This is a genomic window from Streptomyces alanosinicus (assembly GCF_014650595.1).
Lineage (GTDB): Bacteria > Actinomycetota > Actinomycetes > Streptomycetales > Streptomycetaceae > Streptomyces > Streptomyces alanosinicus.
Window position 1 is genome coordinate 114,153 of the sequence record NZ_BMVG01000006.1, and the last position, 115,037, is coordinate 229,189.

Here is a 115,037-nt window from a genome sequence, read left to right on the forward strand (position 1 = left end):
ATCCTTCCGTCCGCCACGTACTTCTTGAACCGGGCCAGGGTCGGCGACGGGTCGGTGCCGTTGAAGCCGCCGATCGCCATCACCGGGTCACCGGTGGCGAGCTGGTAACTGGCCGCGTTCTGGGAGCCGATGGACGCGGCGACCCAGGTGTACGCGGACGCGTCCTTCGCCAGCAGCTTCTTCGCGGCGGCCGAGACGTTCGCGCCGTTCAGCAGGCCGCCGGCACCCATGCCCCCGCCCGGGAAGCCTCCGGTACCGCCGCCGCCCGGGAAGCCGTTGCCGTTCTGCCCCTGCCCCTGCCCCTGGCCCTGCCGGCCGGGCAACCCGCCGCCGAAGCCGCGGCGCATGCCGCCGCCCTTGCCGCCGCCCGTCCCGCCGCCGCCGAAGCCCATCGTGCTCGCGCCCGCCGGACCGGCCGTCGGGATGGAACCGGTGTGCGCGGAGTCCACCGTGCTGAGGGTGTACGCCGTCGGGCCGGCGAGCGCGGCGACCAGGCCCACCGTCGCCGCCCCGAGGGCCAGTTGCCGGGAGATCCGGCCGGCGAGGACGAGGCCCAGCGCGGCCGCCAGACCGCCGATCAGCACCAGCCACTTCAGCCAGGGCAGATAGGTGGAGGTGCGGTTGAGCAGGATGTAGCCCCAGGCCGCCGCCGCGACCACGGACGCGGCGAGGGTGATCGACGCCCACAGCTCCCGCCGCTTCTCCCACAGCAGCCCGGCGCCCATGCCGATGACGGCCGCAAGACAGGGCGCGAGAGCCACCGTGTAGTACTGGTGGAAGATGCCCGCCATATAGCTGAAGACCACCATGGTGATCAGCAGCGAGCCGCCCCAGACCAGGAACGAGGCCCGGGCGACGGAGGTGCGCTTCAGCTTGCAGGTGGCGACCAGGCCGCCGGCCAGGAGGATCAGCGCGGCCGGGAGCAGCCAGGAGATCTGGCCGCCGATCTCGGCGTTGAACATCCGGTCCCAGCCGGTCGCGCCCCAGCGGCCACTGCCGCCCGCGCCACCGCCGCCGCCTCCGACGCTGCCGGTCTCGTCACCGCTGAGGCGGCCCAGGCCGTTGTAGCCGAAGGTCAGCTCCAGGAAGCTGTTGTTCTGCGAACCACCGATGTAGGGGCGGGAGGAGGCGGGCCACAGCTCGACGATCGCGACCCACCAGCCGCCGGCCGCCACCAACGCGGCGGTGGCGAGCGCCAGTTGGCCGAGCCGCTTCCGCAGCCTCACCGGACCGCAGACGGCGTACACGATCGCCAGCGGAGGCAGGATCAGGAATGCCTGGAGCGTCTTGGCGAGGAAGGCGAGGCCGATCGCGGCCCCGGCAGCGACCAGCCACCTCGTCCGGCCGTCCTCCACCGCCCGTACGACGAAGTAGCAGGCCAGCGCCATCAGCAGGGCCAGCATCGCGTCCGGGTTGTCGAACCGGAACATCAGCGCGGCGACCGGGGTGAGCGCGAGGACCGCGCCCGCCACCAGTCCGGCCACCGGGCTGAACCGGCGCCGTACACCCGCGTACACGACCGCCACCGTGCCCACGCCCATCAGCACCTCGGGCGTGAGGATCGCCCAGGCGTTCAGTCCGAAGATCCGCACCGACAGCTCCATCGGCCACAGGAAGGCCGACGGCTTGTCGACGGTGATGGCGTTGCCGGCGTCCAGCGAACCGAAGAAGAACGCCTTCCAGGACTTGCTGCCCGCCTGTACGGCCGCCGAGTAGAAGGAGTTGGAGTAGCCGGAGGCGCTGAGGTCGTACAGGTAGAGCAGGAGGGTGGCGGCCAGCAGGCCGAGGAAGGCCGGGCGCGCCCAGCGCGGGTCCTCGGGCCGGCCGCGCCACAGTCTGCGCACCAGCGGCTGCCGGGGCTCACCGGCCTGGCGCCGGTGAGCCGGCCGCGCGTCCGGGGAAGCGGTCGGGGGAGCGGTCGGGGGCGGGCCCCAGGCCGCGGGGCCGTCCGTCTGCGCCGACTGGTCGTAGTGGGTGGTCATCGGGGATCCCCCGGGTCGGTGTCGTGAGGGCGCACCGGCTGCAGTCGCACGGTGGTGTCCCTCCAGCTGCCGTCCGCGGCTTCACCGGCGCGGACCTCGGTGGTCTGGTCGGTGGTCCGGTACGACTGCGGATGCGCGGCCGGCCGCTGCGGGAGCGGCGCGTACGGGGCCGTCGTGCGGTGGGCCGGCGAGGACGGGGTGTGCCCGGCGGTCACCGTCGACGAGCCGGCCGGCCCGGCCTCGTCCCGGTCCGGGAAGACCCAGGCGCGGAACAGCAGGAAACGCAGCACGGTCGCGGCGAGGTTGGCGGCGATGAGCACCGCCAGTTCCGTGGAGTGCGCCGGGTGGTCGCCGGCCGCGTTCAGGGCGGCCAGGGAGCCACTGGTCAGGGCGAGGCCGATGCCGAAGACGACCAGGCCCTGCGCCTGGTGCCGTACGGCGCCGCCCCGGCCGCGCACCCCGAAGGTCAGCCGGCGGTTGGCGGCCGTGTTGGCGACCGCCGAGACCAGCAGCGCGAGCGCGTTGGCGATCTGGGAGCCGGAGAACTGCCGGAAGAGGCTGTAGAGCACCAGGTAGAAGAGGGTGGACAGGCCGCCGACCACGCAGAAGCCGACGAGCTGGCGGGCAAGTCCCGTGGGCACGTCGGTCAGTTCGCGGTCGCGCGGGTCGTCGCCGAACGGCCGGCCGAGCCGGTCCAGCGGCAGCGAACCGGTGGCCAGCGCCTTGCCGACCCGCCAGACGCCCTTGAGGTCATCGGTCGCGGTCCGCACGATGTGCACGGTGGAGTCCGGGTCGTCGACCCAGTCGACCGGCACCTCGTGGATCCTGAGCCCCGCGCGCTCGGCGAGCACCAGCATCTCGGTGTCGAAGAACCAGCCGGTGTCCTCCACCAGCGGCAGCAGCACCTGGGCCACATCCCGCCGGATCGCCTTGAAGCCGCACTGCGCGTCGGAGAAGCGGGCCTGGAGCGAACCGCGCAGGATCAGGTTGTAGGCCCGGCTGATGAACTCCCGCTTGGGGCCGCGCACCACGCGGGAGGAGCGGGCGAGCCGGGAGCCGATCGCGAGGTCGGAGTGGCCGGAGATCAGCGGCGCCACCAGCGGCAGCAGGGCGTTGAGGTCGGTGGACAGGTCGACGTCCATATAGGCGAGGATCGGCGCGTTCGACGCCGACCACACGGTCCGCAGGGCCCGCCCGCGGCCCTTCTGCTCCAGGCGGAAGTCGGTCACCTCCGGGATCTCCGCCGCCAGCCGCGCCGCCACCTGCTCGGTGGTGTCCGTGGACGCGTTGTCCGCGACGGTGATGCGGAAGGCGTACGGGAAGGTGCGCCTGAGGTGCTCGTGCAGTCTGAGCACACACGGCCGGAGGTCCTTCTCCTCGTTGTGGACGGGGATCACTACGTCCAGGACAGGCGTACCGGCGTCGCCGGCCGGGAGGTGCTCCCGCGCCGGCAGAGTGCCGGGAGAAGAGTCGGTTCGCATGGGACCGACTTTCGTCAGGCGCCCTGTCGCACCCATGTGGTGGCACTGTGCTGTGCCTGTGAGTGCGCTCGCCGGTCCGTTTCGGCGGCGGGCCGGGGCACGGCGGGGGCAAGCGCGGGCAGATGCACGGTGAGCACCGTGCGCCCCGGAACGCTGTCCACGGTGACGGCGCCGCCGTGCGCGGCCGCGACCGCCTGCACGATGGCGAGCCCGAGCCCGGTCGACCCGGTCGCGCGGGACCGCGCGGAGTCCCCGCGCGCGAACCGCTCGAAGACATGCGGCAGCAGCTCCGGCGGGATGCCCTGTCCGTTGTCCTCGACGTCCACGCACATCCACGGCCCGCGCCGCTGCACCCGCGCGGTGACGGTCGTACCGGGCGGGGTGTGCTTGCGGGCGTTGCCGAGCAGATTGACCAGCACCTGCTGGACCCGGGCCGCGTCGGCGGACACGAGCGCCGGCTCGTCGGGCAGATCCAACCGCCAGTTGTGGCCCATGCCGGCCGCGCGGGAGTCGCTGACGGTGTCCACGACCAGCGGGATGAGATCGGTCTGCTCGAACTGCAGCGGCCGGCCGGCGTCCAGCCGGGCCAGCAGCAGGAGATCCTCGACCAGGAGGGTCATCCGGCCCGCCTCGGACTCGATACGGCCGAGGGCGTGCCGGGTGTCGGGGCCGACCTGCTCGCGCCCGCGCCGGGTCAGCTCGGCGTACCCCCGGATGGAGGCGAGCGGCGTCCTCAGCTCATGACTGGCGTCGGCGACGAACTGCCGTACCCGCGTCTCGCTCTGCTGGCGGGCGTGCAGGGCGCCGTGCACATGGTTGAGCATGCGGTTCAGCGCGGCGCCGACCTGCCCGACCTCGGTGTGCGGATCGCACTCGGACTCGGGTACCCGCTCGCTGAGGTTCACCTCGCCGGTGTGCAGCGGGAGTTCGGAGACCCGGGTGGCGGTGTTGGCGACCTTGCGCAGGGGGCGGGTGGCGACGCCGACGAGCACGGAACCGGCGATACCGGCGGCGACCAGTCCGGCCACGGTGACGCTGACCTCGATGAGGATCAGGGCGTTGATGTTGTCGTCGACTTCCGCGGTCGGGAGGGCGACGTAGTAGGTGCCGTTGTTGCCGTCGACGTACCGCACCTGGTAGTCGCCGAGCCCGGGAATCCCGGCGCTGTGGATGGTGCCGTCCTTGGGGACGGAACCGAGCGCCTTGATCTGGTCCGTCGTCAGCGACTTGGCGTTCATCTGCGGGACGTTGTTGTCGTCCTTGGACTTGTGGCCGACCTCGGCGTCGGTGATGACGCCGTTCTCGATCTTCGCCGCGACGGTGCCGCCGGGCTGCGGACCCCGCGCGACGAAGTCGCGGAGATTCGTCTCCCTTTCGGGAAAGCTCCGCTTCCCCTGCCGGCCGCTCTGCAGGCCCGGCGCGGTGTCACCGGGCTTCGACTCGCCCGGCGCCGGCCCGATCCCGCCGGCCGCGCGCGCCGAGGCCTCGATGAGCTGCCCGTTCAGCTGGTCGTACAGATGCGACCGCAGGGCCACGGTGGTGACCGTGCCGATCACCGCGCAGACCACGGCGATCAGCAGCACCGATGCGACGACGAGCCGGGTCCGCAGGGTGCGCGGCTGTGCTCGTCGCCTCTGCCGCCTGACCGGACCCGGCCGTCGTCGTCGGCTCATGACACGGCGGACTTGATCAGATAGCCGGCCCCCCGCCGGGTGTGGATCATGGGCTCACGGCCCGCGTCGATCTTCCGCCGCAGATACGAGATGTACAGCTCGACGACATTGGCCTGCCCGCCGAAGTCGTACGACCAGACCCGGTCCAGGATCTGCGCCTTGCTGAGCACCCGCCGCGGGTTGCGCATCAGGAAGCGCAGCAGCTCGAACTCGGTGGCGGTGAGGTGGATGGAGTCCCCGGCCCGCGAGACCTCGTGGCTGTCCTCGTCGAGGGTCAGATCCCCGACGACGAGCACGGAGTCGGAGCGCCGGTCGGCCGCCCCGGACCTCCGGATGAGACCCCGCAGCCGGGCCACGACCTCCTCCAGGCTGAACGGCTTGGTGACGTAGTCGTCCCCGCCGGCGGTGAGCCCGGCGATACGGTCCTCGACGGCGTCCTTGGCCGTCAGGAACAGCACCGGCACATCGGGCAGTTCACGGCGCAGCCGCCCGAGGACGGCCAGCCCGTCCATGTCGGGCAGCATCATGTCGAGCACGACGGCGTCGGGCCGGAACTCACGGGCCGCCTGGACGGCGCCGTGCCCGTCCCCCGCACTCCTGATCTGCCAGCCCTCGTAACGAAGGGCCATACTCAGCAGTTCGGTGATCGACAACTCGTCGTCCACCACAAGCACTCGGACGGGGCTCCCGTCCGGCCTCAGCAGTTCGGTGCGCCCCTGGGGCGAGGTCGTGGTCATGGTGGACACCTTGTCGCCGCCCTCTGAGAGGAGACTTTCCCCTGTCTGTGATTTCCCTGAGAAACACACAGGCATCTCTCAGGCGGCTCCTGGGAAGCGAAGCGGGAGCGGACCGGGGTCAGACCGGGCGGCTGAACTCGTGGTGCTGCTCGACCCGGGCGATGTGGATCGCGTACCGCTCGTACCACCGGGCCCGCCCGCGCCGCTTGGCCGCGAGGTGGTCGGGGTGCTCGCGCCACCGCTCGATCCCGGCCAGGTCGCTGAAGTAGGCGATGCTGACGGCGAGTCCGCCGGGGGTGTGCGCGAAGTCCTCGCCGAGGAAGCCGGGGATGTCACGGACGAGCCGGGAGAGGCGTTCGGCGGTGCGCGCGTATCCGTCGGGGTCGTCGGGGCCGGTGTCGGAGGCGGCGTCCGTGCGGAGGGAGGTGAAGATCGCGGCGTAGTAAGGGGGTTCGGGGAGGGCGGTGGGTGTGGCCCGTTCAGCAGCGTTCGGTCGGTTGCTCATGTCCCCCACGGTCGGCTGCGGGGCCGGGCGGCGTCCATGGCCCTTGCCGAAAGGGATCCGTAAGGGATCCGATTCTTTGCCTCCGTTCTCTGCCTCCGTTCTTTTCTCTACCTCCGTCTCAGAACAGGCCCTCCTGCTCTCGGGTGAACTCCCTTACCGGGAAGGTGAGTCCGGGCGTGCCCGAGGCGGCCTGCGGCACCAGCTCCCAGCCGGTCATCAGCCGGGTGTCGAGTACGACGACCCCGCGCCCGGCGACCGCCAGATGGAGATCGGGCCCGGCGGCCGAGACCAGCTCACCGCTCACCCCACCGCCCTGGACGAGCCGCACGACCTCCCCCAGCGCGGCGGGAGCGCCGGCCAGCCCGAACGCCCCGAGATGATCGGTCACTTCACAGGGCTCCGGACGCAGGGACTCCGGCCACCCGGGGAGCGCCACGGCCCGCGCATACAGCTCCCGCACCTCGGCCGCACGCTCCGTCGCGCTCTCCGGCAGCGCCGCGCGCACCGCCCGCTTCTCGGCGTACGGGATCCGGTCCGGCACCTGGAGCGCGGCCCGCAGCAGCTCTTCGGTGCGCCGGGCGGCCATCAGCGGGCCGGTGCCGAGCCGGCTGAAACAGACGGCGCCCTGCTCCAGCAGCCGGGCATCGCCCCGCTCGACCGCGGTGATACCGACCTTGACCAGGCCGGGCCCGAACCACGCCAGATACACCCGGTACGGCCGCGGGTCGTCGGCGATCGTGTCGGCGGCCACCGAGTGCGCCCGGTCCAGCCGCGCGCACTCCTCGCACCGGGCGCCCGTGCTCCGCCCCGGCACGGCGGCCCGGACGGGGCAGGCATGCCCGCGCGCCCCCACGCACGTCCGCACGCCCCCGTCCGGCACCGCGAAGCCGACCCGCTTGCCCCAGGGCAGCGCACTGCGCCGCCCGCCGTCCCACATCAGCACGGGCCCGTCGGCCGACCAGCGCAGTCCCGAGCATTTCCATCCCTGTGCCATCACGAGTGAGGGTAGGCCGCGGGTCTGACAACGGCACGGCGGCCGACGAGCCGCCGACGTCGACCGCGTCGCCCACGTCACCCACGTCACCCATGTCACCCACGTCGCCCGCGTCACCCACGTCGCCCGCCGTCACCAACCGCCGTTCGCCACCGGCGCGTTCACTCGACGGGCGACAGAGGTGCGGATCCGCCGGACGCCGACGCGGGCGCCGACGCCGCGACGACCAGGGCGCCCCGGGATCCCCGCCCCGCCAGCCGGCATCCGACGCACCCGGCATGCCCGTCCCGGGCCTGTGGATCCCGGACCCGCATGCCCCACTGCTCCCGCGGCCGCACGCCCGGCGGCTTGCCCCAGCCGGCCAGATGCAGCGCCCAGGTCGCCACGACACTCACGGCCACGACCGCCAGTCCGCCCGCGACCACCGGCAGCGAGGCCGTACACACGCCCCACCCCGCCACGCCGCCGCCCACCGCCGCGATACCGAAGCCGGTCCAGCCGGCGATCGTGTGACCCTCGTCGTACAGACTCATAGCGCCGCCTCCGGGGACGAGATTCCCTTACGAGCTAAGAAATTAACCACTCGAATATCTCACTAACTAAGGGATACCGAAAGATGCACGGCACGCCGCGACCGCCCGCCACTGCGGCCCAGGCACTGTCGGCGATGGATCACCTCATCGCCGCCCACGTCATCGGACAGCAGGAGCTGGCCCGGCTGCTGGGTCTGAACGTCACCGACCTGACCTGTTTCGCCTTCGTCCTGGAGGCCGGCGACGACCTGCTGACGGCCGGCGACCTGGCCGCCCGCGCGCATGTCACCACCGGCGCGGTGACCGGCATCCTCAACCGCCTCGAACGTGCCGGCTATGTCACCCGCCGCCCCGACCCCACGGACCGCCGCCGGGTCCGCGTGGCCGCCGTACCGGCCGCCGTCACCCGTGTCGAGGCGGTGTACGTGGGCCACTACCAACGGCTGGCCGACCTGTTCGCGGACTACTCCCCCGAGGAACTGGCGGTCATCACCGACTGGTTCACCCGGGCCACCTCCCTGGCACACGAGTACCTGGAGAAACTGAACCGGAACGACCCCGCCGAGGAGTGCTGACGCCCGCGCGCGCATCCCGCGGGGACCGTCCCTCTCGCGCATCTCGCTCTCGCGAGGGACTCCCGCAAACCGCTCCTGCGGGGGATCCCGGCCCGGTCGCCGGATGGGACGCTGTGACCAGCGAGAACCATCAAGGGGGAATGGATGATCCACCGTTTGACCCACCGCTCGACCTCGCGTCCGGCCTTCCGGCCGGCCGGCCGTCTGCTCAGCACCGCCACCGCCGTGACCACCGCGGGGGTGCTGCTGTCCGGCTGCTCCGGGTTCGCCTCCGACCGGCACCGCGAGGTCAGCTACGGCGTGCGCGCACCGGTGCACAAGCTGGTCATCAAGGGCGACACGGGGGACGTACGGGTGACCGGCGGCAGTACGACGGTCAGCGTCACCGAGCGGCAGAACTACCGGAGCAGCCCACCGCACACCACCCACACCACCGCCGCCGACGGCACGCTGACCCTGACCTACGACTGCGACGACTGCGGCGTCGACTACGACGTGAACGTCCCGACCGGTACGACGGTCTCCGTCGCCGAGGACACCGGTGATGTGTCGCTCACCGCCCTGGGCGGCCCGGTGACGGCCGAGACCGACACCGGGGACATCACCGGCACGCGTCTCACGGCCGAACGAGCCGAACTGACCACGGACACCGGTGAAGTGCGGGCGGCGTTCAGCCGCACCCCGTCCGCCGTGCAGGCCGGCACCCAGACCGGCGACATCGACATCGCCGTCCCGCGCGGCACGCGGTACGCGGTCCGGGCCGGCGCCCAGACCGGCAAGGTCGATGTCCGCGTCGACCAGGCCGACGACAGCCCGCGCGCCATCACGGCGAAGGCCCAGACCGGTGATGTCACGGTCGAACCGGCGTGAACTCGCCTTTCCGGAACGGCAGTTGGGGGCAACGGCTGCCCGCCCCGCCCCCGGTGGCCGTGGACAGCGCCCTCGCGCTGCTCGCGGCCGTGGTCGCCGTACTGTCCGTGCTGCAGAGCGAGTACATCCGCACCTGGTGGGTCTACGCACTGGCACTCGGTACGGCGCTCCCGCTGCCCTGGCGTCGCCGGGCACCCTTCGTCTGCCTGCTGTTGATGACCCCCTGCTCCGAGGGCATCAGCCTGTGGGCGCACTCGGCGTACCCGCAGGTGCCGGTGGCCGCGATCGTGCTGATCTACACCGTCGCCGAGCAGGGGGCGGACTGGCAGCGCTGGTTCACCCTGGTCGCCGCCACGGTCATCACCGTCCTGAGCACCCACAGCCCCAACGGGGCGATCTTCAGCTGGCTGCCGATGGCGGGCGGCTACATCCTCGGGTCCACCGTGCGGGAGCTGCGCCGGTCCATCCGGGCACAGGCCGAGCGCGCCGCCCAGTTGGAGCGCGAGGCCGCCGTCAGGGCCGCGCGCGCCACCGTCGAGGAACGGGCCAGGATCGCCCGCGAGATGCACGACATCCTGGCGCACGCGGTCAGCCTCATGGTCGTACAGGCGGAGGCCGGCCCGGTCGCGGTGCGCACCCGTCCCGACCGGGCGATCGCCGCGTTCGACGCCATCGCCGACTCCGGCCGGGACGCCATGGCCCAACTGCGCCGGATGCTGGGCGTGCTCAAGGAGGACGGCGGCGCCCCGGAGCGCTCCCCGGCCCCCACCCTGGCCTCGCTGCCCGCGGTGCTGGACCGGGTCCGCGCCTCCGGCATCCGCTGCGAGCTGCACACCTCGGGCCTCGATGCACCCGAGCCGCCGCAGGACGTGGCCGCCGCCGCGTACCGGATCGTGCAGGAGGCGCTGACCAACACCGTCCGGCACGCCTCGGCGAGCCGGGTCGACGTGCGCGTCGAGCGCACCGAGTCCGCCCTGGAGATCACGGTCAGCGACGACGGCCGCGGGGTACCGGTACCGTCGTCCCGCCAGGGCGGTCTCTGGTCGGGCGGACGCGGCCTGATCGGCATCCGGGAACGGGCCGCCGCCTGCGGCGGCTCGGCCACCGCGGGCCCTGGCCGAGACGGGCGGGGGTTCGTGGTCACCGCCCGTCTGCCGACGGACTCCGGAAGGACATGAGGACACGGGATGCAGCCGATCCGGGTGATCGTCGCCGACGACCAGGAACTGGTACGGGCCGGATTCGCCATGATCCTCGACGCCCAGCCGGACATCGAGGTGGTCGCCGAGGCCGCCGACGGCGCCCAGGCGGTCGAGGCGGTGGCACGGCACGCCCCGGACGTGCTGCTGCTCGACATCCGGATGCCGGTGCTGGACGGGATCGAAGCGGCCCGCGAGGTGTGCGCCACCAGCCCCTGCAAGGTGATCATGCTGACGACCTTCGACGTCGACGACTACGTCTACGAGGCGTTGTACGCGGGCGCCAGCGGGTTCCTGCTCAAGGACGTACGGCGGGACGACCTGGTCCACGGGGTGCGGATGGTCGCGGCCGGAGAGGCCCTGCTCGCGCCGTCGGTGACCCGCCGGCTGATCGCCGAGTTCACCGGCCGCGGAGCATCGCTCGGCGGGACACGGATGCCCTCCACCCGGCTCGGCCAACTCACCGCGCGGGAACACGAAACCCTGCGCCTGCTGGCCCGGGGACTGTCCAACGCCGAGATCGCCGCGGACCTGGTGGTCAGCGAGCACACGGTAAAGACCCACGTCAGCAACGTCCTGTCCAAACTGGGCCTACGCGACCGGGTCCACGCGGTGGTCTTCGCCTACGAGAGCGGCGCGGTCGTCCCGGGCAACGGGGACTGACGCCCTGGTCACCCCGGAAGGGGATGAGGGCCTACAGACGGGGCTTCCGGCAGACGAGCATGCCGCCCAGACACGTAACGCGAACCAAATGCGCGACAACCGGTTCAGCATCGGTCACCTCGATCACCCCGGGGAGAGGGATCGTGCGGATCTCGCCGAAGACCGTACCGAGGATCGTCGGCGCGTCCTCCAGGGTGAAACGGGCGGACAGCTGCACTCGGGCCGGGCCCTCCTGGATGCCCAGCACATCGCCCGCGGCTCGGCGCCAGAGGTGTTCCAGTTCCCGCTTGTCGGCCTGGCTGTTGGTGGAGACGATCGCGATGCCGCCGGGCGCCAGTACGCGGCCCAGCTCCCGCACAGCCTAGCCTCGTCACTCCTGAACTCGCCGAGTTCATCCGCCCGGGCGCATCGCCGGCCACAGCCTGTCTCCTCGCTGCGGCCTCCTGCCCGAACCTGGACGTGGTACTGCTGTCTGCCGGCACCGCCCCCCATCGGGCCGCCGCAAAGGCCACCATTGCCGCCCCGCTCGATCCGGGCCACCTCAGGAAGGTCACCGATGTACTCGCCCAAGGATGAGATCACCCGGGTACGCATGGAGGACGCCCTGGCCCTCGCCGCTGCCCGCCTGTCCACCACGACGACAGGGGCGCCGGCGTGGGGATGGCTGGGCCGCACCATCGGCAGCCGCACCGAGGGCGGTCACTGGCTCCGCGTGCACTGCGGCGAGGCATCCAAGACCCCCACCGCTCGCAACGAGGGGATCGCGCTCGCCGAGGAACGCGTGTCCGACAAGGTGTCCCGCCCGCGCCTCCACGAGGTGTACCGCTGGGACGGTGGCGAGTACGTCTTCGAGGCGGAGCTGATCGACTACATCGCCCAGCCCGTCATCTCGCCGGAAACGCCCGACCTCACCCGGGATCCGGGCCTGCCGGACTCCTGGTGGACGACCCTGCGGCACAGCCTGGACGCCCTCAGCGGCGCCGAACCGCCCCGCGAGACCATCCGCCAGTCCTGGGCCGACCGCGTCTTCCCCGAGTTCCTGGGCATCCCCGCGCCGGCCATCACCGAGCGCGTCACCGGTCACGCCGACCTCCAGTGGGCCAACCTCACCCACGATCCCCTCGTGATCCTGGACTGGGAGCGGTGGGGCGCCGTCCCCATCGGCTACGACCCCGCCATGCTCTACGTCAACAGCCTCCGCGTCCCCGCCGTCGCGGACCGCATCCGTGCCGAGTTCGCCCACATCCTCGACACCCCCGCCGGCCGGATCGGCGAACAGATCGCCCTCGCCGAAATGCTCCAGGCCGTCGGCCGTGGCTGGTACGTCGAGCTGGCCCCGCTCCTGCGGCAGCGCGCGGAGGAAGTGACCGGGGTCCGCCTTCCGGCCCCCACCCACCCGACCACCTGACCGACGCCTTCAAACTGGCCCGGCGCACCCCTCCACGCCGGGCCCAGTCACCTCAACTTCAGCCCAGCCTTTGGCAGTTGATGACCGTGGCCACGACCTCGACTCGGAGTCGGCCGCGTCGCCCGGAAGGAGAACAGACGTTGTCCGGGACACCCCCTGAACTGCCGATCGTCGTGCTCGACGCACTCATGCCCACGGCCCAGCGCCTGGTCCTCAATCGCCGGGGCTCCATGGTCTGGGAGGTGGAGAGCCACAGAGGCCGCTACGCCGTGAAGGTCGGGTACCCCATCGAGGCAACGGCCGACTGGCCCGCCCAGCCCTGGACGGCGCTCGCCCCCGCCCGCGAGGGTGCCGTGCTGCACCGCCTCGGCTTCCAGAACTTCGCGTACGGCGAATGGGACGGCGGCACCTGGAACTTCCAGCCGTGGCGCGAAGGACCGGATCTCCACCGACTGTGGGAGCCCTGCCGTACGCCGGACTCACTCATCGCACCGCACACCGGCGTCGCCCTCGGCTGTGTGCAGGCGCTGGCCGAACTGCACGACCAGGGCTGGGCCCACGGCGACGTGCAGCCCGCACACTTCATCATCGGGCCGGAACGCACCCACCTCATCGACCTGGCCCTGGCGCGCGGCGGCCACGTCCCCGAGTGGTACGACTTCCCGTTCCGCGGCTGCCTCGTCCACTACGAGGCGCCGGAGATCGCCCGTAGTGTCCTCGCGACCGGAGAAGCGGAAGCCACACCGGAAGCCGACATCTACGCACTCGGCGCGTCACTGCTCATCTCCGCCACGGGCTGGCGGGCCGTCGAGTACCCGGACGACGCACCACGCCCCGTGCAGCGACAAGCCGTGGCGGACGGCAAGCGACGGCCGGTGAAGGCACGAGGCGAACTGGGCGAGCTGATCCAGTCCATGCTCAGCCATGCCCCCGAAGACAGGCCGACCATCCACGAGGTGGCCAAGGCCCTGGTGTGAGGGCCGGCCTGCCTACGCGTCGTCTTCGGCGTCGGCCTTTCGGGCTGCTCGACCACCCGCCGCCGTCGCGGACATCGGGAACGAACTCGATCACCACGCCATCATGCTCATGTTGACATCCATGCGATATGGGAATACCTAGAATCCCTAGCCTGCCTGGATTGCATGACCGACCGATCCTTGTCCGCCGACTCCCCGCCTGGGCGTGAGTCCTGCTCAACGGAGTCGATCCAGCTCGGTAAAGAGGCGAACGCCAGAGGCCCCGGATCTCTCCGGGGCCTCTGACCTATGTGCACTCGGCAGGATTCGAACCTGCAACCTTCTGATCCGTAGTCAGATGCTCTATCCGTTAAGCTACGAGTGCTTGTTCTTTTGTTTTGTCTTCGCTCCCGGTCCTTTCGGCCCCGCTCGCGGCGACAGGAAGAACATTACATGACTGCCGCCGTCATGTGAAATCCGATTCGCACACCCCTTGTGACCTGCGAAAACGCCGACAGGGGCCCCTGGGCGGGGCGAGCGGGCGCGGGGGTGGAAACGCCGAAGCCCCGGTCCTTGGGGGACCGGGGCTTCGGGATCAGTGCGGAGGCGGAGGGATTTGAACCCTCGATGGGCTTTAAGACCCAAACCGCATTAGCAGTGCGGCGCCATAGACCGGACTAGGCGACGCCTCCAGCACAACCGTTCACGCGAGCGCGCGAATGGTGCGTGCAGATGATGACACAGCCGAGCGGCTCGTCACCAATCGCCCCCCACGGTACTAGGCACCCGGGCCGCAGGGCAAAGGGCTTCCGTCCGGCGAGGCGCGGACGCAACATCCGGCGGCCGGGGGCGTTGGGCAGGGCATGGTCTTTCGTCTTCAGCACAGTCCCCGGCGCGGGCGAGTGTCGGTTCTCGCCGTCACCTCGGGGCTCCTCGCCCTCTCCGCCGTGCCCGCCGTCGCCGCGCCCGTCGCGGCCGCCACTTCCGTCGGGCCCGTCATGCCGCCGCCCGTGCGGCCCGAGGACCGGGCGGATGATCACCTCACCGTGGTCGTGCGGAACGCCGGACCGGAGCGGGACGGGACACGCGAGCTGTCCTGCCATCCGGCCGGCGGGAGTCACCAGGACCCGGCGGATGCCTGCCGGATGCTGGACGAGCACACCCGGTGGGGGCGGGACCTCTTCGCGCCGGTGGCGCCCGGTACCGCCTGCACCATGCTCTACGGCGGTCCGGCCACCGCTCATGTGACCGGCAGCTGGGCCGGACGCCCGGTCGACGCCGACTACGACCGCAGCAACGGGTGCGAGATCGGGCGCTGGGACCGGATGGTGCCGCTGCTGCCGAAGTCGGACTCGGCTGCCTAGGGCAGGCCGGCCCGGGCCGGCCCGGGCCGGTTCGAGCCCGTTCGAGTCCGTTCGCGGGTGGCTCTCGGGTGGCTCCCGGTCGGCTCCCGGGGAAATCAACAGTCCCGTAAAGGTCCGGCGAAGGTCTCGCGAAGCCGAACGCGGCGCCGGGACTGCCCCGGGACAGCGTCAGGGGCCGTCGGCGGCGTGTGGTCACAGGTTCGATGTCACTTCGTCGTGGGACCTCCCTCTCATCCGGCGTCGCGAGCGCAGGCCGTGCGCTTAGACTCGCTCGCGTGACACGTCGCGGGCCGGTTGGCAAGATGGCCCGAGCGGTCGGCAAGGTGCGGTAACAGGGAGGAAGGCGTCTCGTGAGCAGCAGGCCATCCCGAGGCGCTGCTCGCCTCGCAGCCATACTCGACGCGCTGCCGGACGCGTTGGTCCTGGTCAACGCCAACGGAACCGTCGTCAACGCGAACACCATCGCGCTGGAGGCCTTCGAGGCGCCGGGCACCGCGCTCGTCGGGCGCGGGCTGCTCGATCTGCTGCCCGAGTTCGACTCGCGGCTCATCCCCGGATCGATGCGCAGGCCCGATCACATGGATCCCCGGGGGCGGACCAAGCCGACGCGGATGATCGCCCGGCGGACCGACGGGACGGAGTTCCCGGTCGAGGTCACGAGCGCGAACCTGGAGAACGGACAGCAGGCGTACGACGGTTACGGCTACACCGGCGACGAGCTGCTGATGATCGTCGTACGGGACCTGTCCGGGACCGTGGACACCGAGGCGGAGCTGGCGCGCTCGCAGCGGCAGACCGAGATGATCCTGCGGGCCGCGTCGGAGGGCGTCGTCGGCACCGACACCGACGGGCGGATCGTGCTCCTCAACCCCGCCGCCGCGCAGATACTGGGGTACCGGGCCGGTGAGCTGGGCGGCAAGGAGCTGCACGCCCTCGTGCTGCACTCACGCCCCGACGGCACCCCCTTCCCGTACGAGGAGTCCCCGCTCGCCGACACCCTGCGCTCCGGGCGCAAGCACCGGGTGCGCGGGCAGGTGCTGTGGTCCAAGGGCGACGCGAAGGTGTCCGTCGACCTGACCACCGCGCCGGTGCGCGACGGGGACCAGCTCGTCGGTGCCGTGATGACCTTCACCGACCGGCGGCCCTACGAGGCCCTCGCCGAGGAGAAGGCCGCACAGGAGAAGGCACACTCCGACGAGGTCGAGCGGCTCTCCGAGGAGCACGCCTCCGATCTGACCGCGCTGCGCCAGCAGCACATCAGCGAGGTCGATGAGCTGCGCGAGACGCAGGCGGAGGAGCTGGCGGCCGGCGAGGAGCGGTACGCGGCGCTCGCCGAGCGGGAGAAGGACCGGTACGAGGCACTGGCGGGCCGGCACGAGCAGTTGCTGACCCTGCTCGCGACGTCGCTGCGCGGCCCGCTCGACGAGCTGCGGCGCGAGCTGGCCGCCCTGGCCGCCGACGACGCCGGGCAGCTGTGGCCCGAGGCCAACCAGGTCCTTCATCACCTGTCGGCCGGGTACGCCCGCATCACCACCCTCATCGACAACGTCCTCGGGTACCAGCGGCTGGACGCGGGTGCCGAGGACATCGCCCGTACGAAGGTGATGCTGGACGCCGTCGTCGCCGCCGGCGTCGACGGTGCCGTGGAGCTGATCGGTCCTGGCCGGGTGCAGTTCGCCGTACACGCGCCGCCCATCGAGGCCGAGGTCGACCCGCAGCGGCTCGCCACCGCGCTCGCGCATCTCGTGGCGGACGTGGCCGGTGTCGACGCGACCGGCAACTCGCCCGTCTCCTCGGGCGGATACCTGGACAACACCGTCGTGGTCGCGGCCGCGCAGCGCGGCGAGGTCGCACGGATCGAGGTCCGTGGGCCGTACGCCGGGGGTGACTCGGTGCACGAGCCGATCGTGCGCGGGATCGTCCGGGCCCACGGCGGCGTCCTGCAGACGCACGAGGTGCCGGGCATGAGCGGCAGCGCGTATGTGCTGGAAGTACCGCTCGGCGGGGGTGCCGGGGCGGTCGGCGGAACGGTCGGCGGGCAGACGTCCGCCGCGGCACTTCCCGCCGCACAGGCACAGGGCTCGACCGGACAGGCCGCAACCGGGCAAGTACCGACTGGGCAAGTACCGACCGGGCAAGTGGCCACCGGGCAAATGACGGTCGCGACCGGACCGGGCGGGCAGGGGGCCGACGTCGGTGAAGGTGGCGCGGAGGAGGCCTCGGCCGCCGAGCAGACCGCCGGCGGCGGACGGCGGCGGGCCCGGCGGGCCTCCACGGACGCCTTCCTGGAGAGCGAGGTACCGGGCGCGGGCCAGGCCACCGAGACGGAGGCGCCCGCACCCACCGGACGGCGCCGCCGGCGTGCGGGCGCGCCCGCCGAGGCGGCCGCCGTGGCCCCGGCCGAGAGCGCGGAGACCGCGTCCGGCGGGACCGGGCGACGCCGTGGCCGGCCCGCCGAGAGCGACGCCGGTGACGGCGAAGGTGTGCATGACGGTGCGCGCGAAGGGGTGAGCGAGGGCGCGGTGGTGACCGCGGCCGAGCATGCCGCGGGGGCCGCCGCCTCCGGTACGGGGCTCGGCCCCACCGTGCCGCCGCAGGGCGTGCCCGTGCCCGCGGACCGGGTCGCCCGGCCCGAGTCCGCCGCCCCGCAGGCCGCCCTGCCGCCGGCCCTGCCCGCGGCGGGCGGCGAGCCCGGTGCCGCGGCCGTTCCGGGTGCCGAGGTCGTTCCGGCCGAGGGCGGGCAGCCGACCGGGCGGCGCCGCCGTGCGCTGGCCGCCGCGGCGGAACGAGCCGCCGCGCAGGAGGCGAGCGGCGCGCGTACGGTCTTCGCCCTGCCGCCGGCCGAGGCCGACCGCGCACCGCGGTCCGCGGACTCGACGAACGGGGTCGGGGTCGGGGGCGCCGTCGGGGTGGTCACGGCTGCGGGGGCCGGCGAGGCTCCCGGTGCTGTCGAGGGGCAGCCGCAGGTGCCGGCGCCGGGCGCCCGACCGGTGCGGGTGCCCGCTCAGCCGCCGGTGTCCGTCGAGGCCGTACCCGGTGACGACGGCCGGCACGACGCCGTACCGCTCGACCAGGCCGCGGACCACACGCCGCCGCAGCCGCATCCGACCAGCGCGCCCACCGGCCGGCGCCGCCGGGCCGCGGCCCAGCCGGCGCAGACCGCTCGGCCGACGCCCGCGCCGGGTGCCGCACCCGCGGTCGCGCCGGGCGCCGCACAGCCGGTCCCGGCACCGACCCCGGCACCGACGGCTCCGGCGCAGGCCGGGCCGCACCCGGCGGGGACGCCGACTCCCGGTCAGGGCACCCCGGTTCACGCCGTCCAGGCGCAGGGTCCGGCCGGGCAGCCGCCCGCTCCGGCACCGGCGGCCGCGCCGCAGCCCGGCGTTCCCGCCGTACCCGCCGTTCCCGGGCAGGCGGTCCCGGCCCAGCAGCCGTCCGCGGCACCGGCCGCGACCCCGCCCGGCGGGACCCCGAACAACACCCGGCCGCTGCCCGCCGAGGCCTCGGCTCCCGGCGTGCCGCAGCAGTGGCCCGGCGCCGACGACACCTCCGGCGCGGGCACTCCCGTACCGCCGCGGGCCGCGCAGCCGTTGCCCGCCGAGGGCGCCGCCGTCGATCCGAACTCGACGCAGGGCCGGGCGATCAGCGTCCGCACGCTCGGGCAGGGCGTGCCGTTCTCGCGGCAGGCCGCGCAGGTGCAGCAGCCGACGGCGACCCCGCCGCCGCACGCGCCCGGCGGGTCCGGCCGTCGGCGCAAGCTGGGCACGCCTCCGGACCCGGCCAAGCGTCCGGAGCCGGAGCAGCCGGCGGGCCAGCAGACAGCGGGCCGGCCGCATCCCCCGGTCGAACCGGCCACTCCCGCACAGCCGCTTCCCGCACAGTCGGTTCCCGGACAGCCGGGTTCCGCGCAGTCGGGTTCCGCGCAGTCGGGTTCCGCACCCGCGCAGGCCTCGCTCGCCGGGCAGTCCCGGCTCGCCCCGGGCACCGAGGGCGCGGGGCGGTCGTACGCCATAGGCGCGCCGGACGCCGACGCCGCCGAGGGGCCGGAGCCGCTGGACGGTCCCGGTGGGGCCATCGAGGTCGCGGACGCGCCGCTGCCGCAGCCGCTCGACGACGAACTGCCGCCGGAGCCGCTGGACAACCCGCGCAGGCTGCTGGTGTGGCCCGCGCCGGACGCGACGACCCAGCAGGCGCTGAGCGACCGCGGCTACCGGCCGGTGATCGTGCACTCCCGCGAGGAGGTCGACGCGCAGATCGCGGCGTTCCCGGCCGCGCTGTTCGTGGACCCGCTGACCGGGCCGATCACGCGTACGGCCCTGCAGTCGCTGCGCCAGGCCGCCGTCGCCGCCGAGGTGCCGGTGCTGGTCACGGCCGGGCTCGGGCAGGCGACACGCGAGGCGGCGTACGGCGCCGATCCCGCCGTGCTGCTGAAGGCGCTGGCACCGCGCGACAGCGAGCAGCATCCGCCGCGGGTGCTGCTCATCGAGGAGCACGCGGAGATCGCGCTGGCGCTGACCTCGACGCTGGAGCGGCGCGGGATGCAGGTGGCGCGGGCCGCGAGCGACAGCGACGCGGTGACGCTGGCGGGCCAGTTCCGGCCGAACCTCGTGGTGATGGACCTGATGCAGATGCAGCGGCGGCAGGCCGGCCGCACCGGGATCATCGACTGGCTGCGCGCGAACGGGCAGCTCAACCGCACCCCGCTGGTCGTCTACACCGCCGCCGTGGACGAGGCCGACCTGCCCCGGCTGGCCTCGGGCGAGACGGTTCTGTTCCTCGCGGAGCGCTCGACGAGCACCGAGGTACAGGGTCGGATCGTGGACCTGCTGGCCCGGATCGGCACCAACTGAGGCCGTCCGGGCCCACCGGGGCGGCGGAGGACGCCGCCTGGCCGGAGGTCAGAGGCGGGTGATGTCCAACTGCCCGTCCGCGTACTGGCGGCGCAGCACCTTCTTGTCGAACTTGCCCACGCTCGTCTTCGGCACCGCCGGGACGATCGTCCAGCGCTCGGGCAGCTGCCACTTGGCGATCCGGCCCTCCTCGGCGAGGAAGGAGCGCAGGGTCTCGAAGTCGGCGGTGGCGCCGTCCCGGAGGACGACCGTGGCCAGCGGGCGCTCGCCCCACTTGTCGTCGGGTACGGCGACCACCGCGGCCTCGGTGACGTCCGGGTGGGACATCAGCGCGTTCTCCAGCTCGACCGAGGAGATCCACTCGCCGCCGGACTTGATGACGTCCTTGGCCCGGTCGGTGAGCGTGAGGAAGCCGTCGGGGGAGATGGTGCCGACGTCACCGGTCTTGAGCCAGCCGTCCTCACTGAACTTGTCGGCGGGGCGCAGCGGTTCGCCGTCGGGGCCGTTGTAGTAGGCGCCGGCGATCCAGGGGCCGCGCACCTCCAGCTCACCCGCCGACTCGCCGTCCCAGGGGAGGCGTTCGCCGCCGGGGCCGGTGAGGCGGGCCTCGACACCGGCCGGAAAACGGCCCTGGGTGAGGCGGTAGGCGAACTCCTCCTCGGTGCCGGCCGCGTGGGCCGGGGGGCGGGCCACCGTGCCCAGCGGGGAGGTCTCCGTCATGCCCCAGGCGTGACAGACCCGCATGCCGAGCCGGTCGAAGGCCGTCATGAGGGAGGGCGGGCAGGCCGCGCCGCCGATGGTGACCTGGGTGAGGGAGGAGACGTCCCGGGGCCGGGCGGTCAGCTCGGCGAGCAGCCCCTGCCAGATCGTCGGCACGGCCGCCGCGTGGGTCGGCTTCTCGCGCTCGATCATCTCGGCGAGCGGCGCCGGCTGCAGGAAACGGTCCGGCATCAGCATGTTCACGCCGCTCATGAAGGTGGCGTGCGGCAGCCCCCAGGCGTTGACATGGAACTGGGGCACCACGACGAGCGAGGTGTCCTGATCGGTCAGACCCATCGACTGGGTCATGTTCACCTGCATGGAGTGCAGATAGATCGAACGGTGGCTGTACACCACGCCCTTGGGGTCGCCCGTCGTGCCGGACGTGTAGCACATCGCGGCGGCCTGGCGTTCGTCCAGCTCCGGCCAGTCGTAGGTGGTCGGCCGGTCCGCGATCAGCTCCTCGTACTCATGGATCCGGGCGTGTGCGCCCTGGAGCGGGGAGCGGTCGCCGGGGCCGGAGACAACGATGTGCTCGACCGTCGGCAGCTTGGCCAGCAGCGGCGCGAGCAGCGGGATCAGCGAGCCGTTGACGATGATCACTCGATCGGCCGCATGGTTGACGATCCACACCAGCTGCTCGGCGGGCAGCCGGAGATTGAGGGTGTGCAGCACCGCGCCCATGGCCGGGATCGCGAAGTACGCCTCGACGTGCTCGGCGTTGTTCCACATCAGGGTCGCCACCCGGTCGTCGCCCCGGACGCCGAGTTCGTCCCGCAGGGCGTTCGCCAGCCGCACCGCACGCGCTCCCGCCTCGGCGAAGCTGCGCCGCTGCGGTTCGGACTCCCCGGTCCAGGTGATGATCTGGGACCGCCCGTGCACCAGCGTCCCGTGCGTCAGGATGCGGGTGACGGTCAGCGGTACGTCCTGCATGGTGCTCAGCACGGAGTCCTCCCGGGGCGGCGTTGCCTACGCGGTGGTAGAGGTTCCGCTGATTCTGCTCACATACCGCGCGGTATGTCACTAGGGGACGCGTCACTCGGGGAGGAATGGGAGGGTCGGCGCACCACTTCCGGCTACTGGCGGGCCAGCCCCAGCTCAGGATCCTCACGCAGCTTGCCCAGCGCACGCGACACGGCCGACTTCACCGTGCCCACCGACACCCCGAGCACCTCCGCGGTCTGGGCCTCGCTGAGGTCCTCGTAGTACCGCAGGACGACCATCGCCCGCTGCCGCGCCGGCAGCTTCAGCACCGCACGCCACATGGCGTCGTGCAGCGCCTGCCGCTCGGCCGGGTCGTCGTCGCCGGGCAGCGGCTCCGGCTCGGGCAGCTCCTCGCAGGAGAACTCGTCGACCCTGCGCTTGCGCCACTGCGAGGTACGGGTGTTCAGCAGCGCCCGGCGCACATAGCCGTCGAGCGCCCGCTGGTCCTCGATCCGCTCCCAGGCGACATAGGTCTTGGCGAGCGCGGTCTGCAGCAGGTCCTCGGCGTCGCTCAGGTTCGCGGTCAGCGAGCGCGCGGTGCGCAGCAGGACCGGCTGGCGGGCCCGCACATACGACGCGAACGACGGGTATGCGGGAGCCTCACCGGTCGTCCGGAGCCGGGTGTGGGGGAGGGTCTGCCGCCTGGGTGCGGCGGCGGCCGAGGCGCTGGTGCAGACGGGTGTGGTCATGGCTCCACGCTAGGAGCGCACCCCCCTACGGCGGATCGCCCGCAGGTCCCGAAGCGGAGTCCCCCTCAGGTTGTAGGGGTGGGGCCAGCTGCACCTCCTGAAGGTGGACAGCGGGTGCACCCCGTCTGCGGGTACGCCCCTGACACCGAGCCGGTCGGGCCTGGCCCCGTCCGCCGATCCGCCCCTGACACGGAGTGGCCGCCGCCCCTGCCGGCACCCCTGCCCGGCCCACCCTCAGGCGTCAGCCCTCAGGCGTCAGCCCTCAGGCATCCGCCGTCAGGATCAGCCCCGAGGTCGGCACCCCTGTGCCGGCCGTCACCAGGGTGCTCGCCGCGCCCGGTATCTGGTTCACCGCCGTGCCCCGCAGCTGGCGCACCGCCTCCGCCATGCCGTTCATTCCGTGCAGATAGGCCTCCCCGAGCTGTCCCCCGTGCGTGTTGAGCGGCAGCCGCTCCTCGGCCACGAGGCCCGCGGCCTCCCCCTTCCCGCAGAACCCGAACTCCTCCAGCTGCATCAGCACGAACGGCGTGAAGTGGTCGTACAGGATCCCGACGTCGATGTCGGCCGGGCCGAGCCCCGAGGTGCGCCACAGCTGCCGGGCCACCACTCCCATCTCCGGCAGGCCGGTCAGATCGTCCCGGTAGAAGCTGGTCATCTGCTCCTGTGCCCGGCCCGCGCCCTGGGCTGCCGCCGCGATCACGGCGGGCGGATGCGGCAGGTCCCGGGCCCGCTCCAGAGAGGTGACGACGATCGCCTGTGCGCCGTCGGTCTCCTGGCAGCAGTCCAGCAGCCGCAGCGGCTCCACGATCCAGCGGGACGCCGCGTGCTCGGCGAGCGTGATCGGACGGCCGTGGAAGTACGCCGCCGGGTTCGTCGCCGCGTACCTGCGGTCCACCACGGCCACATGCCCGAACGCCTCCGGCGTCAGCCCGTACGCGTGCAGATACCGCTGGGCCGCCATCGCCACCCAGGAGGCCGGGGTGAGCAGCCCGAACGGCAGCATCCAGCCGAGCGCCGCGCCCTCCGCCGACGGCTCCCGGTGCCGCACGCCCGCGCCGAACCTACGGCCCGACCGCTCGTTGAAGGCGCGGTAGCAGACCACCACCTCCGCCACGCCCGTCGCCACCGCGAGCGCCGCCTGGAGCACGGTCGCGCAGGCGGCGCCGCCGCCGTAGTGGACCCGGGAGAAGAAGGACAGCTCGCCCATCCCGCAGGCCTGGGCCACCGTGATCTCCGGGTTGGTGTCCATCGTGAACGTCACCATCCCGTCCACGTCCGCCGGCGCCAGCCCCGCGTCGTCCAGCGCGGCCCGCACCGCCTCCACGGCCAGCCGCAGCTCGCTGCGCCCGGAGTCCTTGGAGAACTCGGTCGCCCCGATCCCGGCGATCGCGGCGCGCCCGCCCAGCGCGTCGCGGGTACGCACGCTCATGAGCGGCCCTCCGGGTCCCGGGCCGGGTCCGGGGCCTGGGCCTGGGCCGCAGCCGGGGTGGCCGGGGGAACCTGCGCCGGGACCGCGACCGTCACCGTGCCCGTCACATGTCTGCCGAGGGCGTTGGCTCCGACGACCCGCACGGTGGCGGTGTCGCCGTCGACCGCCTCGATCCTGCCCGTCAACACCATCGTGTCCCCCGGATAGTTGGGCGCGCCCAGCCTGATGGCGACCTTGCGGAGCATCGCCGCCGGGCCGAAGTGGTCCGTGATGTATCTGCCGACCAGGCCGTTCGTCGTCAGGATGTTCATGAAGACGTCCGGTGAGCCCTTCTGCCCGGCCAGCTCGGCGTCGTGGTGCACGTCCTGGTAGTCCCGCGACGCGATCGCGCCCGCCACGATCAGCGTGCGCGTGACCGGGATCTCCAGCGGGGGCAGCTCGGCGCCTACGCGCATCACCGCCTCGACCTCACTCCCCATGCACGCTCAACTCCCCCAGTTCCTGGGGCACTTCGGCCCCACAGCCCAGATAGGCGTCCATCTGTCGGCCCCACCGGAAATGCCTGTTCCTCCACGAGCAGCAGCTCCGGGTCGCTGCACGGTGCCGGTGCCCTCAGCCGGTCATGGGTCGAGGGGTCGCCGAAGATCCGCGGGGCCAGGTCACGGGCCTCGCTCCGGGCGTCGGTGGGTGTGAAGTCCATGTCAGCCCTCGCCCTCGACGGCCCGGAAGACCGGCAGGACCAGCGCACCCTCCGGGTCCTCGTAGGTCCGGAACTCCACCCGGACCGGCAGACCGACGCGCACCTTGTCGTACGGCACCCCGACCACATTGCTCACCATCCGCACGCCCTCGGCGAGTTCGACGAGAGCGACCGCGTAGGGGGGCTCGAAGGCCGGGAACGGCGGGTGGTGCATCACCACGTACGAGTAGACCGTGCCCTCGCCGCTCGCCTCGGCCGTGTCCCAGTCCAGGCCGCCGCAAGCGTTGCAGCCCGGCAGCCAGGGGTGGCGCAGGGTGCCGCAGTCCGTGCAGCGCTGGATGAGGAGCCGGTGGTCGGCCACGCCCTGCCAGAAGCCGGCGTTGTCCCGGTTGACCACCGGTCGGGGGCGCGGGGCCGGGGGTTTCCGGCGGGCCGGGGCGTATTTGAGGATGCGGAAGCGGTGTGTGCCGACAAGGTCGCCGTCGACCCGGACGTCCGTGCGCGTCGTGACGAAGTATCCGGTGCCCAGCTTCGTCGTCTTGCGGCCGGAGACCGATTCGATCACCGAGTCGAACGTGACCTGGTCACCGGGGCGCAGGGGCCGTAGATACTCCTGCTCGCAGTCGGTGGCCACCACCGACGTACAGCCCGAGGCGTCGAGGAGGGAGAGCAGGTCGTCGTAGGCACCCGTGCGGCTTTCGTGTCCGGACAGGCCGCCCATCGTCCAGGCCTGGAGCATGGTGGGCGGGGCGATGGCGTCCGGGCCTCGGTAGGCCGGGTTGGCATCGCCCATGGCCTCGCACCAGTGCCGGATCATCGGGGCGTTCACCGGGTCCTTGCCCGACCCGTCGAGGGCGGCCGGCCGGCCCTCGTACCCCTTGAGCCGCGCGCCGAGCGCGTCGGGATCCCCGCCCGCCGTCCGCCCGGCCGCCGGCTGCACCCCGTGCGTGCCCACCGCCGCTTCGCCCTTCGCGGTCACCGCCGCCCCGCCGTCCGTGCTCACCGCCGCCCCCTCGTCATCCCGAGCCGCTTCGTCGCGGCGATCTCCTGCTGCACCTCGCTCACCCCGCCCCCGAACGTGTTGATCTGCGCCGCTCTGTTCAGCCGCTCCAGCTCGCCGTCCCCGAGGGCTCCCGGGGAACCGGAGCGGATGAGTCCCGCCTCGCCGGCGATCTCCTGACACATGCGATACGTCGCGACAGTCGATTCCGTTCCCGCGAATTTCACGCCGCTCGCCTCGCCCGAGGCCGGCCGGTCCGCCCCCACGTCGGCCACCGGACGCCGGCTGAGCAGGCGATTCGCACTAGTCGAGCATGCGCCTCGGCGGCTCGCAGACGGACCCGCGGCTCATCGATCCGGCGTCGCTGATTCACTCGATCGGGGGTACGGGCCGCGGCGAGCGCGACAGCGGGGAACTCCTCGGCCTGCATGCCGAGGGCGGCGAGCGCGACCCGCTCGCGGGTGAGCCGGCCGGTGATCAGCGACCAGCCGTCGTGCTCGGCGCCGACCAGGTTCCCGGCGGGGACGTGGACGCCGTCGTAGGAGGTGGCGGTCGCCGTCTGCCCGCCCACCGTCTCGATCGGCGTCCAGGAGAACCCCGGCGCGTCGGCCGGGACGAGGAGGACGGAGATCCCCCGGTGCTCGGGCGCCTCGGGGTCGGTGCGGCGCAACAGGGCCCGGGCGTCGACGGGTTCGCCGGGGGCGGGCAGCACCTCACAGAAGTAGAGGTAGGCGCGGAGTTCGGCGCGCAGACGCTGCTGCCACCGGGTGGGGGCGAGGTGCACGGCTGGGGCCCTCCCGGCCTCGCGTACCTGACAGGAACGGTTTCTGACTGTCCGTCAGATACCGGTGGGTGTCAAGGTCGGCCACCGCACACGTCTGCGCGGCGGCACCGAAGTACCGCCGCGCAGACGTGTTACGACCCCGAAGCACTCCCCACGAGACCCCTCAGCGGGAGGGACCCCGCCCGAGGCTCACCACAGCTGGGCGAAGTGGACCGCCACGTTCTCGTTGCCCTGCTGGATGGGCGCGAACGCGGAGTCGTTGACCTGGGCGGTGTTGCTCTGGTTCGAGGCACCGTTGCCCACCGCGTTCTGCTGCGTGGTGGCCGAGTTGCCGAAGTTGTCGTGGCCGACTCCACTGCCGATGATGCCCGCCACACCGGTGTTGGCGCTCGATCCGTTGTCCGCGAGAGAACCGTTGTCGGCGGTCGCGACGCCGCTGAAGAGGGCGGCTGCGAGCGGAAGGGCGGCGACGGCGGCGAGAACGCGGGCGGTACGGATGCTTGCCATGTTGTTCCTCCAGAACCAAGAACTTGGCGGCACGAGGGCCGGAAGTACATGAACTACTGCTTGTGCCAGGGCAGTTGGCCGACCGCTCTGACGTTGTGGGCGACGTCGCGAGATCAGAGTTGCCCACCGAATCCCCGGCGAACCACACCGGAAGGCCTGATTCGCACGCAAGCGTGATGACAAGTCGATAAACCCTTATCGCCACCTTTTGCCGTTCGATGCCCCAGGCGGGATCAGAGGTCTCTTTCATTCCTCAAGCGACACAAGGGATGAATCGTTTTCCCGTAGATCCGGCCATTTTCCTCGCGCACGGCGCGCCGCCACCGACCCCTCTTCCCTTTTTCGAACACGCGTACGAACATGGAGCCATGGCCACCACCGACCGGCAGGCCACGACGCTGGCCCTCGCACACGCGCTGTCAGCCGCCGAACGCGGCCTGGCCGTCATCCCCCTGTCCCGGACGAAGCTCCCGGCCCTGCGCTCCCCCCACAGCGACCACCCCGACCCGGCCGGACCACGCTGCCACGGCGAGTGCGGCCGCTTCGGCCATGGCGTGTACGACGCCTCGACCGACCCGTTCCGTATCCGCGAGCTGTTCGCCGCCGCGCCCTGGGCTACGGGTTACGGCATCGCGTGTGGGCTGCCGCCGTACCACCTGATCGGCGTCGACCTGGACACCAAGTCCGGTACCGACTCCTCGACCGCGCTGCGTGAACTGGCCCTGCGCCATCTGTTCACGATTCCGGAGACGGTCGTCGTCCGCACCCCGAGCGGCGGGCGTCACCTGTGGCTGACCGGCCCGCCGGACGTCGTCGTACCGAACTCCGCCGGCCGGCTCGCCCCCGGGATCGACATCCGCGGCGCCGGCGGCTACCTCGTGGGACCGGGCTCCCGCACCGAGCACGGCGTGTACACGACCACGCCGGGCACCGCGCACCTGGCCCCCGCGTCCTGCCCGCCCTCCCTGCTGCGCCTGCTCGTGCCGCCACCCCGGCCCGCACACCCGGTCCCGGCCCCAGCGGCGCCCGGTGACCATGGCCGCGGCCTGGTCCAGTTCGTCCTCTGCGCGCACGAGGGCCAGCGCAACACCCGCCTGTTCTGGGCGGCCTGCCGCGCCTACGAGAACGGCATCGGCCCCGCCCTGGTGGACGCCCTGACCGAGGCGGCCGTCGACGCCGGCCTGTCGGAACGCGAGGCACGGGCGACGATCGCCTCGGCGGCACGGATGACGGGGCACCGGCCGTGAGGAGGGCACACCGGCCGTGACGGCGCACCGGCCCTGACGGCTCCCTTCGGGTCTCTTCGGGTCTCTTCGGGTCTCTTCGGGTCTCTTCGGGTCTCTTCGGGTCTCTTCGGGCGAGTGGAGCCGGGCCGGCCTGTGTCATGAGGTCGGTGGCACGGGTTCCCCGCCGAGCAGCTCGATGATGTCCCGCACCGACCAGTGGCCGGCCGCGCCGGGACACGCGGACACGTACGCGGCCACCGACTCCGTGTCCCAGGCACCGGCCGACAGCAGACCGGAGCAGAGGAAGCGGACGTACGCGGGCGACGGGGCGACCCACGGGACATCGCCCATCTGCCACGGGGCCGTGAAGGTCACGACGGGCAGGCCGTCGACCTGCCCGGCACACACCAGGGTTTCGTAGCGGCCCTCGCCCAGGACGGCGCGACCGCTCGACAGCGCTTGCCCCAGGTCCAGAAGCACACCGGGGTCCCGGTACATCTCCTGAACCGCGATGTCGGAGAACTGTTCCGCCGTCACCAGGTGTGCCCGCGCCAGGACCCGCCCCCCGCCCCGCGGATCGTAGAAGGCCCGGCCACCGCCCCAGACACGTGACTCGGTGGCGAAGTACATCGCGCCGGCCAGTTCCACCGGGACCGACCTCGTGGGCATGGCCCGGTTGCGGCACCCCGGATACTCCCTCGCCGCCCCGGGAGGCCGCCCGCCCTTGATGTAGGCGGCGAGTCGGTCCAGATGCGTGTTGGAGCCGTACGACGTGTACCAGACCCGCGCGGGACACGGATCGCTCGGCAACGCCGGGTCGATGCTGGGCAGGGCCATCACGCTTCGCTGCTCCCGTGAGGCGCGGTCACTCCGCGCGGATGCCTGGGCAGATGGAACGCAGAAGGGGTGCCTCCCCGAGAGACACCCCTTCTGACCAGCACTGGAATTGAGCTGCTGCGGTGGGTGTGGGATTTGAACCCACGGTGACTCGCGCCACGACGGTTTTCAAGACCGTTCCCTTAGGCCGCTCGGGCAACCCACCTAGCCCCCGTCCACCTGGGACGGAGCGGGTACAGCGTACCGGGATCGAACGTGCGGCGGGCCGTGTGGTCCGCCCGGGCCCGAAAGCCGGCCCGGGGCAGCGCCGAAGTCGGCGTACCAGGCTACGAGTTCCTGGCGGCGTTCCTGGCGGCGTCCCCACGCGTGCGTGCCGTTCGTCGCGCTGTCAGCTGTCGCCCGCCCGGGAGCCGAGGGTCAGCTCGACCGTGTGCTCCGAGCCGCCCCGCTTGTAGGTGATCGTGACCTTGTCGCCGGGCTTGTGGGTCCAGATCTCGCCGATCAGGGTCGGGCCGCTGTCGATCACCATGTCGTCCAGCTTGATGATCACGTCGCCTGGCTTGAGGCCCGCCTTGTCGGCCGGGCCGCCCGACTCGACCGCGGCGGCGCCGGCCGTGCCCTGGTCGGTGATCTTCGCGCCGTCGGTGGAGTCCTGCAGCGAGACGGAGGCGCCGATCTTGGCGTACACCGGCTTGCCGGTCTTGATCAGCTGCTGGGCGACGTACTTGGCCTGGTCGATCGGGATGGCGAAGCCCAGGCCGATCGAGCCGGACTGGCCGGAACCGCCGAAGCCGCCGCCGCTGGTGGACGACTGGATCGCCGAGTTGATGCCGATGACCGCGCCGGAGGCGTCCAGCAGCGGGCCGCCGGAGTTGCCCGGGTTGATCGACGCGTCCGTCTGCAGGGCGCTCATGTACGACGCCTTGCTGCCGGAGCTGCCGTCGCTGGAGGCCACCGGGCGGTTCTTGGCGCTGATGATGCCGGTCGTCACCGTGTTGGACAGGCCGAAGGGGGCGCCGATGGCGATCGTCTCGTCGCCGACCGCCACCTTGTCGGAGTCGCCGAGGGCGAGCGGCTTGAGGTCCGACGGGGCGTTCTTCAGCTTGATGACGGCGACGTCGTAGCCCTGCGCGTGGCCGACGATCTCGGCGTCGTACTTCTTGCCGTTGGGGAACGTGGCCGAGAGCTTGCCCCCGTTGACCGCGTCGGCCACCACGTGGTTGTTGGTGACGATGTGGCCCTGGGTGTCGAAGACGAAGCCGGTGCCCGTGCCGCCCTCGCCGTTGCTGCTCTCCGCCTCGATCGTGACCGTGCTGGGCAGTGCCTTGGCGGCCACGTTGGCGATCGTGCCCGGTGCGCGCTTGACCTGCGTGGCGCTGCTCTCGGAGGCGGAGACGGTGGTGGAGCCGTTGCTGTCGTTGTCCTTGGCCAGGGTGTAACCGAGGCCGCCGCCCAGGCCGCCCGCGACCAGCGCGGCCACCAGGACCGCGGCGACGAGCCCGCCGCGTCCGCCGCGCGGCCTGGGGGCGGGCTGCTGGTACGACCCTCCCCAGCCGCCCGGGCCGCCATAGCCACCGCCGCCCGGGCCGCCATAGCCACCGCCGCCCGGGCCGCCATAGCCACCGCCGCCCGGGCCGCCGTAGCCACCGCCGCCGCCCGCACCGCCGTCACCGTAGGCCGGGCCCTCGCCGTACGGCGTGGTGGCAGGCGCCGGAGGCGGCCAGGAGCCCTCGGGGGCCGGGCCGGCGGGGTGCGGGGCGGAGGCCGGGCCGGGCTGTGCCTCGGCGGCGGCCGGAGCGTCCTGGGGTACCGGCGGAAGGGGAGCCGTCGGCGCGTTCTCCTCGGGTGCGGAGCCCTGCGGGGAGGCGGGAGAGGCCACCGGCACGGGAGGCGCGGACGGGGCCGGAGGTACCTCGTTGCCCTCGTTCTCGGTGCTCACAGCTCTTCTCCTCGATCCACAGCTGGTTCCCGTTTTTGTATGCGGTCAGCTTTTCCCACGGGCCGTCAGAGCACCATAAGCGGTGGCTGTGGGTCCGTGGCCTTTCTTTATAAGGGAGCTTTCAGGCAAAAGTTATATAAACCAACAAGGGCGGGTGCCGCCGTTCGCCGCGCGGACGCGTCCACGCCGCCGTACGTCCCCCATGACGATGGCACCATGACGCGGTGACCCACGCACCACAGCGCTCCATCCAGGTCGTCGCCCACCGAGGCGCCTCAGAAGACGCGCCCGAACACACTCTGGCCGCCTACAAGAAGGCCATCGAGGACGGCGCCGACGCTCTTGAGTGTGACGTACGACTGACCGCCGACGGCCATCTGGTCTGCGTCCACGACCGCCGGGTGAACCGCACCTCCAACGGCCGCGGCGCCGTCTCCGCACTGGAGCTGGCCGATCTCGCCGCCCTTGACTTCGGCTCCTGGAAGACACGTGACGCCTGGCGTCTGCGGGACGAGGAGCCCGACTGGGTGCACCGGCCCGAGGACCCGGCGGACACCTCGGTGCTCACCCTGGAGCGGCTGCTGGAGCTGGTCGCGGACGCCGGACGGCGGGTGGAGCTGGCCATCGAGACCAAGCACCCCACGCGCTGGGCCGGCCAGGTCGAGGAGCGGCTGCTGACCCTGCTGAAGCGGTTCGGGCTGGACGCGCCGGCCTCCGCCGCCGAGTCCCCGGTCCGGGTCATGAGCTTCTCGGCGCGCTCGCTGCAGCGCGTGCGTGCCGCCTCTCCGATGCTGCCGACGGTCTACCTGGTGCAGTTCCTCACACCACGGCTGCGCGACGGGCGGCTGCCCGCGGGCGTGCGGATCGCGGGGCCCTCGATGCGCATCGTGCGCAATCACCCCGGCTATGTGGCACGGCTGAAACGCGCCGGTCATCAGGTCCATGTCTGGACCGTGAACGAACCCGAGGACGTCGACCTCTGTGTGGAGCTGGGTATCGACGCCATCATCACCAACCGCCCGCGCGAAGTCCTGCGACAGTTGGGGCGTATGTGACCTCAAGAGGGCGGTAAGGAGCCGTGCGCATCCCTTGACCCTGCTGTGCGGCTGCTGAATCCTCCAGTCTCGGCCACACCAATGAAATCCAGCCATATGGCGACCTGAGGAAAGGCCTTCGTCACAGGGAGTGCTCCGGCGCGTTCGCTCCGTACAAGGTCGTTGCGAATGCGTCACCGGAAGAGGATTGGCCGGTTTCCGGTACAGGCCAATGGGGCATCCACACCGTGGCGTGGGGCAAAGGAGGTCTCGGGGGTGGCGTTGGTGGTGGCACAGGAGGTGCCCACGTCGTCGAGCATGGCCGTACCCCATGGCCCTGCGGGCGTGGGGAAGGCAAGGCACCGGATGCGTTCGCAGTTGCGCAGCGGTGGCGTATCCGATTCGGTCATCGACGATGCCGTACTGATCCTTTCCGAACTGCTGAGCAATGCCTGCAAGCACGGGCGGCCCCTGGGCGACGCGCTCGCCGGCGACGGTGATGTGCGCGCCGCGTGGCGGGTCGACACCCGGGGCCGGCTCATCGTCGAGGTGACGGACGGCGGCGGCCCGACCCGCCCGGCGCCGGCCACCCCGTCGGTGACCGCGCACGGCGGGCGGGGGCTGAACATCATCACGGCTCTCGCCGACGACTGGGGGGTCCGGGACGACGCCCGCGGCGAGGTGACGGTCTGGGTGGTGGTCCACGTGGACGTCCACGATCCCGATGCCGGGTGCCGCCGGGACGGTTTCGCTACGCGCGTCACTGCCCCCGCGCTCGCGGACATGGCAGGCCTGGACTTCGCCGACGCCTTCGACGACCTGGACTGAACGCCACGCCGGGGACGTGGCCAAGGGCCGGGGCAACAGACACGCCCGAGGGGAAGAAGGCCCGAAGAGCGCGCGGAGCAGGACCGGAGCCGGGATGGAGCCGATCCGGAGCGGGCGCCGAGCGGGCCTGGGAACGGATCTCCGGACGCCCCCGGGGTTGTCCACAGGTTCACACCTCTGGCGTCCCGCTGACGTGCGTTGTCCACAGGTTCCCGCCGGTCACGGCCTGAACGGCTAGGCTCCCGCCCGTACCAGAAAAGCCGTAACCGGGAGACCCCACGATGGCCAAGAAGCGACCCCAGACGAAGGCCGAGCGATCCCAGCCGATCGACGGCGAGATCCCGGTGGTCGGCGCCCGCGAGCCCTGCCCCTGCGGCAGCGGCCGGCGCTACAAGGCGTGCCACGGCCGGGCCGCGGCACACGCGGTGACCGAGCTGGTGCACCGCCCGTTCGAGGGGCTGCCCGGTGAGGGCGACTGGGTGGCACTGCGCGAGCTGGTGCCGGCCGCCACGGTCGCGCTGACCCTCAAGGACGGCCTGCCCGAGGGCGTCCCCTCGGTCACGCTCGCCACGGTGCTGCCGATGGCCTGGCCCGCGCTGCGCCGCGACGACGGCTCGGTCCTGATCGGCCTGCAGAACGACACGGCGTCCGGCGACCTCAGCCGCGACCTCGCCGACACCCTCCTGCGCGCGCTCCAGGCCGAGCCCGGCACCCCGGTGCAGGGCCGCCGCGCCCCGGCCGACGGTCCGCGGCTGCAGGAGGTGCTGGACCTCGACGCGCCGTTCGAGCCGGTCGTGCAGAGCGGCTTCGAGTTCTGGGTGCCGGACGCGGAGAACGCCACGCCGGACGTGACCGCGTCCCTGGAGCGGGCCAACGCCGCCGCCATCCCGACGGCGAAGCTGACCGGTGTGGACGCCGCGTACTGGTGCGAGACCCCGGAGAAGAACCACCTGCGCTGGGTGATGCCGCATCCGGAGGAGCAGCTTCTGGACGCTCTCGCGCGCCTGCACGCGGTGGGCCGCTCCAACCTGGGCGAGGGCACCCGGCTCGTGGGCTCCTTCCGTGCTCACGGCCTCACCGTGCCGGTCTGGGACCTGCCGAGCGGGGTCACGGCGGACGACGTGGAGAAGCCCGCCACCGAGTTCGCCGAGCGCCTGGCCGCCGCCCTCGCCACCACCGAGCCGCTCACCCCGGACGAGCGCCGGGCGCGCGGCGGACTGACCAACCGACAGGTCACGCTCAGCTGACGCCGTCGTGGGGCGCGCGTCACAACTGAACGGTCGGTGAGCCGGGAGCGCGCCCCCGAAACGGGTGACTCCTGTCACAACTCCCCCTGGTAACAGGGAAATCGGTGGCTGAATGCCCCGGACGGAATTTGCGAACCGCCGATCTCTTGTTACCGTTCCAGTAGCCCGGTTGCTGGTGCATCCCCCGTCGCCAGCAACCGGGTCTTTCCATGTCCGCGTCCGCTGTACAGCCGTCGCGGAGTGTCAACTCCTGCCCTTGGCCCCGGTGTTGCCGTCGCCGTGCGCCGCGTCACTGCCCGAGCGCAGCAGCAGCATCCCGTCGGTCCCGCGCGAGGCGAACTCGTTCACGGCCGAGTAGGCGTCCGGTCCGCCCTTGATGTGCTGACGGGGCGTCTCGCAGGTGGCGGGCTCGTCGTCGGTGCCCGTGACGCAGTGCATCTGCACACTGCGGCCGTCCGGACCCAGCAGGCTCAGCACGGAGTCCAGCGACCGGCCGGTGGTGTTGCGGTAGTAGGTACGGGCCCAGGTGTCCGCGCCCTGTGTCAGCACACAGGTCTGCGCCTCCAGGCCGTCCGGGGAGGTCAGCTGGGGGCCGCACCGCGTGGCGGTGTCCAGGCCGAGCCCGAGCAGCCGGGTCGCCTCGCTGGGCGAGGGGATCTTCGCGTCGGCGGAACCGGCGGCGTCCTCGGCTCCCGCCGCGCCCTCACGCGTCCCGGCGCCGGCCTTGGCGCCGCCCTTCCGCGACCCCGCGGCATGGTCGTGCCCGGAGTCCCCACCATGCCCGGAGCCGCCCCCGTGCCCCGGGGTCCGCACGGCGTCGCGTGGTTCTCCCGCCATCGCGTGCCGGGCCGCCTCGCTCACCTGTCCCGCTGAGGCCATGGCCAGCGGCAACGCGACCGCGGCCGCCACGACGCCGAGGAGCCCGAGCAGCCACAGTGTTCGGGGATCCCGTCCACGCACCGTCTCCGGCCGCTCCGCGCGGCGCGGTGACCGGCGGCCGTGCCGCCCGGAGGACCGGCTCTCCTGTCCCCCCGAAGACCGACCGCCCTGACCCCCAGAAATTCGCACCATGTGCGGAAGATAACGAGCCCGCGAGGCCCGCCCGACGCACCCGCGCCGCAGACCCCTAGAACTCGGGTGCGCTCACACCCGTACGAGTGAGGGCGTCGACCACGGCGTCGACGACCGCCTCGACGTCGGGCACCCAGGGCGCGGCCGAGCCGGGCAGCGGGGCGCGCTCCCAGCGGACACCGCCCTGGCCGGTCTCGGACGGGGGCAGGGCGAGATAGCCGCCCTCCCCGTGAAAGCGCAGGGAACCGGGGACGAAGTCCTTGGCGTAGAGCAGTTCGCCGAGCTGCTGCATGGAGTACGGCTTGACGAGCAGCGCCCAGCGGTTCGGCGAGGCGATCACCGGGCCGAGGCGCATGCCCCGCCGGTCGAGCAGGGCGAGGGCATGCGAGGCGGCGAGCGCCGGCAGGCTGACCGCGCAGGGCGCCGTGCCTCCGGTGGCCAGGACGATCGGCGCGCTCGGCCGGTTGGTCCACCACCAGCGCACCATGCGTGCGTCGGTCGTGGCCGTGAGCAGGCCCGGGTCGAAGGGGTGCGCACCGGGCACCGTGCACTCGGGGTCGGGGCAGGCGCAGCGGGCCCGGCCCTGCGGGTCCGGGGCCACGCCCGGGAGTACCGGCCACTGCCATTCGGTCGCGAAGGTCAGGGCCGCGCTGATCAGCTCAGGCCTCCCGTCATTCCGCCTGGACAGGAGCCTGCGTCGCCTTCCGAGGATCTCGCGCATGAGCGCTCGTTCCTTTCCGTTGCACCGCTGGCAACACCGTGGTCCACATCACACCATGTGTCGATCACTTCACTGTGCGTACCTGCTGGCGCATCACGCTTCTGCGCACGCCAGGGGAACCCCAAAGGGTCGAGCATTGGGCCGCGCACACGTCCGTAGTGCGTCTATCAAAAACACGGTTGCGGCGCGGGGGTGGCGAAGTATGGCGTTTTTGCCGTCGCGCGTGGTTCTCTCCGCCTCCGCCAGGGAGGATGGGGCTCGGCCGTCGGTGGCTATGACGCCCGGGTCCGTCGCCAGGTTCCGGGTAGCCCCCAACCACCCCTGGCCTTCTCCGAGTACGTACCCATCACGACCGCGGTGACGCTCTGTGCAGCAGTGCCAGTCGACCGCAATGAACCGTTACCCGAGGCAGTTTTAAGCCAACTTGGTAGTAAGGCAAGGGGTTCGAAAGAAACCCTCGTCCACCTCATGGACACCAGGAATCCCCGCAGGACAATGCTGGACATCCCCTCACGAGTGCGTGTACATGTGGAGACACTGCAGCGGCGCAGAATGACATGGGGGTTTGCGATGCTTTTCAGCAATACGCACCGGTCTGGAAGCCGGACGCCATGAACGCCCCTCACCCTCCGAAAGTGGCCGGAATCGATCCAACGGTTCCGACGCCCGCACACACTGTCGCGCCCACCCCCCACGCTCCCGGCGCCACCGCCTCCCCGGACGCCCCGACCGTCCCGGCCCCGAACGCGCCCGCACCCGGCGCCCTCCTCCAGGACCGGCTGGCCGGCTGGGTCTCCGACCTCACGACCCTCCACGAACTCACCGAGCGCCTGTCCCGCACACACGCCCTGGAGCCGGCCCTGCACGAGCTGCTGCGCGCCGGAGCCGCCCTCGTCGGCGCCCGCCGCGGCCTCGTCACCCTGGAACCCGGCGACGGACTCGGCCCCCGCACCACCCTCGGCCTCGGCCTCGGCCGCGCCGACCTCGGCCACATCGAGACCGTCCCGCGCGGCGCGCTGCCCTACGACACCGGCACGACCGCCGAGATCGTCCACCCGGACCTGCTCGCCGAGGACGGCCTCGACCCCCGGCACCGCGAGGTGGCCGCCCGCCTCCGCTACGCCGCCAGCTACGCCCTGCCCCTCGCCTCCGAGACCGCCGGCCGGCTCGGCGCCGCCGTATGGCTCTACGACGAACCGGCCGAGCCCCACGAACGCCAGCGGCATCTCGCCGGCCTCTACGTCCGGCACGCCACCGAGCACCTCGCCCGGCTGCTGGAGGTGGAACGCACCCGCGCGCGCGTGGCGACCATCACCGAGGAACTGCTGCCCACACGGCTGCCCCGGGTGCCCGGGATCCAGCTCGCCGCCCGGCACCGCACCGGCCCGCGCGGCGGCGGCGACTGGTACGACGCGCTGCCGCTGCCGGACGCCGCGCTCGGCCTGTCCGTCGGCTCGGTCACCGGCTCGGGGCCGAGCGCGGTGGCCGCGATGGGCCGGCTGCGCGCCTCCCTGCGGGCGTACGCCGTGATGGAGGGCGAGGACCCGGTCGCCGTCCTGTCCGACCTGGAGCTGCTGCTGCGGCTGACCGAGCCCGCCCGCTCGGCCACCGCGCTGTTCGCCTACTGCGAGCCCGTCCTGCGCAAGGTCACCCTGGCCGGCGCCGGGCACAGCCCGCCGCTGCTGATCGGCGCGCGACGCACCGAGTTCGCCGAGACCTCCGTCTCCGCCCCGCTCGGCATGCTCGCCTGCTGGGAGGCGCCCAGCGTGGAGATCCAGGCCGAGCCCGGCGAGACGGTTCTGCTCTACACCGACGGGCTGCTGCACCGCACCGGCGACCCCATGGACCGGGCCTTCGCCCGGCTGCACGCGGCCGCGGCGGGCATCCCGCGCGGACTGCGCCACGACCCCGGCGCCGTCGCCGACCACATCCTGAGCACCGTTCTTCCGGAGAGCCTGGATGCCGCCGACAGCGAGGAGGACGTGGTGGTGCTGGCGGCCCGCTTCGACTGAGCCCACCTGTAATGACCGGGCATAACAGGGCATCCGGCCCCGCCCACTCCTGGTACGACCGTACGATGATGGTGGTCCCCGCTCGGCCACAAGCAGGAGCGTCGCGGGCCCCGGGGGAGATCACAAGGCGTATGGAGGAGGATCACGTGTCCGACGAGCTCAACCCGGTCGTGCCCGACACCGCTACCGCGGAGGGCCCCGAGACCGAGTCCGAGGAGCCCATAAAGCAGCGGAAGAACGGCCTGTACCCAGGCGTCTCCGACGAGCTGGCCGAGAACATGCAGTCCGGCTGGGCCGACACGGAGCTGCGTGACCTGGAGCCGATCGCGCAGGCCACCGAGACCGCGCGCCGCCGCGCCGCGCTCTCCGCCCGCTTCCCTGGCGAGCGCCTGGTGATCCCGGCGGGCAACCTGAAGACCCGCTCGAACGACACCGAGTACGCCTTCCGCGCCTCCGTCGAGTACGCCTACCTCACCGGCAACCAGTCGGAGGACGGCGTCCTGGTCCTGGAGCCCACCGCCGAGGGCCACGAGGCGACGATCTACCTCCTGCCCCGCTCCGACCGCGAGAACGGCGAGTTCTGGCTCTCCGGCCAGGGCGAGCTGTGGGTCGGCCGCCGGCACTCCCTCACCGAGTCCGAGGCGCTGTACGGCATCCCGGCCTCCGACGTGCGCGAGCTGGCGGAGAAGCTGACGGCGGCCACCGGCCCGGTCCGCGTGGTGCGCGGCCACGACGCCGGCATCGAGGCGGCCCTCACCGACAAGGTCACCGCCGAGCGCGACGAGGAGCTGCGCGTCTTCCTCTCCGAGGCCCGGCTGGTCAAGGACGCGTTCGAGATCGGCGAGCTGCAGAAGGCCGTCGACTCCACGGTGCGCGGCTTCGAGGACGTCGTGAAGGTCCTCGACAAGGCCGAGGCCACGAGCGAGCGCTACATCGAGGGCACGTTCTTCCTCCGCGCCCGGGTAGAGGGCAACGACGTCGGCTACGGTTCCATCTGCGCCGCCGGCCCGCACGCCTGCACCCTGCACTGGGTGCGCAACGACGGGCCGGTCCGCTCCGGCGACCTGCTCCTGCTCGACGCCGGCGTGGAGACGCACACCCTCTACACCGCCGACGTCACGCGCACGCTGCCGATCAACGGCACGTACACCGAGATCCAGAAGAAGATCTACGACGCGGTGTACGAGGCCCAGGAGGCCGGTATCGCGGCCGTACAGCCGGGCGCCAAGTACCGCGACTTCCACGACGCCGCCCAGCATGTGCTCGCCGAGAGGCTCGTCGAGTGGGGCCTGGTCGAGGGCCCGGTCGAGCGGGTCCTGGAGCTGGGTCTGCAGCGCCGCTGGACCCTGCACGGCACCGGCCACATGCTCGGCCTGGACGTCCACGACTGCGCCGCCGCGCGGACCGAGACGTATGTGGAGGGCGTCCTGGAGCCGGGCATGGTGCTGACGGTCGAGCCGGGACTGTACTTCCAGGCCGACGACCTGACCGTGCCCGAGGAGTACCGGGGCATCGGCGTCCGCATCGAGGACGACATCCTGGTGACCGAGGACGGCAACCGAAACCTTTCGGCCGGGCTGCCGCGGCGCTCCGACGAGGTCGAGGCGTGGATGGGTTCGCTGAAGGGCTGACCTCTAGTTCAATGGCCGGGTACCGGGCAGGTGCCCGGCCATTCGCGTGCCTGGGGGGAAGGTTCTCGTGAGCGACTTCTGGTCCGGTGTCGGTGTCGATCTGCACCTGGAGCCGGACTCGGCGGACGGCCGCCGGATCGGGCTGGAGCGGGCCCTGCGGGACGCCGTGCGGGACGGGCGGCTCGCCCCGGGGACCTGGCTGCCGGCCACCCGGCGCCTCGCCACCGAACTCGGCATCTCACGCGGCACCGCCAAGGCCGCCTACGACCAGCTCGTCGCCGAGGGATATCTGACGGCACGCCAGGGCTCGGGCACCCGCGTCGCCGAACTGCCGGCCGTGGAGTCGACGGCACCCGGCACGGCGGCACGCACGCGTGCCCCGCGTTTCGATCTGCGCCCCGGCAGCCCGGACGTCGGCGCGTTCCCCGCGGCCGCCTGGCTGCGGGCGCTGCGCCGGGCCATCGCGACGGCGCCCTCACTGGCGTACGACTACGGCGACCCGCGCGGCCGGATCGAGCTGCGTACGGCGCTCTCCGGCTATCTGGGCCGGGCGCGGGGGGTGCTCGCGCCGCCGGAACGGATCGTCATCACCTCCGGGTACGTCCAGGGCCTCGCGCTCCTGACCCGCGTGCTCGACGGCGCCGTCGTCGCCATGGAGGACCCCGGGCTGCCGTTCCACCGGGAGGTGGTGCGGCGCAACGGCGGAACGGTTCTGCCGGTGCCGGTCGACGCGCGCGGGGTGCGCCCCGAGCGGCTGGGCGAGGCGGCCGCCGTGGTGGTCACCCCGGCGCACCAGTACCCGACCGGGGTGACCCTGCACCCGGAGCGACGGCGGGCGCTCGGCGACTGGGCACGCACGCGTGGCGGGCTGATCGTCGAGGACGACTACGACGGGGAGTTCCGCTACGACCGCCAGCCGGTGGGCGCGTTGCAGGGCATGGCGCCCGGCCATGTGGTGTACCTGGGTACCGCCTCCAAGACGCTCGGCCCGGCGCTGCGGCTCGGCTGGATGGTGCTGCCGCAGCGGCTGGTCGACCCGGTCGCCGACGCCAAGCTGCACAGCGACCACCACACCGAGACCATCGGCCAGCTCGCGCTCGCCGAGCTGATCGACAGCCATGCCTACGACCGGCATGTGCGCGCGTGCCGGCTGCGCTACCGGCGCCGCCGGGACCAGTTGCTGGACCGGCTGGGGGCGGGCCGCGGCGTGCACGGGATCGCGGCCGGGCTGCACGCGCTGATCGACGTACCCGACGAGGCCGGGGTACTGGCCCGCGCGGAAGCGGAAGGCCTTGCCCTCGGCGTCCTCGGCGACCACTGGCACACCCCCGGCCCCGGCCGCCCGCAGGGCCTGGTCGTCGGCTACGGCACACCCCGCGAGCGGGCGTATCCGGAGGCCCTGGAGTTGCTGGCGAAGGTGCTGGACGGCTGAACCGCTCAAGCGCTGAGCAGGGACGGATCCTTCCGCCATTTGAGGATCTTGTCGAAGCTGACCACCGTGCCGCCCCGGCCCGGCTTGGCGCCGATCTGGACATGATCGGTGAGTTCGCGGATCAGACACAGCCCCCGGCCGTGCTCGGCGTCCACGTGGGCGGGGCGGATCTCCTGCGGACGCGGGAGCCCCGGTCCGGAATCGGCAACCTCGATACGGCACTTCTCGCCGTCGAGATACGCGGTCACCCGGTACGCCCCCGAGGAGCCGCCCTGCGGGGTGCGGCCGCCGTGCTCGACGGCGTTCGCGCAGGCCTCGCTCAGGGCGACGGAGAGGTCGTAGGAGATCTCGGGGTCGACGCCCGCCGTCTCCATGGTGCCGATGAGCAGCCGCCGGGCGAGCGGCACGCTCGCGGCCTCGCGCCGCAGATGGAGTGACCACCAGATGCTCATGCTCCAGCCTCCTGGCCGCGGCTCGACATACCGATACGTATTGCCGCCCATAGGGGGCCGTAAGCACACCGTTGACGTGACTCCGCCCATACAGCCGATGCGCGGCGGGAGGAATCGGTGTATGAGGGGCGATGTATGCGGGGCGGCGGGTTCGCGATCCCGCGGCCCTGCCGTAGGGGGCCGATAAGCCCAGTGGGATGATGGGCCCCGCCATGACTGCCCCCCACCCGCGCACGGCGCGTCCCGGAGCCGGGCTCCGGATCCTGCGGGCCGCGGTGTTCGCCGCGGTCTGCGTCGCGCTGGCCGCGTGCGGGCACGCCCTCGCCTCCTGCGCGAGCGTGCCGCTGTGGACGCTGGGCGCGGGATTCCTCGGCTGTCTGCTGCTCGTGGTGCCGCTCGCCGGGCGGGCCCGCTCGCTGCCCGGCATCGCCGCGCTCCTCGCGTTCGGCCAGACCGCCCTGCACATGCTGTTCGGGCTGGGCCAGCACGGGGCCGCCATGGTCTCGGGCGGCAGGGTCTCGGGCGGCATGGCGATGGGAGCACCGGGTGCGCGCGGCTCCTCGGTGAGCGATGCCACGCTGGTCGAGCAGGCCGCGCGGTTCCTGTGCGGGTCGAGCCCCGCCGCGCTCACCCCCGGGCGCGCCTACCACGTCCTGCTCGCCGCCCACCTCATCGACCGCTCGGGCCGGCCCCTGACCCTGCCGGGCGGCATGCCCCACGCGGACGGCACCACCGGCTCCTTCGCCGCGCTGCTGCCCTCGCTGCCGATGCTGCTCGGTCACACGCTCGCGGCCGTCGCCGCGGGCTGGCTGCTGCGCCGCGGCGACCTGGCGCTGCTGCGGCTGATCGAGCTGTCGGCGCATGGAGTCGCGGAGGGGGCCCTCGTGCGATCCCTGCGCGCGGCGCTCGCGCTGACGCGCGCTCTGTGCGCCGGACTGCTCCCCGCCTCCGGGCCCGGCCCGCTCGGCCGTCGTGCGGCCCGGGACGAGCCGCCCGCCCCGCGCACCAGCGCACTCCAGCACACGGTGATCCGGCGCGGCCCGCCCGTCGCCGGCTTCCGTCTCGCCGCCTGACGCGACGCGCGCGCCACTCCACCGAGGGCTGCCGCCGTCGCGCGGCACGCACGCGTGCCCCCTGTCCGGCCGCTTCGAGCGGCACGGACCCCGCGCACGCGTACCTCGCTTCGTCACCGGAACTCACACCGGAACTCTCAGAGTGGAGTGCTCCTGCCATGCAGGCTTCTCGTATCGCCTCGCGTCTCGCCGCCGCCACCGCCGTCGCGGGCACGGCCGTCCTCGCACTGTCCGCGCCCGCCTTCGCGCATGTCACCGTGCAGCCCGAGGGCACCGCGGCCAAGGGCGGCTACGCGGTCGTCGACTTCAAGGTCCCCAACGAGCGCGACAAGGCCTCGACCACCAAGGTCGAGGTCAACTTCCCGACCGGCCAGCCGCTCGCCTCGGTCATGCCCGAGCCCGTCCCGGGCTGGAGCGTGAAGGTCACCAAGTCCAAGCTGGACAAGCCGTTGACCCTGCACGGCGAGAAGATCGACGAGGCCGTCACCAAGGTCACCTGGACCGCCGCCGACGGCAAGGGCATCCAGCCCGGCTACTTCCAGAAGTTCCCCCTCTCCGTCGGCGCCCTGCCCGAGAACACCGACCAGCTCGTGTTCAAGGCCCTGCAGACGTACTCGGACAACGAGGTCGTGCGCTGGATCGAGGCACCGCGGGCCGGCCAGGACGAGCCGGAGAACCCGGCACCGGTGCTGCAGCTGTCCGCCGCGGGCGACGACCACCACGGCACGGCGAACGCCAAGGACACCTCCGACAAGAGCGAGAACAGCGAGAACACGGCCGCCGCCGCGGACTCCGGCTCGCATGACACCGACACCACCGCGCGCGTGCTCGGCGTGGTCGGCATCGTCGTCGGCGCCGCGGGCGTCGCCTACGGCGTCCTCGCGGGCCGCCGCCGGACCGCCTGAGCCCCACCGTCCGTACCGCGCACAGGGGCCGTGCAACGCTGTCGTGGCTGTCGTACGCCCCCGGTGCGCGCCGGAGTACTCACATCTGGGACATTTTTCTATGCGCAAGAAGACGTTCGCCGCGGCCGCGCTGCTCGCCGCCGCCACCTTGACCCTGTCCGCCTGCGGCAACGGGAAGGACGACAAGTCGCCGGTCTCGGTGGTCTCGGAGGAGTCCGGCTCGGGCAAGGCCGCCACCGTCCTCGACCAGCCCTTCGACAAGCCGGACCTCGTCCTCACGGACACGCACGGCAAGAAGTACGACCTCCGCAAGGAGACCCAGGGCCATCCGACCCTGGTCTACTTCGGCTACACCCACTGCCCCGACATCTGCCCGACGACGATGAGCAACATCGCCGTCGCCAAGAAGGCGCTGCCCAAGGCCGAGCAGGACAATCTGAAGGTCGTGTTCGTCACCACCGACCCCGGCCGCGACACCCCGGCCGAGCTGGGCAAGTGGCTCAAGGGCATCGACCCCCAGTTCATCGGCCTGACCGGGAACTTCGCCACCATCCAGGCCGGCGCCCGCTCCCTCGGCATCTCCGTGGAGCCGACGTCGAAGGACAAGAACGGCAAGCTCGTCTCCGTCCACGGCACCCAGGTCATCGCCTTCTCCCCGAAGACGAACGGCGGTTACGTCCTCTACGGCGAGCAGGCCACGGTCGACGACTACACCAAGGACCTGCCCAAGCTCGTGCAGGGGGCGAACCCGTGAGGCGCCGTTCCGCCATCATGACCACGGCCACCGCGCTCGCCGGCGCGCTGGCCCTCGCCGGCTGCTCGGACTCGGGGGCGAAGTCCGGCTCAGGCTCCGGCTCTGGTTCCGGCTCCCGCTCCGCGGCGAAGGCCGAGCTGTCGGTCAGCGGGTCGTACATACCGCAGCCGGTCTCCGCCGACATGGCCGCCGGCTTTCTGACGATCACCAACAAGGGCGGCGCCAAGGACGAGCTGACCTCGGTGAGCAGCGCCGCCGCCGGCCAGGTCACCATGCACAGCACCACCGGCGGCGCCATGCGGGAGCAGATCTCCTTCGCCATACCCGCCCACGGTCAACTCGTGTTCAAAAGCGGTGGCAACCATCTGATGTTCGAGAAGCTGAAGCGCAAGCCGAAGCAGGGCCAGACGGTCACCGTGAAGCTCACCTTCGCCACGTCCGGGCCCCTCACCGTCGAGATGCCGGTGGAGTCCGCCACGTACAACCCGTCGACCGGCCACTGAGGGAGGGACCACTACCGTGACGCGGACCATCACCCCCAAGGGACAGCGGGGCGCCCTGCGCATCCTGGTGCTGCTGCTCCTCGCTGTCACCGGCGCACTGTTCGCGGGGGCCGCACCGGCCTCCGCGCACGCGGCGCTGACCGGCAGCGACCCCGCACAGGGGGTGGTGGTCAAGCAGGCACCCAGCCAGGTGTCGCTCACCTTCTCCGAGAAGGTGGCGATGAACGACGACTCCCTGCGTGTCCTCGACCCGCGGGGCAAGCCGGTGCAGAGCGGCAAACCCGCCGCCGTGAGCGGGACGACGTACGCGGTGCGACTCAAGAGCGGCCTGGGCAAGGGCACGTACACCGTCACCTACCAGGTCGTCTCCGCCGACAGCCACCCCGTCTCCGGCGCCTACACCTTCTCCATCGGGGCGCCCTCGCAGACCGTGGTCTCCGGCACCGGGCCGGTCGCGGGCGGCGGAGTCGTCGGCGGACTCTACGCGTTCGGGCGGTACGCGTCGTACGCCGGCTTCATCGTGCTCGCGGGCGGCGCCGCCTTCGTGCTCGCCTGCTGGCAACGCGGCGCCGGCGTACGGGCCCTGCAGCGGCTGGTCGTCGGCGGCTGGCTCACGCTCACCGCGGCCACCCTGTGGCTGCTCCTCCTGCGGGGCTCGTACACCACCTCCGGGAAGGTCGGCGACATCTTCGACCTCGGGCTGCTCGGCCAGGTGCTGCAGACCAAGACCGGCGCGGCCCTGGTCTCCCGGCTGTTGCTGCTCGCCGCCGCCGCGCTGTTCATCACCGTCCTCTTCGGCGCCTATACCAAGCGCGAAGAGGACGAGGAGAAGCGCGATCTGACCTTCGGGCTCGCGATCGGCGGTGTGGTCGTCGCGGCCGGGCTCGCCACCAGCTGGGCGATGGCCGAGCATGCCTCGGTCGGGCTCCAGCCGGGTATCGCCATGCCCGTCGACGTCGTCCATCTGCTCGCCGTCGCCGCCTGGCTGGGCGGGCTCACCGCCCTGCTGGTCGCCCTGTACCGGGCGCCCGCCGAGACACCGGTCGACACCGTCGCGGTCCACCGCTTCTCCCGTGTGGCCTTCGGCAGTGTCCTCGCGCTCGTCGCGACCGGCACCTATCAGTCCTGGCGGCAGCTGGGCTCCTGGTCGGCGTTCACCGACACCCGGTACGGACAGCTGCTGCTGGTCAAGATCGGACTGGTGGCGGTGCTCGTCGCGATCGCCTCGACGTCCCGGCGATGGACCGGCCGGCTCGCCGACACGGCCGCCGCCACGGCCGGGACACCCGAGAAGGAACGGGTGCCCTCCGGCGCCGCCAAGCAGTCCGCCAACGGAAAGACCAGTGGAGACCCCCGGCGCGCCGAACAGCTCGCCCGGCAGCGGGCCGCCATGGACGCCGCCCGGCAGAAACGGCTGCGCGACGGTGACACCAACCGTTTCGGACTGCGTCGCTCGGTGCTCGCCGAGGCGGGCGTCGCCGTCGTACTGCTCGCCGTCACCACCTGGCTCACCCAGACCGAGCCGGGGCGCACCGAACTGGAGGCCAAGGCCGCCACCTCGTCGGCCGGCTCGGCGACCGCCCCCTCGAACGGCGCGCTGACCCTGGACATGCCCTTCGACACGGGCGGCACCGACGGCAAGGGCGTCGTCAGCATCGATCTCGACCCCGCACGCGTGGGCGGCAACGAGATGCATGTGTACGTCCAGCGGCCGAACGGCCGGGCCTTCGACATCCCCGAGGTGAAGGTCGCCTTCACCCTGGAGGCAAAGAAGATCGGCCCGCTTCCCGTGACCCCCGACCACATCACCACCGGCCACTGGTCGGCAAGCGGTGTGCAGATCCCCATGGCCGGCGACTGGAAGATCGCCGTCACCGTGCGGACCTCCGACATCGACCAGGTGACCGTCTCCAAGAACGCGCAGATCGGCTGAACGACACCATGCCCGACCAGTCCGTCCCCCAGGCCCGTACCTCCGCCGAGGCAGCCGAGGCGCCCGATTCCACGGGTGGCCACGGCGTCTCCCGCCGGGAGCTGCTCGGCACCGCGGGCGCCACCGGGCTTGTGCTCGGCGCGGCCGGCGGGGCCGTCGGCTACGCCGCCGCGCCGGCCCCGGCCACCCCCGCCACTCCGCTGACCTCGGTGGGCTCCGGACGGGCGATGTTTCACGGGAAACATCAGCCCGGCATCACCGAGGGCCTCCAGGCGCGCGGCCATCTCGTCGCCTTCGACCTGGCGGCGGGCGCGGGCCGCAAGGAGGCCGCGGCCCTGCTGCGCCGCTGGTCGACGACGGCCGAGCGGCTGATGGCGGGTGAGGCCGCGCCGCACGACGACACCGATGTGGCCCGGGACGCCGGACCCTCCTCGCTGACGATCACCTTCGGCTTCGGGCACGGCTTCTTCGACAGGACGGGGCTGGAGAAGCAGCGGCCGAGCGCGCTGGACCCGCTGCCGGACTTCTCCTCCGACCATCTCGACAAGGCGCGCAGCGACGGCGACCTGTGGGTGCAGATCGGCGCGAACGACGCTCTGGTCGCCTTCCACGCCCTGCGCGCGATCCAGAAGGACGCGGGTGGTGCGGCCCGGCTGCGCTGGCAGATGAACGGCTTCAACCGCACCCCGGGCGCCACCGCGCACCCCATGACCGCCCGCAACCTCATGGGTCAGCTGGACGGCACCCGCAATCCGAAGCCCACCGACTCCGACTTCGACCGGCGGATCTTCGTGCCCGCCTCGGGTGAGCCCGCCTGGATGGCGAACGGCTCCTACGCCGTCGTACGCCGTATCCGGATGCTCCTGGACGACTGGGAGAAGCTGTCGGTGGCGACCCAGGAGCAGGTCATCGGGCGCCGGAAGGCCAATGGGGCGCCGCTGTCCGGGGGCGACGAGACGACCCCGATGGACCTGGAGAAGAGCGACTCCAAGGGCAATTACGTCGTCCCCCTCAACGCGCACGCCCGGATCACCCGGCCCGACACGAACGGCGGCGCGGCCCTGCTGCGGCGCCCCTTCTCCTACCACGACGGCTTCGAAGCGGACGGCACGCCCGACGCCGGGCTGCTCTTCGTCTGCTGGCAGGCGGACCCGCTGCGCGGCTTCGTACCGGTGCAGCGCAAGCTCGACCGGGGGGATGCGCTGTCGCAGTTCATCCGGCACGAGGCGAGCGCACTGTTCGCCGTGCCGGGCGGGGCGGCGAAGGGCGAGTACGTGGGGCAGCGGCTGCTGGAGGGGTAGTCCGGCGTCCTACGGCAGTACGACGGCATGGCCGCGGGAGTACCACCGCCTTGCCGGGGTTACGGGGTTTACCGGTTGTCCTGGGCTTTCGGGGCTCAAACCACTCGGTCGAGTGGTTGTGGTGAGACAGCTGAGCCGGGACGGCGCGCGGCCATTAGGGTGAGGGACATGCCAGCGAGCTATGCGTATCTCGGCCCCGAGGGCACCTTCACCGAAGTCGCCCTGCGGACGCTCCCGGAGACCGCCACCCGGGAACTCGTCCCGTATGTGTCGGTGCAGTCCGCGCTGGACGCGGTGCGGGCGGGCGAGGCCGAGGCCGCGTTCGTGCCGATCGAGAACTCCGTCGAGGGCGGCATCACCACCACCCTGGACGAGCTGGTCGCGGGCGAGCCGCTGACCATCTACCGCGAGGTGCTGCTGTCGATCACCTTCGCGCTGCTGGTCCGGCCCGGCACGAAGCTCACGGACATCAAGACCGTCTCCGCCCATCCGGCGGCCCAGCCGCAGGTGCGCAACTGGCTGCGCACACACCTCCCGGACGCGACCTGGGAGTCGGCGGCCTCCAACGCGGACGCCGCCCGCCTCGTCCAGGAGGGCCGATACGACGCCGCCTTCGCCGGCGAGTTCGCCGCCGCCCGGTACGGCCTTGAGGCGCTGGAGACCGGTATCCATGACGCGGAGAACGCACAGACCCGGTTTGTGCTGGTCGGCCGCCCGGCCCGGCCCGCCGCGCCGACCGGCGCCGACAAGACCTCGGTGGTGCTGTGGCAGCGGGACGACCATCCGGGCACGCTGCGCGACCTGCTCGGCGAGTTCGCCTCGCGCGGCATCAACCTCATGCTGCTGCAGTCCCGGCCGACCGGCGCCGGCATCGGCAACTACTGCTTCTGTATCGACGCCGAGGGCCATATCTCCGACCGACGGATGGCCCAGGCGCTGATGGGGCTGAAGCGAATCTGTCTCCAGGTGCGTTTCCTCGGCTCCTATCCGCGTGCGGACATCACACCGGCCGAGGCCCGGCCGACGTTGCCGGGGACGTCGGACGAGGAGTTCATGGCAGCGGCGGACTGGGTGGCCCGCTGTCAGGACGGCCGCTTCTAGCCAGTCATACCTGCATATCATCGTTATCCACAGGAGTTATCCACAGGTCCTCTTCTCGACCTGGGGACAAGTCGACAGGGTCCCGTGAGTCGGTCGACAAATCCCCTCTCGTACCCCCCGGGCGGCCACCGCTCCACACCTCACCCTTCGTCCACTCGTTTCCGTTGATTCATCTTTTAGGGCGACCACTTTCCACCCAAAAGTGGGTGTGACCCGGGTTTGCCCTGGGAATTCCTCAGTCCGGCAAGGACTTCCGGAGTGATCAATTCCGAAATCCACAGACCTTCCACACAGCCTGTGGATAACTTTTCGGAGGGTGTGGATTTCTGTGGACAGCGGGGTCCCTAAGTCCCGTTCTCCACAAGGGAATCCGGTCAACCCGGCGCCCGGGGCGTGCCCCGTCCCAGGGAGTGAGACACTTTCCCTTGACGCGTTCTGACACGTTCCGCATATTGCGCATAACGGACCGTAAGCGGGCGAACGGCAGTAAATCAGAACTCCGTGGAATAGGGATTCGTGAGCGACAAGCCCGCACCGGTAGCCTTGGCCTCGTGATTGACCTTCGCCTGCTCCGTGAGGACCCCGACCGTGTGCGCGCATCGCAGCGCGCCCGTGGAGAGGACGTCGCGCTCGTCGACTCCCTCCTCTCTGCCGACGAGCGGCGCAGGTCCTCCGGCGTCCGCTTCGACGAGCTCCGCGCCGAGCAGAAGCAGCTCGGCAAACTGATCCCCAAGGCCACCGGCGACGAGAAGGCCGAGCTGCTGAAGAAGGCCGGCCAGCTCGCCGCCGACGTCAAGGCCGCCGACGCCGACCGCGACGCCGCCGACGCCGAGACCCAGGAGCTGCTGCTCCAGCTCGGCAACCTCGTCCACCCCGACGTCCCCGTCGGGGGCGAGGAGGACTTCGTCACGCTGGAGACGCACGGCACGATCCGCGACTTCGGCGGCGAGGGCTTCGAGCCCAAGGACCACCTGGAGCTGGGTCAGCTGCTCGGCGCCATCGACGTCGAGCGCGGCGCCAAGGTCTCCGGCTCCCGCTTCTACTTCCTCACCGGTGTCGGCGCCCTGCTGGAGCTGGCCCTGGTGAACGCGGCGATCGCCCAGGCCACCGCCGCCGGCTTCACCCCCATGCTCACCCCGGCGCTGGTCCGCCCCCAGTCCATGGCGGGCACCGGCTTCCTCGGCCAGGCCTCACAGGACGTCTACCACCTCGACAAGGACGACCTGTACCTGGTCGGCACGTCCGAGGTGGCGCTGGCGGCCTACCACATGGACGAGATCATCGACGCCGAGCGCCTGCCCCTGCGCTACGCCGGCTTCTCCCCGTGCTTCCGCCGCGAGGCCGGCTCGCACGGCAAGGACACCCGGGGCATCTTCCGTGTGCACCAGTTCGACAAGGTCGAGATGTTCTCGTACGTCGCCCCCGAGGACTCCCGGGCCGAGCACCAGCGCCTGCTGGACTGGGAGAAGCAGTGGCTGACCTCGCTGGAGCTGCCGTTCCGTGTCATCGACGTCGCGAGCGCTGACCTCGGCTCCTCGGCCGCCCGCAAGTACGACTGCGAGGCCTGGATCCCGACCCAGGGCAAGTACCGCGAGCTGACCTCGACCTCGGACTGCACCGAGTTCCAGTCCCGCCGGCTGTCGATCCGTGTCCGCGACGGCAAGCAGGTCAAGCCGCTCGCCACGCTCAACGGCACGCTGTGCGCCGTACCGCGCACCATCGTGGCGATCCTGGAGAACCACCAGCAGGCCGACGGCTCGGTCCGGATCCCCGAGGTGCTGCGTCCGTACCTGGGCGGCCGGGAGGTCCTGGAGCCGGTCGCCAAGTGACCGGCTTTCCGTACCGGCTGATCGCCACCGACCTCGACGGAACGCTTCTGCGTTCCGACGAGTCGATATCGCAGCGCACCCGTGACGCGCTCGCCGCGGCCACCGCGGCGGGCGCGGCCCATATCGTCGTCACCGGCCGCGCGGTCCCCTGGACCCGGCACATCCTGGACGACCTCGGCTACACCGGCCTCGCCGTCTGCGGCCAGGGCGCGCAGGTCTACGACGTCGGCGCCCACCGCCTGCTGACGTCCGTGACCCTGGACCGGCAACTGGCGGGGGTGGCCCTGGCCAAGATCGAGGCCGAGGTGGGCCCGCTGTACCTGGCGGCCAGCCGCGACGGCCTCGACGGCGACGTCCTGGTGGGGCCGGGGTACGCGGTCACGGGCTCCCTCCCCGCCACCCCGTTCACGGAGGTGTCCGACCTCTGGGCGGCACCGCTGAACAAGATCTACATCCAGCATCCGACGCTGTCCGACGACGCTCTGGCGGACGCGGCCCGGCAGGCGGCCGGCGGCTTCGTCACCGTGGCGATGGCGGGCGAAGGCATCGTGGAGCTCCTCCCGCTGGGCCTCTCCAAGGCCACGGGCCTGTCTCTGGCGGCCCGCCGACTGGGCCTGAAGGCCGCGGACACGATCGCCTTCGGCGATATGCCGAACGACATCCCGATGTTCGCCTGGGCCGCGCGCGGCGTGGCCATGGCCAACGCCCACGAGGAGCTCCGCGGGATCTCTGACGAGGTCACGGCGTCCAACGAGGAGGACGGGATCGCGGTGGTGCTGGAGCGGTTGCTCACGTCTCCGGCATAGCTGCGGGCAGTCGTGCCGCTGGGGCGGCACGGGTGGGCGCAGCGGCGCCCCTTGGCGCCGGATTGCGCAACCCCCCGTCCGCCCCAGCGCAGGCCCCCTGAAAACAGGGGGCTACAGGGAAGGCGGCCCACGCGAGAGCGACATCGCGTGCTCGAAGCGGCCGCCCCGGACAGCTCCTGGAGCTCGACGGTGGGGTAACTACACCGGAGCCGGCCTCGGGCTGCCCTGTCGGGAGCTGGGCGTACTGCCGTGCATCGACATCGCCCACCTCCACTCCCGGATCACGGCGCCGGGACACTCCCGGCGGATGGGGCACAACCACTCTGCCCCGCCGCCGAGTTGAGCGCCACTGAATTAACCGGGACCGAGTTCGGGAACGGCAACGGGAGCGGGAGCAGGAGCAGGACCGGGAGCGGGATACTCCGGGCCCGCACTACCGGCGGCGCCACCTGCGGCGCCGCGCCTTGCTGAAGAACCAGCCCGCCGGCGGCTCGTCGGAGCGCCACGGCTGCGGCTCGGGCTCCTCGGCCCGCCAGCGGGCCGCGAGCATCCGGGCTCTCGCGGACGGCTCGGAGGTCTCGGCGGAGCGGATGAAGGCCTCGTCCAGGACCGGCTCGTCCCAGGCGTCCGCCTCGGATCGCCCATGCCTGTCTCTCTGCGGTATCTCCTCTGCCATCACCGGCCTCCTAGCCGTGCATCCGCTGTGCCCAGTGTGCCCGGACCCAGATGAAGTCCCCGTCAAAGCCACCGGCCCGGACGGGGACCCACGGGGCGCCTACTCCTCGCCCGCCAACTTCAGCGTCCGCAGCTTCTGCCCGGCGTACCAGGTGGCCAGCACCGTGACCACGACCAGCAGCACGGTGGCCGTCGTCAGGCTCACCTGCGAGGTCACCAGATCCCCGCCGGCGATCTTGTGGGCGACGGCCAGCGACCACTGCTGGACGCTGAGCGTTCGCGCGCCGGGCACCAGCGAGCCGAACAGCGCCTCCCAGACCAGTGCGTAGACGAGCCCGAAGACCACCGCGTGCCGCGAGACCGTGCCGAGCAGCAGGAACAACGCCGAGTAGGCGATGGAGGAGACCAGTGCGGCGACCGTGTAGGCGACGGCGATCTGCTGGCCGTTGCCGTTGAGGATCAGGCCCGCGATCAGGGTCGGCACCGCCGAGAAGACCATGGTCACGGCGATGGCGACGATCAGCTTGGTGAAGATGATCGCGGGCCGCTTCAGCGGCTTGGACAGCAGATAGACGACGGAGCCGTCGTCGATCTCCGGGCCGATCGCGCCGGTGCCCGCGATGACACCGATGATCGGCACCATCGTGGCGATCGCGAAGCCGCCGAGCACGTCGGCGGCCGTCTGGTCGTCGGCGCCGGTCAGGGCCCGCACGGCCACGGAGAGCACGATCAGCAGCAGCGGCAGCGCGCCGAGGATGAGGGCTCGACGGCGGCCGAGCAGGGCCCGGTAGGTGAGCCGGGCGACGGTGGGGTCGTACATCTTCGGCCTCCTACGCCGCGACCAGATACGAGAAGACGGACTCGAGGGACTCGTCGGAGGGCGAGACCGTGAGAAGCCGGATGCCGTGGTCCCGGGCGACCTTCGGCAGCAGGGCGGTGAACCGGCCGAAGTCGACGGCCTGGATACGCAGCGCGCCCTCGGTCATGTCGACCTCGATGCCGGCGGTCGAGGGGTCGGCGATCAACGCGGCCGCGAGGGCCCGGTCATCGCTGGAGCGGACCAGGTAGCGGTGCGGGCGGTCGGTCATCAGCCGGCGGATCTTGCGGAAGTCGCCACTGGCCGCGTGCCGTCCGGCGACGACGACCTCGATGTGCCGGGCGAGCTGCTCGACCTCTTCGAGGATGTGCGAGGAGAACAGCACGGTGCGGCCCTCGTCGCCCATCGTGCGCAGCAGTTCCATCAGCTGCATGCGCTGGCGCGGGTCCATGCCGTTGAACGGCTCGTCCAGCAGGAGCAGCGAGGGATCGTGGACCAGCGCGCTCGCCATCTTCACGCGCTGTCGCATGCCCTTGGAGTACGTGGCGATCCTGCGGTCCTGCGCGTACTCCATCTCGACCGTGGCCAGCGCCTTTTGGGCCGCCTTGGCGCCGAGGCCGTGCAGTTCGGCGTTGGCGACGACGAACTCGCGGCCGGTGAGGAAGTCGTACATCGCCTCGCGCTCGGGGACGATGCCGATGTGCTGGTAGATCTTCTCGTTGCGCCACACCGGCTGTCCGTCGAGGGTGACGGTGCCGGTGGAGGGGGCGAGGAAGCCGCCCATCATGTTGATCAGGGTGGACTTGCCGGCGCCGTTGGGGCCGAGCAGGCCGGTGACGCCGGGGCCGATCGTCATGGTGATGTCGTTGACGGCGACCACGTTGCCGAACCAGCGGGAGACATGGTCGATGGTGAGAGTGCTCATGGGCGCAGCCCATTCCTTGGAAGGGTGGTGGCGGGAGACGGGCTGGGCGTGGTCACAGTCCCACCTTCTTGTAGCGGCGCATCAGCAGGCCGTAGCTGCCGGCGATCAGGCCGAGCACGACCAGGACATAGAGCACGCCCTGTCCGGACGACGGGTTGATCGCGCCGGGGTTGCGGGCGGTCGCGCCCAGGAAGGCCGACTGGACGCCGTCGATGAGCGTGACGGGCGAGAACAGGCCGATCCACGGGATGGCGGAGGTGTGGTTCTGCACATCGGCGATGGCCTGGAGCGTGCTGACCGCGCCGTAGGAGATGATCAGCACGGCGATCACGGCGGCGATACCGAAACCCCGGCGCGGGGTGACCGCGGCGATGACCAGGCCGATGCCGGCGAAGAGCAGGGAGAGCAGCGCCACGGAGACCAGTCCCTCGGCGAATTCCTTCGTCTGGTGGGCGAAGCCCAGCTTGGACAGCAGCGCGCCCACGTACATCACGAGCAGGGGGGCGGCGGTCAGGATGAAGATCGCCGAGGCGAGTGACGCGAACTTGGCGCGGACGTAGTCGGCGGTCTCGATGGGCCGCGAGAAGTACAGCGGCACGGTCTTGAAGCGCAGGTCGCGGGAGACGGCCTGGGGTGCCTGCGCGGCGACGTACAGGCTGATCACGGCCTGCATCATGATCGCGTAGCGGGTGTAGGCCACCGGCAGTTCATGCGCCTTGGTGGCGACCGCGACGGCCACCATGATGGCCGCGGGCACGCACATCACCGTGAACAGCAGCATCGGCAGCACCTTGGACTTGGCCGAGCGGCCGAGGCCGTAGGCGCCGCGCAGGGACTGCGAGTACAGCGAGAGGCGGGCGTAGGCGCGGCCGAGGCGGGGGCCGTCGTAGCCGCGGTAGCCGATGTCGTGGATGCGGGTCTGGTCGCCCGCGGGTGTGGTCAGGGGCTGCTCAACCGCCATGGCCGACGGCCTCCTTCCGCTGCTCGTCGCTGCCGCGCTCGTCGCTGTCGTTCCGGGCGCCGTCGGTGAACACCTCGGAGATGTGGTGCCGGCGCTGCTCCATGCGGACCAGGCCGAGGCCGAGGTCCGCGACCACGTCCCGGACCAGGTCGTAGGACTCCTCGCTCTGGGCGGTGAGCAGCAGGATGTGCCCGGCTCCGGGCAGGCCCGCGCCCTCCGCCTGCGTCTCCACCCCGCGCGCGTGGAGCGCGTCGCGGACCGCGCGGGTGCCGTCCGGGTGGGTGTCGCTGTCGGTGACCTCGATCGCGAGGGTGGTCGTGGTCTGGGTGAAGTCGGTGGTGGAGCTGGAGCGCAGGAGCTTGCCGCCGTCGATGACGACGACGTGGTCGCAGGTGCGCTCCAGTTCCCCGAGGAGGTGGGAGGTGACCAGGACCGAGATGCCGAACTCGGTGTGGATCCGGCGGATCAGACCGAGCATCTCGTCGCGGCCGACCGGGTCCAGGCCGTTGGTCGGCTCGTCCAGGAACACCAGCTGCGGGTCGTGCACCAGGGCCTGGGCGAGCTTCACCCGCTGCTTCATGCCCGTGGAGTAGCCGCCGATGGGGCGGTAGCGCTCCTCGTACAGGCCGACGTGGCGCAGGGTGTCCGCGGTGCGCTCGCGGGCCGCGGTGGGCGGCAGGCCGGACATGCGCGCCATGTGCACGACGAACTCGGTGGCCGAGACGTCGGGCGGCAGGCAGTCGTGCTCCGGCATGTAGCCGACGCGCTCACGGATGGTGCCGCCCTTGGTGGCGACGTCGAGGCCGAGCACCTCGGCGCGGCCCTCCGTGGCGGGGGACAGACCCAGCAGGATCTTGATCAGGGTGGACTTGCCGGCGCCGTTGGCTCCGACGAGTCCGGTCACACCGGGCCCGATGTCCACGGACAGCCGGTCGAGCGCGGTCACCCGGGGGAACCGCTTGCTCAGGCTTTCGGTCGCGATCACAGTCACGCCAACGACGGTAGTGACCCGGGCCGCGGTGGTCGTCAGACCACAGAGCCGTCTTCACGTCAGACCCAGGTATTACGGGGCCCTAAGGGATCCGGCTCTGCGGTGCATCACGACCTTGAAATGGCGGTCAGGGGGCGATGCGTACGACGGCCTCGATCTCGACCGCGATGCCGAACGGCAGGCTCATCATGCCGACGGCGGACCGGGCGTGAGAGCCGCGTTCGGGGCCGAAGACGTCGACGAGGAGATCGGAGGCGCCTTCCGCGACCACGTGCTGTTCCTGGAACTCGGGCGCGGACTGCACCATGACCAGAAGCTTGACGAACTCCTGTATCCGGTCCAGATCACCGAGCTCGGCCTGGAGGGCCGAGAGGATGTTCAGCGTGACCAGGCGGGCGGCTTCCTTGCCTTCGTCCACGGTGAAGTCCGCGCCGAGACGGCCCCGGTACTTCACCGACCCGTCCGGGTTGAGCGGTCCGTGGCCGGAGACGAAGACGAGTTCGCCGACCGTCTTCGTCGGCACGTAGTTCGCCAGCTTCGGCAGCAGCGGCGGAAGCGTCAGCCCCAGTTCCTGCAGGCGGCGGGAAACCTGTCCCATCGGTGTTTCTCCTCATCCTTCGTCATTCTTCATTCTTCGTTCGGAGGTGCGGATGTCACGGGCGCGGCAGGCATGGCCTGCGGCACGCCGGACCCGGTGGCCGTACGGGCCGCGATGGCCCGCAGACCGTGGAATGCGGTGAAGCCGGTCAGCGCGAAGACACACACCAGAATCGCGAAGGACCGGATGTCGGACGGGATCGCGCTCACGAGAAGTGACGACAGGCTGCCGCCGGCCATCTGCACCGCCCCCAGCAGCCCGGAAGCCGCCCCCGCCATCGTGGGGAACGAGGTCACCCCGCCCGCCACGGACATCGGGAAGAGGAAGCCGTTACCGATGGTCACCGCGGTCATCAGGACCAGCAGCGGCCAGGGGGTGTGCGGATCGGTCAGCCCCACGGCGAGCAGCACCAACGCACCGCTCGAAAAGATCAGATGGCCCCGCACCAGCAACTGGTCGATCGAGTGCCGAGCGAGCAGGCGGCGCGATATGAGATTGCCCGAGATGTACGCGGCGGCGATGCTGATGTAGCAGTATCCGTTGGCCTCGGTGCTCATGCCCAGACGCTGGAAGATCACCGGCGAGGCGACCAGATAGCCGGTGTACACCGCGTATCCCACGCCCAGATTGAGCCCGTAGCCCCAGAATTTGGCGCTGAGCAGCAGTTTCCGGTAGTTCCCGACCGTCGTGCGCAGGCGCCGTGCGCGGCGTTCCGGCGGCAGCGACTCCGGCACCCTGAGGACCACGGCGAGCACGGTGACCAGCGCGATCGCGGCCGTCAGGAAGAAGGGGGCACGCCATGACAGCCACGTCGTCAGGTAGCCGCCCAGGAGGGGGGAGACCGCCGGCGAGGCGCCGACCACCGGCATGATCGTGGTGAAGACCCGGCCCGCGGTCTGCTGCCCGTACAGATCGCCGACGATGGCCCGGGCGAGCACGAGGCCCGCGCCCGCGCCGAGTGCCTGGAGCAGCCGGGCCGACGCGAAGACCGTGATGTTCGGCGACAGCGCGCAGGCCAGTGAGGCCACGGCGTAGAGCGAGAAACCGCCGATGACGAGGCGACGCCGGCCGACGGCGTCGGACCAGGGTCCGTAGAGCAGTTGGGCCACGAGCAGCCCCACGAGGTAGGGGCTGAAGGTGGCCTGGACCGAGGAGACGGAGCTGCCGAGGGCGTGGGCGGTCCGTGCCAGCCCGGGGAGGTTGATGTCCGAGGACATCAGTCCGCCGACGCTCAGGGAGATGAGCACCGCGAGAAGTAACGGTGGGAGCTTGGCTTCCGTGGTCTGCATGCCTGCCCTTCCGGACGCGGGTGCGCCCTGCGCCCGCCGCCGTGGCGACGGTCATGCGGCGACTGGGGGCGGTATGACGATCGATCGGTGATCGAGCCTAGTGATCGGTGGGGTATGAAACATCCTCCTCTCGGACCGTTCCCCCCGCCCCGTTGGGGGCTGACTGATGGTCCGAAGAGCGCCAACTCCGGCCCCCTCCACGCAACTCGTCCCCTCGTCCGTAATGTCGGGAGCATGCGCGCTTTCATCGTTGATGCGTTCACCGACCGGCCCTTCGCCGGCAACCCCGCCGGTATGTGTCTGCTGGACACTCCGGCCGACGCCGCCTGGATGCAGCAGGTGGCGGCGGAACTCAACCTGTCCGAAACCGCGTTCGTGCACCCCGTGGGGGAAAACACCTACGGACTGCGGTGGTTCACACCGACCGTGGAGGTGGACCTGTGCGGCCACGCCACCTTGGCCACCGCGCACGTCCTGTACGCGGCGCTCGGCGCGGCCTTCGACGCGACGCTCCGCTTCGAGACCAAGAGCGGAGTGCTGGCCGCCCGTCGGCACGGACACCGCGGCATCACCCTGGACTTTCCCAGTGATCCGCCGACCGCGGGCACCGTGCCGGACCGGCTCGCCAAGGTACTGGGCGCCGAACCGGTGTGGACCGGCCGGGCGAGCCACGATCTGCTCGTGGAACTGCCGGAGGCGGTGGCGGTGCGCGACCTGTCACCGGACATCGCCGCGCTGGCGGAGTTCAGCGGCCGGGCGGTCATCGTGACCGCCGGCGCACCCGACGGCGCCGATCACGACTTCGTCTCCCGGGTCTTCGCACCCGCCGCCGGCATCCCCGAGGATCCCGTCACCGGCGCCGCCCACTGCGTCCTCGCACCTCACTGGGCCGGGCGGCTGGGCCGCACCGAGCTCACCGGGGTGCAGCTGTCCCCACGGGGCGGACGGGTGGGCGTCACCCTGCGCGACGACCGGGTCACCCTGCTGGGGCAGGCGGTGACCGTCTTCGAGGGCGAACTGAAGGCGTGAGGCGTGCGGGACGCCCTGAGCGTGGCCGGACCACCGGGCACGGCCATGCTCAGGGCGGGGCTCAGGGGCGGATCAGGGGCAGCGCGGGGCTCGGGGGCGCGGATCAGGGGCGGATCAGGACCTTGAGGGCCTCGCGCTCCGCCATGGCCTTGTAGCCGTCCGGGATGCCATCGATCCCCACGGTGCGGTCGAAGACCGCGGAGGCGTCGAGCCGTCCGGACAGCACCTCGGGCAGCAGCTCCGGCGCATAGGCCCGGGCCGGGGTGACACCGCCGGCGAGGGTGACGTTGCGGCGGTAGAACCGCCGTACGTCGACGCCTTCGCCGTCCTGGGGGACTCCCACATAGCCGACCGCGCCACCGGGACGGGCCATGTCCAGCGCGTCACGCAGCGCCGCGCCGGTGCCGACGCACTCCAGCACCGCGTGCGCGCCATGCCCTCCGGTCAGCTCCCGGATCCGCTCGACGGCCTCCGCGCCACGCTCCTGGACCACGTCGACCGCACCGTAGCGGCGCGCCAGCTCGGTACGTCGGGCATGCCGGCCCAGGATGATGATGCGCTCCGCGCCCAGCCGGGCGGCGGCCAGAACCGCGCACAGCCCGACCGCGCCGTCGCCGACCACGGCGACGGTGGTGCCCGGCCCCACCCTCGCGGCCCGCGCGGCGTGGTGCCCCGTGCACAGCACGTCGGAGAGGGCCAGCACCGCGGGCAGCCGTGGGTCATCCGGCTCCAGCGGGAGCGGCACCAGCGTGCCGTCCGCCTGCGGCACCCGCACCGCCTCGCCCTGGCCACCGTCCAGTTCCCCGCCCCAGAACCCGCCGTTCAGACACGCGCAGTGCAGCCCCGCACGGCAGAACTCGCAGGTCCCGTCGGACCACTTGAACGGTGCGAGCACCAGGTCACCACGGCGCACCGAGGTGACGTGCGCCCCGGTCTCCTCGACCACACCGATGAATTCGTGCCCGACCCGGAGGCCGTCCGGTGTCGGAGCGAGTTTCCGGTAGCGCCAGAGGTCGCTGCCGCAGATGGCGGCGTGGGTGACCCGGACCACTGCGTCGGTCTGCTGGGTCATCCGGGCATCGGGCACCTCCTTCACCCGGACGTCCCCTGCCCCGAACATCACTGCTGCCCGCACGGTCGTACTCCTCTGAAATCGATCGACAAGGCCGGTCGGCCCGGTATCGCCCGGGTGCCCCGCGGAGTCATGCGTGGACGGGCCAGCCGTGGCGCCGGAGTCCGGCCGTGAGTGCGTCGGCCGACTCGCCCGTCACCAGGAGCTCCACGAACCCGGTGTTCCCGTCCGTCGCGTGGTCGAGACGGATGTCCTCGATGTTCGCTCCCGTACCCGAAGCGTCCGCCAGCACCCGGGCCAGCTCACCCGCCCGGTCACGTAGAAGAACCCGAACTGATGAGTACGTTACGGAAGTTCCGCCGTGTTTTCCGGGGATCCTGGCATGTCCCTCGTTGCCGCGCGCGAGCAGCGCGGACAGTTCGGCGGCGGCCGGATGGGACCGGGCCGTGACGGGGTCCGTCGAAGCCATCGCGCGCAGTGCGCGGAGCACCGCCTCCAGATCACCGGCGAGGTCGGCCAGGAGCTCCGCCACGGCGGGCGCGTTGGTCGCGAGGATGTCCGTCCACAGGGCGGCGTCGCCCGCGGCGATGCGGGTGACGTCCCGCAGCCCCTGGCCGGCGAGGCGGACCGCGAGTGCCTCGTCGTCCCGCAACCGCGCGGCCATCAGACTGGCCAGCAGGTGCGGCAGGTGGGAGACGAGAGCGACGGCACGGTCATGCTCCTCGGGACTCAGCACGACCGGCACCCCGCCGCACCGTCTGACCAGTTCCAGGACACGGCCCAGCGCCAGCTGCTCGGTCGCCGGGCCGGGTGTCAGCACCCAGGGCCGGCCGCCGAAGAGGTCCGCCCGCCCGGCCAGCGGCCCCGAGCGTTCCCGTCCTGCCATGGGATGGCCGCCGACGAAGGAGGCCAGATCGCAGCCGCGGGCCTCCATGTCGGCCTGCGGCGGACGCTTCACACTGGCCACATCGGTGTAGGCCCGGGCGAGTCCGGCCTTCTGCTGCTCCTCCAGAACGGCGGCCACGCTCCCCGGCGGCACCGCCAGCACGGCCAGGTCCACGGGGGCGCGGGGTGTCTCCGTCGTGCCGGCACCCCGCGCGGCGGCGGCGCGGGCCGCGGAGCGGTCCCGGTCGATCAGGTGGGTGGTGACTCCCTGCTCCGCCAGCGCGAGGGCCACGGAGGTGCCGATGAGGCCGGTGCCGACGACGGCGACCGTGCGCAGTTCGCTCACGGCCATCAGCTGCCCCGTGCGATCCGCTGTCGGACGTGCGCCGCGAGGCGCCGTACCCCCTCCTCGATCTGACCGGGAGTCAGATAGCTGGCGGACAGTCTGATCTGCCGCTCTCCGCCGCTTCCCAGATGGAAGTAGCTCATCGGTGTCCAGATCACACCGTGATCGCGGGCCGCCTCCTCCAGGAAGGCGTTGTCGGCCGCGAACGGCAGTGTCATCACGAGGAAGAACCCGCCGTCGGGCACGTTCCAGCGCACCGGCCAGCGGTCCTGGGGCAGATGCCGCGCGAGCGCGTCCAGCAGCGCGTTCATGTTGCCGCGGTAGAAGTCGATGAGTTCCTTGTCGGCTTCCCGGAGCCGGCAGTCGTGCGCGACGAGCATCCCGCCGACCACGGCCTGGGCGATCGCCGGCGTGTTGACCGTGACCATGCTCTTGATCTTCGACAGCTCGTCCGCGAGAACCGTGCGCGCGCCGCCGCCGAGGACCGGCTGGTCCGCGATGACGTAGCCGACCCGGGCGCCGGGGAAGCAGGTCTTGGCGAACGAACCGAAGTAGATCACCCGGTGCCGGGTGTCGAGCGACTTCAGGGTGGGCCGGCCCTCCCCGGTGCGGCTGAAGAACCCGTACGGGTTGTCCTCCAGCACCAGCAGGTCCTCCTCGGCGGCGAGGTCGAGAAGCTGGTGCCGCCGGTCAAGGGGCATCGACGCACCGGAGGGGTTGGCGAAGTCGGGGATCACATAGACGGCGCGCGGCCGCTTGCCCCGGGCACGCACGTCCCGGACCGCCGCGCGCAGTGCGTCGAGGTCCAGGCCCGCGTCGTCCTCGGGTACCGGAACCGTCTCGGCGTCCAGCAGCCGCGCCGCGCCGGTGATGCCGACGTAGCCGGGATCGGTCACCAGCAGTACGTCGTCCGGTCCGGCGATGAGTGCCCGGAGCACCAGGAGCATCGCCTCCTGGCAGCCGACGGTGACGACGATGTGCGACGCGTCGACGTGGATGCCTTCGTCGTTGGCGATCGTCCGCGCGACCAGCTCGTTGATCTGGCCGTTGGTCCGGCCGTACTGGAAGAGCGCGGTGCGGATCTGCTCGGGTGTACGTCCGAGGTCCGCCTCCAGGTGCCGGGTGTAGGCCGTGAGGTAGTCGCCGATCCGGTCCACCTCGAAGAACCCGTCGTAGGGGCGGCCCGGACCGAACGAGATCGCCTTCGGGTGACGCAGCGTCACCTCGTTGAGGAAGTTCATCACGTCGAGCAGGGGATCCGACAGCGAGGAGTGGAGCTCGGCCGGCGTGAGCTCGGCGTCCGGTCCGGGCCGCGGCATTACGGCTGCTCCTGCCAGAGCACCGGACAGAAGTCCGGGTCCGCGTAGTCGGGGTTGCCGTCGGCCGTCTTCCGGACCAGGACGTCGTTGTTGTAGACGACCTGGTCACCCGTGGAGATCTGGAACGGGCGCCACTGGTTGGATCGGTCCTGCAGGTGCAGGGAGATCGCGCGCCGCGGACGGTCGCTGCGGTTCAGCCCGCTGCCGTGATACGTGAGGCAGTGGTGGAAGCTGATGTGCCCCTTCGGTATGACGACGGGTACCTTGCGGACCTCTGCGTTGTTGTAGGCGGCGTTCTCCTCCAGCATCTGGTCCAGCTCCGCCCGGTCGCGTTCGGCGAAGTGCTGGGTGGTGGCGTCGTTGCCGCCGATCTCCTTCCAGCGGTGGCTGCCGTCGACCATGGTGATGGTGCCCATCTCCTCGCCGCAGTCGTGGAAGGGGACGAAGGCGGTCAGCATCTCGTCGGAGGTGCAGGTCTGCCAGTAGTGCCGGTCAAAGTGCCAGGGCACGATGTTGCCCTCGTCCTCGGGACGCGGCGGCTTGTGGATGAGGGTGCTGTTCCACAGCCGTATCTGGCTGGTGCGCGCGATCCGCGCGGCGACCGCGGCGATGACCGGCTTGGACAGGATGCGGCGGACGGTGTCGTCCTCGTAGAAGATGTAGTCGTTGTGCCGGTGCACATCGCCGCGGGACGGTTCCCAGTAGGCCAGGCGCGGCGGGCGGACCGGGAGCGTGCGGTCGCGGTGGCCGGAGTAGAAGCGGTCGGCCGCGGCGTCGAGAGCGTCGACCTCCTCGTCGGTCAGCAGCTTCTTCGACAGGTACCAGCCGTGCTCCTGGTAGAACGCCACCTCCTCCTCCGACGGCAGCAGCGTGCGGTCTTCCTCGCTGAGGTGGAATGCGGATGCGGTCATCATCGTCCTTCCCGAGGATCGTCGTGTGCGTCGTTCCGTGCGGCTGCGGCGGGGTCGCAGCTCCGTGGCTACGGCGGGGTCGCAGCTCAGTGACTGCGGCCGGCTCGCAGCTCAGTGGTTCGGGTCGCGGCTCAGCAGTTCAGGGGTGAGGGAGGCGAGGGACGGGCAGCCGGACAGCGCCATGGCGTCCTCCAGCTCGTCCCGCACCAGCGTGAGCACATGGCGTGCGCCGGCCGCTCCGGCGGCGGCCAGTCCCCACAGCACGGGCCGGCCGAGGAAGACGGCCTGAGCGCCCAGCGCCAACGCCTTCAGTACGTCGGTCCCGCTCCGGACCCCGCCGTCGAGGAACACCGGGCAGCGGCCGGCGACCGCCCGCATCACGTCCGGCAGCGCATCCAAGGTGGCCGTGACACCGTCGAGTTGGCGTCCCCCGTGGTTGGAGACCACCAGCCCGTCGATGCCGAGCTCGGCGGCGCGCGCGGCGTCCTCGGCGGTGAGCACGCCCTTGAGGACGAGCGGCAGGCGGGTACGGGACCGCAGCCAGTCCAGATCCGACCAGCTCAGCGAGGGGTCGATGAACGCGTCGGCATGTCTCGACAGAGCCGAGCTGCCGTCCTGCCGTTCATGCAGGAACCCGATGGCCTCGCCGTCCAGGTTGGGCGCCGTGATGTGCGCGGGCAGATGGAAGCCGTGGCGCGCCTCACGCAGCCGGCGCCCGAGCCGCGGCGTGTCCACGGTCAGCACCAGCGCGCGAAAACCGGCGTCCTCGGCCCGTCGCAGCACCCGCTCCAGGACATCGCGCCGGTGCAGCCAGTAGAGCTGGAGCCACAGCGGGCCGGTGGCCTGCTCGGCGATCTCCTCGAAGGCCCGGCTGGCGAAGATGCCGACCACGGTGGGCACGCCCAGCTCACCGGCTGCCCGAACGGTCGCCAACTCACCTTCATCGCAGGCGAGTTCGTGGTAAGCCATGGGGGCAATACCGAGGGGCGCCCCGGCCGGATCGCCCAGGATCGTCGTCGAAAGATCGCAGCGGGAGACGTCGTTCAGCACCCGTGGCCGGATCCGGAACCGGCGGAACGCCGTGAGGTTGGCCTCGACGGTGCTCTCCGTACCGGCCCCGCCGTCGAAGTAGTGCCATGTCGCGCCGGGCAGCCGGGCCTGAGCGAGCGGAGCGTACTCCTCGACCGTCAGGGGCCGGTCGAGGACCCTGTCGGTCATCGAGTACCGGCGTCGGCGACCACCCGGGCCCGCTCGACCGCTTCGTAGAGACCCTTGATGTTGCCGCTTCCGAAGGTCTGCGCCCCGCGCCGCTCGATGAGCTCAAGGAAGAACGTCCCCCGAGCGTGCGGGGAGCGGGTGAAGATCTGGTACAGCAGGCCCCAGTCGTCGCGGTCGGCGAGCACGGAGAGCTCGCGCAGCACGTCCAGATCGTCGCCGAGCGAGCCCACCCGGCCCTCCACCGCGTCGTAGTACGTGGCGGGTGTCTTCAGGAACTCCACGCCCTGGGAGGAGAGTTTCCGCACCGCTCCGGCTATCGCCGAGGTGCCGAATGCCAGGTGCTGGACACCGCCCCCGCCGTGCGCGTCGATAAACGCGTCTATCTGGCCCGGCTTACGCCGCACATCGGGCTCCAGGAAGGTGAAGGTGACGGCGCCGGACGGGCTGCGCACCACCTTGGAATCCATTGCCTGATCGCCGACCTCGATGAATTCTTCGAATGCCTCGCTGAATCCCAGCGCCTCTTGGTAGAAGGCCACCGTCTTCTCCAGTTCGCCGGCCGGAAGGCAGACCGCGAAATGGTCGAGGGAATGCAGGAGTTGCGGTTCGGCCGACGAGGAAGCTGCGGTGTCCACCCGGCGCAGGTGCGGGCCGGGCAACTGCTCGGCGTGCTCGTACTGCACGAAGGAGTGCACGGTGTCGCCGAACGCCCGAACGGCGGCGGAGACGACGGTGCCGTCCGGCTGCTCGATCGAGTGCGGGGCGGCGACCTGCTCGGCACCTCGCTCGACCGCCCTGTGGAACGCCTGCTCGGCGTCCTGGGTCCGCAGCGCGATGTTCGCCACTCCGTCCCCGTGGCGGGCCACGTACCGGGCGACCGGACCGTCCGGCGTCAGATCGGACGTCATGAGGAGGCGAATTTCTCCCTGGGCCAGGAGAATGGACCGGCGGTCCTTCTGGCCGGTCTCCGGACCACCTTCAGCAAGCGTGTGGAATCCGAATGCGGTGCGGTAGTAATAGGCGGCCTGCCGGGCGTCCCCGACATAGAATTCGACATGACTGATGGTGAAGTCGCTCACGAAACCCCCGCTGTGCTAGTGGCGAGCAGCCGTCCGCCGCCACTGCGTTGATGGAGCGGCCGAACGGCTTGGAAGAGCACGACAAAATTAACCGCCGGCCGACTCCTGGCAGAACACACCATCGGAGACTGGCACTACCTCGAAGGTGCCCCGGATGTACTCCGATGGTCGCCCGCCGGATATCCCGTTCGGCCAGGGGTGGCTCTCACCCGCCCGCCGTCCCAGCCGCGGCACCCTCCGGCCACCTGAGGGTCAGCTCCTAGCGGAAGATGCCGTGTTGGTAGGCGTACAGGCCGGCGCGCAGCCGGTCGGGCTGGCCGATCTTGCGCATGGCCTGGGTCAGATGCTTCTTCACTGTGGCCTCGGCCAGAAACAACTCCGTGCCGATCTCGGAGTTGCTCAGCCCGCGGGCGAGCCCGCCCAGCACCGCGTGCTCCCGCTCGGTCAGGCGGGCCTCGGCGGGGCTGGGGCCCTCGATCGCCAGCATCTGCTCCGCCTGCTGGACCTTGGGGGCGGGCAGGAAGACGGCGCCTCCCATCGCGACGGCCGTCACCGCCCGGATGATCTGCTCCTCGTCCATCGCGGGATCGATACAGCCGTGCACACCGCCGGTGAGGACCTGGGACACCTCCACGCTGGTCTCGGCGGGGTGCAGCAGGATGGCCTTCGCCCCCGACGCGGCGTCTGCCGACACCAGTTGCCGCGCGGCGGCCGCGTCCGCGGCGAGGCCCTCCCGCGTACCGACGAGGATGACCTCCGGCCGGTCGTGCCGGGATCCTTCCTTGGCCCGCTTCGTATCGCCGTAGCTGCTGACCACGCGCAGTTCCGGCGTCGAGGTCAGGATCGAACGGAGCCCGGCCCGGATCACCGACTGCTCGGCCACCAGCACGACGCGCACCGGGTCGCGCTCGCATCCCTCCCCCGGGGCGCGTGGCCCCGCTACCGACCCGCGCCCCGGGACGTGCCCGCGACCAGCGCAGCCCGCCAGTTCTAACGCTCCTTGCCTGAGCATTACAACCCCCGATTTTCCCTAAACGGTCTTGTCTCAGAACGACGTCGCCGAGCCTGTCCACAGTTGGGTGGCATCCCGATCCTGGCCGGGAGTGCGTGGTGTATGTCCATTTCGTGACGTCGGGCATGGAGACCACGACCCACACTACGAGCTGTCCGCTCAGAGGCACGGCGGGTTTTCCACAGGCTGCAGCGCCTCCTATTGACGCCACCTCTAACAACTGTCACATTCACCAGTGTCAAGTTACGGACGCGTACCGCAGTCGACGGGCGAGTCGGCGGCACGACGGGACGGGGCGGCATGACGACGGCAGTGAGCAGCGAACTCTCGGTGGAGCTGCGGGGGTTCAGGCGGGTGCAGCGCCTCGCCTACGAATGCGCGGAGGCGGTCGCGGCACGGCTTCAGCCGGGTGTGACCGAGCGCGAGGCGGCGCGGATGCAGCGGGAGTACCTGCGCGAGCGCGGGGTGCGGGACTGGTTCCATCTGCCCTTCGCCTGGTTCGGCGACCGCACGGCGTTCGTGAACTTCCGCGTCCCGCTGCAGTTCTTCCCGACCGACCGGCGTCTGGAGCCCGGGATGCCCTTCATCCTGGACCTGGCCCCGGTGTACGAGGGCTGCACGGCGGACATCGGCTACTCGGGCTCGCTCGGCGTGAACCCTGTGCAGGACCGGCTGATGGCCGACCTCGAGGCGCATCGCGAGCTGATCCTGCGCGAGGTGCGCGAGCGGCGCCCGCTGCGCGAGATCTACGAGCACGTGGACCGGCTCATGGTCCGCCAGGGCTATGCCAACCGGCACCGCGCGTACCCGTTCGGGGTGATCGCCCACAAGGTGGACCGGGTGAAGCCGCGGCGCTTCTCGCCCCATCTGTTCGGGTTCGGCACGCAGTCCCTGAAGGGCCTGGCCGCCGACGCGCTGCACGGCCACCGCGAGGGCTGGTCGCCCCTGTGGTCGCCGTACCGCTTCTCGGACCACCCGCCGCAGCCGGGCCTGTGGGCGGTCGAACCGCACCTGGGCTTCCGGGGCACGGGCGCGAAGTTCGAGGAGATCCTCGTGGTCACCGACTCGAAGGACCCCGAGGAGAGCGCCTTCTGGCTGGACGACGATCTGCCGCACGTGCGGCGCTGGGCGGAGGAGAAGTGACGGCGGACGTGACGCTGGAAGGTGCGCGGGAGCGCCGGGTGGCGACCGGCGGGGTCGAGCTGTGCGTGGCGGAACTGGGCGACCCCGAGCAGCCGACGGTGGTGCTGGTGCACGGCTACCCGGACAGCAAGGAGGTCTGGTCGGAGGTCGCCGTCCGCCTCGCCGGCCGCTTCCATGTCGTCCTGTACGACGTCCGGGGCCACGGCCGGTCGACGGCTCCGCAGCCGCTGCGCGGCGGCTTCACGCTGACCAAGCTCACCGACGACTTCCTGGCCGTCGTGGACGCGGTCAGCCCGGACCGCCCGGTGCACCTGGTCGGGCACGACTGGGGCTCGGTGCAGTCCTGGGAGTTCGTCACGACCGGCCGCACCGAGGGCCGCATCGCCTCCTTCACCTCGATGTCCGGGCCGTCCCTGGACCACTTCGGGCACTGGATCAACGCACGCGTGAAGCGTCCTACACCGCGCCGGGTGGGCCAGCTCCTCGGCCAGGGCGCCAAGTCCTGGTACGTGTATCTGCTGCACACACCGGTCCTGCCGGAGCTGGCGTGGCGCGGCCCGCTCGGCAAGCGCTGGCCGAGGATCCTGGAGCGGGTCGAGAAAGTCCCCGCCGGTGACTACCCGACGGCGTCCCTGCCCTCGGACGCGGCGCACGGCGCCTGGCTGTACCGGGACAACGTCCGCGCCCGGCTGACCAGGCCGCGCCCCGACGCGTACGCGCACGCGCCCGTGCAGCTCATCACGCCCCAGCAGGACGCGTTCCTCTCCGAGCGTCTCTACGACGACCTGGGGCAGTGGGTGCCCCAGCTGACCCGTCGCACACTGCCCGCCAAGCACTGGGTGCCGCGCACCCGCCCTGATCAACTCTCCTCCTGGATCGAGGAATTCATCATGTCGGTGGACGGCGGCCGCCCCGAGCCGAAGGCCACCGGCCGCCACGCCGACCGGTTCGGCGGGCAGTTGGTGCTGGTCACCGGTGCGGGCAGCGGCATCGGCCGGGCCACGACGTTCGCGTTCGCGGAGGCGGGGGCGCGCGTGGTGGCCATCGACCGGGACGCCGAGGCCGCCGCCCGTACCGCCGAGCTGTCCCGGCTGATCGGCGCGCCCGAGGCCTGGGCGGAGACGGCCGACGTCTCCGACGAGCAGGCCATGGAGAAGCTCGCCGAGAAGGTGCACAGCGAGTACGGTGTGCTGGACGTGCTGGTCAACAACGCGGGCATCGGCCTGTCGGGCTCCTTCTTCGCCACGACGTCCGACGACTGGCGCAAGGTCCTGGACGTCAATCTCTGGGGCGTGATCCACGGCTGCCGGCTCTTCGGAGCGCGGATGACCGAACGCGGCCAGGGCGGCCACATCGTCAACATCGCCTCGGCGGCCGCTTTCCAGCCCTCCCGGGTCCTTCCCGCGTACGCCACCTCCAAGGCGGCGGTGCTGATGCTCTCCGAGTGCCTGCGCGCCGAACTCGCCGGGCAGGGCATCGGGGTGAGCGCGATATGCCCCGGCATCGTCAACACGAACATCACCTCGACGGCCCGCTTCGCCGGTGTGGACGAGGCGGAGGAGCAGCGTCGCCAGAAGAACTCCGCCCGGCTGTACGGCCTGCGCAACTACCCGCCGGAGAAGGTGGCCGAGGCGATCCTGGACGCCGTCGCGCGCAACAGGGCGGTCGTGCCGGTCACCCCGGAGGCCCGAGGCGCCCACGCGCTGTCCCGCTTCATGCCGGGAGCGCTGCGCCGGCTGGCGCGGGTGGAGCCGAAGGTGTGAACCCCGGTGCCACAAGCCAAGGAGCCGCACATGCCCGATCCTCCGGTCCAGAACGCCTACCGCATAGAAGACCTCGCCCACCAGACCCGCACCACCGTGCGGACCATCCGTGCCTACCAGGACCGCGGTCTCCTCCCTCGTCCAGAGCGCCGGGGCCGCGCGAACCTCTACGCCGAGACCCATGTCACCCGCCTCCACCAGATCGCCCACCTCCTCGACCGCGGCTACACGCTGGCCTCGATCAAGGAGCTGCTGGACGCCTGGGACACCGGGCGCGGCCTGGGCGGTGTCCTCGGTCTGGTCACCGAGGTGGAGGGACCGTGGACGGACGAGCGCCCCGATCGCGTCTCCCGCGCCGAACTGGACGCCCGTTTCGGCGGCACCCCCGACGACGACGCCGTGGGCGAGGCGGTCGAACTGGGCGTGCTGGAGCGGATCGACGGCGACCCCGACACGTTCCTCGTACCGAGCCCCCAAGAGCTGTCCGTGGCCGTCGAGTTGCACGCGGCCGGGGTACCGCTGACCGCGATCTCGGGCCATCTACGGGAGTTGAGAGGGCAGGTCGAGCACATCGCGGCCCGTTTCCTGGAGTTCACCACCGAGTACGTCTTCGCCGGCTATCTGGACGACCCCGAGCGCCGTACGGACGCGCATGCGGCGGAAGCGGCGTCCTTGGTGCGCCGGCTGCGGCCACTGGCCCGGCAGACCATGGACGCCGAACTGGCGCGGGCCATGCGCTCCTTGGCGACCCGGCATCTGCGCACGCATCTCGGCGCGGAGCAGCCCACGCAGGAGCGGTCCGGCGACCGGTATGTCGCTCTTCCCGCCACGACGATCGACGCTGTGGAAAAGCTTGTTGGACGGACACACGTTTCCGAGTTCATCGGGCTGGCGGCCGAACGCGAGCTGCGGGCAAGAGCCTTGGACCGTCTGGCCTCAGGCGCTGTCCAGAGTAGGGAGGTTCGTGAATCATCCTAAATGGGGCGCCACTTGTCCACAGAATTACCAATTCCCCTGTGGATAACCTCACTTGGTTGTGGATCAAACCTACGACCAAAAACAACCTGCGTGATCCGCGTCTCTCCCCCACGCTGGACGCATGAACGAAGGACACGACGAGAGACGCACCGTGAAGGTGTCGAAGTACCTCTCCAAACACCTCCGCCACCAGCCGGAGCGCATCGGGCTCGCGCTGGACCCGGGCGGCTGGGTGGAGATCGACACACTGATCGCCGCGGCCGCCGCCCACGGCTTCCGGATCACACGCGAGGAACTGGACCACGTCGTGGCCACCAACGACAAGCAGCGCTTCGCGATCGAGGGCAGCCGGATCCGCGCCAGTCAGGGCCACAGCATCGAGGTGGACCTCGGCCTGCCCCCGGCGACCCCGCCGCCGTACCTGTACCACGGCACCGTCGCCGGGAACCTGGACGCGATCCGGGCGGACGGCCTCAAACCCATGAACCGGCACGCCGTCCACCTCTCCGCCGACCGCGAGACCGCCACCCGGGTCGGCGCGCGGCGCGGCCGACCCGTGGTGCTCACCGTCGACGCCGGCGCCATGCACCGCGACGGCCATGTCTTCCACATCAGCGCCAACGGAGTCTGGCTGACCCAGGCCGTACCACCGCGTTACCTGCGATGATCCTTCTCATCGATCCTGATCATCGATCCTGCTCATCCCGTGGCGGAACGGCAGCGTTCGGTGACCGTTTGGTCCGTTGTCAGTCGGGCCGCTTACCCTCGAACGCATGAGTCTGCGTCTGAGCACCGTGATCCTGCCCTACCGCCGCTGGAGCGAAGGCGGCCGTTCGGCCTGGGTGCGGGCCGAGCAGCTCGGCTTCCACACCGCGTACACGTACGACCACCTGTCCTGGCGCAGCTTCCGTGACGGTCCGTGGTTCGGCGCGGTCCCGACGCTGACGGCCGCCGCGGGCGTCACCGAGCGCCTCCGCCTCGGCACGCTGGTGACCTCCCCCAACTTCCGGCACCCGGTGACCCTCGCCAAGGAGCTGATCTCCCTCGACGACATCTCCGGCGGCCGGATCACCCTCGGCGTCGGCGCAGGCGGCACCGGCTTCGACGCGACGGCCCTGTTGGGCAGCGGCCAGGAGCCGTGGAGCCCACGCGAGCGCGCCGACCGGTTCGCCGAGTTCGTGCCGCTGCTGGACCGGCTGCTCACCGAGGACACGGTGTCGCACGAGGGCCGTTTCTACTCGGCGCACGAGGCCCGCAACATCCCCGGCTGTGTGCAGCGGCCCCGGCTGCCCTTCGCGGTGGCCGCCACCGGCCCCCGCGGACTGAAGCTCGCCGCGCGGTACGGACAGGCCTGGGTGACCACGGGCGACCCGAAGCTGTACGAGACGGGCACCCCGGAGCAGTCCGTCCAGGCCCTGCGCGGACAGTTCGCCAAGCTCTCCGAGGCCTGCGCGGACGCCGGGCGGGACATGGCCGGCCTGGACAAGATCCTTCTCACGGGTTTCACCCCGGACCGCGCCCGGCCGCTTCAGTCGCTGGACTCCTTCGTGGACTTCGCCGGCCGGCACCAGGAGCTGGGCTTCACCGAGATCGTGATCCACTGGCCCATCCCGGACTCCGACTTCGCCACGGACGAGAAGGTCTTCGAGCAGATCGCCATGGAGGCCGCCGCCCAGCTGAGCTGACCGGATCACCGCGGCCCGAGCCGGATCACCGCGGTACGGGCCGGATCACCGCGGTACGCAGGGGTCATCTGTGTCTCATCTGTGCGGAGTCCCGCACGGGCGTGCTGGCATATGCGCGAGAATGACCCGGTGACCTCAGCGACCAGACAGCCCGGGACCCCTGCCGCCGCCACACCCGCGCGGCTGATCGCCACCGACCTCGACGGCACACTGCTGCGGGACGACAAGTCGGTGTCCCCGCGCACGGTCGCCGCGCTGGCCGCCGCGGAGGAGGCGGGCATCGAGGTCTTCTTCGTCACCGGCCGCCCGGCCCGCTGGATGGATGTCGTCAGCGACCATGTCCACGGCCACGGCCTGGCGATCTGCGGCAATGGCGCCGCCGTGGTCGACCTGCACGGCGGCCCCGGGGCGCACCGCTTCGTAAAGGTGCGCGAACTGGCCCGTTCGAACGCCCTGGACGCCGTACGGCTGCTGCGCGAGGCGGCCCCCGGCACGGTGTTCGCGATCGAGCAGACCTACGGCTTCCACCAGGAGCCGGACTATCCCAAGCTCCACATGGAGATACCGGGCAACCTGCTGCCCGCCGAGCAGCTCCTCGCCCCCGACGGCCCGGACGCCGACCAGCCCGTGCTCAAGATCCTGGCCTACCACCCGGCTCTCGACCCGGACGCCTTCCTCACCCTCGCCCGGCTGGCGATCGGCGACCGCGCCAACGTGACCCGCTCCAGCCCCAGCGCCCTGCTGGAACTGAGCGGCCCCGACGTCTCCAAGGCCAGCACACTCGCCCTGTGCTGCGCCGAGCGCGGCATCTCACACGAGGAGGTCGTCGCCTTCGGCGACATGCCCAACGACGTCGAGATGCTGACCTGGGCCGGCCGGTCGTACGCCATGGGCAACGCCCACCCGGCCGTCATCGCCGCCGCCTCGGGCCGCACGGTCGCCAACAACGAGGACGGCGTCGCGGTCGTGATCGAGGAACTGCTCGCGGAACGCCTCTAGACCCCGCCGGGCAGGCGGGAATTTGACGACAGGGCCTAGCAGCCGAGAGCAGCTCAGTACGGCGCCTCCCACACCACTGTGGTCCCACCGCCGTCCGCCCCGATACCCGAGCCGAGCCGGCTGTCACCGCCGAGCGACTCGGCCCGCCGCTTGAGGTTCCGCAGCCCGCTGCGCCGGCCGCCCTCGGGGATGCCGACGCCGTCGTCGGCGACGCTCAGCCGCACCCCCGGCCGCCCGTCGGCAAGGGCGGCCGTCGCATCGACCACGACATCGATCCGGGTGGCATCGGCGTGCCGGAACGCATTGGACAGCGCCTCCCGCAACGCCGCGATGAGATTCTTGCCCGTAAGATCGCCGACGGTGTCGACGGGCCCGAGGAAGCGGTGCGAGGGCTTGAACCCCAGCGGTACGGCAGACATGTTGATCTCCCGCAGCACCCGTGTCCGCAGTCCCGGCGGCTCCTCCGCCGGGCCCTGCTGCAACGCGAAGATCGCGGTGCGGATCTCCTGGATGGTGACGTCGAGTTCGTCCACCGCCTTGCCGACGCCCTCGCGCACCTCCGGCACCACGGACCGCCGCTGTGCGCTCTCCAGCATCAGCCCCGTGGCGAACAGCCGCTGGATGACCAGATCATGCAGATCCCGGGCGATGCGGTCACGGTCCTCGAACACCGCGAGCCGCTCGCGGTCACGCTGCGCCTCGGCCATCATCAGCGCCAGCGCCGCCTGCGAGGCGAACTGCACCGCCAGCGTGCGCTCGGCCCGCGTGAACGGCCGTCCGCCGCGCGCACGAGGCGTGACCAGCGTGCCCAGCACCCGGCCGTCGCTCTGCAAGGGCACCATCATCGCCGGGCCGTAGCCGCTCGCGTACTGCGTCAGCATCCGGGAGTCGGTGGCGGCGTCCGTGACGAACACCGCTTGTCCGTCCAGGAGTTCGGCGACGATCCGGCTCTCCGGCGGGATCACCGCGCCCAGCATGCCCGTCGGCTCGTCCGAGGCCACGGCCACGACCTCCAGGCCGCCCTCCTCCGCGGGCAGCAGCACGATCCCGGCCGCCGCTCCGGACAGCCGGCGCGCCTGCTCCGCCACGACCTGCAGGGCGTCGTCGGCGTCCCCGCCCGACAGCAGCGCCGTGGTCACGGCCACGGACCCGTCGATCCAGCGCTCGCGCTGCATGGCCGCCTCGTACAGCCGGGCATTGCCGACCGCGATCCCCGCCTCGGTCGCCAGCACCTGGACCATGGCGAGGTCATCGTCGTCGAAAGACCCGCCGTCGCGCTTCTCGGCCAGATAGAGGTTGCCGAAGATCTCGCCCTGCACCCGGATCGGGACACCGAGGAAGCTGCGCATCGGCGGATGGTGCTCGGGAAAACCGTATGAGCGCGGGTCTGCGCTCAGATCGGCCAACAGGACGGGCACCGGGTCCCTGATGAGCGCGCCGAGCAGCCCCCTGTGCCCGTCGGGCAGCCGGCCGATCCGGCGGGCGGCCGCCTCGTCCACCCCCTGATAGACGAAGTCGGAGAGCCCGCCGCCCTCCTCAGCGACGACCCCGATCGCCGCGTACCGGGCACCGGTCAGATCGGCGGAAGTCTCGCAGATCCGGTCCAGCGTCGAGTGCAGCTCCAGCCCGCTCCCCACGGACCGCATCGCCTCCAGCAGCTGCGGCACCCGCAGCGCGGGCTCGGCGGGAAGCCCGGGCGCGGCAGATCCCGCGGCGTCGGACGGAGGCGGGGCGCACATGCCCTGAGCGTAAATAGTCCCTTCTGTCACCGAAACCGGAGGCGCGAGGCGGAGTGACGCCGTGAGGGCACCCGAGGAGCCCTCACACCGCCTCCACCAGCGACTCCGCCTCGGCCTCGCGCCGCGCCAGCGCCCGCAGCGGCCCGTCCACCGCGACAAGCTCCGCGTACGTGCCCCGCTGGACCACCTGCCCGGCGCCGAGCACGATCACCTCATCCACCGCCTCCAGCCCGGCCAGCCGATGAGTGATCAGCAATGTCGTACGGCCTTCCGTGGCGGCCAGCAGATCGGCGGTCAGCGCGTCGGCCGTCGGCAGGTCCAGGTGTTCGGCGGGCTCGTCGAGCACCAGGACGGGGAAGTCGGCCAGCAGGGCACGGGCCAGCGCCAGCCGCTGCCGCTGGCCACCGGACAGCCTCGCGCCGTGCTCGCCGACCAGCGTGTCCAGGCCGTCGGGCAGCCCCTCCACCCAGTCCAGCAACCGGGCCCGCGCCAGCGCCCGTCGCAGCTCTGCCTCGGTGGCGTTCTTCCGGGCCAGCAGGAGGTTCTCGCGCACCGAGCTGTCGAAGATGTGCGCGTCCTGGGCACACAGCCCGACCAGCCGCCGAACGTCGTCACCGGCCAGCGCGTACGCGTCCACACCGGCGAGCGTGTACGAGCCCTCCTGCGGGTCGAGGAAGCGCAGCAGCACCTGGGCGAGGGTCGTCTTGCCGGAACCGGACGCCCCGACCACCGCGATCCGCCGCCCCTCCCTCAGCGTGAGGTCGAAGCCTGCCAGCGCCTCCCGTCGCTGCCCCTCGTACCGCGCGGCCAGCCCCTTGACCACCATGGGGAAGGGCGAGGCGGGCGCCTGCCGGGGCCGCTCGGGCTCACGCACGGGTTCCGGGGCGTCGAGCACCTCGTAGACGCGCTCCGCGCTCCGCCGCACCCGCTGCCGGTGGCGTACGGCGAGCGGCAGTCCCAGTACGGCCTCGAAGGCGGCCAGCGGAGTGAGGACGACCACGGCCATCGCCACGCCACCGAGCCGGCCCGCGGCCACCGCCTGGACGCCGAGGAACGCGGTCGCCGTGACCGTGAGCCCGGTGATCAGCGCGGTGAGCCCGTCACCGAGCGCGGTCACGGCGGCGGCGCGCGAGGCGATCCGGGTCAGGGCTGCGTCGGCTCGCCGGGCCGCGTCCGTACGGGCGGGCAGCGCACCGGCGACGGTCAGCTCCGCGGTACCGGTGAGCAGGTCGGTGACACGGGTGGCGAGAGCACCCCGGGCCGGGGCCAGCCGTCGCTCGGTCCGCAGGGCCACGGTCGCGGTGACGAGCGGCACGCCGACGCCGGCCGCCACGAGGCCCGCCGCGAGGGCCGCACCGGCCTCGGGCAGCAGCCAGGCCATGAAACCGACGGAGGACGCGGAGACGACGACAGCGACCGACGCGGGCAGCAACCAGCGCAACCAGTAGTCCTGGAGCTCGTCCACGTCCGTGACCAGCCGGGTCAGCAGATCACCACGCCGCGCGCTCCGCAGCCCGGCGGGGGCGAGCCGCTCCAGCCGCCGGTACACGGCGACCCGGGTGTCGGCCAGCATCCGCAGCACCGCGTCATGCGACACCAGCCGCTCGGCGTACCGGAAGACGGCCCGCCCGATCCCGAAGGCCCGCGTGGCCGTCACCGCCACCATCAGATACAGCACCGGAGGCTGCTGCGAGGCCCGCGAAATGAGCCACCCGGACGTCGCCATCAGCCCCACGGCACTGCCGAGCGCCAGACTGCCGAGCAACAACGCCAACCCCAGCCGCCCCCGCCGAGGCCCGGCAATCGCCCGCACCCGCGCAAGCACACCCCGAGCCCGCCCCGAACCCCACTGAGGTCCGACACCCACCCCCGGCCCAGCGCCCCCACTCCCCACCCCACCCGAGCCTGACTCCGCGTCGGCACGTCCCAACCCGCCCGAGACCAACTCGGCGCCGTCATGTCTCAGTCCATCCGAGACCAACTCCGCAGCGCCGCTTACCGCACCACCCGAGACCAACTCCGGGGCGCTGCTTACCAGTCCGCCCGAGTCCGACTCCGCGCCGTCACTTTCCAGCTCACCTGAGAACAACTCCGTACGGCCGCCATCCAGCCCACCGAGTCGGGTGGCGGGTGGGCGAGGGCGGGGGTCCAGGGGGCGGAGCCCCCTGGTAGGCCGACCGCAGCTCCGGCCGCCCACCAGCTCCGCGCTGTCCAGCCGCACCACCCGGTCGGCAACCTCCAACAACGCCGGCCGGTGCACAACCAACAGCACCGTACGCCCCGCCGCCAGCCGCCGTACCGTCGCCACGACGCCCGCCTCCGTCACCCCGTCCAGCGCAGCCGTCGGCTCATCGAGCAACAGCACAGGCCGGTCGGCGAGAAAAGCCCGCGCAAGAGCCAACCTCTGCCGCTGCCCCGCCGACAGCCCAGCCCCGTCCTCCCCGAGTACGGTCCCGGCCCCCTCAGGCAGCGCATCCACGAACTCCAGCGCCCCGGCGTCCCGCAGCGCACCGCGCACGGCAGCATCGTCCGCGTCGGGCCGCGCCAGCCGCACGTTCTCCGCGATGGTCCCCGCATACAGATGCGGCCGCTGCGGCACCCACGCGATCCGCGAGCGCCACTCCTCCACATCGAGGCCGGCAAGATCGGCATCCCCGATCCGCACCCGCCCCTCGGTGGGCTCGACAAACCCGAGCAGCACGTGAAGCAACGTCGACTTGCCCGCCCCACTCGGCCCGACCAGCGCGACCGTCTCACCAGGGTCGACGGTGAACGACACATCCGTCACAGCATCCACGGACCGCCCGGGATAGCGCACCGTGACCCCGTCGAAGGCCACCGCACCCGCCGCACCCATGGGCACCACCCCGGCACCGGCCGCCGGAACCGGCGTCTGCAGCACCGTGAAGATCTCCTCCGCCGCGGCAAGTCCCTCAGCCGCCGCGTGGTACTGCGCACCGACCTGACGCAACGGAAGATACGCCTCGGGCGCGAGCACCAGGATCACCAGACCGATGTACAGATCCATGTCACCGTGCACGAGCCGCATTCCGATCGTCACCGCGACGAGGGCGACCGACAGCGTGGCGAGCAACTCCAGCGCGAAGGAGGACAGGAAGGCGATGCGCAGTGTCCGCAGGGTGGCCTGCCGGTACTCACCGGTGATCCGGCGAATGGACTCGGCCTGCGCCTTGGCCCGGCCGAAGACCTTCAGCGTGGGCAGTCCGGCGACCACGTCCAGGAAGTGCCCCGACAGCCGTGACAGCAGCCGCCACTGCCGGTCCATGCGGGACTGCGTCGCCCAGCCGATCAGCATCATGAACAGCGGGATGAGAGGCAAGGTGCCCACGATGATCGCCGCCGACACCCAGTCCTCGGTGACGATCCGCGCCAGCACCGCCACCGGTACGACCACCGCGAGCCCCAACTGCGGTAGGTAGCGAGAGAAGTAGTCGTCGAGGGCGTCGACCCCACGCGTGGCCATCGTGACCAGCGAACCGGTGCGCTGCCCGGCCAGCCACCCGGGACCCAGTGCAGCCGCCCGGTCAAGCAGCCGTCCCCGCAGTTCCGACTTCACCGCCGCACTCGCCCGGTGCGCAGCCAGCTCGGTGAGCCACGCGACAATCGCCCGACCCACTGCCACGGACACCAACAACAGCAGGGGAGTGCGCAGTTCAGCGACAGACCGCCCATGCTGGAACGCTCCGACGACAACCTCGGCGATGAGCATCGCCTGGGCAATGACCAGCCCTGCGCCGACGGCTCCCAGACCGACGACCGCCACGAGGAATCGACGGGTGGCACGGGCGTACTTCAGCAGGCGTGGATCAATCGGTTTCACGTGAAACGTGCCCTTCGGCCCAGAGGGTGTGTTTCACGTGAAACACACCCTCGGCGGACTCAGTGTGCGGCTCCGGACGCAGCATCGGGAGCGATGTGCTGCGTGCCGATCCGCTTGCGGAACACCCAGTAGGTCCAGCCCTGGTAGAGCAGCACCAAGGGCGTGGCGATAGCGGCCAGCCACGTCATGATCTTCAGCGTGTACGGGCTCGACGAGGCATTGGTGACCGTCAGGCTCCAGTCCCCATGGAGCGTCGACGGCATGACGTTCGGGAAGAGCGACAGGAACAGCATCGCCATGGTGGCCACGATGGTGACGCCCGACAGCGCGAACGCCCAGCCCTCGCGCCCGAGTTGATTGGCCACCAGGGCAGCCACCAGAGCTGCGACCGCCACGACCAGGGCCACCAGGCTCTTGCCGTCACCACTGTCGGCCTGCGTCCACAGCAGGAATCCGAGCGCCACGACCGCCGTGACGAGGCCGACCCGCAGAGCCAGCTTCCGTGCCCGCATCCGGATGTCGCCGACAGTCTTGAGCGCGGTGAAGACCGCTCCATGGAAGGTGAACAGCGTGAGCGTCACCAGACCGCCGAGCAGGGCGTAGGGGTTGAACAGGTCCCCGACGCTGCCAACGTACTCGAAGTGCCGGTCGATCTTGACGCCCCGCACGATGTTCCCGAAGGCCACGCCCCACAGGAACGCCGGGATCAGCGAGGTCCAGAAGATCGCAGTCTCCCAGTTGCGCTGCCAGTTCTCCTCGGGGCGCTTCGCGCGGTACTCGAAGCCGACGCCCCGGACGATCAGACAGACCAGGATGACCAGCAGCGGCAGATAGAAGCCGGAGAAGAGGGTGGCGTACCACTCCGGGAACGCGGCGAAGGTCGCACCACCAGCCGTGAGCAGCCACACCTCGTTTCCGTCCCAGACCGGCCCGATGGTGTTGATCAGCACCCGTCGCTCCGGCCGGTCGCGGGCCAACAGTTTGGTGAGGATGCCGACTCCGAAGTCGAAGCCCTCCAGGAAGAAGTAGCCGGTCCACAGGACGGCGATCAGGACGAACCAGACGTCGTGAAGTTGCATGACTGTTCCCCCGGCCTAGTACGAGAAGGCCATCGGCTTGTCGGCGTCACGGGTGTCGCCGCCGATCTTCGTGGGCGGGTTGAGGTCGGCCTCGGTCAACTCGGGCGGGCCGGCCTTGACGTACTTCGCGAGCAGCTTGACCTCGACCACGGCGAGGATCGCGTACAGCGAGGTGAAGACGATCATCGAGGTCAGGACCTCGCCCTGGGAGACACCGGGGGAGACCGCGTGCCGGGTCTGCAGGACGCCGTACACGGCCCAGGGCTGACGGCCCATCTCGGTGAAGATCCACCCCCAGGAGTTGGCGATCAGCGGGAAGGCCATGGTCCAGGTCGCGATGCGCCAGTACCAGCGCGTGAGCTTCGGGCTGAGCGCCTTGTTCTTGAACAGCACCAGATGCGGCACCTCGTCCTCGCCGACCCGCAGATGCTGCGGCAGCATGAACTTCTTGCGGGTCAGCCACAGCCCAGCGAGGCCGATCGCGAAGGAGGCCATGCCGAAGCCGATCATCCAGCGGAAGCCCCAGAAGGCGACCGGGATGTTGGGCCGGTAGTCGCCCGGTCCGAACTTCTGCTGCTCGGCCTTGTTGACGTCGTTGATGCCGGGGACGTAGGAGGTGAAGTTGTCGTCGGCGAGGAAGGACAGCAGACCCGGGATCTCTATGGCCACGGTGTTGTGGCCCTTCTCCACATCGCCGTAGGCGAAGATCGAGAAGGGGGCCGGCTTCTGCCCGTCCCACAGCGCCTCGGCGGCCGCCATCTTCATCGGCTGCTGCTTGAACATGACCTTGCCGAGGGTGTCACCACTGACCGCGGTGAGCAGGCCGGCGATGGCCACGGTGATCAGGCCGAGCCGCAGCGAGGTCTTCATCTCGCGGATGTGCTTCTTGCGGGCCAGGTGGTAGGCGGCAATGCCCACCATGAAGGCGCCACCGGTCAGAAAGGCCGCGGACAGGGTGTGGAAAGCCTGGCTGAGTGCGGTGTTCTGGGTCAGCACGGCCCAGAAGTCGGTCAGCTCGGCACGTCCCTTGGCCTTGTCGATCTTGTATCCGACCGGGTGCTGCATCCAGGAGTTGGCCGCGAGGATGAAGTACGCCGACAGGATCGTGCCGATCGAGACCATCCAGATGCAGGCCAGATGGATCTTCTTGGGCAGCTTGTCCCAGCCGAAGATCCACAGTCCGATGAAGGTGGACTCGAAGAAGAACGCGATCAGCGCCTCGAAGGCGAGCGGGGCCCCGAAGATGTCACCGACGAACCGTGAGTAGTCGGACCAGTTCATGCCGAACTGGAACTCCTGCACGATGCCTGTGACCACGCCCATGGCGATGTTGATCAGGAAGAGCTTGCCCCAGAACTTCGTGGCTCTGAGGTACTTCTCCTTCTCCGTGCGCACCCAGGCCGTCTGCAGCCCGGCCGTGAGGGCGGCCAGGGAGATGGTCAGGGGGACGAACAGGAAGTGGTAGACGGTGGTGATGCCGAACTGCCAGCGCGCCAGTGTTTCCGGCGCCAGAGCCAGGTCCACGTCGTCACTCTCCTTACTACGGCGTGGTACAGCGGCGGTTTGCCCCGTTCGTCCTGGATATACAGAGCAATCGGGACACGCTTGTGAACGCGTTCACATTCACAAGCCATTATGACGCACTGATTTTCGGCAATCGACGGGGGGTCCCCCCTTCGCCGCCACGTCAAGACCTTGGCAGCGACTTCAACATATTGTTGAATTGCGCGCCATGCAGATACGTATCTCTTGGCCCGCGGGCAACATCACCGCGACCCTCGACGCAGACACACCGACCACACAGGCACTCGCCAAGGCGTTGCCGCTCACCGCCAGCGCCTGCACATGGGGCGAGGAGGTCTATTTCGACACAGGTGTCGCCGTTTCACGTGAAACGGACGCCCGGCAGGTCGTGGAACCGGGCACGGTGGCCTTCTGGACGGACGGCAACGCGCTCGCCCTCCCCTACGGCCCCACACCGATCTCGCGAGGCTGGGGGTCCCCCCAAACGGAGTTTGGGGGAGAGTGCCGCCTCGCGAGCCCGTGCAACATCCTGGGGCGCCTCGACGGAGACGCCCGGACCCTGGCGACCGTACGCGACGGTGACCCCGTCCGCGTGGAGCTGATCCACCCCCAGGGCTGATCCCGAACTACAGCTCCTTGCGGAACGCCTCCGCCACCTTCAGGAAGATGTCGTTCGCCTCGTTCTCTCCGACCGTCACCCGCACACCCTCGCCCGAGAACGGCCGGACCACCACACCGTGCTGCTCACAGGCCTGAGCGAACGCGACCGTACGCTCCCCCAGCCGCAGCCAGACGAAGTTCGCCTGTGTCTCCGGCACCGTCCAGCCCTGAGCGCGCAGCGCGTCGACCACGCGCGTGCGCTCGCACACCAGAGAGCCGACCCGGCCGAGCAGTTCGTCCTCGGCCTGCAGCGAGGCGATCGCCGCTTCCTGAGCAAGCTGGCTCACGCCGAAGGGCACCGCCGTCTTGCGCAGCGCCGCCGCGACCGGCTCATGGGCGATCGCGAAACCGACGCGCAACCCGGCGAGCCCGTAGGCCTTGGAGAACGTGCGCAGGACACAGACGTTGGGCCGGTTCCGGTACAGCTCGACTCCGTCGGGCACCTCGGGGTCGCGGATGAACTCGCGGTAGGCCTCGTCCAGCACGACCAGGACATCGCCGGGCACCCGGTCGAGGAACCGTTCCAGCTCGGCCCGCCGCACCACCGTGCCGGTCGGGTTGTTCGGGTTGCAGACGAAGATCAGACGCGTCCGGTCGGTGATCGCGTCCGCCATCGCCTCCAGGTCATGCACATCGCCGGGCGTGAGCGGCACCTGCACCGACCGGGCGCCGCTGATCTGCGTGATGATCGGGTACGCCTCGAAGGAACGCCAGGCGTAGATCACCTCGTCGCCGGGACCGCTGGTGGCCTGGATCAGCTGCTGGGCGACACCCACCGAACCCGTGCCGGTGGCCAGGTGTGAGAGCGGGACGCCGAAACGCTCCGACAGCTCCTCCATCAGCCCGGCGCACGCCATGTCGGGGTAGCGGTTGAAGCTGGCGGCCGCCGCCGTCACGCGCTCCATCACACCGGGCAGCGGCGGGTAGGGATTCTCGTTGGAGGACAGCTTGTAGGCCACCGGCCCGTCGGCCGCTGCGGGCTTTCCCGGCTTGTAGGTGGGGATACCCTCCAGCTCGGCGCGCAGCTTGGGGCTCGTCTCGCTCACCGCAGTCCTCCTCGCGACCACCGGCGGACCGTCGACGCCGCCGGCTTCCAATACTCCTCACCTTATGAGGATTCGGCCCCGGTGCGTACAGGTCGCGGGTCTGTACGAGGCAAACCACAGCCGGCCCGGCGCCATCAAGGGCATCACCGTACGAAGGCGTACGTATCAAGGGGCGCGCCGTACATATATCTATGCGCCGGTGGCTCACGCCCTGGCGCGCATCCCCCGTGCAGGTGAGTTGAGACCTCTTCGAGACATCGGACACTTGGCAGGTCCATACGCGTTGACAAGTCACGTCCCACTAGAGGATCGGCCAACTACCTATGTTTCTAAGGCAGTTGACCACAATTGACCATGCAGAAACGTGCCTGTCAACGCGTGCATATGCGTCCGCACTACCCCACCGCATGAGCCCTACTATCGGCTCGCCATGACAGCAGCAGGGAAGCACCAGGTGAGCCGCGCGGAAACCTCACGTCGAGGCAGTCGGCCGGGCCGGGCGGGCATCAGAGACGTGGCCGCCGCAGCCGGGGTCTCCATCACAACCGTCTCCGACGCCCTCAACGGCAAGGGCCGACTCCCGGATGCCACCCGGCGCCATGTCCGCGAGGTCGCCGACCGGCTGGGGTATCGCCCCTCGGCCGCCGCCCGCACCCTCCGTACCGGCAAGTCGGGACTGATCGGCCTGACCGTGACGACGTACGGGGATGAACCTTTCACCTTCACGGAGTTCGCGTACTTCGCCGAGATGGCCAGAGCCGCCACATCGGCCGCGCTCGCCCGCGGCTACGCCCTCGTCATCCTGCCCGCGACCTCCCGCCACGACGTGTGGTCCAACGTCGCCCTGGACGGCACGGTCGTGATCGACCCCTCCGATCAGGACCCGGTGGTCAGCGAGCTGGTCCGGCAGGGGCTGCCCGTCGTCTCCGACGGCCGCCCGGCCGGCTCGCTGCCGGTCACCGCCTGGGTCGACAACGACCACGAGGCCGCCGTCCTCGGCATCCTCGACCATCTCGCCGACGCCGGCGCCCGCCGTATCGGCCTGCTCACCGGCACGACGACGGACACGTACACCCATCTGTCGACCACCGCCTATCTTCACTGGTGCGAGCGGGTCGGCCAGGACCCGGTCTACGAGGCCTACCCGGCGCACGACCCGTGCGCGGGCGCCGTCGCCGCCGACCGGCTGCTGGCCCGCCCCGACCGGCCCGACGCGGTCTACGGCCTGTTCGACCCCAACGGCACCGACCTGCTGGCCGCCGCCCGGCGCTACGGACTCCGCGTCCCCGACGACCTGCTGCTCGTGTGCTGCAGCGAGTCGATGGTGTACGCCAGCACCGAGCCGCCCATCACCACGCTCTCGCTGAAGCCACGACGCATCGGCACCGCGGTGGTCCAGTTGCTCATCGACGCCATCGAGGGCGTGGAGTCGGACCAGCCGGTCGAGCAGGTGATACCGACGGAGCTGATCGTGCGCACCTCCTCCCAGCGGCGTCTGCCGCGCACGACGGTCAGCCCGCCGCGCACACCGGACGAGAAATAGGCACGGACAGGAACGCGGGAGAGCGCCGAAAAGCGGGGCGCTCACCCCGTATGCGCACCGGCCAAGGGAGGGTGCGCGACAGGCCGGCGACCGGTGGGCCGGGTGTCCGGTCGGCGCAGAGCCGGCCGAACACCTGCCCAAACGGGGCGAAAGCCGCGGTGAACTGGAGTCTTGTTCCGATTCACCACCCCTGGGTCATCACACGGCGCGACGCGCATTCCTATGATGGGCCCACGACACCGCGGACCGCTGCGACCAGGCAGTCCGAAGCGGTGCAGCTGCGGCGCGATGGTGGAGGGGTCTGATGACTCAGGGGGCCGGTCAGGGACCCGAAGTGGAGCGGACGGCGACGCTGCGCGACTTCCGGGTACCTGCGTACGTCCATGAGACCGGTCCGTACGTCCGCACCGACCAGCCGGGCGACACCGCGCCGCCCGCCGACGAGACGTACCCCGGGGACTACACGCCCACCCAGCGCGACCTTCCGGTCATCGACCGGTCGCCGACGCTCCAGGTCTCCGTCGATCCGGCGCCCGCCGCCCCGGCGGCGCAGTCCGCGAGCGGGCCCGGGCCGCTGTTCGTCGTCGGAGACGTCCACGGTTACCTCGACGAACTGATGACCGCCCTGCAGGAGCAGGGGCTCATCGATGCCTCGGGCCAGTGGTGCGCGGGCACCGCCCGGCTGTGGTTCCTCGGTGACTTCACCGACCGGGGCCCCGACGGCATCGGTGTCATCGACCTGGTGATGCGGCTGTCCGCCGAGGCCGCGGCGGCCGGCGGCTACTGCAAGGCCCTCATGGGCAACCACGAGCTACTGCTGCTCGGCGCCAAGCGGTTCGGCGACACCCCCGTCAACTCCGGGGCGGGTACCGCCACCTTCCAGGCAGCGTGGCTGCTGAACGGCGGTCAGAAGACCGACATGGACCGCCTCCAGGACCACCATCTGCAGTGGATGGCCCGTCTCGACGCCATCGAGGCGGTGGACGGCTATCTGCTCGTGCACTCGGACACCACCGCCTATCTCGACTACGGCGACTCCATCGAGGCGGTCAATGACACCGTGCGCGAGACCCTCACCCGTAATGACGCGGACGAATGCTGGGATCTGTTCCGTAAGTTCACCAAGCGCTTCTCCTTCCGCGACGAGGGCGGCGCCGATGCCGTACGCTCCCTCCTCGATACGTACGGAGGCACCCGCATCGTTCATGGTCACAGTCCGATTCCGTACCTTCTCGGCGAGGTCGGCTCCGAGGACGGCGAGGAGGGCACCGGCCCTGTCGTAGAGGGACCGCACGTCTATGCCGACGGGCTCGCCATCGCGATGGACGGCGGGGTGACCATGGCTGGAAAGCTACTGGTTCGGCAACTGCCCTTGACTACCTGACCGTTCCCTGGGCAGGCGTCTCCCGGCGGAGCACACGCACGCCGGAGGCAATTTCCGGCAACCCCCTGTCACCGTGTGCCGTCACGGCTCTACCATCGGCTTATCCGTAGCAGGCTCCCCTCCGTTTCTGCCCGACGGCTCGCCGGCGTGCGAGCCCCAAGCCCTACGGAGCATCGGGGGATGCACATGAACAGCGTTCCGCAGCACCTGCAGAGCGAGGACCGCCAGGAATTCGAGCGGCTCCTCGATGAGGTGCTGCGCTCCGCACCGCACCGACCGGAGCTGGCCGCTGTCGGACAGCGGCTCAACCTCGAACAACTGCGCACCATGGCGCTCAACGCCACCTCCTTGATCACGGCCGCAGCCACGGCCGAATACCAGCACTATGTGACGGTCCGCGAGGAACTGCGGCACCCGGCCATGGCCTCCTCGACCACCGGAGACTCCGGTTCCGCGCAGCCGGGTTCGGCCACGACGGAATTCGTCACCACGTTCGGCGAGGCAGCCGAGAACACCGGAGCGGGCGCTGTCGCGATCATCGCCGTGCTGGCGCCCGTCCTCTCGGGAACCGCAGCGGCGATCTTCCTGCTCGTCGGCTACATCCTGAAGACCCTCGGCCCCGGACAGGCCTTCGCCCAGACCATGCTCACCGCCGGCTGGGTGTTCGGCGCGGTGACCGCGGCCTCGATCCTCGTCGCTGCCGTCGGCCTGCTCCTCACCGCCCTGCGCAACGGCAGCTCGGCACAGGCCCAGGCCCTGGACGCGGCGCACCGGGAACTGGACTCGGCCAGAGAGGCCTGGCGAGACGCCCTGCTGGAGCGCGGCATCCTGCCGTTCCTCCGCGAGGCGCTCGCCGAGCCCGGACCGGCCGCCGTGCCTCGCATGACGCCGCGCGGCCCGGGCGGCCGTATGCCCCGCCTGGGGTACGACCGCCCTGGCTTCAGCAGCCCCGAAGACGGCAGCGAGTCCGGCCGTCCCAGCTACACCAGCCCGGACTTTTCGAGCCCGGACTTCGGCGGCCCGGAGCATCAGCCCGAGTAGTCCGGCATCCGTGGCTGAACTACCCCGGCCCATGCCCCGGAACAGCGGGCTCCGGCCGGACGGACCGAGCGGCCAGCCGGTGTGGTGCCACCACCCCGGTCAGCCGCCATCCCGCCGTGCCCAGGCCGCACCGGCCACCTCGACAGGCGGTCCGGCGCGGCGAGTCCGGCCCGTACGGCTCAGTCGGCGATCGGCAGGTACACCCTGTTGCCGCTCGCCGCGAACTCCTTCGACTTCTGGGCCATGCCCTCCTCGATCTCACCCCGGCTGCCGCCGTGCTCGCGGCGGATGTCCTGCGAGATCTTCATGCTGCAGAACTTCGGCCCGCACATGGAGCAGAAGTGGGCCGTCTTCGCGGGCTCGGCCGGCAGGGTCTCGTCATGGAACTCCCGTGCCGTGTCCGGGTCCAGGGCGAGGTTGAACTGGTCCTCCCACCGGAACTCGAAGCGGGCGTCGGACAGCGCGTCGTCCCACTCCTGGGCGCCCGGGTGCCCCTTGGCAAGGTCGGCCGCGTGCGCGGCGATCTTGTAGGTGATGACGCCGGTCTTGACGTCGTCCCTGTTGGGCAGGCCCAGGTGCTCCTTGGGCGTGACGTAGCAGAGCATCGCCGTGCCCCACCAAGCGATCATCGCGGCGCCGATGCCAGAGGTGATGTGGTCGTAGGCCGGAGCGATGTCGGTGGTCAGCGGGCCGAGCGTATAGAACGGAGCTTCATCGCAGATCTCCTGCTGAAGGTCGATGTTCTCCTTGATCTTGTGCATCGGGACATGGCCCGGGCCCTCGATCATGGTCTGTACGTTGAAACGCTTGGCGATCCGGTTGAGTTCCCCGAGCGTGCGCAGTTCGGCGAACTGCGCCTCGTCGTTGGCGTCCGCGATCGACCCCGGCCTGAGACCGTCGCCCAGCGAGTACGTGACGTCGTAGGCGGCGAGGATCTCGCACAGCTCCTCGAAGTTCTCGTACAGGAACGACTCCTTGTGGTGCGCCAGGCACCACGCGGCCATGATCGAGCCGCCGCGCGAGACGATGCCGGTCTTGCGGTTGGCGGTGAGCGGCACATACGGCAGGCGCACTCCCGCGTGGACGGTCATGTAGTCCACGCCCTGTTCGGCCTGCTCGATGACCGTGTCCTTGTAGATCTCCCAGGTGAGTTCCTCGGCCCTGCCGTCGACCTTCTCCAGGGCCTGGTAGAGCGGCACCGTGCCGATGGGGACGGGGGAGTTGCGCAGCACCCACTCGCGCGTGGTGTGGATGTTGCGGCCGGTGGACAGGTCCATGACCGTGTCGGCACCCCAGTGGGTCGCCCAGGTCATCTTCTCCACCTCCTCCTCGATGGAGGAGGTCACCGCGGAGTTGCCGATGTTGGCGTTGACCTTCACCAGGAACCGCTTGCCGATGATCATCGGCTCGATCTCCGGGTGATTGACATTGGCCGGCAGCACGGCCCGGCCCGCCGCGATCTCCTCGCGGACCACTTCGGGAGAAACGTTCTCCCGAACGGCCACGTACTCCATCTCCGGAGTGATCTCGCCCCGGCGGGCGTACGCGAGCTGTGTCACCGCCTGACCGCTGCGGCCCCGGCGCGGCTGGCGGGGCCGACCGGGGAAGACGGCGTCCAGGTTGCGCAGGCCGCCACGCGGCGAGGTGTGCTTGATCCCGTCGTCCTCGGGACGGACGGGCCGGCCTGCGTACTCCTCGGTGTCACCGCGGGCGATGATCCAGTTCTCCCGAAACGGCGGCAGGCCCCTGCGGACGTCGGTGTCGACGAGTGGATCGGTGTATGGGCCCGATGTGTCGTACAGCGTGACCGACTGCCCGTTGGTGAGGTGCACCTGGCGGACGGGCACGCGCAGGTCGGGGCGGGACCCCTCGACATACGCCTTGTGCCAGCCGATGGACTTCCCGGCCTCCTGGGACATGTCGTCCTGAACGGAGGCAGGCGTGCGTGCGTCCTTGTTGGTCATGAGACCTACTCCCTACGCCGGCATTACCCGGTAACAGGTTCGGCGGTCGACGCAGCGGCTTCCGTCTGTCGAGGCTTCCTGCGGAACATCGCCTGTTCCACGTGAAACATCGCGTATACGGAGGTCAGCGCCCTCTCAGCCCGGTGCTCCGAGCTCCCGCGTGTGCAAAGGTGCCTCCACGCTAGCGTCATATGTGGCGCGGTGAACAGTGGGCCCCCTGCGGTTCTTGCAATGATCGGGCGGTGACCAGGATGGAGCAGTACCCGTATCGACCACCCGAGCCGCGCCATGAAGGCGCCTCGGGACAGGGCGCGGGCTACCGCCACGACGGCTATACAGCGGGCGACCCGTATGGCCACGACGCCCGGACGCCCGGCGCCGAGCAGGGCCGTGAGCACCCCCGTGCCGCCTCGGGCGCCGGTCTTCGGCAGGGGGCCGGAATCGGCGGGAACGACGGGCGTGGTCCCGAGCGGGGACCCGGCGGGGATGACGGCGGTCACGGTCATGGGCACGAAGGCGGCGGTCACGGACAGGGCCACGGGCACGGCCATAGTCACAGCCACGGCCCGGCCGCTCCCGTCTCGAAGCATCTGCGGAAGGTCATCGCCGCGATCCTGGTCCCGTTCACCGCGGCGGTCATCGTCGGCCTGCTGGTGCTCTGGCCCGGGGGAGCCCCGCCCCACAAGCGCACCGGTGTCGGCTTCGACCGGGAGACCCAGCAGGCCACGGTCACCAAGGTCATCGAGGTGAGCTGCAAGTCGGTGAACGCCTCCGGCGACACCCCGACCGGCGACACCTCCACCGCCGAAGGCACCTCGGCGGAACAGGAGGCGAAAGGAACCTGCAAGAAGGCGACCGTCCGGGTCGACACCGGCAAGGACCAGGGCCGTACGTTCACCGAGATCGTGCAGCCGGACCAGCCCCGACAACTGCACCAGGGCGAAAAGGTGGTGGTCGCCTACGAGCCCTCGGCACCGAAGGATCTTCAGTACTCGGTGGCCGATGTGAACCGCAAGTTCCCCATGACGCTACTCGCGGGCATCTTCGCACTCGCCGTCGTGGTGGTCGGCAGGCTGCGCGGGGTCATGGCGCTCGTCGCCCTGACCGTGAGTTTCCTGGTGCTGACCCTGTTCATCCTGCCCGCGATCCTTCAGGGTTCGAATCCGCTGCTCGTGGCGGTGATCGGGTCGAGCGCCATCATGCTGATCGCCCTGTACATGTGCCATGGGCTGTCCGCCCGGACCTCGGTGGCGGTGCTCGGCACACTGATCTCCCTGTCGCTGATCGGCTTGCTCGGGTCCCTGTTCATCGGCTGGGCCGCCCTGACCGGCAACACCGACGACAGCACCGGCCTGATCCACGGCCTGTATCCGTCGATCGACATGAGCGGTCTGCTGCTGGCCGGCGTCATCATCGGATCGCTCGGTGTCCTGGACGATGTGACCGTGACGCAGACCTCGGCCGTCTGGGAGCTGCACGAGGCCAATCCGTCGATGGGCTGGCGCGGACTGTACCGGGCGGGCATCCGCATCGGCCGCGACCACATCGCCTCCGTGGTCAACACCCTCGTCCTCGCCTACGCCGGTGCCGCACTGCCGTTGCTGCTGCTGTTCTCGATCGCACAGAGCAGTGTCGGGACCGTGGCCAACAGCGAGCTGGTGGCCGAGGAGATCGTGCGCACGCTGGTGGGCTCGATCGGTCTGGTCGCCTCGGTCCCGGTCACCACCTTGCTCGCCGCCCTGGTCGTCTCCGCCGACCGGCCCGGCCAGGACAGCCCGGCAGCGGCCGCGGCGCAGCCCGTCGCGGCACGCGGTGGACGGGGGCGACGCCGGAAGCGGTGAGAGCGACCAGGCGCCGCTCCCCGCTCTTCGCTCGCCTCTCCTTCGAAGAAGCGTTCCTGCGTGCTTCCACGCGGCACGCGGAGCGCTCGGCGCCCCGTGCCGTAACACTTCAGCCGGCGCTCTGCTCCTCGGCCAGGATGCGGTCCAGGGCCTCCTCCAGATGGGCGTCGAAGTCGGCGAGCGCACCTTCCTGACCGAGCGGCACAAGCTTGTCCGTACGGTCCAGGAAGGCCACGAGCGGCGGCACGGAGGAGCGGAACAGGGCCTGGTCGCTGCCGACCTGAAGCCTGATCAGCACCTCGCCCAGCATCTCGGAGTCGGCGGGGGCGATGTGCACATCCCCTTCCCCGCACGGCCGGCCGACACCGTCGATCAGCAGCTCCCGTCCGAACGCCCAGGTGACCGGGGCATCACCGGGCAGATGGAAGGTGAGCCGCACTGCATAGGGATCACTGGTCTCGTAGCGCAACTCCACCGGAATGCGGAAGGAGAGCTCCTCCGACACGAGAAAGCTCATCATGACTTCTGCCTGTACGGACTCGCGCATCGTCTACCCCGTCATATGACATCGACTGGCCGGGTTTGGTCCCTCTAACGGTGGTCAAATCTTGCTGAACGTACACAGCAGATCACAAGGAGTAAGTTTTCAGATACTGATAGAGAGGGTGAGGGTCCCCAGATGCCGCCCGATCTCCGCCTGCAGCCGATGGGCCGCGGGCAGCAGCCGGTCGGCCTGCTGGACGGGCAGCGATATGGCCACAGTGGCCGCAGTGGTGCCCACGGTGATCGGGATCGCCGCGCAGACCGTCCCGAGCGCGTACTCCTGGCGCTCCACCACCGGCTCTATGCGCGGCATCCGGGCCAGCCGCCGCAGCAGGGCATCGTTGTCACGCACGGTGTACGGCGTGAGGGACTGCACGGGATAGCGCGCGAGGTGGTCGCGTCGGGCGTCCTCGTCCAGCTGGGAGAGCAGGCACTGTCCGATGGCGTGCGCATGACCGGTCGCGCGAAAGTCGGCCCACTCCTCGACCGCCGGCGCCTCGGGGGAGTCGGCGACGCACATGACCTCGATCTCGCCGTCCCGGTACATGGCGTAGTACACCGGAACACCGATGAGGTCGCGCCAGTGCGCAAGCGTGTCGGCCACCGCGCTGCGACGTTTCTGCTGGGCTCCGCTGCTGCCCAGCCGTTCGGCCGCGTCACCGAGGAAGAACAGCCCCTTCTCACGCCGTAGATAGCCCTCGTGCACCAGGGTTCGCAGCAGGTGGTAGGTCGTCGGGAGGGCGAGGCCGGTCTCGCGGGCCAGCTGTTTGGCGGGGGCGCCATAGCCGTGTGCGGCGACGGTCTCCAGCAGCCGCATGGCGCGCTGGACGGACCCGATGAGCGTCGCGGCGCCCGAGGGGGCGTGGGAGGGGTGGGGCGGCTCACAGGCGCCCGTGGGGCGCGGTGGGTCAGGAGCGTCGGTGGATTGCGGTGGGCCGGGGGCGTCGGCCGGATGTGGTTGTTCCGGGACCGTGACGACGGGGGGCCGTGGGGTGGGGGGTGCGCAGGAGCGCGGTGGGGTCGGGGGTGCGTGTGATTCTGCCGGTGCGGTGTCAACCGTGGCCAAGGGTCACTCCCTGAGCGCGAGGGGCAGCCCGTGCCGAGGAACAGCACGGAGGGGTCTGCGCCGCCCGCGGGGGCGGGCCCCGCGGGAGTTCCGGACTCTAATCGTCCGCCACCGCGCGCAGACGGCCTCACGGGGAAACTTCCCTCCCCCGAGGGAAATCGGAGATCGCCTTGCCGGGAACCGGTGGCGCCGTCGCCGCTCACCGGTCCCCGTATCGTCACCAGTCGCTGCGCGACGAGGAGTTCGACATGAACTTGCGCACGATGTAGATGAAACCGGCGACCAGGGCGACGAAGATCAGCGCCTTGAAGAGCAGTCCGATCACAAATCCGACCACGGTCGCTATCAGGCCGCCGAACACGACCAGGGCGATGACCGGCACCGCGACCCACTTCACCCACCACGGCAGTCCCGCGAAGATCTCTCGCATCGCCTTGTCCTTTGCGTTCTCGTACGTCTGTGTTCTCTGACAGCGCTGGTGTTCCGCATTCGATGCTAGAGCCGACAACGGGTCCCGCGGGGGTCTCGCGTCCCTTGTCCTCCCCTGACCCGTCCCCTAGGGAACCCGGAGACCGGGCTCACGCCTCGGGCGGAGAAAAAACGACGAGAACCCTCAGATCCTCGCTGATGTGGTGGAACTTATGGGCGACTCCGGCCGGCACGTACACGACGCTGCCCCGTGCCACCTCGGTCGTCTCCAGGCCGACCGTGATCGACGCCCGGCCGCTCACGACGAGGTACACCTCGTCCTGGTTGTGCGGCTTCTGCGGGTCGTGCTCGCCCGCGTTGAGGGCGTACAAGCCGACGGACATGTTCCGCTCCCGCAGGAACTGAAGGTAGGCCCCCTCGTTGGCGGCTCGCTCCGCCTCCAGTTCGTCCAGCCGGAATGTCTTCATCGCCGCTGTCGCCCTCGTCTCACTGCTCGGTTCCGATCCGGTCTGCCACGATCAGACACATGAAGAATTTCGTAGTCAAGACGATCGCCAACGCAGGCGCCCTGGCGGTTGCCGTGTGGCTGTTGGACAAGATCACTCTTACCGGTGACAGCACAGCCAAGAAGGCCGGCACGCTGATCGTGGTCGCGCTGATCTTCGGCCTGGTGAACTGGCTGGTGAAGCCGATCATGAAGGTGCTCACCTTCCCGCTGTTCATCCTGACCCTGGGCCTGATCACCCTGGTGGTGAACGCGCTGATGCTGCTGCTGACCTCCTGGGTGTGCGGCAAGCTCAACCTGAGTTTCCATGTGCAGGGCTTCTGGACGGCCGTCGTCGGCGGTCTGATCATCTCGATCGTCTCCTGGGCGCTGCACGTCGTCCTGCCCGACGAGGACTGAGCGGACCATGGCCTACCGCGTCTGCTTCGTGTGCACGGGAAACATCTGCCGTTCCCCGATGGCCGAGTCCGTCTTCCGCGCGCGGGTGGCGGAGGCCGGTCTTGAGGATCTGGTGGAGGTCGACAGCGCCGGCACCGGCGGCTGGCACGAGGGCGATCGCGCCGACCCGCGGACCGTCTCGGTCCTCGACGAGCACGGCTACGACAGCGAGCACATCGCGCGGCAGTTCCAGCCGTCGTGGTTCTCCCGTCTCGATCTCGTGATCGCCCTCGACACCGGTCATCTCAAGGCCCTGCGCCGCCTCGCACCCACCGAGGAGGACGCCCGCAAGGTCCGTCTGCTGCGCTCCTACGACCCCGCCGCCCCTGACGACCTCGACGTACCCGATCCGTACTACGGACGCCGGGACGGCTTCGAGGAGTGTCTCGAGCTGGTGGAGGCGGCGAGCGCCGGCCTCCTGACGGCCGTACGCGAGCAGCTGGGAGGACGGGCCGCATGACCGACTCCGCCAAGGACGAGGATCGTAAGGGCGACGGCACGCGCGCGGTACGGGCGGGACTGCCCGAGCCGGTCAAGCACGAACCGGCCTTGCCCGGACCGGTGTTCGCGGCGCACTTCCACCTGCCCGGCGACGTGACGGGACCGTACGTGTACGGCCGTGACGGCAATCCGACCTGGACGCTGCTGGAGCGTGCCATCGGCGAACTGGAGGCGCCAGGGCAGGGCGACGTCGAGACGCTGGTCTTCGCCTCCGGTATGGCGGCGATGTCCTCCGTGCTGTTCTCGCAGCTGCGCGCCGGGGACGCGGTCGTACTGCCCTCCGACGGCTACCAGGTGCTGCCGCTGGTCCGCGCCCAGCTGGAGGCGTACGGCGTCGAGGTGCGCACGGCACCCACCGGCGGCGACGGCCAGCTGGAGGTCCTCGACGGCGCCCGGCTGCTGTGGATCGAGTCCCCGTCGAACCCCGGGCTGGACGTCTGCGACATCCGGCGGCTGGTGACGGCGGCCCATGCCCAGGGCGCCCTGGTGGCCGTCGACAACACCCTCGCCACTCCGCTCGGGCAGCGTCCGCTGGAGCTGGGCGCCGACTTCTCCGTGGCCAGCGGCACCAAGCAGCTGACCGGCCACGGCGATCTGCTGCTGGGCTACGTCGCCGGCCGCGACGCCGAGGCAATGGCCGCCGTGCGAAGCTGGCGCAAGATCGTCGGGGCGATCGCCGGGCCCTTGGAGGCCTGGCTCGCCCATCGGTCCATCGCTACGCTCCAGTTGCGCGTCGACCGGCAGAACGCCACCGCCCTCGCGGTGGCGGAGGCGCTGAAGCGGCGCGGCGAGGTGTCCGGACTGCGTTATCCCGGGCTGCCCGACGACCCGTCTCACAAGATCGCCGCGCAGCAGATGCGCCGCTACGGCTGCGTGGTGTCCTTCACGCTGCCCACGCGTGCGCGTGCGGAGCGGTTTCTCCAGGCCCTGCGCCTGGTGGAGGACGCGACCAGCTTCGGCGGGGTGCGTTCCACGGCCGAGCGCCGGCTCCGCTGGGGCGGGGACGCGGTCCCCGAGGGCTTCATCCGTATGTCCGTGGGTGCCGAGGACCCCGAGGATCTGATCGCCGATGTGCTGCGGGCGCTGGACGAGTCCGCCGAGTGATTTTCCGCCCGGACGCCCGCTGATGACGCACGACGGTCCGAGCCTCCCCCCTCGTGGCTCGGACCGTCTTCGGTTCCTCGCGCCAAGAACCGCGCGAACAAGGCTAGTTGACTCTCTGTCAGTGTCCAATCACGCTAGCGACAGAGACCTATCGACTTATTTATAGTTAGGGCCTGCCTGGGGGCCGAAGGGGGGCAGGGACAGGGGAGGACATGCCATGGATCTGGCCTTGCTGCGCACCTTCGTCACTGTGCACCGGGCCGGTTCCTTCACCCGCGCCGCCGCTCTGCTCGGCCTCTCCCAGCCCGCGGTCACCTCACAGATCCGCACGCTGGAACGGCAGCTGGGAAAGCCTCTCTTCCTGCGGCAGGCGCGCGGGGTGACCCCGACGACCATCGGTGACGAACTCGCGCACAAGGCGGCACCTCACCTCGACGCGCTGGTGGAGATAGCCGAGAGCGGCCTTGACGACGAGTCCTCGCTCAGAACCCTGCATCTGGCCGGCCCGCCCGAGTTCACCGCCGAACGCGCCCTGCCTGCCCTGACAGAGCTGACCGGTGATGACGGCCAGGGGTTCGCGCTCCGCGCCTCGTTCGGCACCGCGGAGGAAGCACTGGAAGGACTGGCCTCCGGACACCATGATCTGGCCATCAGCACAGCCCGACCGCGGGGTGCTCTGCTGACCGCGACTCCGCTCTGCGACGAGGAGCATGTGCTGATCGCCGCCCCTCGCTGGGCGGAGCGCATCGGTGCCGAGGCGCTCTGTCTGAAGGGGGCTCCGGCCCTGGAGAATCTGCCCGTGGTCGAGGTCCACGAGTCGCTGCCGTTCGTCTCGCGCTACTGGGCCTCCGTCTTCGACTCCCGCCCGGCCGCCTCAGGCACGATCATCGTCCCGGATCTGCGGGCGGTGCTCGCCTGCGCCATCGCCGGCGCCGGACTCGCGGTGCTGCCCCGGTATCTCTGCGCCGCGGCCCTCGCCGACGGCACGGTCGCGGCGCTGAACGACCCGGTGGTGCCGCCGCTGCGCACCTACTTCCTGGTGGTACGCACCGGCACCCTCGCCATGCCTCATATAGCGCGGGCTCATGAGTGGCTTCAGCGGGCCGCTGCGGCCTGGTGCTGAGATCTTCCGGCACAGCGTCCACCCACGGCGGTGGCATGGTGACGCCTTGCGATGTTTCACGTGGAACCAGCCGGGCCACATTTCTCCCATGACCGTCCGACCCGTGGTCAAGCGCACCGCCCGTGCCGTTCTTCTGGACGGTGACGACCTGATCCTGATCAAGCGCACCAAGTCCGGCGTCGATCCCTACTGGGTCACCCCCGGTGGCGGGGTCGAGCCCACAGACCCGACCGTCGTGGACGCACTGCACCGAGAGGTGTCCGAGGAACTCGGCGCCAAGATCACCGATGTGGTGCCCTGCTTCGTGGACACCGTCGAGCACATCGGCGAAGACGGCGGCGCGACCGGAGTGAAGGTGCAGCACTTCTTCGTCTGCCGGCTGGAGTCGATGGACCCGGCCCTGCGCCACGGCCCCGAAGTGGACGAGCCCGCCGGTGAGTACGAGATCGTTCGTGTGCCATTCACCCGCGTCGGCATCGCCTCCGTCCACCTTGTCCCGTTGTCGCTGCGCCACTATCTGGACGGCAACATCGAGGGTGTCCGCGCGATGCACGCTCCCGACCTCGGTTAGCGCGCTCAGCTCCCGACGACGAGCAGTTCCTCCAGCGAGTCGTGCCGTATACGGCTCGATGGGATGCCGATGTCCCGGAGCGTGTCGATCCCGCTGCGGATCATTCCGGGCGGACCGGAGAGATAGGCGTCGTACTCGTTCCAGGGGCCGTAGTCGCGCAGAGCGTCGGGAAGCCGGAGGCGCGCCTGCTGGTCGACAACCGCACGGACCGACAGCCAGGGGTGGCTCTGCTGGAGTCGGAGCAGGGTGTCGATGTCGTAGAGGTCGCGGTCGGTGCGGGCGCCGTAGAAGACCTCGACAGGCCGCCGCGCCCCACGCTCGGCGACATCCTCGACCAGCGCCCTGATGGGTGCTATGCCGGTGCCGCCGCCCAGGCAGAGCAGTCCGCTGTCGGTTGTGTGGTCGACGGTCATCGACCCGGTCGGCGGACCGAGGCGTATGACGTCACCGGGCCGGGCGCGGCGCACCAGCGCGTTGGAGACCCAGCCGGCCGACACGGCCTTCACATGGAAGGTCAGCAGTCCGTCCGGGCGGGGCGCGGAGGCGAAGGAATAGTGCCGCCACACGCGTGGCCACCAGGGTGTCTCCACGCTCGTGTACTGACCGGCGAGGAAGGAATAGGGCTGGTCCGGGCGGACGGTGAGGATCGCGACATCGGGGGTTCTGAGATCGTGGGCGACGATCTCGGCATGCCACCAGGCCGGGGACCGCAGTTCGTCCGCCGCCGCAGCGTCGATCATCACCTGGGCCATGGTCGTGTAGGCCCGAACCCAGGCCGCCTCCATCTCCGGGCTCCACACGGCGGGGGCGTAGGTGCTCAACGCTCCGATCAGGCACTCTCCGACGGCCGGATAGTGCTCGGCAAGCGTCCCGTACTTGCGGTGTCCACGGCCGAGGTCGCGCAGATAGTCGACGAGGACCGGAGTGTTGTCCAAGTGCTCGGCCGCGGTGAGCAGCGCCTTCAGCAGGCGGTCCCGCTGGGTGTCCATCGCGGGCGGGAACAGAGCGCGCAGGTCGGGACGGCGGATGAAGAGCAGTGCGTAGAAGTAGGACGTGACCTTGTCGGCGATCGGCCCTATCTCGGTCATCGTGCGGCGTATGAGGACGGTGTCCGCGGACGCCTCCCCACCGGGCGCCACCCGCTGGGCCGGCCCGTGCTCTGGGGCCGTCCCATGGTGCTGTGGGGCCGACCTGTGCTGTGGAGACGGTGCGGCCACCACGCGCGGGCTTTCGTGCACCGCGTGGCCGGCGTCCCTGGGCGAAGCAGGCAGAGTCTTGCGTGGCGCGAACCAGCCGTCCCCGCCCGACATGCCGTTCTCTCCCGGCGTGGTGGTCGGAGCGTCCATGGTGTGCCCTCGCCTCGAACGTCTTGCGGTCGGTCTGCGCACCTCCCCGGAAGGTGCATCCTTTCCCCCGGCGGACGGTCAGCCGTAGAACGGCGTGAACCGGAGTCGACCCTACCGGCCATCGCCAAACACACAAGTCCCCCCTTGCTCCCTCACAAATCGGACAAGAAGGTGGACGACGCGGTCCGGTAGCTAGCGGGCAGGGCGCACCAAGGCGTAGGCATCCCACAGATCCCGCCCAGCGTAGGAGTGGGTCGCGAGTCCGGCCAGATGGGCATCCGCATTGACCGCCACGGAAACCGGTACGGCAGCAAACAGCTCCTTGTCCGACGACGAGTCGCCATAGGCCACGCAGTCCGCCCGCACCACTCCGAACTCCTCGCAGAGCCGGTCCGCGATGGCCACCTTGGCCGCCGCGCTGAGCACCCCGGACGGGTCGACGGGCTCGGTGAACGGCACGGCCGGGAATCCGGACCCGTGCGCCGCGTGAGCGCCCCACTCGAGAAGGCGTTCCACGAAGAAGGACGGCGAGAGTGACACGACTGCGCAGTAGTCGCCCGTGCTTCTGATCTCTGCCCAGACGTCACGAATGCGGGCCAGCCAGGGGGCGGCCGCGAATGCAGCGCTGACATGGGCGTCGGTCAGATCGGTCCACAGGTCGTACACCTGCGCCGCATACTCCGGCGGACCGATCCGCCCTTCCGCGATCGCCCGGTCCAGTGCCACGGTCTCCGCTTCCCGTCCCAACTGGCGCGAAATCTCCACCGGTGCCGTACTCCCGTGCAGCAACGTACCGTCGAGATCGAAGAGATGAAGTCTCGCCATGGCCCGAGGCTAACCGGCTGCGGATGTTTCACGTGAAACACGTCCTGCTGCCCCTTGGCTGTGCATATGGCTACGGCATGGCCAAAAGCACGTGTGTCTGCGGCGAAACGGGTGGACGCCGGGGCCACCGGTCGGACAGCCTGACCTGCGTGTCGACTCCTTCCCTCGCTGCTCTGCCCATCCGCCGTCTGACGCTTCGCGATCTCACCGCCTGCGCCGACTTGTCCGAGGACCGGGGGTGGCCACGCGAGGAGCACAAGTGGGGCTTGCTCCTCGCGGCCGGAAAGGGCTTCGGTATCGACGACCCCGAGGGAGGTCTCGTCGCCGCGTGCGTCGTCACGGAGTACGGCTCGTGGGAGCGCTCGGATCTCGCTGCCGTCGGTATGGTTCTGGTCGCCGAACGCCATGCCCGTCGGGGCGTAGGGCGCCGTTTGATGTGCCATGTGGTGTCGACCATGGGCACCACTCCGCTCACCCTGCATGCCACGCCCAACGGCCGTCCTCTGTACGAAGAACTGGGCTTCAAGGTGATGGGCCGGGCAGAGATGCTGAGGGGCCACTTCACTCCCGGCGGGCCGGAAGCCGACGTTCTCACCCGTGCCGCTACGGCGGAGGACCTTCCCTCGATCCTGCGGATCGACGAGGAGGTGTTCGGTGTGGACCGCACTCCCCTGATCACCCGGCTGCCCGCTTTCGCCGACCAGCTGCGAGTGGCCGAGGAGAACGGCCGGATCATCGGCTACTCGGCCGCGTGGCCCAATATGGACACCCATGTCGTCGGCCCGCTGATCGCCCGGGACACGAAGACCGCCCAAGCCCTCATCGCCTCGCTGGCGGCCTGTACGGACCGTCCGCTGCGCACCGACATCGACACACGTCATGAGGAGCTGCTGACCTGGGCGAAGGAGCGGGGGCTGGCCTCCGTGGCCTTCAACACGGTCATGACGTACGGCATCACGGATCTGCCGGGCGACTGGACCCGCCGGTTCGCACCCCTGACCGTGGCCGCCGGCTGAGCCGTCGCACGACGAACGCAGGCCCCGCCGCATCGTGCGGCGGGGCCTGGGTCGTCCATGCGAAGGTCGCGTGATCAGGCGAGGGCCTGCACCGCGGCGGTGGCGAAGCCGTGGTCCTGCTCCGGCGCACCGCCGCCGATACCGATGGCGCCGATCAGCCGGCCGTCCCGGTGGACGGGCACACCGCCCGCGATGAACAGCAGGGGCCGGTCGAGGGCCGTCGGCAGCGTGTGGAACAGCCCACCGGGCTGGACGGCGTCGACCAGATCGGCGGTGGGGGCGTTCAGCTGCAGCGCCGTGTAGGCCTTGCGGGTGCTGGTCTCGCCGGAGATCAGCACGGCCCGGTCATCGCGGCGAAAGGCGAGCAGATGGCCGCCGGCGTCCAGGACAGTGACGCTGACGGTGACCCCGGCGTCCTCGGCCGCGTGGCGGGCCGTGGCGACGAGCAGCTCGGCGTCCTCGATGGACAGCGGGGCGACGGCGGTGGTGCTCATGGAGGTTCTCTCCTCGGGTGTTGCTGAGATGAGGGGCTTGCCGTTCCGGGGACGTGCCGCGGAACGGAGATCTGCGGACAGCTGCGGCGAGGCGCTCTGCGGGTCTGAGGGGCTCAGTGTTGAGCCGGCGTCTGCTGACCGGTGGGCGCTCCGGAGGCGATCACCGTGCTGCGGCTGCCGTCGCGCCGCTCCAGCGCCGCCGAGAGGACGGCGAGGACCAGGGCGGCCGCGGCGAGGGCGGCACCGACCCAGTTGGGGGCCGTGTAGCCATAGCCGGCCGCGATCACGATGCCGCCGAGCCAGGCGGAGAGCGCGTTGCCCAGATTGAAGGCGCCGATGTTCACGGCCGACGCGAGCGTCGGAGCGCCGTGGGCTTGGTCGAGCACGCGCTTCTGCAGCGGCGGTACGGTCGCGAAGCCCAGGGCACCGATCAGGGTGATGGTGACGGCCGCCGCGATCTTGTCGTGGGCGGTGAGCGTGAAGAGGGCCAGCACCACGGCCAGGGCGCCCAGGGAGACGAACAGGATCGGCATCAGGGCACGGTCGGCGAACTTGCCGCCGACGAGATTGCCGCCGACCATGCCGAGGCCGAACAGGACCAGCAGCCAGGTGACCGAGCCGTCGGCGAAGCCCGCGATGTGGGTCATCATCGGCGCGATGTAGGTGATGGCCGCGAAGACACCGCCGAAACCGAGGACGGTCATCGCCATGGCAAGCAGGACCTGGGCGTTCTTGAAGGCGGCCAGCTCATGCCGCAGGTGCACTCCGTCGGGCCGCGGCAGCTCGGGCACCAGCTTGGCGACTCCGGCGAGACCGATCACCCCGAGAGCGGCGACGATGCCGAAGGTGACGCGCCAGCCGACATGCTGACCGATGAGCGTGCCCAGCGGGACGCCGACGACATTGGCGACGGTCAGTCCGGTGAACATCATGGCGATGGCGCCGGCCTTCTTGTGCGGGGCCACCAGTTCGGCCGCGACAACCGAACCTATGCCGAAGAAGGCGCCATGTGCGAGTGAGGCCACCACGCGTCCGATCAGCATGATCGCGAAGGCGGGCGCCACGGCGGAGAGCAGGTTTCCGACGATGAAGAGGCCCATCAGGAGCATCAGCATCCGCTTACGCGGGACCTTCGTGCCGAGCACGGTCATCAGCGGGGCGCCGATGACCACACCGAGCGCGTATCCGGTCACGAGCAGGCCCGCCGTGGGGATGGAGATCCCGAAGTCACCCGCTACCTGGGGCAGCAAGCCCATGATCACGAACTCGGTCGTTCCGATTCCGAAGGCCCCGATCGCGAGGGCCAGAAGCGCGAGAGGCATGGAGGGGTACACCTTCCCAGACGATTGCAGGAGCGCTTTGCATGCGTCCACAATAATTGCAGACGCGTGCTACCGGCAACCGCGCACTATCGCGGCTGTGCTCTATCCTTGGAGCAGCCGCTCCGGGACGGAGGAAAACGCCGATGACAGCGACGGACCCCGCGCTCACCGCCCTCGCTCAGGGCTGGTGTGCCCTCTCTGCGCTGCACGGAAGGATCGAGGCACACATCGAGCGCGCCCTGCAGGCGAAGCACGACCTGAGCGTGCGCGAGTACTCCCTGCTCGATGTGCTGAGTCGGCAGCACGACGGCGAGGGCGGCCATCTGCAGATGAAACAGGTCGCCGACGCGGTCGTCCTCAGCCAGAGCGCCACGACACGCCTGGTGACCCGGCTGGAGGACCGCGGCCTGCTGGAGCGCTATCTGTGCCCCACCGATCGGCGCGGCATCTACACCAACGTCACCGAGGCGGGGCTGCGGCTGCTTCAGGAGGCACGGCCCACGAATGACGCCGCCCTGCGCGAGGCCCTGGATGAGGCCTCCTTGAACCCGGAACTGACAGCATTGGTCAGGGCCGTGGAATCGCTGAACGCACCGGCATAGGGTGCGCGTATGGGAGATCTTGAAATACGGCATGCGACCGCCGACGACCTTCCGGCGATCGTCGCCATGCTCGCCGACGACCCCTTGGGCGCCCAGCGTGAGACCCCCGATGACATGACCCCCTACCGGGCCGCGCTGGAACACTTGGACGCCGACCCGAACCAGCACCTAGTCGTCGCCGTCCGTGAAGACCGCTTGGTCGGAACACTTCAGCTCAGCGTCATTCCCGGGCTCTCCCATCAGGGGATGAGCCGCGCGCTCATCGAGGCCGTGCGCATCCACGCAGACGAACGGGGCAGCGGGCTGGGAAGTCAGCTGATCGAGTGGGCGATCGACACGTCCCGGCAGTTCGGCTGCCGGATGGTCCAGCTGACGTCCGACAAGTCACGCACCGACGCCCATCGTTTCTACGAACGGCTCGGCTTCAGCGCCACGCACGAGGGCTTCAAGCTACGGCTTTGAAAAATCGCGGGACCACAACGCGATGGGGGGTGTGTTTCACGTGAAACACACCCCCCAAGACCTAGCGGATACCCCGCCATCCCTCCGGATCCACCCCACCGGGGACTGCGGCCTCGGGGTCGTACGGCTGCCGGGTGAACACGAACGAACCGAGGTCGAGGTGGCTCACGGCGCCGTCCGGGCGTCGTACGGGCCGCAGCAACTCCCCGGCGAAGTAGCCCTCCAGGCCGGTCCAGGTGCCGTCACCGTTGGAGCGCAAGCGGGACCGCCGGCCGGCGCCGGTCAGCGGACCGAGCGCGAGAAGCCCGTCTGCGGTCACCCGAAGGCCGAATGCGTTGGTTCCCCAGTACCACGGCCCCGCCAGCTCCAGGACCTCAGGATCGACTTCGCTCAGCGGCCGCCAGGGCTCCGGGATCCGTGGTTCCGCCTCGGCGACGATCCGCACGAGGTCGGCACCCACCGCTCCCAGCAGCGGCCCACTGGTGCAGTTGGCCAGCACCACCGCCGCCACATCGTCTTCCACGCTGATGGTGAGATTCGCCAGGAAACCCGGCAGCGAACCTGAGTGCCCGACCAGGAGCCGGTCGCCCCGGCGCTGGATCTGCAGACCGAGGCCGTAGGTGACCCCGTCCAGTACATCCGCCGCCTCTGCCGGCGCCGCCGGCGTACGCATCTCCCGGACCGACTCCGCGCTCAGTACCCGCTCGTCCCCCGCTGCGAGAAACGCCGCGAACCGCGCCAGGTCCCCTGTGGTCGACCACAGCTGGCCGGCCGGCGCCATCCTGCCCAGGTCCTCCAGCGGCTCCGGCAGCATCGCGTCCGCCCATGGATGCACGGCCCATCCACCCGCGTGCGGGGCCTGCGGCTGCGCGCTCGTGCGGTGCAGGCTGAGCGGCTCAAGGATCTCGCGGTTCAGTACCTCCTCCCAGGGAGCGCCGCGCAACTCCTCCACCAGCGCGCCGAGCACGGTGTAGCCAGGGTTGGAGTAGTGGTGCCGTCGGCCGACGGGGTGCAACAGGGGCTGCTCGCCGAGCACATCGCTCAATTCGGGGCGGAGGGTGCCAGGAGTCCGCTCCCACCAGGGCGCGGGCGACTCGGCCGCCAGGCCTGCGGTGTGCGCGAGCAGTTCGGCGATCGTCGCCTCGCCCACGCCGGTACCCGGAAGATGCTTCTCCAACGGGTCGCCGAGGTCGAGCAGCCCCTCGTCGCGCAGCCGCATCACGAGGACGGCGGTGAAGGTCTTGGTGATGGACCCGATCCGGTACTGCACACTCTCGTCCGGCCCATGCCCGTCCACCGAGGTCCGCGCCCCGTGCCACACGGTTCGCCCACCCCGCACGACGGCCGCGACCAGCGACGGCGCCCGCCCTTCGGCCTGTGCGACGGCGATCCGGTGCAGCAGTGTTCGCCGAGTGGTGGGGAGCAGCTCTTCCTGAGGTGTCGTCATGGCCCCAGTCCACCTGGTCGAACGGCGGTGGTCGAGTTCATTTCACGGACGCCGTTCGGTGACCGATCAGGTCTGGGCCATGTCCACGAAGCGGGAGTAGTGGCCCTGGAAGGCGACCGTGATCGTGGCGGTGGGGCCGTTTCGGTGCTTGGCCACGATCAGGTCGGCCTCGCCCGCGCGCGGGGACTCCTTCTCGTACGCGTCCTCGCGGTGCAGCAGGATGACCATGTCGGCGTCCTGCTCGATGGAGCCGGACTCACGCAGGTCGGAGACCATGGGCTTCTTGTCCGTGCGCTGCTCGGGACCACGGTTGAGCTGGGAGAGCGCGATGACGGGGATCTCCAGCTCCTTGGCGAGCAGCTTGAGGTTACGGGACATGTCCGAGACCTCCTGCTGACGGCTCTCGGCGCGCTTGGAGCCGCCGGACTGCATCAGCTGGAGATAGTCGATCACGACCAGCTTCAGGTCGTTGCGCTGCTTCAGGCGGCGGCACTTGGCGCGGATCTCCATCATCGACAGATTGGGGGAGTCGTCGATGTAGAGCGGTGCGGCCGATACGTCCGGCATACGGCGGGCGAGCCGGGTCCAGTCCTCGTCGGTCATCGTGCCGGACCGCATGTGATGCAGGGCGACCCTGGCCTCGGCGGACAGCAGGCGCATCGCGATCTCGTTGCGGCCCATCTCCAGTGAGAAGATGACGCTGGGAAGGTTGTTCTTGATCGAGGCGGCCCGGGCGAAGTCCAGGGCGAGCGTCGACTTACCCATGGCGGGGCGGGCGGCGATGACGATCATCTGACCCGGATGCAGGCCGTTCGTCAGGGAGTCGAAGTCGGTGAAGCCGGTCGGAACACCGGTCATCTCTCCGCTGCGCGACCCGATCGCCTCGATCTCGTCGAGGGCCCCTTCCATGATGTCGCCGAGCGGCAGATAGTCCTCGCTGGTGCGCTGCTCGGTGACGGCGTAGATCTCGGCCTGAGCGCTGTTGACGATCTCGTCCACATCGCCGTCGGCCGCGTATCCCATCTGTGTGATGCGTGTACCCGCTTCGACCAGGCGGCGCAGTACCGCCCGTTCATGAACGATCTCCGCGTAGTACTCGGCGTTGGCCGCCGTCGGCACGGTCTGGACGAGGCTGTGGAGATATGCGGCCCCACCGACCTTGTTGATCTCGCCGCGCTTGGTGAGTTCCGCGGCGATGGTGATCGGGTCGGCCGGCTCGCCCTTGGCATAGACGTCCAGGATCGCCTGGTAGATCGTCTCGTGCGCGGGCTTGTAGAAGTCGAGGCCCTTGAGGATCTCGACGACGTCGGCGATGGCGTCCTTGGAGAGCAGCATGCCGCCCAGGACCGACTGCTCGGCGTCCAGGTCCTGCGGTGGCACCCGTTCGAAGGAGGAGCCCCCTTCGTCCCAGGAGGCGTTCTCCCGGCCCCGGTCGTGCTGTTCGCCACGACCCCGGCCCCCGTCACCCCGTCGACGGGAGGCAGGCAGACGATCACCGGGCCCGGCTTCGGCCCACGGATCGTCCAAGGGCTCGGAAATGCTCACCGAGTCACCTCCTCCCGTCCGCACGGCGGACCTCGCCGTGTCCTCTTTTGTACGGCACGACACTGACAACTGAGAGGCCCAACTCCGGTTCCGGCGCATCGGTTCTGTGACGATTCCAGGGCCAGGGAAAAGGCGCTTCCCAGGCCGAGGGAAGGAGCGGGCGCCGGACCACGGTAGGCCTGTCGGCACCGTCAGCCAATCTGGTTATCCACAGGCCATGTGGACGACGGCCCGGATGCTGTGGAGAACTCGCCTAAACCTGTGCACGACTCGGTGGACAGTGCTGTGAACAAGCCCTCGATCCAACCAGTCAGACCCATCTGACCTGCATGTTTACCATCCACCGGCTGTGCAGAAGAAAAACTTCCCCGACAGGACAAAGATCGCTTCGAACGGTGCGCGAGAGGACACAGCCCGAGAGACAAAGTAAGGGTCATTCACCGCTTGCATCGCTTACCTGTGGACGATTAGATTAGCGCCCATGACACAGGCTCTCGCGATACCCAAGGCCACCCGCCGGCGGCACGACAGAGAGATCGTCGCGCTGGCCGTCCCGGCCTTCGGCGCGCTTGTCGCCGAGCCTCTCTTCGTCATGGCCGACAGTGCCATCATCGGCCACCTCGGGACCGCTCAGCTCGCCGGCCTCGGCATCGCCTCCGCCCTCCTCACCACCGCGGTGAGTGTCTTCGTCTTCCTCGCCTACGCCACCACCGCCGCCGTGGCCCGACGCGTCGGAGCCGGCCATCTGCAAGCGGCCATTCGCCAGGGCATGGACGGTATCTGGCTGGCACTGCTCCTCGGCATCGGCGTGATCGCCGTCGTCCTTCCACTGGCCCCCGGCATCGTGGACCTCTTCGGCGCCTCCGCGACCGCGGCCCCTTACGCCACGACGTATCTGCGGATCTCCGCGTTGGGCATCCCGGCCATGCTCATGGTCCTCGCCGCGACGGGAGTGCTCCGCGGACTGCAGGACACCAGGACGCCGCTCTACGTCGCCATAGGAGGCTTCGTCGCCAACGGCGCCCTCAATGCGGGACTCGTCTACGGCGCCGGACTCGGCATCGCCGGCTCGGCCTGGGGCACGGTCATCGCGCAGTGCGGCATGGCTGCCGTCTATCTGACCGTCGTCGTACGCGGGGCCCGTCGGCACGGAGCTTCCCTCCGCCCGGACGCCGCCGGCATCCGGGCCTCGGCGCAGGCAGGCGTTCCGCTCCTGGTCCGCACCCTGTCACTGCGGGCGATCCTGATGATCGCCACGGCAGTCGCAGCACGGATGGGCGACGCCGATATCGCCGCTCACCAGATCATCCTGTCCCTGTGGAGCCTGCTCGCCTTCGCACTCGACGCGATAGCGATCGCGGGACAGGCCATCATCGGCCGCTATCTCGGCGCAAACGACACCCAGGGTGCCCGTGAGGCCTGTCGCCGCATGGTCCAGTGGGGCATCGCGACCGGTGTGCTCCTCGGGCTGCTCGTCGTGGCCGCCCGGCCGCTCTTCCTTCCACTGTTCACAAGTGACTCCATGGTCAAGGACGCCGCCGTGCCCGCACTGCTGATGGTGGCGCTCTCACAGCCCGTCTGCGGCATCGTCTTCGTGCTCGACGGAGTCCTGATGGGCGCCGGCGACGGACCGTATCTGGCCGGGGCCATGGTCGTCACCCTCACGGTGTTCGCCCCGGTCGCCCTGCTCGTGCCCACGCTCGGCGGTGGGCTGACCGCACTGTGGGCCACGATGACACTGATGATGACCATCCGCATGCTCACCCTGTGGCTGCGCACCCGCTCGGGCCGCTGGATCGTCACCGGTGCCACCCGCTGACGCGGAGCCGTTTCACGTGAAACATGCGCCGGTGGCCACTTCGGCCATGTGAAAGGGGCCGCACCCTCGCGAGGGTGCGGCCCCTTTCACTGGCTCAAACGAGCACAGCGATCACGCGGCGATCAGGCCGCGATGACCTCGATGTTGACCTTGGCGGCAACCTCGGGGTGCAGACGCACGGACGTCTCGTGGGCGCCCAGCGTCTTGATCGGGGAAGACAGCTCGATACGACGCTTGTCCACCTCGGGGCCACCGGAAGCCTTGATCGCGGAGGCGATGTCGGCCGGGGTGACGGAACCGAAGAGACGACCGGCGTCGCCGGAGCGGACGGCCAGACGGACCTTCACGCCCTCAAGCTGGGCCTTGATCTGGTTGGCCTGCTCGATGGTCTGGATCTCGTGGATCTTGCGAGCACGACGGATCTGCTCGACGTCCTTCTCGCCACCCTTGGTCCAGCGGATAGCGAACTTCCGCGGGATCAGGTAGTTGCGAGCGTAACCGTCCTTGACGTCGACGACGTCGCCCGCGGCGCCGAGGCCGGAGACCTCGTGGGTGAGGATGATCTTCATGTGTCGGTCACCCTTCCCTTATCGCGCGGTGGAGGTGTAGGGCAGCAGCGCCATCTCACGGCTGTTCTTGACGGCCGTGGCGACGTCACGCTGGTGCTGCGTGCAGTTGCCGGTCACGCGACGGGCACGGATCTTGCCGCGGTCGGAAATGAACTTCCGCAGCATGTTCGTGTCCTTGTAGTCCACGTACGTGACCTTGTCCTTGCAGAAAGCGCAGACCTTCTTCTTAGGCTTGCGCACAGGCGGCTTCGCCATGGTGTTTCTCCTGTGTGATCAAGAAGTTTGGGTACGACCCGCCCTCGACCGCAGGCCCGGATCACCGGGCCCGAAGGCCTAGAAGGGGGGCTCGTCCGAGTAGCCGCCACCGCCGCCGCCGGAGTTTCCACCCCAGCCGCCGCCACCGCCGCCGCCCTGGTTGCCACCGGCCGGAGCACCGGTCGCCCACGGGTCGTCGGCAGGAGCGCCGCCACCCTGCTGGCCGCCACCGGAGTTTCCACCCCAGCCGCCGCCCTGCTGGCCGCCACCGCCGCCGTAACCGCCCTGGCCACCGCGCGCGCCACCGGCGGTCTTGGTGACCTTGGCCGTGGCGTTGCGCAGGCTGGGGCCGACTTCCTCGACGTCCAGCTCGTAGACCGTGCGCTTGACGCCCTCACGGTCCTCGTAGGACCGCTGCTTCAGCCGGCCCTGCACGATGACGCGCATGCCTCGCTGGAGCGACTCGGCGACGTTCTCCGCCGCCTGACGCCAGACCGAGCAGGTCAGGAAGAGGCTCTCGCCGTCCTTCCACTCGTTGGTCTGGCGGTCGAAGGTGCGGGGAGTGGACGCGACGCGGAACTTCGCGACTGCCGCACCGGACGGGGTGAAGCGCAGCTCGGGGTCGTCGACAAGATTGCCGATGACCGTGATGACGGTCTCGCCTGCCATGGGGGAACCTCTCGGCGGGTTTGCTGCTCTGGCTGCTTGGTTGCTACTCGAATCCCGAGATCAGCTGAGCGGGAAATACTCAGTGGGTCTCGGGGCGGAGGACCTTGGTCCGGAGGACCGACTCGTTCAGGTTCATCTGGCGGTCGAGCTCCTTCACGACCGCAGGCTCGGCCTGCAGGTCGATGACCGAGTAGATGCCCTCGGGCTTCTTCTTGATCTCGTACGCGAGACGACGACGGCCCCAGGTGTCGACCTTCTCCACCTTGCCGTTGCCCTCACGGACGACGGCGAGGAAGTTCTCGATCAGGGGGGCGACAGCGCGCTCCTCCAGATCGGGGTCGAGGATGACCATCACCTCGTAGTGACGCATGTGGAACCCACCTCCTTTGGACTCAGCGGCCACGGTCGTTCCGTGGCAGGAGGGTTGTGATGCGTCCGCAACGGTATCGGCCACCACTGACAATGGGGGCTCCCTGAGGGTTCCCGCAGTGTTACCTGGGCAGGCTTGAGCAGACACCGGTGCAGACGGTACAGACTACCCGCACACCCGCTTCCGGTTGAAATCCGGCCGTGAAGGCCGCCAATCTGTACACGACGGGTGTGCGCGGCGCTACGATGCGCCGCTTTCCGTAGGAGGTGCCCATGGCACAGGCATTGCATCCCAACACCGCCGGTTCCCTCTTCGCCACGGACGGCAAGCCCCATCCGCTCCAGGACAGCCTGATGGCGGCCACGTTCGTCCTCGGCGTGCTGTCCTTCATCACGTCCTTCTTCCACAGCCTCCATCTGCTGACCTCGTGGACAGGCCTGGTGGGCCTCGGCGTCGGCATCTACGGACAGTGGATCTCGGTGACCACGCGACAGCGCTTCGTGCTGATCCTGGGTCTCGGCGCCGCTGGGGTCGGTTTCCTGATCGGCATGGCGCACGGCGGACTGTTCGGCGGAGTCATCAGCAGCTGACCCCCCGGACGGCGTCCGCCGGACGTCGTTTCGCACCCCACGAGCCGCCCCGGCCGCCCGTCGGCCGGGGTCAAGGCCGTACGCCCAGTCGAGGCGCGCACAAGGCGCAGTAGGCTTCGGCGCGAGAGCCGGAGCCCCTGTACCCATGGGGACACACCAGCCCGAGGAGCGCCCCGACATGAGCCTGACCCTGAGGACCATCAGCCGCGAGCAACATCTGGCCTACATCCAGAGCCTGCCGTCGGCGAGCCACATGCAGGTCCCGGCCTGGGCCGATGTGAAGGCGGAGTGGCGTTCGGAGAGCCTCGGCTGGTTCGACGACCGCACCGGCGAACTGGTCGGTGCCGGCCTGGTCCTCTACCGCCAGCTGCCCAAGATCAAGCGCTACCTCGCCTATCTCCCCGAGGGCCCGGTCATCAACTGGTACGCGCCGAATCTGGACGACTGGATCCAGCCGATGCTGGCCCATCTGAAGCAGCAGGGCGCCTTCTCCGTGAAGATGGGCCCGCCGGTGATCATCCGGCGCTGGAACGCCGAGACCATCAAGAAGGGCATCCAGGACCAGGACGTCAAGCGCCTGCGCGACCTGGAGGCCGACTTCATCGAGCCGCGCGCCTTCGAGGTGGCCGACAAGCTGCGCCGTATGGGCTGGCAGCAGGGCGAGGACGGCGGCGCCGGCTTCGGCGACGTCCAGCCCCGCTACGTCTACCAGGTGCCGCTGGCGAACCGTTCCCTGGAAGAAGTCCACAAGAACTTCAACCAGCTGTGGCGGCGCAACATCAAGAAGGCCGAGAAGGCCGGCGTCGAGGTCGTCCAGGGCGGCTACCAGGACCTGGCCGAGTGGCAGCGGCTGTACGAGATCACAGCGGTGCGCGACCACTTCCGGCCCCGCCCGCTGTCGTACTTCCAGCGCATGTGGTCGGCCCTCAACACCGAGGACCCGAACCGGATGCGGCTGTACTTCGCCCGCCACAACGGTGTGAACCTCTCCGCGGCGACCATGCTGATCGTCGGCGGCCACGTCTGGTACTCCTACGGCGCCTCCGACAACATCGGCCGGGAGGTCCGGCCCTCGAACGCGATGCAGTGGCGGATGCTGCGCGACGCCTACGCGCTCGGCGCCACCGTCTACGACCTGCGCGGCATCTCCGACTCGCTGGACGAGACCGACCACCTCTTCGGCCTCATCCAGTTCAAGGTCGGCACCGGCGGGCAGGCTGCCGAGTACCTCGGTGAATGGGACTTCCCGCTGAACAAGCTGCTCCACAAGGCGCTCGACATCTACATGTCACGCCGCTGAGCCACGGGCGTTTGATTCCATAGGGTTCACAGCTTTCACCTCTCAGATACACCGCAGCCACGAGAAAGGTTCCGGGTCCGGCCATGGCGCTCACGCTCTACGTCGACACCGCGCGCTGGCGGGCGCACCACAAGCACGTGCACGAGCAGTTCCCGGGCCTTGTCCCGGTCTGCAAGGGCAACGGCTACGGCTTCGGGCACGAACGGCTGTCGGAGGAGGCCACGCGGCTCGGCGCGGACCTGCTCGCGGTCGGCACGACCTACGAGGCCGCACGCATCAAGGACTTCTTCGGCGGTGACCTGCTGGTGCTGACGCCGTACCGGCGCGGCGAGGAGCCCGTACCGCTGCCCGACCGGGTGGTGCGCTCGGTGTCGTCGATCGACGGCGTGTACGGCCTCGTCGGCGCGCGGGTGGTCATCGAGGTGATGTCCTCGATGAAGCGCCACGGCATCAGCGAGCAGGACCTGCCCCAGCTGCACCAGGCCATAGAGAATGTCCGGCTGGAGGGCTTCGCCATCCATCTGCCGCTGGACCGCACCGACGGCTCGGACGCCGTCGAGGAGGTCATCGGCTGGATGGACCGGCTGCGCGCGGCCCGGCTGCCGCTGCACACGATGTTCGTCAGCCATCTCAAGGCCGATGAACTCGCCCGCCTCCAGCAGCAGTTCCCGCAGACCCGGTTCCGCGCCCGCATCGGTACGCGGCTGTGGCTGGGGGACCACGAGGCCACCGAGTACCGCGGTGCCGTCCTGGACGTCACGCGCGTGTCCAAGGGCGACCGGTTCGGCTACCGGCAGCAGAAGGCGGCCTCGGACGGCTTCCTGGTGGTCGTGGCGGGCGGAACGTCCCACGGGGTGGGCCTGGAGGCCCCGAAGGCCCTGCACGGCGTCATGCCGCGCGCCAAGGGCGTCGCACGGGCCGGCCTCGCCACGGTCAACCGGAACCTTTCTCCGTTCGTCTGGGGCGGCAAGCAGCGCTGGTTCGCCGAGCCGCCGCACATGCAGGTGTCGATCCTGTTCGTCCCATCGGACGCCCCGGAGCCGAAGGTCGGCGACGAACTGGTGGCCCATCTGCGGCACACCACCACGCAGTTCGACCGGCTCATGGACCGCTGAGTCCGGCCCAGGACAGGCTGAGTCCCGCCCAGGACAGCGAGAAGGCCGTACACGCATCGCTCGTGTACGGCCTTCGGCATGACCTTCCGACAGAGTGTTCGCTCAGAGCGAACGCCCCTCGGGGGAGGGCGGGACCGGCCGGCCCCAGTCCACCTGAGGCGCTTCGGCGTGGGCGGCGTGCCGCGGCGGATGCGCTGCCGCGCCGAGCACAAAGACGTCCGGCGCACCGTCGAGCACCCCGCCCGAAGGGTCGTCGTCGCCCGACCGGCGCACCACGTCCCGCTCCGGCATGAGGATGTCCCGCACGACGACCACGCACAGATACAGCGTGCCCACCAGGTGCAGCACGATGGACCATTGATAGCCGTGCGTCGGCAGGCCCTTGTGGGCGTCTCCGCTGGTCGTGTAGGCGAGGTACATCCAGATGCCCAGGAAGTACGCCACCTCGCAGGCCTGCCAGATCAGGAAGTCCCGCCACTTGGGCCGGGCAAGGGCCGCGAGCGGCACCAGCCACAGGACGTACTGCGGGGAGTAGACCTTGTTGGTGAGGATGAAGGCCGCCACGATCAGGAAGGCCAGCTGGGCGAAGCGCGGCCGGCGCGGGGCGGTGAACGTCAGAGTGGCGATGCCGAGGAAGCTCAGCACCACCAGCACCATGGCGGCGGTGTTCACAAAGCCGGTGCTGGGCGGGTTGTCGGAGTTCTGTGCCCACACCAGCCAGAACGAGCCGAAGTCGACGCCCCGCTCCTGGCTGAACGTATAGAACTTCGACCAGCCCTGGAAGGCGAAGAACATCACCGGCGCGTTGACCAGGAACCAGGCGATCGCCGTACCGGCCACGGCCTGGGCGTACTCCCGCCACTTGCCGGCCCGCCAGCACAGCACGAGCAGCGGGGCGAGCAGGAACACGGGATAGAGCTTGGCGGCCGTGGCGAGGCCCAGGAGGACGCCGAAGGCGACGGGACGACTCCGGGACCACATCAGCATCGCGGCGGCCGTGAGCGCCACGGCCAGCAGGTCCCAGTTGATGGTCGCGGTGAGCACGAAGGCGGGAGCCAGTGCGACCAGCAGGCCGTCCCAGGGGCGCCGGCGGTGGGTGCGGGCCACGCAGACGGCGATGACGGCCGCGCACACCATCAGCATTCCGGCGTTGACGAACCAGTACCACTGCTCCTGGTGCTGGATGGAGCCGCTGTGCGGGGTCATCCAGGACGCCACCTCCATGAACACTCCGGTCAGCACCGGGTATTCGAGGTAGTCCATGTCGCCCGTGAGCTTGTCGAAGTACGGCACGAGATGATCGGCGAACCCACGGCCCTGGTAGAGGTGCGGGATGTCCGAGTAGCAGGCATGCGTGTACTGACTGCTCGCGCCGAAGAACCAGGCGCTGTTGTAGCAGGGTGCCTTCTGGACCAGGCCGAGGGCGAACATGCCGATCGCCACGAGCGCGACGACCCTGACCGGGGTCCACCAGGAGGTCCCCAGCAGGGCGCGCCGCCCGAGGGGACCGCCGATCAGCTCACTGCCGGCCTTGGCGATCTCGTCCTCGCTGGTCGGGCGCACCGGTTCTGCCGTGGTGGGCCGCACGGGCTCGGGCTCGTGCATGCTCGCGGGCGTCGTCTCTGCACTGGGCATGGGCCACATCCTGCCGTACCTGTCTAGCAAAACGCCGAGGGCCGCCGCACCTGGTGGGGTGCGGCGGCCCATGTTTCACGTGAAACACCCTCGGTGGACGAAATGGTCGCCAACCGGTCAGGGGCGGCGGCTAACCGTTCTGGCCTCCGAAGATGCCTCCGTTGCCGTTGCCACGGGTGCTACCGCCGGCCCCGGTCGTATCCGTGACGGTCGGCGTCGGAGTGGTGCCTCCGTCGGTACCGCCTGTGTCATTGCCGCCGTTGCCGTTGCCGCCGTTGCCGTTGCAGGGGTTGCCCCAGCTCCACTGGCAGGTATCGCTTGACGACGGCGACGGAGACGAGGACGTCTGGCTGGGCGACGGGCTCGGCGACGGACTCTGCGTCTGACTCGGGGTGGCCGACGGGGTCGGCGTCGGGCTCGGGTCGGCGTTGATCACCGTGCCGATGGGTTCCGGCGCCGGGAACGGCGTGGCCGGCTGGCCCTGCAGCGCCTGGAACATGTAGTCGTGCCAGATCTCGGCCGGGAACGAGGCACCGTGGATCTTCTCCTGGCCACCTGTTCCGTACATCTCCAGGAATTTCCGCGCCTTGTTGTTCGCGTTGTCGTCCAGGCGGAACATGCTGATCGCGGTGGACAGCTGCGGGGTGTACCCGACGAACCAGGCGGACTTGTTCCCGTCGGTGGTACCGGTCTTGCCCGCCACGTCGCGGCCCGGAAGCTGGGCGTTGGTGCCGGTACCCTT

The 115,037-nt window shown here is 70.5% G+C and carries 102 protein-coding genes, 3 tRNA genes and 2 pseudogenes (2 of these 107 cut by a window edge); 48 read left to right on the forward strand and 59 right to left on the reverse strand.

What is annotated here, in order from left to right:
* The 7 genes from IE277_RS15680 to IE277_RS15710 all read right to left on the reverse strand — a co-directional run.
* Positions 1-1,982, reverse strand: partial view of a glycosyltransferase family 39 protein gene (locus IE277_RS15680; protein WP_189952766.1) — the 5' portion only. The gene continues 166 nt to the left of window position 1, outside the view; only the first 1,982 of its 2,148 coding nucleotides appear in the window; it begins with the start codon at positions 1,980-1,982; its stop codon lies beyond the left edge, outside the window.
* A complete protein-coding gene (locus tag IE277_RS15685) occupies positions 1,979-3,463 on the reverse strand; it encodes a bifunctional glycosyltransferase family 2/GtrA family protein (protein WP_189952768.1) in 1,485 nt (494 codons plus the stop codon). The genes IE277_RS15680 and IE277_RS15685 overlap by 4 nt, the downstream gene beginning before the upstream one ends.
* Before the next feature lie 14 nt (positions 3,464-3,477).
* Positions 3,478-5,136, reverse strand: coding sequence for a sensor histidine kinase (locus IE277_RS15690; protein WP_189952770.1), 1,659 nt, complete (start codon positions 5,134-5,136; stop codon positions 3,478-3,480).
* Entirely contained in the window at positions 5,133-5,873 is a 741-nt protein-coding gene (locus tag IE277_RS15695; protein ID WP_229881582.1) for a response regulator transcription factor, read from the reverse strand. The genes IE277_RS15690 and IE277_RS15695 overlap by 4 nt, the downstream gene beginning before the upstream one ends.
* 118 nt (positions 5,874-5,991) lie before the next feature.
* On the reverse strand, positions 5,992-6,378 hold the full coding sequence (locus tag IE277_RS15700; RefSeq protein WP_189952772.1) for an antibiotic biosynthesis monooxygenase family protein: 387 nt from the start codon (positions 6,376-6,378) through the stop codon (positions 5,992-5,994).
* Between the two features lie 118 nt (positions 6,379-6,496).
* Complete coding sequence (locus IE277_RS15705) at positions 6,497-7,372, reverse strand: DUF2797 domain-containing protein (RefSeq protein ID WP_189952773.1); 876 nt, start codon at positions 7,370-7,372, stop codon at positions 6,497-6,499.
* A 161-nt stretch (positions 7,373-7,533) separates the two neighbouring features.
* Entirely contained in the window at positions 7,534-7,905 is a 372-nt protein-coding gene (locus IE277_RS15710) for an HGxxPAAW family protein (RefSeq protein WP_189952774.1), read from the reverse strand.
* 83 nt (positions 7,906-7,988) lie between these two features.
* On the opposite strand from IE277_RS15710, the gene IE277_RS15715 reads away from it, so the two are divergent.
* The 4 genes from IE277_RS15715 to IE277_RS15730 all read left to right on the forward strand — a co-directional run bounded on the left by IE277_RS15715 (position 7,989) and on the right by IE277_RS15730 (position 11,212).
* A complete protein-coding gene (locus IE277_RS15715) occupies positions 7,989-8,480 on the forward strand; it encodes a MarR family transcriptional regulator (RefSeq protein WP_189952777.1) in 492 nt (163 codons plus the stop codon).
* Positions 8,481-8,624: 144 nt separating this feature from the next.
* Complete coding sequence (locus IE277_RS15720) at positions 8,625-9,350, forward strand: DUF4097 family beta strand repeat-containing protein (RefSeq protein WP_189952778.1); 726 nt, start codon at positions 8,625-8,627, stop codon at positions 9,348-9,350.
* A complete protein-coding gene (locus IE277_RS15725) occupies positions 9,347-10,528 on the forward strand; it encodes a sensor histidine kinase (RefSeq protein ID WP_189952780.1) in 1,182 nt (393 codons plus the stop codon). The genes IE277_RS15720 and IE277_RS15725 overlap by 4 nt, the downstream gene beginning before the upstream one ends.
* Positions 10,529-10,537: 9 nt before the next feature.
* The gene (locus IE277_RS15730) at positions 10,538-11,212 is read left to right on the forward strand and encodes a response regulator (RefSeq protein ID WP_189952782.1); all 675 of its coding nucleotides are present in this window, start codon (positions 10,538-10,540) and stop codon (positions 11,210-11,212) included.
* Positions 11,213-11,243: 31 nt separating this feature from the next.
* Here the strand turns inward: IE277_RS15730 and IE277_RS15735 are convergent.
* Positions 11,244-11,573 (reverse strand): annotated as a pseudogene (locus IE277_RS15735) (class I SAM-dependent methyltransferase); the annotation flags it as partial.
* A gap of 195 nt (positions 11,574-11,768) precedes the next feature.
* Here IE277_RS15735 and IE277_RS15740 point away from each other — a divergent pair.
* Positions 11,769-12,620: a hypothetical protein gene (locus IE277_RS15740; RefSeq protein ID WP_189952785.1), complete on the forward strand. Its 852-nt coding sequence runs from the start codon at positions 11,769-11,771 to the stop codon at positions 12,618-12,620.
* 140 nt (positions 12,621-12,760) lie between these two features.
* Positions 12,761-13,597 (forward strand): protein kinase domain-containing protein, encoded by an 837-nt coding sequence (locus IE277_RS15745; protein ID WP_189952787.1) that lies wholly within the window; start codon positions 12,761-12,763, stop codon positions 13,595-13,597.
* A gap of 291 nt (positions 13,598-13,888) precedes the next feature.
* Here IE277_RS15745 and IE277_RS15750 read toward each other — a convergent pair.
* Together IE277_RS15750 and IE277_RS15755 are read right to left on the reverse strand one after the other, a co-directional pair.
* Positions 13,889-13,961: transfer RNA gene (locus tag IE277_RS15750), tRNA-Arg, on the reverse strand.
* Between the two features lie 216 nt (positions 13,962-14,177).
* Positions 14,178-14,268 (reverse strand) — tRNA-Ser (locus IE277_RS15755).
* Between the two features lie 171 nt (positions 14,269-14,439).
* Here IE277_RS15755 and IE277_RS15760 point away from each other — a divergent pair.
* Both IE277_RS15760 and IE277_RS15765 read left to right on the forward strand, forming a co-directional pair.
* On the forward strand, positions 14,440-14,940 hold the full coding sequence (locus IE277_RS15760; RefSeq protein ID WP_189952789.1) for an SSI family serine proteinase inhibitor: 501 nt from the start codon (positions 14,440-14,442) through the stop codon (positions 14,938-14,940).
* 350 nt (positions 14,941-15,290) lie between these two features.
* Positions 15,291-19,790, forward strand: a complete 4,500-nt coding sequence (locus IE277_RS15765) for a PAS domain-containing protein (RefSeq protein WP_189952791.1) — start codon at positions 15,291-15,293, stop codon at positions 19,788-19,790.
* 48 nt (positions 19,791-19,838) lie between these two features.
* Here IE277_RS15765 and IE277_RS15770 read toward each other — a convergent pair whose 3' ends face one another.
* From IE277_RS15770 to IE277_RS15800, 7 genes and pseudogenes are all read right to left on the reverse strand, one after another.
* On the reverse strand, positions 19,839-21,494 hold the full coding sequence (locus IE277_RS15770; RefSeq protein ID WP_189952793.1) for a long-chain fatty acid--CoA ligase: 1,656 nt from the start codon (positions 21,492-21,494) through the stop codon (positions 19,839-19,841).
* Between the two features lie 131 nt (positions 21,495-21,625).
* Positions 21,626-22,222: a SigE family RNA polymerase sigma factor gene (locus tag IE277_RS15775; protein WP_189952794.1), complete on the reverse strand. Its 597-nt coding sequence runs from the start codon at positions 22,220-22,222 to the stop codon at positions 21,626-21,628.
* Positions 22,223-22,484: 262 nt separating this feature from the next.
* Positions 22,485-23,651, reverse strand: a complete 1,167-nt coding sequence (locus tag IE277_RS15780; protein WP_189952796.1) for a lipid-transfer protein — start codon at positions 23,649-23,651, stop codon at positions 22,485-22,487.
* Positions 23,648-24,106: a MaoC family dehydratase gene (locus IE277_RS15785; protein WP_189953285.1), complete on the reverse strand. Its 459-nt coding sequence runs from the start codon at positions 24,104-24,106 to the stop codon at positions 23,648-23,650. Before IE277_RS15785 ends, IE277_RS15780 begins: the two co-directional genes overlap by 4 nt.
* Before the next feature lie 246 nt (positions 24,107-24,352).
* The gene (locus tag IE277_RS15790) at positions 24,353-25,291 is read right to left on the reverse strand and encodes a bifunctional MaoC family dehydratase N-terminal/OB-fold nucleic acid binding domain-containing protein (protein WP_189953287.1); all 939 of its coding nucleotides are present in this window, start codon (positions 25,289-25,291) and stop codon (positions 24,353-24,355) included.
* 59 nt (positions 25,292-25,350) lie between these two features.
* Positions 25,351-26,015: pseudogene (locus IE277_RS15795) on the reverse strand (acyl-CoA dehydrogenase family protein); the annotation flags it as partial.
* 309 nt (positions 26,016-26,324) lie between these two features.
* Positions 26,325-26,642: a hypothetical protein gene (locus tag IE277_RS15800; RefSeq protein WP_189952798.1), complete on the reverse strand. Its 318-nt coding sequence runs from the start codon at positions 26,640-26,642 to the stop codon at positions 26,325-26,327.
* 368 nt (positions 26,643-27,010) lie between these two features.
* Between IE277_RS15800 and IE277_RS15805 the strand changes: the two genes are divergently transcribed.
* The gene (locus IE277_RS15805) at positions 27,011-27,889 is read left to right on the forward strand and encodes a bifunctional DNA primase/polymerase (protein ID WP_189952799.1); all 879 of its coding nucleotides are present in this window, start codon (positions 27,011-27,013) and stop codon (positions 27,887-27,889) included.
* Between the two features lie 135 nt (positions 27,890-28,024).
* On the opposite strand, the gene IE277_RS15810 is transcribed toward IE277_RS15805, so the two are convergent.
* The 3 genes from IE277_RS15810 to IE277_RS15820 all read right to left on the reverse strand — a co-directional run bounded on the left by IE277_RS15810 (position 28,025) and on the right by IE277_RS15820 (position 30,644).
* Positions 28,025-28,705: a histone deacetylase gene (locus IE277_RS15810; RefSeq protein ID WP_189952801.1), complete on the reverse strand. Its 681-nt coding sequence runs from the start codon at positions 28,703-28,705 to the stop codon at positions 28,025-28,027.
* A 120-nt stretch (positions 28,706-28,825) separates the two neighbouring features.
* Positions 28,826-28,910: transfer RNA gene (locus tag IE277_RS15815), tRNA-Ser, on the reverse strand.
* Between the two features lie 183 nt (positions 28,911-29,093).
* Positions 29,094-30,644, reverse strand: coding sequence for a S1C family serine protease (locus IE277_RS15820; RefSeq protein ID WP_189952803.1), 1,551 nt, complete (start codon positions 30,642-30,644; stop codon positions 29,094-29,096).
* Between the two features lie 224 nt (positions 30,645-30,868).
* On the opposite strand from IE277_RS15820, the gene IE277_RS15825 reads away from it, so the two are divergent.
* The 3 genes from IE277_RS15825 to IE277_RS15835 all read left to right on the forward strand — a co-directional run bounded on the left by IE277_RS15825 (position 30,869) and on the right by IE277_RS15835 (position 33,753).
* Positions 30,869-31,699 carry a glycerophosphodiester phosphodiesterase gene (locus IE277_RS15825; RefSeq protein ID WP_189952805.1) on the forward strand — a complete coding sequence of 277 codons (831 nt, stop codon included), beginning with the start codon at positions 30,869-30,871 and terminating at the stop codon, positions 31,697-31,699.
* A 168-nt stretch (positions 31,700-31,867) separates the two neighbouring features.
* Entirely contained in the window at positions 31,868-32,506 is a 639-nt protein-coding gene (locus tag IE277_RS15830; RefSeq protein WP_189952807.1) for an ATP-binding protein, read from the forward strand.
* Between the two features lie 281 nt (positions 32,507-32,787).
* Positions 32,788-33,753, forward strand: coding sequence for a DUF5926 family protein (locus IE277_RS15835; RefSeq protein WP_189952809.1), 966 nt, complete (start codon positions 32,788-32,790; stop codon positions 33,751-33,753).
* Between the two features lie 243 nt (positions 33,754-33,996).
* On the opposite strand, the gene IE277_RS15840 is transcribed toward IE277_RS15835, so the two are convergent.
* Both IE277_RS15840 and IE277_RS15845 read right to left on the reverse strand, forming a co-directional pair.
* A complete protein-coding gene (locus IE277_RS15840; RefSeq protein ID WP_229881583.1) occupies positions 33,997-34,713 on the reverse strand; it encodes a hypothetical protein in 717 nt (238 codons plus the stop codon).
* 166 nt (positions 34,714-34,879) lie between these two features.
* Positions 34,880-35,545, reverse strand: a complete 666-nt coding sequence (locus IE277_RS15845) for a bifunctional DNA primase/polymerase (RefSeq protein WP_189952812.1) — start codon at positions 35,543-35,545, stop codon at positions 34,880-34,882.
* A gap of 557 nt (positions 35,546-36,102) precedes the next feature.
* Here IE277_RS15845 and IE277_RS15850 point away from each other — a divergent pair.
* The 3 genes from IE277_RS15850 to pdxR all read left to right on the forward strand — a co-directional run bounded on the left by IE277_RS15850 (position 36,103) and on the right by pdxR (position 40,620).
* Positions 36,103-37,557, forward strand: a complete 1,455-nt coding sequence (locus IE277_RS15850) for a PP2C family protein-serine/threonine phosphatase (RefSeq protein WP_189952814.1) — start codon at positions 36,103-36,105, stop codon at positions 37,555-37,557.
* A 131-nt stretch (positions 37,558-37,688) separates the two neighbouring features.
* Positions 37,689-39,188 (forward strand): aminopeptidase P family protein, encoded by a 1,500-nt coding sequence (locus IE277_RS15855; protein WP_229881585.1) that lies wholly within the window; start codon positions 37,689-37,691, stop codon positions 39,186-39,188.
* Positions 39,189-39,255: 67 nt separating this feature from the next.
* Positions 39,256-40,620 (forward strand): MocR-like pyridoxine biosynthesis transcription factor PdxR, encoded by a 1,365-nt coding sequence (gene pdxR, locus IE277_RS15860; protein ID WP_189952818.1) that lies wholly within the window; start codon positions 39,256-39,258, stop codon positions 40,618-40,620.
* A 5-nt stretch (positions 40,621-40,625) separates the two neighbouring features.
* On the opposite strand, the gene IE277_RS15865 is transcribed toward pdxR, so the two are convergent.
* Entirely contained in the window at positions 40,626-41,072 is a 447-nt protein-coding gene (locus IE277_RS15865) for an ATP-binding protein (RefSeq protein ID WP_189952820.1), read from the reverse strand.
* A 212-nt stretch (positions 41,073-41,284) separates the two neighbouring features.
* Here IE277_RS15865 and IE277_RS15870 point away from each other — a divergent pair, with 212 nt between their 5' ends.
* The 9 genes from IE277_RS15870 (at position 41,285) to IE277_RS15910 (ending at position 51,277) form a co-directional block, all read left to right on the forward strand.
* Complete coding sequence (locus IE277_RS15870) at positions 41,285-42,145, forward strand: hypothetical protein (protein ID WP_189952822.1); 861 nt, start codon at positions 41,285-41,287, stop codon at positions 42,143-42,145.
* A gap of 158 nt (positions 42,146-42,303) precedes the next feature.
* Positions 42,304-43,050, forward strand: a complete 747-nt coding sequence (locus IE277_RS15875) for a YcnI family copper-binding membrane protein (RefSeq protein WP_189952824.1) — start codon at positions 42,304-42,306, stop codon at positions 43,048-43,050.
* A gap of 100 nt (positions 43,051-43,150) precedes the next feature.
* Entirely contained in the window at positions 43,151-43,804 is a 654-nt protein-coding gene (locus tag IE277_RS15880) for an SCO family protein (RefSeq protein ID WP_189952826.1), read from the forward strand.
* Complete coding sequence (locus IE277_RS15885; RefSeq protein WP_189952829.1) at positions 43,801-44,307, forward strand: copper chaperone PCu(A)C; 507 nt, start codon at positions 43,801-43,803, stop codon at positions 44,305-44,307. The genes IE277_RS15880 and IE277_RS15885 overlap by 4 nt, the downstream gene beginning before the upstream one ends.
* Positions 44,308-44,323: 16 nt before the next feature.
* Complete coding sequence (locus IE277_RS15890; protein WP_189952830.1) at positions 44,324-46,240, forward strand: copper resistance CopC/CopD family protein; 1,917 nt, start codon at positions 44,324-44,326, stop codon at positions 46,238-46,240.
* An 8-nt stretch (positions 46,241-46,248) separates the two neighbouring features.
* Positions 46,249-47,541, forward strand: a complete 1,293-nt coding sequence (gene efeB, locus IE277_RS15895) for an iron uptake transporter deferrochelatase/peroxidase subunit (RefSeq protein WP_189952832.1) — start codon at positions 46,249-46,251, stop codon at positions 47,539-47,541.
* Between the two features lie 168 nt (positions 47,542-47,709).
* On the forward strand, positions 47,710-48,642 hold the full coding sequence (gene pheA / locus IE277_RS15900; protein WP_189952834.1) for a prephenate dehydratase: 933 nt from the start codon (positions 47,710-47,712) through the stop codon (positions 48,640-48,642).
* Positions 48,643-49,193: 551 nt separating this feature from the next.
* Positions 49,194-50,471, forward strand: a complete 1,278-nt coding sequence (gene serS, locus IE277_RS15905) for a serine--tRNA ligase (protein WP_189952836.1) — start codon at positions 49,194-49,196, stop codon at positions 50,469-50,471.
* Positions 50,468-51,277, forward strand: a complete 810-nt coding sequence (locus tag IE277_RS15910; RefSeq protein WP_189952838.1) for an HAD family hydrolase — start codon at positions 50,468-50,470, stop codon at positions 51,275-51,277. Before serS ends, IE277_RS15910 begins: the two co-directional genes overlap by 4 nt.
* Positions 51,278-51,710: 433 nt before the next feature.
* On the opposite strand, the gene IE277_RS15915 is transcribed toward IE277_RS15910, so the two are convergent.
* The 7 genes from IE277_RS15915 to IE277_RS15945 form a co-directional block, all read right to left on the reverse strand.
* Entirely contained in the window at positions 51,711-51,953 is a 243-nt protein-coding gene (locus IE277_RS15915) for an SGM_3592 family protein (protein WP_189952840.1), read from the reverse strand.
* Between the two features lie 99 nt (positions 51,954-52,052).
* On the reverse strand, positions 52,053-52,772 hold the full coding sequence (locus IE277_RS15920) for an ABC transporter permease (protein ID WP_189952842.1): 720 nt from the start codon (positions 52,770-52,772) through the stop codon (positions 52,053-52,055).
* A 10-nt stretch (positions 52,773-52,782) separates the two neighbouring features.
* On the reverse strand, positions 52,783-53,694 hold the full coding sequence (locus tag IE277_RS15925; RefSeq protein WP_189952844.1) for an ABC transporter ATP-binding protein: 912 nt from the start codon (positions 53,692-53,694) through the stop codon (positions 52,783-52,785).
* 52 nt (positions 53,695-53,746) lie between these two features.
* On the reverse strand, positions 53,747-54,655 hold the full coding sequence (locus IE277_RS15930; protein WP_189952847.1) for an ABC transporter permease subunit: 909 nt from the start codon (positions 54,653-54,655) through the stop codon (positions 53,747-53,749).
* Entirely contained in the window at positions 54,645-55,640 is a 996-nt protein-coding gene (locus IE277_RS15935) for an ABC transporter ATP-binding protein (protein WP_189953291.1), read from the reverse strand. The genes IE277_RS15930 and IE277_RS15935 overlap by 11 nt, the downstream gene beginning before the upstream one ends.
* Positions 55,641-55,773: 133 nt before the next feature.
* On the reverse strand, positions 55,774-56,244 hold the full coding sequence (locus IE277_RS15940) for a RidA family protein (RefSeq protein WP_189952849.1): 471 nt from the start codon (positions 56,242-56,244) through the stop codon (positions 55,774-55,776).
* A 29-nt stretch (positions 56,245-56,273) separates the two neighbouring features.
* On the reverse strand, positions 56,274-57,533 hold the full coding sequence (locus IE277_RS15945) for a multidrug effflux MFS transporter (protein ID WP_189952851.1): 1,260 nt from the start codon (positions 57,531-57,533) through the stop codon (positions 56,274-56,276).
* A gap of 234 nt (positions 57,534-57,767) precedes the next feature.
* On the opposite strand from IE277_RS15945, the gene IE277_RS15950 reads away from it, so the two are divergent.
* Complete coding sequence (locus IE277_RS15950; RefSeq protein ID WP_189952853.1) at positions 57,768-58,562, forward strand: PhzF family phenazine biosynthesis protein; 795 nt, start codon at positions 57,768-57,770, stop codon at positions 58,560-58,562.
* 103 nt (positions 58,563-58,665) lie between these two features.
* On the opposite strand, the gene IE277_RS15955 is transcribed toward IE277_RS15950, so the two are convergent.
* The 7 genes from IE277_RS15955 to IE277_RS15985 form a co-directional block, all read right to left on the reverse strand.
* Positions 58,666-59,697 carry a zinc-dependent alcohol dehydrogenase family protein gene (locus IE277_RS15955; protein WP_373310797.1) on the reverse strand — a complete coding sequence of 344 codons (1,032 nt, stop codon included), beginning with the start codon at positions 59,695-59,697 and terminating at the stop codon, positions 58,666-58,668.
* 67 nt (positions 59,698-59,764) lie between these two features.
* Positions 59,765-60,856 carry a prephenate dehydrogenase gene (locus IE277_RS15960; protein WP_189953296.1) on the reverse strand — a complete coding sequence of 364 codons (1,092 nt, stop codon included), beginning with the start codon at positions 60,854-60,856 and terminating at the stop codon, positions 59,765-59,767.
* Positions 60,857-60,870: 14 nt separating this feature from the next.
* Positions 60,871-62,184 (reverse strand): aminotransferase-like domain-containing protein, encoded by a 1,314-nt coding sequence (locus IE277_RS15965; RefSeq protein WP_189952855.1) that lies wholly within the window; start codon positions 62,182-62,184, stop codon positions 60,871-60,873.
* Positions 62,184-63,098, reverse strand: coding sequence for a phytanoyl-CoA dioxygenase family protein (locus IE277_RS15970; RefSeq protein ID WP_308433386.1), 915 nt, complete (start codon positions 63,096-63,098; stop codon positions 62,184-62,186). Before IE277_RS15970 ends, IE277_RS15965 begins: the two co-directional genes overlap by 1 nt.
* Before the next feature lie 108 nt (positions 63,099-63,206).
* Positions 63,207-64,313 (reverse strand): alpha-hydroxy acid oxidase, encoded by a 1,107-nt coding sequence (locus IE277_RS15975; protein ID WP_189952857.1) that lies wholly within the window; start codon positions 64,311-64,313, stop codon positions 63,207-63,209.
* Positions 64,310-65,392 (reverse strand): 4-hydroxyphenylpyruvate dioxygenase, encoded by a 1,083-nt coding sequence (gene hppD / locus IE277_RS15980; RefSeq protein ID WP_189952859.1) that lies wholly within the window; start codon positions 65,390-65,392, stop codon positions 64,310-64,312. The genes IE277_RS15975 and hppD overlap by 4 nt, the downstream gene beginning before the upstream one ends.
* Positions 65,393-65,651: 259 nt before the next feature.
* The gene (locus IE277_RS15985) at positions 65,652-66,290 is read right to left on the reverse strand and encodes a response regulator transcription factor (protein WP_189952861.1); all 639 of its coding nucleotides are present in this window, start codon (positions 66,288-66,290) and stop codon (positions 65,652-65,654) included.
* A gap of 414 nt (positions 66,291-66,704) precedes the next feature.
* Between IE277_RS15985 and IE277_RS15990 the strand changes: the two genes are divergently transcribed.
* The 6 genes from IE277_RS15990 (at position 66,705) to IE277_RS16015 (ending at position 72,972) form a co-directional block, all read left to right on the forward strand.
* Positions 66,705-67,547 (forward strand): M24 family metallopeptidase, encoded by an 843-nt coding sequence (locus IE277_RS15990; RefSeq protein ID WP_189952863.1) that lies wholly within the window; start codon positions 66,705-66,707, stop codon positions 67,545-67,547.
* Positions 67,548-67,555: 8 nt separating this feature from the next.
* Complete coding sequence (locus tag IE277_RS15995) at positions 67,556-69,310, forward strand: SDR family oxidoreductase (RefSeq protein WP_189953300.1); 1,755 nt, start codon at positions 67,556-67,558, stop codon at positions 69,308-69,310.
* A gap of 30 nt (positions 69,311-69,340) precedes the next feature.
* Complete coding sequence (locus IE277_RS16000; RefSeq protein WP_189952864.1) at positions 69,341-70,288, forward strand: MerR family transcriptional regulator; 948 nt, start codon at positions 69,341-69,343, stop codon at positions 70,286-70,288.
* A gap of 121 nt (positions 70,289-70,409) precedes the next feature.
* Positions 70,410-70,955 carry an RNA 2'-phosphotransferase gene (locus IE277_RS16005; protein ID WP_189952866.1) on the forward strand — a complete coding sequence of 182 codons (546 nt, stop codon included), beginning with the start codon at positions 70,410-70,412 and terminating at the stop codon, positions 70,953-70,955.
* Positions 70,956-71,061: 106 nt separating this feature from the next.
* On the forward strand, positions 71,062-71,973 hold the full coding sequence (locus IE277_RS16010) for an LLM class flavin-dependent oxidoreductase (protein WP_189952868.1): 912 nt from the start codon (positions 71,062-71,064) through the stop codon (positions 71,971-71,973).
* 111 nt (positions 71,974-72,084) lie between these two features.
* Positions 72,085-72,972, forward strand: coding sequence for an HAD-IIB family hydrolase (locus IE277_RS16015; protein WP_189952870.1), 888 nt, complete (start codon positions 72,085-72,087; stop codon positions 72,970-72,972).
* 53 nt (positions 72,973-73,025) lie between these two features.
* On the opposite strand, the gene IE277_RS16020 is transcribed toward IE277_RS16015, so the two are convergent.
* The 4 genes from IE277_RS16020 to IE277_RS16035 form a co-directional block, all read right to left on the reverse strand.
* Complete coding sequence (locus IE277_RS16020) at positions 73,026-74,711, reverse strand: GAF domain-containing sensor histidine kinase (protein ID WP_189952872.1); 1,686 nt, start codon at positions 74,709-74,711, stop codon at positions 73,026-73,028.
* A gap of 82 nt (positions 74,712-74,793) precedes the next feature.
* A complete protein-coding gene (gene cydD, locus IE277_RS16025; protein WP_189952874.1) occupies positions 74,794-78,552 on the reverse strand; it encodes a thiol reductant ABC exporter subunit CydD in 3,759 nt (1,252 codons plus the stop codon).
* A 59-nt stretch (positions 78,553-78,611) separates the two neighbouring features.
* Complete coding sequence (cydB, locus tag IE277_RS16030) at positions 78,612-79,631, reverse strand: cytochrome d ubiquinol oxidase subunit II (RefSeq protein WP_189952875.1); 1,020 nt, start codon at positions 79,629-79,631, stop codon at positions 78,612-78,614.
* Between the two features lie 15 nt (positions 79,632-79,646).
* Positions 79,647-81,155, reverse strand: a complete 1,509-nt coding sequence (locus IE277_RS16035; RefSeq protein ID WP_189952877.1) for a cytochrome ubiquinol oxidase subunit I — start codon at positions 81,153-81,155, stop codon at positions 79,647-79,649.
* A 208-nt stretch (positions 81,156-81,363) separates the two neighbouring features.
* On the opposite strand from IE277_RS16035, the gene IE277_RS16040 reads away from it, so the two are divergent.
* Complete coding sequence (locus IE277_RS16040) at positions 81,364-81,774, forward strand: cyclophilin-like fold protein (RefSeq protein ID WP_189952879.1); 411 nt, start codon at positions 81,364-81,366, stop codon at positions 81,772-81,774.
* A gap of 7 nt (positions 81,775-81,781) precedes the next feature.
* On the opposite strand, the gene hisC is transcribed toward IE277_RS16040, so the two are convergent.
* On the reverse strand, positions 81,782-82,861 hold the full coding sequence (hisC, locus tag IE277_RS16045; RefSeq protein ID WP_189952881.1) for a histidinol-phosphate transaminase: 1,080 nt from the start codon (positions 82,859-82,861) through the stop codon (positions 81,782-81,784).
* 430 nt (positions 82,862-83,291) lie between these two features.
* On the opposite strand from hisC, the gene IE277_RS16050 reads away from it, so the two are divergent.
* The 3 genes from IE277_RS16050 to IE277_RS16060 all read left to right on the forward strand — a co-directional run bounded on the left by IE277_RS16050 (position 83,292) and on the right by IE277_RS16060 (position 86,829).
* The gene (locus IE277_RS16050) at positions 83,292-84,404 is read left to right on the forward strand and encodes a LacI family DNA-binding transcriptional regulator (RefSeq protein ID WP_189952883.1); all 1,113 of its coding nucleotides are present in this window, start codon (positions 83,292-83,294) and stop codon (positions 84,402-84,404) included.
* A 304-nt stretch (positions 84,405-84,708) separates the two neighbouring features.
* Complete coding sequence (locus IE277_RS16055) at positions 84,709-85,788, forward strand: metallophosphoesterase (RefSeq protein WP_189952885.1); 1,080 nt, start codon at positions 84,709-84,711, stop codon at positions 85,786-85,788.
* A gap of 180 nt (positions 85,789-85,968) precedes the next feature.
* Positions 85,969-86,829: a hypothetical protein gene (locus tag IE277_RS16060; protein ID WP_189952887.1), complete on the forward strand. Its 861-nt coding sequence runs from the start codon at positions 85,969-85,971 to the stop codon at positions 86,827-86,829.
* A 179-nt stretch (positions 86,830-87,008) separates the two neighbouring features.
* Here IE277_RS16060 and thiC read toward each other — a convergent pair whose 3' ends face one another.
* Positions 87,009-88,793 carry a phosphomethylpyrimidine synthase ThiC gene (gene thiC / locus IE277_RS16065; RefSeq protein ID WP_308433387.1) on the reverse strand — a complete coding sequence of 595 codons (1,785 nt, stop codon included), beginning with the start codon at positions 88,791-88,793 and terminating at the stop codon, positions 87,009-87,011.
* Between the two features lie 242 nt (positions 88,794-89,035).
* On the opposite strand from thiC, the gene IE277_RS16070 reads away from it, so the two are divergent.
* Positions 89,036-90,634: a YibE/F family protein gene (locus IE277_RS16070; RefSeq protein WP_444544842.1), complete on the forward strand. Its 1,599-nt coding sequence runs from the start codon at positions 89,036-89,038 to the stop codon at positions 90,632-90,634.
* Between the two features lie 109 nt (positions 90,635-90,743).
* Here IE277_RS16070 and IE277_RS16075 read toward each other — a convergent pair whose 3' ends face one another.
* From IE277_RS16075 to IE277_RS16090, 4 genes are all read right to left on the reverse strand, one after another.
* Positions 90,744-91,181, reverse strand: a complete 438-nt coding sequence (locus IE277_RS16075) for an SsgA family sporulation/cell division regulator (RefSeq protein ID WP_158922661.1) — start codon at positions 91,179-91,181, stop codon at positions 90,744-90,746.
* 99 nt (positions 91,182-91,280) lie between these two features.
* Positions 91,281-92,243, reverse strand: a complete 963-nt coding sequence (locus IE277_RS16080) for an IclR family transcriptional regulator (RefSeq protein ID WP_373310799.1) — start codon at positions 92,241-92,243, stop codon at positions 91,281-91,283.
* A 217-nt stretch (positions 92,244-92,460) separates the two neighbouring features.
* A complete protein-coding gene (locus IE277_RS16085) occupies positions 92,461-92,673 on the reverse strand; it encodes a DUF5326 family protein (RefSeq protein ID WP_189952891.1) in 213 nt (70 codons plus the stop codon).
* Between the two features lie 148 nt (positions 92,674-92,821).
* Positions 92,822-93,139 (reverse strand): cupin domain-containing protein, encoded by a 318-nt coding sequence (locus tag IE277_RS16090; RefSeq protein ID WP_189952893.1) that lies wholly within the window; start codon positions 93,137-93,139, stop codon positions 92,822-92,824.
* A 59-nt stretch (positions 93,140-93,198) separates the two neighbouring features.
* Here IE277_RS16090 and IE277_RS16095 point away from each other — a divergent pair, with 59 nt between their 5' ends.
* From IE277_RS16095 to IE277_RS16115, 5 genes are all read left to right on the forward strand, one after another.
* On the forward strand, positions 93,199-93,576 hold the full coding sequence (locus IE277_RS16095; RefSeq protein ID WP_189952895.1) for a phage holin family protein: 378 nt from the start codon (positions 93,199-93,201) through the stop codon (positions 93,574-93,576).
* Positions 93,577-93,583: 7 nt separating this feature from the next.
* Positions 93,584-94,075: a low molecular weight protein-tyrosine-phosphatase gene (locus tag IE277_RS16100; protein WP_189952897.1), complete on the forward strand. Its 492-nt coding sequence runs from the start codon at positions 93,584-93,586 to the stop codon at positions 94,073-94,075.
* Positions 94,072-95,220 (forward strand): cystathionine gamma-lyase, encoded by a 1,149-nt coding sequence (locus IE277_RS16105; RefSeq protein WP_189952899.1) that lies wholly within the window; start codon positions 94,072-94,074, stop codon positions 95,218-95,220. The genes IE277_RS16100 and IE277_RS16105 overlap by 4 nt, the downstream gene beginning before the upstream one ends.
* 217 nt (positions 95,221-95,437) lie before the next feature.
* A complete protein-coding gene (locus IE277_RS16110) occupies positions 95,438-96,343 on the forward strand; it encodes a LysR family transcriptional regulator (protein WP_189952901.1) in 906 nt (301 codons plus the stop codon).
* 88 nt (positions 96,344-96,431) lie between these two features.
* Positions 96,432-96,914 (forward strand): NUDIX domain-containing protein, encoded by a 483-nt coding sequence (locus tag IE277_RS16115; protein ID WP_189952903.1) that lies wholly within the window; start codon positions 96,432-96,434, stop codon positions 96,912-96,914.
* A gap of 5 nt (positions 96,915-96,919) precedes the next feature.
* On the opposite strand, the gene IE277_RS16120 is transcribed toward IE277_RS16115, so the two are convergent.
* On the reverse strand, positions 96,920-98,002 hold the full coding sequence (locus IE277_RS16120; RefSeq protein WP_373310800.1) for a globin domain-containing protein: 1,083 nt from the start codon (positions 98,000-98,002) through the stop codon (positions 96,920-96,922).
* A 450-nt stretch (positions 98,003-98,452) separates the two neighbouring features.
* Positions 98,453-99,085 carry an HAD family hydrolase gene (locus tag IE277_RS16125; RefSeq protein WP_189952907.1) on the reverse strand — a complete coding sequence of 211 codons (633 nt, stop codon included), beginning with the start codon at positions 99,083-99,085 and terminating at the stop codon, positions 98,453-98,455.
* Between the two features lie 149 nt (positions 99,086-99,234).
* Here IE277_RS16125 and IE277_RS16130 point away from each other — a divergent pair, with 149 nt between their 5' ends.
* On the forward strand, positions 99,235-100,101 hold the full coding sequence (locus tag IE277_RS16130; protein ID WP_189952910.1) for a GNAT family N-acetyltransferase: 867 nt from the start codon (positions 99,235-99,237) through the stop codon (positions 100,099-100,101).
* 74 nt (positions 100,102-100,175) lie between these two features.
* Here IE277_RS16130 and IE277_RS16135 read toward each other — a convergent pair whose 3' ends face one another.
* Together IE277_RS16135 and IE277_RS16140 are read right to left on the reverse strand one after the other, a co-directional pair.
* Positions 100,176-100,595 (reverse strand): GlcG/HbpS family heme-binding protein, encoded by a 420-nt coding sequence (locus IE277_RS16135; RefSeq protein WP_189952912.1) that lies wholly within the window; start codon positions 100,593-100,595, stop codon positions 100,176-100,178.
* Between the two features lie 113 nt (positions 100,596-100,708).
* Positions 100,709-101,917 carry an MFS transporter gene (locus IE277_RS16140; protein WP_189952914.1) on the reverse strand — a complete coding sequence of 403 codons (1,209 nt, stop codon included), beginning with the start codon at positions 101,915-101,917 and terminating at the stop codon, positions 100,709-100,711.
* Positions 101,918-102,060: 143 nt separating this feature from the next.
* Here IE277_RS16140 and IE277_RS16145 point away from each other — a divergent pair, with 143 nt between their 5' ends.
* Positions 102,061-102,519: a MarR family winged helix-turn-helix transcriptional regulator gene (locus IE277_RS16145; RefSeq protein ID WP_189952916.1), complete on the forward strand. Its 459-nt coding sequence runs from the start codon at positions 102,061-102,063 to the stop codon at positions 102,517-102,519.
* Positions 102,520-102,528: 9 nt separating this feature from the next.
* Positions 102,529-102,981 carry a GNAT family N-acetyltransferase gene (locus IE277_RS16150; protein WP_189952918.1) on the forward strand — a complete coding sequence of 151 codons (453 nt, stop codon included), beginning with the start codon at positions 102,529-102,531 and terminating at the stop codon, positions 102,979-102,981.
* Between the two features lie 61 nt (positions 102,982-103,042).
* Here IE277_RS16150 and IE277_RS16155 read toward each other — a convergent pair whose 3' ends face one another.
* Positions 103,043-104,428 (reverse strand): serine hydrolase domain-containing protein, encoded by a 1,386-nt coding sequence (locus IE277_RS16155; RefSeq protein ID WP_189952920.1) that lies wholly within the window; start codon positions 104,426-104,428, stop codon positions 103,043-103,045.
* A 66-nt stretch (positions 104,429-104,494) separates the two neighbouring features.
* Positions 104,495-105,973: a replicative DNA helicase gene (gene dnaB / locus IE277_RS16160; RefSeq protein ID WP_189952921.1), complete on the reverse strand. Its 1,479-nt coding sequence runs from the start codon at positions 105,971-105,973 to the stop codon at positions 104,495-104,497.
* Positions 105,974-106,454: 481 nt separating this feature from the next.
* Here dnaB and IE277_RS16165 point away from each other — a divergent pair, with 481 nt between their 5' ends.
* On the forward strand, positions 106,455-107,792 hold the full coding sequence (locus IE277_RS16165; RefSeq protein WP_189952923.1) for an MATE family efflux transporter: 1,338 nt from the start codon (positions 106,455-106,457) through the stop codon (positions 107,790-107,792).
* A gap of 122 nt (positions 107,793-107,914) precedes the next feature.
* Here the strand turns inward: IE277_RS16165 and rplI are convergent, their stop codons facing one another.
* The 4 genes from rplI to rpsF all read right to left on the reverse strand — a co-directional run bounded on the left by rplI (position 107,915) and on the right by rpsF (position 109,655).
* Positions 107,915-108,361, reverse strand: a complete 447-nt coding sequence (rplI, locus tag IE277_RS16170; RefSeq protein WP_189952925.1) for a 50S ribosomal protein L9 — start codon at positions 108,359-108,361, stop codon at positions 107,915-107,917.
* A gap of 18 nt (positions 108,362-108,379) precedes the next feature.
* Positions 108,380-108,616: a 30S ribosomal protein S18 gene (gene rpsR / locus IE277_RS16175; RefSeq protein WP_003949403.1), complete on the reverse strand. Its 237-nt coding sequence runs from the start codon at positions 108,614-108,616 to the stop codon at positions 108,380-108,382.
* Positions 108,617-108,694: 78 nt separating this feature from the next.
* The gene (locus IE277_RS16180; protein WP_189952927.1) at positions 108,695-109,285 is read right to left on the reverse strand and encodes a single-stranded DNA-binding protein; all 591 of its coding nucleotides are present in this window, start codon (positions 109,283-109,285) and stop codon (positions 108,695-108,697) included.
* Between the two features lie 79 nt (positions 109,286-109,364).
* A complete protein-coding gene (gene rpsF, locus IE277_RS16185; RefSeq protein ID WP_094218672.1) occupies positions 109,365-109,655 on the reverse strand; it encodes a 30S ribosomal protein S6 in 291 nt (96 codons plus the stop codon).
* 272 nt (positions 109,656-109,927) lie between these two features.
* On the opposite strand from rpsF, the gene IE277_RS16190 reads away from it, so the two are divergent.
* The 3 genes from IE277_RS16190 to IE277_RS16200 all read left to right on the forward strand — a co-directional run bounded on the left by IE277_RS16190 (position 109,928) and on the right by IE277_RS16200 (position 112,660).
* Complete coding sequence (locus tag IE277_RS16190) at positions 109,928-110,245, forward strand: hypothetical protein (protein ID WP_189952928.1); 318 nt, start codon at positions 109,928-109,930, stop codon at positions 110,243-110,245.
* 178 nt (positions 110,246-110,423) lie between these two features.
* The gene (femX, locus tag IE277_RS16195) at positions 110,424-111,545 is read left to right on the forward strand and encodes a peptidoglycan bridge formation glycyltransferase FemX (protein ID WP_189952930.1); all 1,122 of its coding nucleotides are present in this window, start codon (positions 110,424-110,426) and stop codon (positions 111,543-111,545) included.
* Between the two features lie 83 nt (positions 111,546-111,628).
* Entirely contained in the window at positions 111,629-112,660 is a 1,032-nt protein-coding gene (locus tag IE277_RS16200) for an alanine racemase (RefSeq protein ID WP_189952932.1), read from the forward strand.
* 102 nt (positions 112,661-112,762) lie between these two features.
* Here the strand turns inward: IE277_RS16200 and IE277_RS16205 are convergent, their stop codons facing one another.
* Complete coding sequence (locus IE277_RS16205) at positions 112,763-114,295, reverse strand: glycosyltransferase family 87 protein (RefSeq protein WP_189952934.1); 1,533 nt, start codon at positions 114,293-114,295, stop codon at positions 112,763-112,765.
* Positions 114,296-114,425: 130 nt separating this feature from the next.
* Positions 114,426-115,037, reverse strand: partial view of a transglycosylase domain-containing protein gene (locus tag IE277_RS16210; protein ID WP_189952936.1) — the final stretch only. Its footprint extends 2,118 nt past the window's final position; the window shows 612 of its 2,730 coding nt (coding positions 2,119-2,730); its start codon lies beyond the right edge, outside the window; the stop codon is at positions 114,426-114,428.

Bases quoted from the DNA above. Each gene is read 5' to 3' on its own strand.
- IE277_RS15685 (WP_189952768.1), bottom strand. From the start codon at position 3,463: ATGCGAACCGACTCTTCTCCCGGCACTCTGCCGGCGCGGGAGCACCTC.
- IE277_RS15690 (WP_189952770.1), bottom strand. From the start codon at position 5,136: ATGAGCCGACGACGACGGCCGGGTCCGGTCAGGCGGCAGAGGCGACGA.
- IE277_RS15695 (WP_229881582.1), bottom strand. From the start codon at position 5,873: ATGACCACGACCTCGCCCCAGGGGCGCACCGAACTGCTGAGGCCGGAC.
- IE277_RS15700 (WP_189952772.1), bottom strand. From the start codon at position 6,378: ATGAGCAACCGACCGAACGCTGCTGAACGGGCCACACCCACCGCCCTC.
- IE277_RS15705 (WP_189952773.1), bottom strand. From the start codon at position 7,372: ATGGCACAGGGATGGAAATGCTCGGGACTGCGCTGGTCGGCCGACGGG.
- IE277_RS15710 (WP_189952774.1), bottom strand. From the start codon at position 7,905: ATGAGTCTGTACGACGAGGGTCACACGATCGCCGGCTGGACCGGCTTC.
- IE277_RS15715 (WP_189952777.1), top strand. From the start codon at position 7,989: ATGCACGGCACGCCGCGACCGCCCGCCACTGCGGCCCAGGCACTGTCG.
- IE277_RS15720 (WP_189952778.1), top strand. From the start codon at position 8,625: ATGATCCACCGTTTGACCCACCGCTCGACCTCGCGTCCGGCCTTCCGG.
- IE277_RS15730 (WP_189952782.1), top strand. From the start codon at position 10,538: ATGCAGCCGATCCGGGTGATCGTCGCCGACGACCAGGAACTGGTACGG.
- IE277_RS15740 (WP_189952785.1), top strand. From the start codon at position 11,769: ATGTACTCGCCCAAGGATGAGATCACCCGGGTACGCATGGAGGACGCC.
- IE277_RS15760 (WP_189952789.1), top strand. From the start codon at position 14,440: ATGGTCTTTCGTCTTCAGCACAGTCCCCGGCGCGGGCGAGTGTCGGTT.
- IE277_RS15775 (WP_189952794.1), bottom strand. From the start codon at position 22,222: ATGACCACACCCGTCTGCACCAGCGCCTCGGCCGCCGCCGCACCCAGG.
- IE277_RS15780 (WP_189952796.1), bottom strand. From the start codon at position 23,651: ATGAGCGTGCGTACCCGCGACGCGCTGGGCGGGCGCGCCGCGATCGCC.
- IE277_RS15785 (WP_189953285.1), bottom strand. From the start codon at position 24,106: ATGCGCGTAGGCGCCGAGCTGCCCCCGCTGGAGATCCCGGTCACGCGC.
- IE277_RS15800 (WP_189952798.1), bottom strand. From the start codon at position 26,642: ATGGCAAGCATCCGTACCGCCCGCGTTCTCGCCGCCGTCGCCGCCCTT.
- IE277_RS15805 (WP_189952799.1), top strand. From the start codon at position 27,011: ATGGCCACCACCGACCGGCAGGCCACGACGCTGGCCCTCGCACACGCG.
- IE277_RS15810 (WP_189952801.1), bottom strand. From the start codon at position 28,705: ATGGCCCTGCCCAGCATCGACCCGGCGTTGCCGAGCGATCCGTGTCCC.
- IE277_RS15830 (WP_189952807.1), top strand. From the start codon at position 31,868: ATGCGTCACCGGAAGAGGATTGGCCGGTTTCCGGTACAGGCCAATGGG.
- IE277_RS15835 (WP_189952809.1), top strand. From the start codon at position 32,788: ATGGCCAAGAAGCGACCCCAGACGAAGGCCGAGCGATCCCAGCCGATC.
- IE277_RS15845 (WP_189952812.1), bottom strand. From the start codon at position 35,545: ATGCGCGAGATCCTCGGAAGGCGACGCAGGCTCCTGTCCAGGCGGAAT.
- IE277_RS15850 (WP_189952814.1), top strand. From the start codon at position 36,103: ATGGGGGTTTGCGATGCTTTTCAGCAATACGCACCGGTCTGGAAGCCG.
- IE277_RS15855 (WP_229881585.1), top strand. From the start codon at position 37,689: ATGGAGGAGGATCACGTGTCCGACGAGCTCAACCCGGTCGTGCCCGAC.
- IE277_RS15865 (WP_189952820.1), bottom strand. From the start codon at position 41,072: ATGAGCATCTGGTGGTCACTCCATCTGCGGCGCGAGGCCGCGAGCGTG.
- IE277_RS15870 (WP_189952822.1), top strand. From the start codon at position 41,285: ATGACTGCCCCCCACCCGCGCACGGCGCGTCCCGGAGCCGGGCTCCGG.
- IE277_RS15875 (WP_189952824.1), top strand. From the start codon at position 42,304: ATGCAGGCTTCTCGTATCGCCTCGCGTCTCGCCGCCGCCACCGCCGTC.
- IE277_RS15880 (WP_189952826.1), top strand. From the start codon at position 43,151: ATGCGCAAGAAGACGTTCGCCGCGGCCGCGCTGCTCGCCGCCGCCACC.
- efeB (WP_189952832.1), top strand. From the start codon at position 46,249: ATGCCCGACCAGTCCGTCCCCCAGGCCCGTACCTCCGCCGAGGCAGCC.
- pheA (WP_189952834.1), top strand. From the start codon at position 47,710: ATGCCAGCGAGCTATGCGTATCTCGGCCCCGAGGGCACCTTCACCGAA.
- IE277_RS15915 (WP_189952840.1), bottom strand. From the start codon at position 51,953: ATGGCAGAGGAGATACCGCAGAGAGACAGGCATGGGCGATCCGAGGCG.
- IE277_RS15920 (WP_189952842.1), bottom strand. From the start codon at position 52,772: ATGTACGACCCCACCGTCGCCCGGCTCACCTACCGGGCCCTGCTCGGC.
- IE277_RS15925 (WP_189952844.1), bottom strand. From the start codon at position 53,694: ATGAGCACTCTCACCATCGACCATGTCTCCCGCTGGTTCGGCAACGTG.
- IE277_RS15930 (WP_189952847.1), bottom strand. From the start codon at position 54,655: ATGGCGGTTGAGCAGCCCCTGACCACACCCGCGGGCGACCAGACCCGC.
- IE277_RS15940 (WP_189952849.1), bottom strand. From the start codon at position 56,244: ATGGGACAGGTTTCCCGCCGCCTGCAGGAACTGGGGCTGACGCTTCCG.
- IE277_RS15945 (WP_189952851.1), bottom strand. From the start codon at position 57,533: ATGCAGACCACGGAAGCCAAGCTCCCACCGTTACTTCTCGCGGTGCTC.
- IE277_RS15950 (WP_189952853.1), top strand. From the start codon at position 57,768: ATGCGCGCTTTCATCGTTGATGCGTTCACCGACCGGCCCTTCGCCGGC.
- IE277_RS15965 (WP_189952855.1), bottom strand. From the start codon at position 62,184: ATGCCGCGGCCCGGACCGGACGCCGAGCTCACGCCGGCCGAGCTCCAC.
- IE277_RS15970 (WP_308433386.1), bottom strand. From the start codon at position 63,098: ATGATGACCGCATCCGCATTCCACCTCAGCGAGGAAGACCGCACGCTG.
- IE277_RS15975 (WP_189952857.1), bottom strand. From the start codon at position 64,313: ATGACCGACAGGGTCCTCGACCGGCCCCTGACGGTCGAGGAGTACGCT.
- IE277_RS15990 (WP_189952863.1), top strand. From the start codon at position 66,705: ATGACGACGGCAGTGAGCAGCGAACTCTCGGTGGAGCTGCGGGGGTTC.
- IE277_RS16000 (WP_189952864.1), top strand. From the start codon at position 69,341: ATGCCCGATCCTCCGGTCCAGAACGCCTACCGCATAGAAGACCTCGCC.
- IE277_RS16005 (WP_189952866.1), top strand. From the start codon at position 70,410: ATGAACGAAGGACACGACGAGAGACGCACCGTGAAGGTGTCGAAGTAC.
- IE277_RS16010 (WP_189952868.1), top strand. From the start codon at position 71,062: ATGAGTCTGCGTCTGAGCACCGTGATCCTGCCCTACCGCCGCTGGAGC.
- IE277_RS16015 (WP_189952870.1), top strand. From the start codon at position 72,085: ATGCGCGAGAATGACCCGGTGACCTCAGCGACCAGACAGCCCGGGACC.
- IE277_RS16020 (WP_189952872.1), bottom strand. From the start codon at position 74,711: ATGTGCGCCCCGCCTCCGTCCGACGCCGCGGGATCTGCCGCGCCCGGG.
- cydB (WP_189952875.1), bottom strand. From the start codon at position 79,631: ATGCAACTTCACGACGTCTGGTTCGTCCTGATCGCCGTCCTGTGGACC.
- IE277_RS16040 (WP_189952879.1), top strand. From the start codon at position 81,364: ATGCAGATACGTATCTCTTGGCCCGCGGGCAACATCACCGCGACCCTC.
- IE277_RS16050 (WP_189952883.1), top strand. From the start codon at position 83,292: ATGACAGCAGCAGGGAAGCACCAGGTGAGCCGCGCGGAAACCTCACGT.
- IE277_RS16055 (WP_189952885.1), top strand. From the start codon at position 84,709: ATGACTCAGGGGGCCGGTCAGGGACCCGAAGTGGAGCGGACGGCGACG.
- IE277_RS16060 (WP_189952887.1), top strand. From the start codon at position 85,969: ATGCACATGAACAGCGTTCCGCAGCACCTGCAGAGCGAGGACCGCCAG.
- thiC (WP_308433387.1), bottom strand. From the start codon at position 88,793: ATGACCAACAAGGACGCACGCACGCCTGCCTCCGTTCAGGACGACATG.
- IE277_RS16075 (WP_158922661.1), bottom strand. From the start codon at position 91,181: ATGCGCGAGTCCGTACAGGCAGAAGTCATGATGAGCTTTCTCGTGTCG.
- IE277_RS16085 (WP_189952891.1), bottom strand. From the start codon at position 92,673: ATGCGAGAGATCTTCGCGGGACTGCCGTGGTGGGTGAAGTGGGTCGCG.
- IE277_RS16090 (WP_189952893.1), bottom strand. From the start codon at position 93,139: ATGAAGACATTCCGGCTGGACGAACTGGAGGCGGAGCGAGCCGCCAAC.
- IE277_RS16095 (WP_189952895.1), top strand. From the start codon at position 93,199: ATGAAGAATTTCGTAGTCAAGACGATCGCCAACGCAGGCGCCCTGGCG.
- IE277_RS16100 (WP_189952897.1), top strand. From the start codon at position 93,584: ATGGCCTACCGCGTCTGCTTCGTGTGCACGGGAAACATCTGCCGTTCC.
- IE277_RS16105 (WP_189952899.1), top strand. From the start codon at position 94,072: ATGACCGACTCCGCCAAGGACGAGGATCGTAAGGGCGACGGCACGCGC.
- IE277_RS16110 (WP_189952901.1), top strand. From the start codon at position 95,438: ATGGATCTGGCCTTGCTGCGCACCTTCGTCACTGTGCACCGGGCCGGT.
- IE277_RS16115 (WP_189952903.1), top strand. From the start codon at position 96,432: ATGACCGTCCGACCCGTGGTCAAGCGCACCGCCCGTGCCGTTCTTCTG.
- IE277_RS16120 (WP_373310800.1), bottom strand. From the start codon at position 98,002: ATGACCGAGATAGGGCCGATCGCCGACAAGGTCACGTCCTACTTCTAC.
- IE277_RS16125 (WP_189952907.1), bottom strand. From the start codon at position 99,085: ATGGCGAGACTTCATCTCTTCGATCTCGACGGTACGTTGCTGCACGGG.
- IE277_RS16135 (WP_189952912.1), bottom strand. From the start codon at position 100,595: ATGAGCACCACCGCCGTCGCCCCGCTGTCCATCGAGGACGCCGAGCTG.
- IE277_RS16140 (WP_189952914.1), bottom strand. From the start codon at position 101,917: ATGCCTCTCGCGCTTCTGGCCCTCGCGATCGGGGCCTTCGGAATCGGA.
- IE277_RS16145 (WP_189952916.1), top strand. From the start codon at position 102,061: ATGACAGCGACGGACCCCGCGCTCACCGCCCTCGCTCAGGGCTGGTGT.
- IE277_RS16150 (WP_189952918.1), top strand. From the start codon at position 102,529: ATGGGAGATCTTGAAATACGGCATGCGACCGCCGACGACCTTCCGGCG.
- IE277_RS16155 (WP_189952920.1), bottom strand. From the start codon at position 104,428: ATGACGACACCTCAGGAAGAGCTGCTCCCCACCACTCGGCGAACACTG.
- IE277_RS16165 (WP_189952923.1), top strand. From the start codon at position 106,455: ATGACACAGGCTCTCGCGATACCCAAGGCCACCCGCCGGCGGCACGAC.
- rplI (WP_189952925.1), bottom strand. From the start codon at position 108,361: ATGAAGATCATCCTCACCCACGAGGTCTCCGGCCTCGGCGCCGCGGGC.
- rpsR (WP_003949403.1), bottom strand. From the start codon at position 108,616: ATGGCGAAGCCGCCTGTGCGCAAGCCTAAGAAGAAGGTCTGCGCTTTC.
- IE277_RS16180 (WP_189952927.1), bottom strand. From the start codon at position 109,285: ATGGCAGGCGAGACCGTCATCACGGTCATCGGCAATCTTGTCGACGAC.
- rpsF (WP_094218672.1), bottom strand. From the start codon at position 109,655: ATGCGTCACTACGAGGTGATGGTCATCCTCGACCCCGATCTGGAGGAG.
- IE277_RS16190 (WP_189952928.1), top strand. From the start codon at position 109,928: ATGGCACAGGCATTGCATCCCAACACCGCCGGTTCCCTCTTCGCCACG.
- femX (WP_189952930.1), top strand. From the start codon at position 110,424: ATGAGCCTGACCCTGAGGACCATCAGCCGCGAGCAACATCTGGCCTAC.
- IE277_RS16200 (WP_189952932.1), top strand. From the start codon at position 111,629: ATGGCGCTCACGCTCTACGTCGACACCGCGCGCTGGCGGGCGCACCAC.
- IE277_RS16205 (WP_189952934.1), bottom strand. From the start codon at position 114,295: ATGCCCAGTGCAGAGACGACGCCCGCGAGCATGCACGAGCCCGAGCCC.